This is a genomic window from Flavobacterium degerlachei (assembly GCF_900106645.1).
GTDB lineage: Bacteria > Bacteroidota > Bacteroidia > Flavobacteriales > Flavobacteriaceae > Flavobacterium > Flavobacterium degerlachei.
Map to the genome: position 1 here is coordinate 57,672 of NZ_FNMV01000004.1, position 115,343 is coordinate 173,014.

General features: G+C 33.6%; 117 protein-coding genes (2 of these 117 cut by a window edge). 111 read left to right on the forward strand and 6 right to left on the reverse strand.

The genetic code is table 11. The features are described 5' to 3' along the window. Together BLV91_RS05160 and BLV91_RS05165 are read right to left on the reverse strand one after the other, a co-directional pair. A protein-coding gene (locus tag BLV91_RS05160; protein ID WP_091430426.1) for a SusC/RagA family TonB-linked outer membrane protein crosses the window boundary here: on the reverse strand, window positions 1–1,893 show its 5' portion. It extends 1,368 nt beyond the left edge of the window; 1,893 of the gene's 3,261 nt are visible here — the first part of the coding sequence; the start codon lies at window positions 1,891–1,893; its stop codon lies beyond the left edge, outside the window. Between the two features lie 609 nt (window positions 1,894–2,502). Beyond that, entirely contained in the window at window positions 2,503–4,212 is a 1,710-nt protein-coding gene (locus BLV91_RS05165; protein WP_091430430.1) for a BamA/TamA family outer membrane protein, read from the reverse strand. A gap of 181 nt (window positions 4,213–4,393) precedes the next feature. On the opposite strand from BLV91_RS05165, the gene rpsL reads away from it, so the two are divergent. The 33 genes from rpsL to carA all read left to right on the forward strand — a co-directional run bounded on the left by rpsL (window position 4,394) and on the right by carA (window position 23,069). Further along, entirely contained in the window at window positions 4,394–4,777 is a 384-nt protein-coding gene (rpsL, locus tag BLV91_RS05170) for a 30S ribosomal protein S12 (RefSeq protein WP_007136570.1), read from the forward strand. Window positions 4,778–4,850: 73 nt separating this feature from the next. Then, entirely contained in the window at window positions 4,851–5,327 is a 477-nt protein-coding gene (rpsG, locus tag BLV91_RS05175; RefSeq protein ID WP_007136569.1) for a 30S ribosomal protein S7, read from the forward strand. A gap of 9 nt (window positions 5,328–5,336) precedes the next feature. Further along, window positions 5,337–7,493 carry an elongation factor G gene (gene fusA, locus BLV91_RS05180; protein ID WP_091430432.1) on the forward strand — a complete coding sequence of 719 codons (2,157 nt, stop codon included), beginning with the start codon at window positions 5,337–5,339 and terminating at the stop codon, window positions 7,491–7,493. A gap of 11 nt (window positions 7,494–7,504) precedes the next feature. Then, window positions 7,505–7,810, forward strand: a complete 306-nt coding sequence (gene rpsJ / locus BLV91_RS05185) for a 30S ribosomal protein S10 (protein ID WP_040473603.1) — start codon at window positions 7,505–7,507, stop codon at window positions 7,808–7,810. Between the two features lie 157 nt (window positions 7,811–7,967). Next, on the forward strand, window positions 7,968–8,585 hold the full coding sequence (gene rplC, locus BLV91_RS05190; RefSeq protein WP_091430435.1) for a 50S ribosomal protein L3: 618 nt from the start codon (window positions 7,968–7,970) through the stop codon (window positions 8,583–8,585). Then, entirely contained in the window at window positions 8,585–9,214 is a 630-nt protein-coding gene (gene rplD / locus BLV91_RS05195) for a 50S ribosomal protein L4 (protein ID WP_007136565.1), read from the forward strand. The genes rplC and rplD overlap by 1 nt, the downstream gene beginning before the upstream one ends. Before the next feature lie 6 nt (window positions 9,215–9,220). Beyond that, a complete protein-coding gene (rplW, locus tag BLV91_RS05200; RefSeq protein ID WP_007136564.1) occupies window positions 9,221–9,511 on the forward strand; it encodes a 50S ribosomal protein L23 in 291 nt (96 codons plus the stop codon). A 9-nt stretch (window positions 9,512–9,520) separates the two neighbouring features. Further along, the gene (rplB, locus tag BLV91_RS05205; RefSeq protein ID WP_007136563.1) at window positions 9,521–10,345 is read left to right on the forward strand and encodes a 50S ribosomal protein L2; all 825 of its coding nucleotides are present in this window, start codon (window positions 9,521–9,523) and stop codon (window positions 10,343–10,345) included. A 6-nt stretch (window positions 10,346–10,351) separates the two neighbouring features. Beyond that, window positions 10,352–10,630 (forward strand): 30S ribosomal protein S19, encoded by a 279-nt coding sequence (rpsS, locus tag BLV91_RS05210; protein WP_007136562.1) that lies wholly within the window; start codon window positions 10,352–10,354, stop codon window positions 10,628–10,630. A 6-nt stretch (window positions 10,631–10,636) separates the two neighbouring features. Further along, window positions 10,637–11,047, forward strand: coding sequence for a 50S ribosomal protein L22 (gene rplV / locus BLV91_RS05215; protein ID WP_007136561.1), 411 nt, complete (start codon window positions 10,637–10,639; stop codon window positions 11,045–11,047). A gap of 6 nt (window positions 11,048–11,053) precedes the next feature. Then, window positions 11,054–11,803, forward strand: a complete 750-nt coding sequence (gene rpsC / locus BLV91_RS05220; RefSeq protein WP_007136560.1) for a 30S ribosomal protein S3 — start codon at window positions 11,054–11,056, stop codon at window positions 11,801–11,803. Window positions 11,804–11,822: 19 nt separating this feature from the next. Further along, window positions 11,823–12,248, forward strand: a complete 426-nt coding sequence (gene rplP, locus BLV91_RS05225) for a 50S ribosomal protein L16 (RefSeq protein ID WP_007136559.1) — start codon at window positions 11,823–11,825, stop codon at window positions 12,246–12,248. A gap of 13 nt (window positions 12,249–12,261) precedes the next feature. Then, on the forward strand, window positions 12,262–12,453 hold the full coding sequence (gene rpmC, locus BLV91_RS05230) for a 50S ribosomal protein L29 (protein ID WP_007136558.1): 192 nt from the start codon (window positions 12,262–12,264) through the stop codon (window positions 12,451–12,453). A gap of 17 nt (window positions 12,454–12,470) precedes the next feature. Further along, the gene (gene rpsQ / locus BLV91_RS05235; RefSeq protein WP_007136557.1) at window positions 12,471–12,731 is read left to right on the forward strand and encodes a 30S ribosomal protein S17; all 261 of its coding nucleotides are present in this window, start codon (window positions 12,471–12,473) and stop codon (window positions 12,729–12,731) included. Between the two features lie 2 nt (window positions 12,732–12,733). Continuing rightward, window positions 12,734–13,102 (forward strand): 50S ribosomal protein L14, encoded by a 369-nt coding sequence (gene rplN, locus BLV91_RS05240; protein ID WP_007136556.1) that lies wholly within the window; start codon window positions 12,734–12,736, stop codon window positions 13,100–13,102. An 11-nt stretch (window positions 13,103–13,113) separates the two neighbouring features. Then, on the forward strand, window positions 13,114–13,428 hold the full coding sequence (gene rplX / locus BLV91_RS05245) for a 50S ribosomal protein L24 (protein WP_026707009.1): 315 nt from the start codon (window positions 13,114–13,116) through the stop codon (window positions 13,426–13,428). 2 nt (window positions 13,429–13,430) lie between these two features. Further along, the gene (rplE, locus tag BLV91_RS05250) at window positions 13,431–13,982 is read left to right on the forward strand and encodes a 50S ribosomal protein L5 (protein ID WP_091430437.1); all 552 of its coding nucleotides are present in this window, start codon (window positions 13,431–13,433) and stop codon (window positions 13,980–13,982) included. Window positions 13,983–13,985: 3 nt separating this feature from the next. Beyond that, window positions 13,986–14,255, forward strand: coding sequence for a 30S ribosomal protein S14 (rpsN, locus tag BLV91_RS05255; RefSeq protein ID WP_007136553.1), 270 nt, complete (start codon window positions 13,986–13,988; stop codon window positions 14,253–14,255). Between the two features lie 122 nt (window positions 14,256–14,377). Beyond that, window positions 14,378–14,776: a 30S ribosomal protein S8 gene (gene rpsH, locus BLV91_RS05260; protein WP_007136552.1), complete on the forward strand. Its 399-nt coding sequence runs from the start codon at window positions 14,378–14,380 to the stop codon at window positions 14,774–14,776. 15 nt (window positions 14,777–14,791) lie between these two features. Beyond that, window positions 14,792–15,334, forward strand: a complete 543-nt coding sequence (gene rplF, locus BLV91_RS05265; protein WP_091430439.1) for a 50S ribosomal protein L6 — start codon at window positions 14,792–14,794, stop codon at window positions 15,332–15,334. An 11-nt stretch (window positions 15,335–15,345) separates the two neighbouring features. Further along, window positions 15,346–15,696 carry a 50S ribosomal protein L18 gene (rplR, locus tag BLV91_RS05270; protein WP_007136550.1) on the forward strand — a complete coding sequence of 117 codons (351 nt, stop codon included), beginning with the start codon at window positions 15,346–15,348 and terminating at the stop codon, window positions 15,694–15,696. Window positions 15,697–15,702: 6 nt separating this feature from the next. After that, window positions 15,703–16,230 carry a 30S ribosomal protein S5 gene (gene rpsE / locus BLV91_RS05275; protein ID WP_007136549.1) on the forward strand — a complete coding sequence of 176 codons (528 nt, stop codon included), beginning with the start codon at window positions 15,703–15,705 and terminating at the stop codon, window positions 16,228–16,230. Between the two features lie 12 nt (window positions 16,231–16,242). After that, window positions 16,243–16,425 (forward strand): 50S ribosomal protein L30, encoded by a 183-nt coding sequence (gene rpmD / locus BLV91_RS05280; protein ID WP_007136548.1) that lies wholly within the window; start codon window positions 16,243–16,245, stop codon window positions 16,423–16,425. Window positions 16,426–16,436: 11 nt separating this feature from the next. Then, window positions 16,437–16,889, forward strand: coding sequence for a 50S ribosomal protein L15 (gene rplO / locus BLV91_RS05285; RefSeq protein ID WP_007136547.1), 453 nt, complete (start codon window positions 16,437–16,439; stop codon window positions 16,887–16,889). Window positions 16,890–16,899: 10 nt separating this feature from the next. Continuing rightward, window positions 16,900–18,246 carry a preprotein translocase subunit SecY gene (secY, locus tag BLV91_RS05290; RefSeq protein WP_091430442.1) on the forward strand — a complete coding sequence of 449 codons (1,347 nt, stop codon included), beginning with the start codon at window positions 16,900–16,902 and terminating at the stop codon, window positions 18,244–18,246. Window positions 18,247–18,250: 4 nt separating this feature from the next. Continuing rightward, the gene (gene infA, locus BLV91_RS05295) at window positions 18,251–18,466 is read left to right on the forward strand and encodes a translation initiation factor IF-1 (protein ID WP_007136545.1); all 216 of its coding nucleotides are present in this window, start codon (window positions 18,251–18,253) and stop codon (window positions 18,464–18,466) included. A 12-nt stretch (window positions 18,467–18,478) separates the two neighbouring features. Then, window positions 18,479–18,595, forward strand: a complete 117-nt coding sequence (gene ykgO, locus BLV91_RS05300; RefSeq protein ID WP_008992256.1) for a type B 50S ribosomal protein L36 — start codon at window positions 18,479–18,481, stop codon at window positions 18,593–18,595. 2 nt (window positions 18,596–18,597) lie between these two features. Then, entirely contained in the window at window positions 18,598–18,972 is a 375-nt protein-coding gene (gene rpsM, locus BLV91_RS05305; RefSeq protein WP_007136544.1) for a 30S ribosomal protein S13, read from the forward strand. A gap of 8 nt (window positions 18,973–18,980) precedes the next feature. Further along, complete coding sequence (gene rpsK / locus BLV91_RS05310; protein WP_007136543.1) at window positions 18,981–19,364, forward strand: 30S ribosomal protein S11; 384 nt, start codon at window positions 18,981–18,983, stop codon at window positions 19,362–19,364. A 92-nt stretch (window positions 19,365–19,456) separates the two neighbouring features. Continuing rightward, the gene (rpsD, locus tag BLV91_RS05315; protein WP_007136542.1) at window positions 19,457–20,062 is read left to right on the forward strand and encodes a 30S ribosomal protein S4; all 606 of its coding nucleotides are present in this window, start codon (window positions 19,457–19,459) and stop codon (window positions 20,060–20,062) included. Window positions 20,063–20,083: 21 nt separating this feature from the next. Then, window positions 20,084–21,076 carry a DNA-directed RNA polymerase subunit alpha gene (locus BLV91_RS05320; protein WP_040473601.1) on the forward strand — a complete coding sequence of 331 codons (993 nt, stop codon included), beginning with the start codon at window positions 20,084–20,086 and terminating at the stop codon, window positions 21,074–21,076. A 62-nt stretch (window positions 21,077–21,138) separates the two neighbouring features. Further along, window positions 21,139–21,627, forward strand: coding sequence for a 50S ribosomal protein L17 (gene rplQ / locus BLV91_RS05325; protein WP_040473600.1), 489 nt, complete (start codon window positions 21,139–21,141; stop codon window positions 21,625–21,627). Between the two features lie 341 nt (window positions 21,628–21,968). Next, window positions 21,969–23,069 (forward strand): glutamine-hydrolyzing carbamoyl-phosphate synthase small subunit, encoded by a 1,101-nt coding sequence (gene carA / locus BLV91_RS05330; RefSeq protein ID WP_091430445.1) that lies wholly within the window; start codon window positions 21,969–21,971, stop codon window positions 23,067–23,069. A gap of 98 nt (window positions 23,070–23,167) precedes the next feature. Here carA and BLV91_RS05335 read toward each other — a convergent pair whose 3' ends face one another. After that, on the reverse strand, window positions 23,168–24,496 hold the full coding sequence (locus BLV91_RS05335) for an erythromycin esterase family protein (RefSeq protein WP_091430447.1): 1,329 nt from the start codon (window positions 24,494–24,496) through the stop codon (window positions 23,168–23,170). Between the two features lie 301 nt (window positions 24,497–24,797). Here BLV91_RS05335 and eno point away from each other — a divergent pair, with 301 nt between their 5' ends. The 4 genes from eno (at window position 24,798) to ctlX (ending at window position 29,524) form a co-directional block, all read left to right on the forward strand. Further along, the gene (gene eno / locus BLV91_RS05340; protein ID WP_091430449.1) at window positions 24,798–26,090 is read left to right on the forward strand and encodes a phosphopyruvate hydratase; all 1,293 of its coding nucleotides are present in this window, start codon (window positions 24,798–24,800) and stop codon (window positions 26,088–26,090) included. A 155-nt stretch (window positions 26,091–26,245) separates the two neighbouring features. Further along, window positions 26,246–27,523 carry a citrate synthase gene (locus tag BLV91_RS05345; RefSeq protein WP_091430451.1) on the forward strand — a complete coding sequence of 426 codons (1,278 nt, stop codon included), beginning with the start codon at window positions 26,246–26,248 and terminating at the stop codon, window positions 27,521–27,523. Window positions 27,524–27,598: 75 nt separating this feature from the next. Next, window positions 27,599–28,513 (forward strand): dimethylarginine dimethylaminohydrolase family protein, encoded by a 915-nt coding sequence (locus BLV91_RS05350; protein WP_091430454.1) that lies wholly within the window; start codon window positions 27,599–27,601, stop codon window positions 28,511–28,513. A gap of 75 nt (window positions 28,514–28,588) precedes the next feature. Continuing rightward, window positions 28,589–29,524 carry a citrulline utilization hydrolase CtlX gene (ctlX, locus tag BLV91_RS05355; RefSeq protein WP_091430456.1) on the forward strand — a complete coding sequence of 312 codons (936 nt, stop codon included), beginning with the start codon at window positions 28,589–28,591 and terminating at the stop codon, window positions 29,522–29,524. Between the two features lie 51 nt (window positions 29,525–29,575). Here ctlX and BLV91_RS05360 read toward each other — a convergent pair whose 3' ends face one another. Continuing rightward, the gene (locus BLV91_RS05360) at window positions 29,576–30,205 is read right to left on the reverse strand and encodes a MarC family NAAT transporter (RefSeq protein ID WP_091430458.1); all 630 of its coding nucleotides are present in this window, start codon (window positions 30,203–30,205) and stop codon (window positions 29,576–29,578) included. A gap of 180 nt (window positions 30,206–30,385) precedes the next feature. Between BLV91_RS05360 and BLV91_RS05365 the strand changes: the two genes are divergently transcribed. Then, window positions 30,386–30,751, forward strand: coding sequence for a CoA-binding protein (locus tag BLV91_RS05365; protein ID WP_091430459.1), 366 nt, complete (start codon window positions 30,386–30,388; stop codon window positions 30,749–30,751). A 120-nt stretch (window positions 30,752–30,871) separates the two neighbouring features. Here the strand turns inward: BLV91_RS05365 and BLV91_RS05370 are convergent, their stop codons facing one another. Continuing rightward, a complete protein-coding gene (locus tag BLV91_RS05370) occupies window positions 30,872–32,380 on the reverse strand; it encodes a sodium:solute symporter (RefSeq protein ID WP_091430461.1) in 1,509 nt (502 codons plus the stop codon). A 143-nt stretch (window positions 32,381–32,523) separates the two neighbouring features. On the opposite strand from BLV91_RS05370, the gene recR reads away from it, so the two are divergent. The 49 genes from recR to BLV91_RS05625 all read left to right on the forward strand — a co-directional run bounded on the left by recR (window position 32,524) and on the right by BLV91_RS05625 (window position 89,603). After that, a complete protein-coding gene (recR, locus tag BLV91_RS05375) occupies window positions 32,524–33,144 on the forward strand; it encodes a recombination mediator RecR (protein WP_091430790.1) in 621 nt (206 codons plus the stop codon). A 70-nt stretch (window positions 33,145–33,214) separates the two neighbouring features. Beyond that, complete coding sequence (locus BLV91_RS05380) at window positions 33,215–34,006, forward strand: polysaccharide biosynthesis/export family protein (protein ID WP_091430462.1); 792 nt, start codon at window positions 33,215–33,217, stop codon at window positions 34,004–34,006. Window positions 34,007–34,021: 15 nt separating this feature from the next. Then, a complete protein-coding gene (locus tag BLV91_RS05385) occupies window positions 34,022–36,496 on the forward strand; it encodes a polysaccharide biosynthesis tyrosine autokinase (protein ID WP_091430464.1) in 2,475 nt (824 codons plus the stop codon). 12 nt (window positions 36,497–36,508) lie between these two features. Continuing rightward, a complete protein-coding gene (locus tag BLV91_RS05390) occupies window positions 36,509–37,495 on the forward strand; it encodes an SDR family oxidoreductase (RefSeq protein WP_394331831.1) in 987 nt (328 codons plus the stop codon). Between the two features lie 112 nt (window positions 37,496–37,607). Then, window positions 37,608–38,999 (forward strand): UDP-glucose 6-dehydrogenase, encoded by a 1,392-nt coding sequence (locus BLV91_RS05400; protein ID WP_091430471.1) that lies wholly within the window; start codon window positions 37,608–37,610, stop codon window positions 38,997–38,999. Window positions 39,000–39,156: 157 nt separating this feature from the next. Beyond that, the gene (locus tag BLV91_RS05405; RefSeq protein WP_091430791.1) at window positions 39,157–39,621 is read left to right on the forward strand and encodes a UpxY family transcription antiterminator; all 465 of its coding nucleotides are present in this window, start codon (window positions 39,157–39,159) and stop codon (window positions 39,619–39,621) included. 734 nt (window positions 39,622–40,355) lie between these two features. After that, entirely contained in the window at window positions 40,356–41,639 is a 1,284-nt protein-coding gene (locus BLV91_RS05410; protein ID WP_091430473.1) for a nucleotide sugar dehydrogenase, read from the forward strand. A gap of 337 nt (window positions 41,640–41,976) precedes the next feature. Continuing rightward, the gene (locus BLV91_RS05415) at window positions 41,977–42,324 is read left to right on the forward strand and encodes a four helix bundle protein (protein WP_091430474.1); all 348 of its coding nucleotides are present in this window, start codon (window positions 41,977–41,979) and stop codon (window positions 42,322–42,324) included. 144 nt (window positions 42,325–42,468) lie between these two features. Further along, window positions 42,469–43,476, forward strand: coding sequence for a mannose-1-phosphate guanylyltransferase (locus BLV91_RS05420; RefSeq protein ID WP_091430476.1), 1,008 nt, complete (start codon window positions 42,469–42,471; stop codon window positions 43,474–43,476). A gap of 629 nt (window positions 43,477–44,105) precedes the next feature. Continuing rightward, window positions 44,106–45,056 (forward strand): GDP-L-fucose synthase family protein, encoded by a 951-nt coding sequence (locus tag BLV91_RS05425; protein ID WP_091430478.1) that lies wholly within the window; start codon window positions 44,106–44,108, stop codon window positions 45,054–45,056. Between the two features lie 297 nt (window positions 45,057–45,353). Continuing rightward, a complete protein-coding gene (gmd, locus tag BLV91_RS05435) occupies window positions 45,354–46,439 on the forward strand; it encodes a GDP-mannose 4,6-dehydratase (protein ID WP_091430480.1) in 1,086 nt (361 codons plus the stop codon). A 94-nt stretch (window positions 46,440–46,533) separates the two neighbouring features. Further along, on the forward strand, window positions 46,534–47,898 hold the full coding sequence (locus BLV91_RS05440; RefSeq protein ID WP_091430481.1) for a lipopolysaccharide biosynthesis protein: 1,365 nt from the start codon (window positions 46,534–46,536) through the stop codon (window positions 47,896–47,898). 98 nt (window positions 47,899–47,996) lie between these two features. Next, on the forward strand, window positions 47,997–48,521 hold the full coding sequence (locus BLV91_RS17285; RefSeq protein ID WP_317039684.1) for an acyltransferase: 525 nt from the start codon (window positions 47,997–47,999) through the stop codon (window positions 48,519–48,521). A gap of 6 nt (window positions 48,522–48,527) precedes the next feature. Continuing rightward, entirely contained in the window at window positions 48,528–49,706 is a 1,179-nt protein-coding gene (locus tag BLV91_RS05450) for an EpsG family protein (protein ID WP_091430486.1), read from the forward strand. Window positions 49,707–49,828: 122 nt separating this feature from the next. Beyond that, window positions 49,829–50,677: a glycosyltransferase family 2 protein gene (locus BLV91_RS05455; RefSeq protein ID WP_175513956.1), complete on the forward strand. Its 849-nt coding sequence runs from the start codon at window positions 49,829–49,831 to the stop codon at window positions 50,675–50,677. 223 nt (window positions 50,678–50,900) lie between these two features. Continuing rightward, entirely contained in the window at window positions 50,901–51,800 is a 900-nt protein-coding gene (locus BLV91_RS05460; RefSeq protein ID WP_139262280.1) for a glycosyltransferase family protein, read from the forward strand. Continuing rightward, window positions 51,797–53,947, forward strand: a complete 2,151-nt coding sequence (locus BLV91_RS05465; RefSeq protein WP_091430495.1) for a polysaccharide pyruvyl transferase family protein — start codon at window positions 51,797–51,799, stop codon at window positions 53,945–53,947. Before BLV91_RS05460 ends, BLV91_RS05465 begins: the two co-directional genes overlap by 4 nt. Next, window positions 53,947–55,050 carry a glycosyltransferase family 4 protein gene (locus BLV91_RS05470; protein ID WP_217636955.1) on the forward strand — a complete coding sequence of 368 codons (1,104 nt, stop codon included), beginning with the start codon at window positions 53,947–53,949 and terminating at the stop codon, window positions 55,048–55,050. Before BLV91_RS05465 ends, BLV91_RS05470 begins: the two co-directional genes overlap by 1 nt. Beyond that, complete coding sequence (locus BLV91_RS05475) at window positions 55,044–55,763, forward strand: WecB/TagA/CpsF family glycosyltransferase (RefSeq protein WP_091430501.1); 720 nt, start codon at window positions 55,044–55,046, stop codon at window positions 55,761–55,763. Before BLV91_RS05470 ends, BLV91_RS05475 begins: the two co-directional genes overlap by 7 nt. A gap of 38 nt (window positions 55,764–55,801) precedes the next feature. Beyond that, window positions 55,802–57,220: an undecaprenyl-phosphate glucose phosphotransferase gene (locus tag BLV91_RS05480; RefSeq protein ID WP_091430504.1), complete on the forward strand. Its 1,419-nt coding sequence runs from the start codon at window positions 55,802–55,804 to the stop codon at window positions 57,218–57,220. 297 nt (window positions 57,221–57,517) lie between these two features. Continuing rightward, window positions 57,518–58,306 carry a polysaccharide biosynthesis/export family protein gene (locus tag BLV91_RS05485; RefSeq protein ID WP_091430506.1) on the forward strand — a complete coding sequence of 263 codons (789 nt, stop codon included), beginning with the start codon at window positions 57,518–57,520 and terminating at the stop codon, window positions 58,304–58,306. An 11-nt stretch (window positions 58,307–58,317) separates the two neighbouring features. Further along, window positions 58,318–60,690: a GumC family protein gene (locus BLV91_RS05490; RefSeq protein ID WP_091430509.1), complete on the forward strand. Its 2,373-nt coding sequence runs from the start codon at window positions 58,318–58,320 to the stop codon at window positions 60,688–60,690. Between the two features lie 403 nt (window positions 60,691–61,093). Further along, window positions 61,094–63,508 carry an SLBB domain-containing protein gene (locus tag BLV91_RS05495; RefSeq protein WP_091430512.1) on the forward strand — a complete coding sequence of 805 codons (2,415 nt, stop codon included), beginning with the start codon at window positions 61,094–61,096 and terminating at the stop codon, window positions 63,506–63,508. A 341-nt stretch (window positions 63,509–63,849) separates the two neighbouring features. Next, window positions 63,850–64,911, forward strand: a complete 1,062-nt coding sequence (locus BLV91_RS05500) for a Wzz/FepE/Etk N-terminal domain-containing protein (RefSeq protein ID WP_091430793.1) — start codon at window positions 63,850–63,852, stop codon at window positions 64,909–64,911. Next, entirely contained in the window at window positions 64,908–65,876 is a 969-nt protein-coding gene (locus BLV91_RS05505) for an SDR family oxidoreductase (RefSeq protein WP_091430514.1), read from the forward strand. Before BLV91_RS05500 ends, BLV91_RS05505 begins: the two co-directional genes overlap by 4 nt. Before the next feature lie 62 nt (window positions 65,877–65,938). Then, window positions 65,939–67,213, forward strand: coding sequence for a nucleotide sugar dehydrogenase (locus BLV91_RS05510; RefSeq protein WP_091430516.1), 1,275 nt, complete (start codon window positions 65,939–65,941; stop codon window positions 67,211–67,213). 12 nt (window positions 67,214–67,225) lie between these two features. Next, window positions 67,226–67,624, forward strand: a complete 399-nt coding sequence (locus tag BLV91_RS05515; protein WP_091430519.1) for a sugar 3,4-ketoisomerase — start codon at window positions 67,226–67,228, stop codon at window positions 67,622–67,624. Beyond that, entirely contained in the window at window positions 67,617–68,024 is a 408-nt protein-coding gene (locus tag BLV91_RS05520) for a sugar 3,4-ketoisomerase (RefSeq protein WP_091430521.1), read from the forward strand. The genes BLV91_RS05515 and BLV91_RS05520 overlap by 8 nt, the downstream gene beginning before the upstream one ends. Then, window positions 68,021–68,479 (forward strand): GNAT family N-acetyltransferase, encoded by a 459-nt coding sequence (locus BLV91_RS05525; protein ID WP_091430523.1) that lies wholly within the window; start codon window positions 68,021–68,023, stop codon window positions 68,477–68,479. The genes BLV91_RS05520 and BLV91_RS05525 overlap by 4 nt, the downstream gene beginning before the upstream one ends. Before the next feature lie 2 nt (window positions 68,480–68,481). After that, complete coding sequence (locus BLV91_RS05530) at window positions 68,482–69,417, forward strand: GNAT family N-acetyltransferase (RefSeq protein ID WP_091430525.1); 936 nt, start codon at window positions 68,482–68,484, stop codon at window positions 69,415–69,417. Between the two features lie 31 nt (window positions 69,418–69,448). Continuing rightward, window positions 69,449–70,555: a DegT/DnrJ/EryC1/StrS family aminotransferase gene (locus BLV91_RS05535; RefSeq protein ID WP_091430528.1), complete on the forward strand. Its 1,107-nt coding sequence runs from the start codon at window positions 69,449–69,451 to the stop codon at window positions 70,553–70,555. A gap of 2 nt (window positions 70,556–70,557) precedes the next feature. Next, window positions 70,558–71,814 carry an O-antigen translocase gene (locus BLV91_RS05540; RefSeq protein ID WP_091430531.1) on the forward strand — a complete coding sequence of 419 codons (1,257 nt, stop codon included), beginning with the start codon at window positions 70,558–70,560 and terminating at the stop codon, window positions 71,812–71,814. A 2-nt stretch (window positions 71,815–71,816) separates the two neighbouring features. After that, window positions 71,817–72,704 (forward strand): glycosyltransferase, encoded by an 888-nt coding sequence (locus BLV91_RS05545; RefSeq protein ID WP_091430533.1) that lies wholly within the window; start codon window positions 71,817–71,819, stop codon window positions 72,702–72,704. Window positions 72,705–73,060: 356 nt separating this feature from the next. After that, the gene (locus BLV91_RS05550) at window positions 73,061–73,966 is read left to right on the forward strand and encodes a hypothetical protein (RefSeq protein ID WP_139262282.1); all 906 of its coding nucleotides are present in this window, start codon (window positions 73,061–73,063) and stop codon (window positions 73,964–73,966) included. Window positions 73,967–73,975: 9 nt separating this feature from the next. Next, window positions 73,976–75,907, forward strand: a complete 1,932-nt coding sequence (gene asnB / locus BLV91_RS05555; protein ID WP_091430537.1) for an asparagine synthase (glutamine-hydrolyzing) — start codon at window positions 73,976–73,978, stop codon at window positions 75,905–75,907. Next, window positions 75,907–77,088: a glycosyltransferase gene (locus BLV91_RS05560; RefSeq protein ID WP_091430538.1), complete on the forward strand. Its 1,182-nt coding sequence runs from the start codon at window positions 75,907–75,909 to the stop codon at window positions 77,086–77,088. Before asnB ends, BLV91_RS05560 begins: the two co-directional genes overlap by 1 nt. A 25-nt stretch (window positions 77,089–77,113) precedes the next feature. Beyond that, window positions 77,114–77,908 carry a glycosyltransferase family 2 protein gene (locus BLV91_RS05565; protein ID WP_091430541.1) on the forward strand — a complete coding sequence of 265 codons (795 nt, stop codon included), beginning with the start codon at window positions 77,114–77,116 and terminating at the stop codon, window positions 77,906–77,908. Between the two features lie 2 nt (window positions 77,909–77,910). Further along, on the forward strand, window positions 77,911–78,501 hold the full coding sequence (locus tag BLV91_RS05570) for an LbetaH domain-containing protein (RefSeq protein ID WP_091430543.1): 591 nt from the start codon (window positions 77,911–77,913) through the stop codon (window positions 78,499–78,501). 16 nt (window positions 78,502–78,517) lie between these two features. After that, window positions 78,518–79,336, forward strand: coding sequence for a glycosyltransferase family 2 protein (locus BLV91_RS05575; RefSeq protein WP_091430545.1), 819 nt, complete (start codon window positions 78,518–78,520; stop codon window positions 79,334–79,336). Beyond that, the gene (locus BLV91_RS05580) at window positions 79,337–80,230 is read left to right on the forward strand and encodes an NAD-dependent epimerase/dehydratase family protein (RefSeq protein WP_091430547.1); all 894 of its coding nucleotides are present in this window, start codon (window positions 79,337–79,339) and stop codon (window positions 80,228–80,230) included. 10 nt (window positions 80,231–80,240) lie between these two features. Then, complete coding sequence (rfbC, locus tag BLV91_RS05585) at window positions 80,241–80,789, forward strand: dTDP-4-dehydrorhamnose 3,5-epimerase (RefSeq protein ID WP_091430549.1); 549 nt, start codon at window positions 80,241–80,243, stop codon at window positions 80,787–80,789. A 124-nt stretch (window positions 80,790–80,913) separates the two neighbouring features. Then, on the forward strand, window positions 80,914–81,780 hold the full coding sequence (gene rfbD / locus BLV91_RS05590; protein WP_091430551.1) for a dTDP-4-dehydrorhamnose reductase: 867 nt from the start codon (window positions 80,914–80,916) through the stop codon (window positions 81,778–81,780). A 408-nt stretch (window positions 81,781–82,188) separates the two neighbouring features. Then, window positions 82,189–83,235 carry a dTDP-glucose 4,6-dehydratase gene (gene rfbB / locus BLV91_RS05595; protein ID WP_091430553.1) on the forward strand — a complete coding sequence of 349 codons (1,047 nt, stop codon included), beginning with the start codon at window positions 82,189–82,191 and terminating at the stop codon, window positions 83,233–83,235. Window positions 83,236–83,241: 6 nt separating this feature from the next. Then, window positions 83,242–84,111 (forward strand): glucose-1-phosphate thymidylyltransferase RfbA, encoded by an 870-nt coding sequence (gene rfbA / locus BLV91_RS05600; RefSeq protein ID WP_091430555.1) that lies wholly within the window; start codon window positions 83,242–83,244, stop codon window positions 84,109–84,111. Between the two features lie 77 nt (window positions 84,112–84,188). Next, on the forward strand, window positions 84,189–85,142 hold the full coding sequence (locus tag BLV91_RS05605) for an MraY family glycosyltransferase (RefSeq protein WP_091430556.1): 954 nt from the start codon (window positions 84,189–84,191) through the stop codon (window positions 85,140–85,142). 36 nt (window positions 85,143–85,178) lie between these two features. After that, entirely contained in the window at window positions 85,179–85,745 is a 567-nt protein-coding gene (locus BLV91_RS05610) for a sugar transferase (protein WP_091430558.1), read from the forward strand. Beyond that, entirely contained in the window at window positions 85,742–86,893 is a 1,152-nt protein-coding gene (locus BLV91_RS05615; RefSeq protein ID WP_091430560.1) for a DegT/DnrJ/EryC1/StrS family aminotransferase, read from the forward strand. The genes BLV91_RS05610 and BLV91_RS05615 overlap by 4 nt, the downstream gene beginning before the upstream one ends. Window positions 86,894–87,098: 205 nt before the next feature. After that, complete coding sequence (locus BLV91_RS05620) at window positions 87,099–89,003, forward strand: polysaccharide biosynthesis protein (protein WP_394331834.1); 1,905 nt, start codon at window positions 87,099–87,101, stop codon at window positions 89,001–89,003. Window positions 89,004–89,177: 174 nt separating this feature from the next. Beyond that, window positions 89,178–89,603 carry an endonuclease domain-containing protein gene (locus tag BLV91_RS05625; RefSeq protein WP_091430563.1) on the forward strand — a complete coding sequence of 142 codons (426 nt, stop codon included), beginning with the start codon at window positions 89,178–89,180 and terminating at the stop codon, window positions 89,601–89,603. A gap of 532 nt (window positions 89,604–90,135) precedes the next feature. Here the strand turns inward: BLV91_RS05625 and BLV91_RS05630 are convergent. Further along, window positions 90,136–90,876: a tyrosine-protein phosphatase gene (locus tag BLV91_RS05630; protein WP_091430564.1), complete on the reverse strand. Its 741-nt coding sequence runs from the start codon at window positions 90,874–90,876 to the stop codon at window positions 90,136–90,138. A 263-nt stretch (window positions 90,877–91,139) separates the two neighbouring features. Here BLV91_RS05630 and BLV91_RS05635 point away from each other — a divergent pair, with 263 nt between their 5' ends. The 24 genes from BLV91_RS05635 to BLV91_RS05750 form a co-directional block, all read left to right on the forward strand. Continuing rightward, on the forward strand, window positions 91,140–92,003 hold the full coding sequence (locus BLV91_RS05635) for an ABC transporter permease (protein ID WP_091430566.1): 864 nt from the start codon (window positions 91,140–91,142) through the stop codon (window positions 92,001–92,003). After that, window positions 92,003–93,184: an ABC transporter ATP-binding protein gene (locus tag BLV91_RS05640; protein WP_091430568.1), complete on the forward strand. Its 1,182-nt coding sequence runs from the start codon at window positions 92,003–92,005 to the stop codon at window positions 93,182–93,184. Before BLV91_RS05635 ends, BLV91_RS05640 begins: the two co-directional genes overlap by 1 nt. A gap of 40 nt (window positions 93,185–93,224) precedes the next feature. Next, window positions 93,225–94,064 carry an FkbM family methyltransferase gene (locus BLV91_RS05645; protein ID WP_091430570.1) on the forward strand — a complete coding sequence of 280 codons (840 nt, stop codon included), beginning with the start codon at window positions 93,225–93,227 and terminating at the stop codon, window positions 94,062–94,064. A 65-nt stretch (window positions 94,065–94,129) separates the two neighbouring features. Continuing rightward, a complete protein-coding gene (locus BLV91_RS05650; protein WP_091430604.1) occupies window positions 94,130–95,044 on the forward strand; it encodes a hypothetical protein in 915 nt (304 codons plus the stop codon). Window positions 95,045–95,135: 91 nt separating this feature from the next. Then, complete coding sequence (locus tag BLV91_RS05655) at window positions 95,136–96,149, forward strand: hypothetical protein (protein ID WP_091430606.1); 1,014 nt, start codon at window positions 95,136–95,138, stop codon at window positions 96,147–96,149. Further along, complete coding sequence (locus BLV91_RS05660; RefSeq protein ID WP_091430608.1) at window positions 96,150–96,926, forward strand: glycosyltransferase family 2 protein; 777 nt, start codon at window positions 96,150–96,152, stop codon at window positions 96,924–96,926. Further along, entirely contained in the window at window positions 96,926–97,768 is an 843-nt protein-coding gene (locus BLV91_RS05665; RefSeq protein WP_091430609.1) for a glycosyltransferase family 2 protein, read from the forward strand. The genes BLV91_RS05660 and BLV91_RS05665 overlap by 1 nt, the downstream gene beginning before the upstream one ends. Before the next feature lie 140 nt (window positions 97,769–97,908). Further along, window positions 97,909–98,859: a glycosyltransferase family 10 domain-containing protein gene (locus BLV91_RS05670; RefSeq protein ID WP_091430611.1), complete on the forward strand. Its 951-nt coding sequence runs from the start codon at window positions 97,909–97,911 to the stop codon at window positions 98,857–98,859. Between the two features lies 1 nt (window position 98,860). Continuing rightward, window positions 98,861–99,772, forward strand: a complete 912-nt coding sequence (locus tag BLV91_RS05675) for a glycosyltransferase family 2 protein (RefSeq protein WP_091430613.1) — start codon at window positions 98,861–98,863, stop codon at window positions 99,770–99,772. Continuing rightward, window positions 99,760–100,704: a glycosyltransferase family 2 protein gene (locus tag BLV91_RS05680; protein WP_091430615.1), complete on the forward strand. Its 945-nt coding sequence runs from the start codon at window positions 99,760–99,762 to the stop codon at window positions 100,702–100,704. Before BLV91_RS05675 ends, BLV91_RS05680 begins: the two co-directional genes overlap by 13 nt. Next, window positions 100,691–101,545, forward strand: coding sequence for a glycosyltransferase (locus tag BLV91_RS05685; protein ID WP_245709612.1), 855 nt, complete (start codon window positions 100,691–100,693; stop codon window positions 101,543–101,545). The genes BLV91_RS05680 and BLV91_RS05685 overlap by 14 nt, the downstream gene beginning before the upstream one ends. Next, a complete protein-coding gene (locus BLV91_RS05690) occupies window positions 101,545–102,480 on the forward strand; it encodes a glycosyltransferase family 2 protein (RefSeq protein ID WP_091430618.1) in 936 nt (311 codons plus the stop codon). Before BLV91_RS05685 ends, BLV91_RS05690 begins: the two co-directional genes overlap by 1 nt. After that, window positions 102,480–103,589 carry a non-hydrolyzing UDP-N-acetylglucosamine 2-epimerase gene (wecB, locus tag BLV91_RS05695; RefSeq protein ID WP_091430620.1) on the forward strand — a complete coding sequence of 370 codons (1,110 nt, stop codon included), beginning with the start codon at window positions 102,480–102,482 and terminating at the stop codon, window positions 103,587–103,589. The genes BLV91_RS05690 and wecB overlap by 1 nt, the downstream gene beginning before the upstream one ends. Beyond that, the gene (locus BLV91_RS05700; protein WP_091430622.1) at window positions 103,590–104,852 is read left to right on the forward strand and encodes a glycosyltransferase family protein; all 1,263 of its coding nucleotides are present in this window, start codon (window positions 103,590–103,592) and stop codon (window positions 104,850–104,852) included. Window positions 104,853–104,861: 9 nt separating this feature from the next. Then, entirely contained in the window at window positions 104,862–105,887 is a 1,026-nt protein-coding gene (locus BLV91_RS05705; RefSeq protein ID WP_091430624.1) for a glycosyltransferase family 2 protein, read from the forward strand. A 2-nt stretch (window positions 105,888–105,889) separates the two neighbouring features. Continuing rightward, window positions 105,890–106,777: a glycosyltransferase family 2 protein gene (locus BLV91_RS05710; protein WP_091430626.1), complete on the forward strand. Its 888-nt coding sequence runs from the start codon at window positions 105,890–105,892 to the stop codon at window positions 106,775–106,777. Between the two features lie 234 nt (window positions 106,778–107,011). Beyond that, window positions 107,012–107,647 (forward strand): hypothetical protein, encoded by a 636-nt coding sequence (locus BLV91_RS05715; protein WP_091430628.1) that lies wholly within the window; start codon window positions 107,012–107,014, stop codon window positions 107,645–107,647. 35 nt (window positions 107,648–107,682) lie between these two features. Then, window positions 107,683–108,843 (forward strand): acylneuraminate cytidylyltransferase, encoded by a 1,161-nt coding sequence (locus tag BLV91_RS05720; protein ID WP_091430797.1) that lies wholly within the window; start codon window positions 107,683–107,685, stop codon window positions 108,841–108,843. Continuing rightward, window positions 108,836–109,711: an N-acetylneuraminate synthase family protein gene (locus BLV91_RS05725; protein ID WP_091430630.1), complete on the forward strand. Its 876-nt coding sequence runs from the start codon at window positions 108,836–108,838 to the stop codon at window positions 109,709–109,711. Before BLV91_RS05720 ends, BLV91_RS05725 begins: the two co-directional genes overlap by 8 nt. 286 nt (window positions 109,712–109,997) lie before the next feature. Then, entirely contained in the window at window positions 109,998–111,461 is a 1,464-nt protein-coding gene (locus tag BLV91_RS05730) for a glycosyltransferase family protein (RefSeq protein ID WP_245709613.1), read from the forward strand. Next, window positions 111,462–112,607, forward strand: a complete 1,146-nt coding sequence (locus tag BLV91_RS05735; protein ID WP_091430632.1) for a glycosyltransferase family 4 protein — start codon at window positions 111,462–111,464, stop codon at window positions 112,605–112,607. Window positions 112,608–112,610: 3 nt separating this feature from the next. Next, a complete protein-coding gene (locus BLV91_RS05740; protein WP_091430634.1) occupies window positions 112,611–114,152 on the forward strand; it encodes a glycosyltransferase family 2 protein in 1,542 nt (513 codons plus the stop codon). Further along, window positions 114,149–115,147 carry a glycosyltransferase family 2 protein gene (locus BLV91_RS05745; protein WP_091430798.1) on the forward strand — a complete coding sequence of 333 codons (999 nt, stop codon included), beginning with the start codon at window positions 114,149–114,151 and terminating at the stop codon, window positions 115,145–115,147. The genes BLV91_RS05740 and BLV91_RS05745 overlap by 4 nt, the downstream gene beginning before the upstream one ends. 39 nt (window positions 115,148–115,186) lie before the next feature. Next, window positions 115,187–115,343: the 5' end (the start) of a serine O-acetyltransferase gene (locus BLV91_RS05750; RefSeq protein ID WP_091430636.1), read on the forward strand. The gene runs 398 nt beyond the window's last position; the window shows 157 of its 555 coding nt (coding positions 1–157); the start codon lies at window positions 115,187–115,189; its stop codon lies off the right edge, out of view.

Below are 115,343 nucleotides of genomic sequence, written 5' to 3' on the forward strand. Positions count from 1 at the left end.
TCTGATGTACTCACCATCAACCATACTACTGTATTGATTTTCGATAGGAGCAAGAATAGGGCTTACGCTATTTGAAAGTGAATATAATCTTGGGATACTAATTCCACCATTTGTAGCTGCAAAAACGCTATTTTTAGTGTTGTTTCTTAAGCTAAATCCAACATTACCTTCTAGATTTAATTTTTCAGTTAAATCTTTATTGAAATTTAACATTGCGTCGTAGTTGTATTCAGCAACATTGTTATTGAATCTTGAGTAAGATGATACATCAGCACTTCCAACGTTGATTCTTTCTTCCTGAATTTCACTGTAAGTGTCAAATGAGAATCTTACGGTTGCAGATAACCAATCGTTTATTTTGTTATCTAAAGCAACATTACCAAAATATCTTGATCTTGTATCTGTCTCAAAATTCTCGTAAAATGTCCAGTATGGATTGTCTGAATAGATTGGACTTAAATTGTCAGGACCATTAGGATTCCATGTGATGTTTTGTCCTGTAAGTAGATAAGCATCTTTTTGCGCGCCGTAATCAACATTCATTTGATTCCATTGTCTAAATTGCTGCATGATGTTACCAGATGAGTAACCTGTACCGTTTCTACCTTTACCATCATTTTTCACAAAATTGAAATAAGCAGAAGCTGTCAATTTGTTTGATAGATCTTGAGATCCAGAGAAAGATATAGTATTTCTTTTTATATTACTGTTAGGTAAATTTCCTTCTTGTGCTAGGTTAGTGAAACCTAATCTGAATGAACTTGTATCAGTACCTCCATCTAAAGCGATAGAGTTTACTACAGTACTTCCCGTTCCCCAAACAGAGTTTGGATTGTTTTTTCCAGCTACCCAAGGAGTCGCTTTTTGGTAAGTGTCAGGTAATTGAGGATAAAGTGAGTTCCATTGGTAAACCATTAAACTTGGGTCAAATGCAGCACCATATGACGCATCTTCAGTAAAAGGTGTAGTTAAATCAGGAATTCCATCACCGTTTATATCAGCTTCATTGAAATACGCATCTTCATTAGGACCATAGTAAGGACCGTAACCAGCTCCGTATTTGTTTTGATATTTAGGTAATGTTTCTGAATCTGCATTTCCTAAAGTAAGACTAGAATTGATTGTTATACCAAGACCTTTTCTTTTCTTTCCTTTTTTGGTAACGATCATTACAACTCCATTAGAGGCACGAGAACCGTAAAGTGCAGTTGCAGCAGCTCCTTTTAGGACGTTGATAGATGCGATATCGTCAGGATTAATGTCAGATGCAGCATTTCCGTAGTCATAACCACCTCTACCTGCTTTTTGTCCCTCTGTATTTGAATTACCGTTGTCAATTGGTACACCATCAACAACAAATAATGCTTGGTTGTTTCCAGCTATCGAGTTATTACCTCTAATAACAACCTGAGTTGACCCACCTAAATTTCCAGATGTTTTAATGTCTAAACCTGCAACTTTACCAGAAAGTGAGTTTACAAAATTAGAACTTTTTACATTAGAAACGGCGTCACCTTTAACTTCTTGAGTTGCGTAACCTAAGGATTTTTTTTCTCTTTTAATCCCTAATGCAGTAACAACAACGCCTTCTAGTTCTACTGCTGTTCCTAGCAATTTAACATTTACTGTCGATGATGTTGCTTTTACCTCTTGGGTTTTCATCCCAATGTAGCTAAAAATTAAAGTTTGACTTGGAGTAGCTTTAATAGCATATTTCCCGTCAAAATCAGTTTGTGCTCCTGAGTTAGTTCCTTTAATCAATACACTTACACCTGGTATAGGCATTCCTGCATTGTCAGAAACAACACCCGTAACAGTTCTCTCTTGCGCAAAAGTTAGTTGCGCCATAAGTACTATTAATAGTACTAAGATTCCATTGAACTTTAGTTTCATTTTTTAATATTTTGAATTAGTTACACAAAACTCTTAATAATTTGTTAAGAAACCTAATTAATGAAAGTGTATTTTTAACATTAAATGAAATTTAACATTTTAACACAATGTAAAATTTATGTTATAAAAGCGTGTTGTTTAAACATTGTAGTCTGGTAAAAATAGAATAAAGTAAGATTAATCTTTGTAATTACGTAAAATGTTAGTGACTGTTTGTGAGTTGGTTAGTTGTTAATTTTTTTTTTAATTAATATTTATCGGTGTGGCTGGGTGTTGCTCAGCTGTTGATTTTTTCTAATGTAGGACTGCAAGGTATTAGTGGTGGTGAGTTTGTTAATTTTAATTATGGTTGTAGTGATATTTTTATTCTGGTATTGTGATTTTTTGTTTTTTTTAATTATTAGTATATGATTTTAAAGAAAATGAAGGAGGGGTAGTTTGTTTAAATAGGTTTTTCTGCTAAGTGTGTATGATAAAAAAAATATTATGGGAATTTAGGGAAAATGTCCATTAGTAGTATTATGTTCTGTTTTCTGTTTTGAATTATATGGTTGATTCAGCTTAGGTGATGTTTAGAGATTTTTTGTTTTTGATGTTTATTATTTTTGTTTAAAAATTCACGCCATAGCTAAGATGGATAATAGTATTCGAAAATTCTAATTTTTGGTCGTTTGGGCTGCCAGTTGCTATGGAGATTTTTAAAAGTCCGTTGTTTGTCTTAACGCCTAGTCCGAACCCTAATCCTAAAAGAGTTGTTTTGTCGCGGGGTTGGTTTTTTAATGTTGAGTCTTTAAATATGGAGTAGTCTAGTATAGTATGGAGGTAAAGTGTGGGAGAGATTAAGTATCGGTATTCGGTTAGAATGGCTGTCATAAAATTGGCCTGAAGGCTATTTTCTGTAAAGCCACGAATAGAGTTGATGCCTCCAAAACGGAATAATTCATTAGTAATGTAATTAGTGCTTTTTAAATAATAGTTTTGACTTCTAATATTGATGGCGTTTTTATTGTTCAAATAAAAGGTATGCATTGCTAAAAGGTCAATGTAGAATTGTGGGTTATTGATAGTATTGTTAGTGCTGTTTCTTATTTCTCTTTTTCCAATTCCTGTTTTAATGTTAAGATTGCTTTGTTTTTGAAAAAGGAAGCTTCGAGAATCTAATTTGTAATAGTCTAATTCGGAGGTTAGATAAGAATTTTCAAAATCAGAAATAAGTGTGTTGTTTGTGTTTTGGATGTCACTTGATATTGTTGATTGATAACCTAAATAGATTCGGGCATTATAATTAAGGTAGTAACTTAGATCTATGGCTGTTTTTGTATTTTGAAAAATGCTGTCTTGTTTGAAAATGTTTAGTTGGGCTCTTAGTCCTATTGGGCTTTTGAAGATATAGGGTAGTTCTAATGCTGTTTTAAATGTTTTTTGTTTATTTCCATCGCTTTTCCAGTATAATGAAAATTGTTCGCCTGCTTTTAAGGTGTTTTGAAGATTTAGGTCAAGGTAGCCGTTGAAGGTTAATTTTTTGCTGTCGTTGTTATTAAATCCAATAAAACCGTCAAAAGTATTGGGTTTAGCTTTTTCGAGGTAAACATAAACTTTGGTGCTATCTTTTGTGAATAGTATTTCGGGGTATTTTATTTGGTTGATGAAGTTGTATTTTTCAAAATCGTCATGAATTTGACTAACGAGATCGCGGTTAAATAGCTTGTTCTTGTATTTGAGATTAATCTGAGCTAAGTGTCCTTTTGGAAAAATGTCTTTTTGTTCAATTTTGTCGTTCTTGACTACAATGGAATTTAATGTTCTTTGGTTTTTTTCTTCAATTTTTAATGTAGCGAGAAGTTTACTGTCTTTTTTTTGAAATTGAGTTAGGTATAGCTTGCTGAAAGAATAGCCCTTTTGGTCTAAGTTTTTTAGACTTCGGTTTAAGAACGCTTCGATTTCGACGTAAGTTATTACAAGTGTGTCTTGATTGTGAGTTGGAAATAGCACCTTTTTTAGTACGGGGTTTCCTCCTATATATATGTGTATTGATTTAATTCGTTCTCCTAAGTTAAGTTTTGCGGTGTAGCTGGAGTCGTTGCTTTTCGTTTTAGAAACGATCTTATTTTCAATAAAGCCAATTTTTGATAGTTTTTCGGTAGTAAATGTAATCTCATCATTTAAGGATTTTGCGTTTTTGTGATTTGAAAGATAGGTTAGAGAATCAATCACTTTTGTTTCAGAAATTGAGTTTCCTGAGAGTTGTAATTGTATATTTTGGGCAGAAGAGGTTAGTCCAATGCTGAATAGGAAAAAGTAAATTATACTATGTTTCAATTAGGAGGAAGTTTTTATAAAAGTAATGCAAATATCCAAAGTTTGTAATAAAATTCCAATCGTTAAATAATCTTGTTGAAAATTAATGGATTAACGTTTGTAGAGTAAAAATTAATTCATACATTTGCAACCCCGTAAAAAGCGGGAATTAAATATACATAATAAATTTTTAGTATTAATTATGCCAACAATTCAACAATTAGTAAGAACAGGAAGAACTCAGATAACTAAGAAGAGTAAATCGGTTGCTTTAGATTCTTGTCCTCAAAGAAGAGGGGTTTGTACGCGTGTTTACACTACAACACCAAAAAAACCAAACTCTGCAATGCGTAAAGTAGCGCGTGTACGTTTGACAAATGGTAATGAAGTAAATGCCTACATCCCTGGTGAAGGACACAATTTACAAGAGCACTCGATAGTATTAGTTAGGGGTGGAAGGGTAAAAGATTTACCAGGAGTTAGATATCACATCGTTCGTGGTGCACTTGATACGTCAGGAGTAGCAGGAAGAACGCAAAGGAGATCTAAGTATGGTGCTAAACGCCCAAAAGAAGCAAAAAAGTAATTTAAAAAGTTGTTCTTGTAGAGACGCGATTTATCGCGACTAGATAAGTATGGCATTTTATTAAAAAAAAGACATGAGAAAAAGAGCGGCAAAGAAGAGACCACTTTTACCAGATCCAAGGTTTAATGACCAATTGGTAACACGTTTTGTGAACAACTTAATGTGGGATGGTAAGAAATCGACAGCTTTTAAAGTATTTTATGATGCAATTGACATTATAGAATCAAAAAAGCAAGATGCAGAAAAATCATCATTAGAGATTTGGAAAGATGCGTTAACTAATGTTATGCCTCACGTAGAAGTACGTAGTCGTAGAGTTGGTGGAGCTACATTCCAAATTCCAATGCAAATTAGACCGGATAGAAAAATTTCTTACGCAATGAAGTGGTTAATACTTTATTCTAGAAGAAGAAATGAGAAATCAATGGCTCAAAAGTTAGCTTCGGAATGTTTAGCTGCGGCTAAAGAAGAAGGTGCTGCTGTTAAGAAAAGAATGGATACTCACAAAATGGCAGAGGCTAATAAAGCTTTCTCTCATTTTAGATTTTAATTCTAAGAAATGGCTAGAGAACTTAAATATACAAGAAACATAGGAATTGCTGCTCATATTGATGCTGGTAAAACAACGACAACTGAGCGTATATTATTCTATACAGGAAAATCACACAAAATTGGTGAAGTACACGATGGTGCTGCAACAATGGACTGGATGGCACAAGAGCAAGAAAGAGGGATTACGATTACTTCTGCTGCTACAACTTGTGAATGGAATTTCCCAACTACACAAGGTAAAGTATTACCTGAAACATTACCTTATCACTTTAATATTATTGACACACCGGGACACGTTGACTTTACAGTTGAAGTAAACCGTTCTTTACGTGTTCTTGATGGTTTGGTTTTCTTATTTAGTGCTGTTGATGGTGTTGAGCCACAATCAGAAACTAACTGGAGACTAGCAGATCAGTACAAAGTTCCACGTATTGGATTTGTTAATAAAATGGATAGACAAGGATCTAACTTTTTGATGGTATGTCAGCAAGTAAGAGATATGTTAAAATCTAATGCTGTTGCAATCACTTTGCCAATTGGTGAAGAGAATGATTTCAAAGGTGTGGTAGATTTAGTAAAAAACCAAGCTATTGTTTGGCATGAAGAAGGTTTAGGAGCTACATATGATATTGTGCCTATCCCTGAAGATATGCTTGATGAAGTGAAGGAATACAGATCGATTCTTATTGAAGCAGTAGCTGATTATGATGAGAATTTGTTAGAAAAATTCATGGAAGATGAAAACTCTATTACAGAGGAAGAAATCAACGTTGCTTTAAGAGCTGCGGTTATGGATATGGCTATCATCCCGATGATTGCTGGTTCTTCTTTCAAAAACAAAGGTGTTCAATTTATGTTGGACGCAGTTTGTAAATATTTACCTTCTCCAATGGACAAAGATGGTATCGAAGGGATTCATCCTGATGATGCTGAATTGTTAGAAGAAGATCAAACTAAAATATTGCGTAAGCCAGATGTTAAAGAGCCATTCGCTGCTTTAGCTTTTAAAATTGCTACTGACCCATTCGTAGGTCGTTTAGCTTTCTTCCGTGCTTATTCAGGACGTTTAGATGCAGGTTCTTATGTTTTGAACACACGTTCAGGAAACAAAGAAAGAATCTCGCGTATTTATCAAATGCATGCTAACAAGCAAAACCCAATCGATTTTATCGAAGCAGGTGATATTGGAGCGGCAGTAGGATTTAAGGACATCAAAACTGGAGATACATTGTGTGATGAAAAACACCCAATCATTCTTGAGTCAATGAAATTCCCTGCGCCGGTAATTGGTATTGCAATTGAGCCTAAAACAAAAGCTGACGTTGATAAAATGGGTATGGCTTTAGCTAAATTAGCTGAAGAAGATCCTACGTTTACTGTTAGAACTGATGAAGCTTCAGGACAAACTATTATATCAGGTATGGGTGAGCTTCACTTAGATATCCTTGTTGATAGAATGCGTCGTGAGTTCAAAGTTGAAGTAAACCAAGGTGAGCCTCAAGTTGAATACAAAGAAGCTTTTACAAAAATTGCTCAACACAGAGAAACGTACAAGAAACAATCTGGAGGTCGTGGTAAATTCGGTGATATCGTATTTAAATTAGAGCCTGCTGATGAAGTTGATGGTAAAGTTCCTGTTGGATTGCAGTTTGTGAACGCTGTAAAAGGTGGTAACGTTCCTAAAGAATATATACCGTCTGTTGAAAAAGGTTTCAGAGAAGCTATGAAAGCTGGTCCGTTAGCGGGTTATCAGGTGGATAGTTTGAAAGTAACTCTTTTAGATGGATCTTTTCACCCTGTGGATTCTGATGCACTTTCTTTTGAACTTGCAGCTAGAATGGGATACAGAGAAGTAGCTAAGGCTGCTGGAGCTGTAATTCTTGAGCCAATCATGAAAATGGAAGTTATTACACCGGAAGAAAACATGGGAGATATCGTAGGTGATATTAACCGTCGTAGAGGTCAGGTTAATGACATGGGTGATAGAGCAGGTGCTAAAACCATTAAAGCAGATGTGCCATTGTCTGAAATGTTTGGATATGTTACGACATTAAGAACACTTTCGTCAGGAAGAGCAACTTCTACTATGGAATTTTCACATTACGCGGAAACTCCTTCTAATATTTCGGAAGCAGTAATCAAAAAAGCAAAAGGAAACGCTTAATCTTTAAGAAAATGAGTCAAAAAATCAGAATAAAACTAAAATCTTACGATTATATGTTGGTAGACAAGTCTGCTGAGAAAATCGTAAAAACGGTAAAAAGTACCGGTGCAGTTGTAACAGGTCCAATCCCATTGCCAACACACAAAAAACTTTTCACAGTACTACGTTCTCCACACGTTAACAAAAAAGCTAGAGAGCAATTCGAAGTAATGTCATATAAGAGATTAATTGACATTTATTCATCTTCATCAAAAACAATTGATGCATTGATGAAACTTGAATTACCTTCTGGAGTTGAAGTAGAGATCAAAGTTTAAGTAGCTTTTTAAGAAAGAGAAGAGCACTGCATTTAAGTGGAAAATATTTTATTTGGTTTGTGTGTAAATAAGTTATACTTTTGCACCACTAAAAAAATAGGGTTCACTTAAGTGTTGGTGTTCTATTTTTATATTTAATAATTAATAATTAATAATTATGTCTGGGTTAATTGGTAGAAAAATCGGCATGACTAGCATTTTCGACGAGAACGGGAAGAATATTCCTTGTACAGTAATCGAAGCTGGACCATGCGTTGTTACCCAAGTCAGAACCAAAGGTGTTGACGGGTATGAAGCGTTGCAACTTGGTTTCGATGACAAAAACGAGAAACATTCCACAAAAGCGGCTTTAGGTCACTTTAAAAAAGCGGGAACTGTAGCTAAGAAAAAAGTCGTTGAATTCCAAAATTTTGCAACAGAACAAAAACTAGGGGATCTTATAGATGTTTCTATGTTTGTTGAAGGAGAATTTGTAGATGTACAAGGTGTATCTAAAGGTAAAGGTTTTCAAGGGGTTGTGAAACGTCACGGTTTTGGTGGTGTTGGTCAAGCAACTCATGGTCAACATAACCGTTTAAGAGCGCCAGGTTCTGTAGGAGCTTCATCTTATCCATCTAGAGTATTCAAAGGAATGCGTATGGCTGGACGTATGGGAGGCGAAAATGTAAACGTTCAAAACCTTAGAGTTTTAAAAGTAGTGGCTGAAAAGAACCTACTTGTTATTAAGGGATGTGTTCCTGGATGTAACAACTCTTATGTAATCATTCACAAGTAATGGAAGTAAAAGTATTAGATTTCAACGGAAAAGATACTGGAAGAAAAGTTCAACTTTCTGATTCAGTATTCGCAATTGAACCAAATAATCACGCAGTATACCTTGATGTTAAGCAATATCTTGCTAATCAAAGACAAGGAACGCACAAAGCTAAAGAAAGAGCTGAAGTAGCGGGAAGTACTCGTAAGATTAAAAAACAAAAAGGAACTGGTACTGCTCGTGCGGGTAGTGCAAAGAATCCATTGTTCAAAGGTGGTGGAACAGTTTTCGGACCAAGACCAAGAAGTTATTCATTCAAATTGAATAAAAACTTGAAACGTTTGGCAAGAAAATCTGCTTTCTCAATCAAAGCAAAAGAGTCAAATATTATCGTTCTTGAAGACTTTAATTTTGAAACTCCAAACACTAAAAATTTCATTAATGTTTTGAAAGCTTTAGAGTTAGAAAATAAAAAATCTCTGTTTGTGTTGGGTGACGTTAATAAAAACGTATATTTGTCCTCACGTAATTTAAAGGCGTCTAGCGTAGTAAGTAGCTTAGAATTAAGTACTTATGCTATTTTAAATGCTAATAACCTAGTTCTTTTAGAGAGTTCTTTGGAGATAATTGAAGAAAATTTAAGTAAATAATAGGATATGAGCATCATAATTAAACCTATAGTAACGGAAAAAGTAACCAAAGAAAGTGAAGTTTTAAACCGCTTCGGATTCGTTGTTAACAAAAAAGCAAATAAAGTTGAGATTAAGAAAGCTATTGAAGCTGCTTATGGTGTGACTATTTTGAGTGTTAACACGATGAACGTAAGACCGGATAGAACTACAAAATACACTAAAAGTGGTTTAATCAGTGGAAAGACGAATGCAATTAAGAAAGCAATTGTTCAAGTACAAGAAGGAGAAACAATTGATTTTTACAACAATATCTAAGATAGAAAAATGTCAGTAAGAAAATTAAAACCTATTACCCCAGGTCAGCGATTTAGAGTTGTGAATGGTTATGACGCCATTACAACTGATAAGCCGGAACGCTCTTTGATAGCGCCGATAAAAAACTCTGGAGGTAGAAATAGTCAAGGAAAGATGACCATGCGTTATACGGGTGGTGGTCACAAGCAGAGATATCGTATTATTGATTTCAAAAGAACAAAGGAAGGAATTCCTGCGACAGTGAAATCAATCGAATATGATCCAAATCGTACTGCGTTTATCGCATTATTAGCTTATGCTGATGGTGAGAAAACTTATATTATTGCTCAAAACGGATTGAAAGTAGGTCAGAAATTAGTTTCTGGTCCTGAATCTCAACCTGAAATTGGTAATACGTTGCCTTTAAGCAGAATTCCATTAGGAACTGTTATATCATGTATTGAGTTACGTCCAGGTCAAGGAGCAGTAATTGCTCGTTCTGCTGGAACATTTGCTCAATTAATGGCAAGAGACGGGAAATATGCAACAATCAAAATGCCATCAGGTGAAACAAGATTGATCTTGTTAACTTGTGCTGCTACTATTGGAGCTGTTTCTAATTCAGACCACCAATTAGTTGTATCTGGTAAAGCAGGTAGAACAAGATGGTTAGGTAGAAGACCTAGAACAAGACCTGTAGCGATGAACCCTGTTGATCACCCAATGGGTGGTGGAGAAGGACGTTCTTCTGGTGGACATCCACGTTCAAGAAATGGAATACCAGCAAAAGGTTATAGAACTCGTTCTAAGAAAAACCCGAGTAACAAGTATATCGTAGAACGTAGAAAGAAATAATAAGATATGGCACGTTCATTAAAAAAAGGACCTTTCGTTCATTATAAGTTAGACAAGAAAGTTCAAGAAAACATCGCAGGTGGAAATAAAGGAGTGGTTAAGACATGGTCTAGAGCTTCTATGATTACTCCAGACTTTGTTGGACAGACTATCGCAGTTCATAACGGTCGTCAATTTGTACCAGTTTACGTAACAGAAAACATGGTAGGTCACAAATTAGGAGAATTTTCACCAACTAGATCTTTTAGAGGTCATGCTGGAGCAAAAAATAAAGGTAAAAAATAAGAAGCAATGGGAGTTCGTAAAAGAGAAACAGCAGATGCGAGAAAAGAGGCTAATAAGTCTATTGCTTTCGCGAAATTGAATAACTGCCCTACTTCACCTAGAAAAATGCGCTTAGTAGCGGACTTGGTAAGAGGTCAGAAGGTAGAAAGAGCACTAAACATCTTAAGATTCAGTTCTAAAGAAGCTTCAAGAAAATTAGAGAAATTGGTTTTATCTGTTATTGCCAACTGGCAAGCAAAAAACCCTGACGCTAATATGGAAGAAGCAGGTTTATTTGTTAAAACGATTACAGTAGATGGTGGAATGATGTTGAAAAGACTTCGTCCAGCTCCACAGGGTCGTGCACACAGAATAAGAAAACGTTCTAATCACGTTACAATCGTATTAGGATCTATTAATAACACACAAGCAATTTAATACAAGATGGGACAAAAGACAAATCCAATTGGAAATAGACTTGGTATCATCAGAGGATGGGACTCAAACTGGTATGGTGGAAATGATTATGGTGATAAACTTGCCGAAGATCATAAAATCAGAAAGTATATCCATGCTCGTTTATCAAAAGCTAGTGTATCAAAAGTAATCATCGAGAGAACTTTGAAACTTGTAACCGTTACTATCACTACTGCTAGACCTGGTATCATTATCGGAAAAGGTGGACAAGAGGTAGACAAGTTAAAAGAAGAACTTAAGAAAATTACTGACAAAGAGGTTCAAATCAACATCTTTGAAATCAAAAGACCTGAACTTGACGCGTATCTAGTTGCTACAAGCATCTGTCGTCAAATTGAAAGCAGAATTTCTTACAGACGTGCAATCAAAATGGCTATTGCTGCCTCAATGCGTATGAACGCAGAGGGTATCAAAGTTTTGGTTTCTGGTCGTTTGAATGGAGCTGAGATGGCACGTTCAGAAGGTTTCAAAGAAGGTAGAGTTCCTCTATCAACTTTCAGAGCTGATATTGATTATGCACTTGCCGAGGCGCATACTACTTATGGTAGAATGGGAATCAAAGTGTGGATCATGAAAGGTGAAGTCTATGGAAAGAGAGATCTTTCTCCGCTTGCAGGAATGGACAAAAAACAAGCTGGTGGTAAAGGTGGAGATGCTCCTCGTGGCAAATCTAACTTTAATAGAGGTGGAAAACCTGACGCTCGTAAAAGAAAGTAAATTTTTAAATTAAAGAAAAATGTTACAGCCTAAAAGAACAAAATACCGAAAGGTACAGAAAGGTAGAATGAAAGGAAACTCTCAAAGAGGGCATGAACTTTCTAATGGAATGTTTGGTATTAAATCTGTACATGAAGATGGATGTTTTCTAACTTCTCGTCAAATTGAAGCTGCGCGTATTGCTGCAACTCGTTTTATGAAAAGAGAGGGACAATTATGGATCAAAATATTTCCAGACAAACCAATCACAAAGAAACCTCTTGAGGTACGTATGGGTAAAGGTAAAGGTGCAGTTGAATATTGGGCTGCCGTAGTTAGACCCGGAAGAATCATGTTTGAAATTGGAGGAGTTCCTTTGTCAGTTGCAAAAGAGGCTTTGCGTCTTGCGGCACAAAAGCTTCCAGTAAAAACCAAATTCGTTGTTGCTAGAGATTTCGAAGCATAATCTATATTATATTATGAAACAATCAGAAATAAAAGATCTTTCTGCAGCGGAGTTGCAAGAAAAGCTTAGCCAGACTAAGAAAATATATGCTGACCTAAAAATGGCTCATGCTATATCACCAATTGAAAACCCACTTCAAATTAGAAGTGTAAGAAGATCAGTTGCTAGATTAGCTACAGAGCTTACAAAAAGAGAGTTGCAATAATTGTAATCTGCTGAAAGATGGAAGAAAAAAGAAATTTAAGAAAAGAGAGAGTTGGTGTTGTAACTTCGGATAAAATGGATAAGTCTATTGTAATCGCTGAAGTTCGTAAAGTAAAACACCCATTATACGGTAAGTTCGTGTTGAAAACTAAAAAGTATCACGCACACGACGAAAAGAACGACTGTAACATTGGAGATACGGTAAGGATTAGCGAAACGCGTCCTTTAAGTAAAACTAAATGTTGGAGGTTAGTTGAAATCCTAGAAAGAGCTAAATAATTATGGTACAACAAGAATCAAGACTAAAAGTAGCAGATAACACTGGAGCAAAGGAAGTTTTAACTATCCGTGTTTTAGGAGGTACCAAAAGAAGGTATGCCTCTGTTGGTGACAAGATTGTAGTTTCTATAAAAGACACAACTCCAAACGGAAGCGTTAAAAAAGGAGCTGTTTCAACTGCAGTTGTTGTACGTACCAGAAAAGAAGTGAGAAGAGCCGACGGATCATATATCAGATTTGATGACAACGCATGTGTGTTATTGAATGCTGCTGGTGAGATGAGAGGAACTCGCGTTTTTGGTCCAGTAGCAAGAGAACTTCGTGAAAAACAATTCATGAAAATTGTATCATTAGCACCTGAAGTGCTTTAATTCGTTTTAAGATGATAAAGCTAAAAATAAAAACAGGAGACATCGTAAGAGTAATCGCTGGAGACCATAAAGGTTCAGAGGGGAAAGTTTTACGTGTTGACCGTGAGAAAAACAAAGCGATTGTTGAAGGTGTAAACATGGTTTCGAAACATACGAAGCCAAGTGCAAAAAGCCCTCAAGGTGGTATCGTGAAAAAAGAAGCTTCTATACAAATTTCTAATATCTCTCTAATTGATCCTAAAACTAAGGAAGCAACTAGAACTGGAGTTAGAGTTGAAGGAGATAAGAAAGTAAGATTTTCAAAAAAATCTAATCAAGTACTATAGTAATGGCGTATATACCTAGACTGAAAGAGGAATATAAGAACAGAGTTATTTCTGCTCTTAAAGAGGAGTACGGATACATAAACGTAATGCAAGTTCCTAAATTGGAAAAAATCGTTTTGAGCCGTGGAGTTGGTGCAGCTGTATCTGATAAAAAACTTATTGACTATGCAGTTGATGAGTTAACAAAGATCACTGGACAAAAAGCAATATCTACAATATCAAAGAAAGACGTTGCGTCTTTCAAATTGAGAAAAGGTATGCCAATTGGAGCAAAAGTTACTTTGCGTGGAGAAAGAATGTATGAGTTTTTAGATAGACTTATTACTTCAGCTTTACCGCGTGTAAGAGATTTCGGTGGTATTAAAGCTACTGGTTTTGACGGAAGAGGAAATTATAACCTTGGAGTTTTGGAGCAAATCATTTTCCCAGAAATTGATATTGATAAAGTAAACAAAATTTCAGGTATGGATATCACTTTTGTAACTACTGCAAACACTGATAAAGAAGCAAAGTCGTTATTGGCTGAATTAGGATTACCTTTTAAAAAGAATTAAGACATGGCTAAAGAATCAATGAAAGCCCGTGAGGTGAAGAGAGAAAAAACGGTAGCTAAGTATGCTGAGAAAAGAAAAGCTTTGTTAGAAGCTGGAGATTTCGTAGGTTTGCAAAAGTTACCAAAAAATGCTTCGCCAGTTCGTTTGCACAATCGTTGTAAATTAACAGGTAGGCCTAGAGGTTATATGCGTCAATTTGGTCTTTCACGTGTTACATTTCGTGAAATGGCAAATAACGGATTGATACCTGGTGTTAAAAAAGCATCTTGGTAAAACGTAATTTATTACGTTCTGATACAGACCTAACCTAGTTACGTCTGTATCATTAATATTTATAAATTGGTTTCAGGTTCGATTAATGATTAATTGAAAACCAAAACCGCAAATCAATAAACATGTATACAGATCCTATTGCGGATTATTTAACAAGAGTTAGAAACGCTGTGGCTGCAAACCACAAAGTTGTCGAAATTCCTGCATCTAATCTAAAAAAAGAAATCACAAAGATCTTATTTGATCAAGGTTATATCTTAAGTTACAAATTTGAAGACAACGCTGTACAGGGTTCAATCAAAATTGCTTTGAAGTATGATAAAGATACTAAAGAGTCAGTAATTAGAGATATCCAAAGAATTAGTAAACCAGGTTTACGTAAGTATTCAAGTTCTTCTACCATTCCTAGAATCCTTAACGGATTAGGCATCGCTATTGTTTCAACATCAAAAGGATTGATGACTGGAAAGAAAGCGAAGCAATTAAATGTAGGTGGTGAAGTAATTTGTTACGTATACTAATAAATATTCTATAAGATGTCAAGAATAGGTAAAAACCCAGTCGTAATCCCTGCCGGAGTAACTGTAGAAGTTAAAGATGGTATTATTACGGTAAAAGGAAAAAATGGTCAACTTACACAGGAGTTTTCGGACGTAACTGTAACAGTTGAAGACGGTCAAGTTCAAGTAGAAAGATCGTCTGATCACAAAGACCACAGAGCAAAACACGGTTTGTATAGATCTTTAGTCAATAACATGATTATTGGTGTAACTGATGGTTTTACAAAATCATTGGAATTGGTAGGAGTTGGTTATAGAGCTTCGAATCAAGGACAAAAATTAGATTTAGCTCTTGGATTCTCACACAATATTGTTTTGGATGTAGCTCCAGAGGTGACTCTAGAAACTATATCTGAAAAAGGTAAGAACCCAATTGTGAAGTTAACTTCGTTAGATAAACAACTTTTAGGACAAGTTGCGGCAAAAATTAGAGGCTTTCGTAAGCCTGAGCCGTACAAAGGAAAAGGTGTTAAATTTGTAGGTGAAGTATTAAGAAGAAAAGCAGGTAAATCAGCATAAAAAATAAAATTATGTCATTAACGAAACCTCAGAGAAGACAGAGAATTAGATTCAGAATTAGAAAATCGATCAGTGGTACTGCTGCTAATCCAAGATTATCTGTATTTAGAAGTAACAAAGAAATTTATGCTCAATTAATTGATGACGTAAACGGAGTTACATTGTTGGCTGCATCTTCAAGAGAAAAAGAAATAGGAAAAGGTACAAACGTAGAAGTTGCTATTGCTGTTGGAAAACTAGTAGCAGAAAAAGCGTTAAAAGCTGGGATAGAAGTTGTAACATTCGATAGAGGAGGTTACTTGTATCACGGTCGTATTAAATCATTAGCAGAAGGCGCGAGAGCGGCTGGACTTAAATTCTAATATAGTATGTCTAATAGTAAATACAAGAATGTAGAGTTAATAAAACCAAGTGGTCTTGAATTAAAAGATCGTTTGGTGAGTGTTAATCGTGTTACTAAAGTTACAAAAGGTGGTAGAGCTTTCGGTTTTTCTGCTATTGTAGTTGTAGGTGATGAAAATGGAGTAGTAGGTCATGGATTAGGAAAATCTAAAGATGTTTCTGAAGCAATTGCGAAAGCAGTAGAAGATGCTAAGAAAAATTTAGTAAAAATTCCTTTACATGGTCAATCGGTTCCTCACGAACAAAAAGGTAAATTTGGTGGTGCACGTGTATTTTTAATTCCTGCCTCTCATGGTACAGGAGTTATTGCTGGTGGAGCTGTTCGTTCAGTTCTTGAATCAGTAGGGATTCACGATGTATTATCTAAATCTCAAGGATCATCAAATCCTCACAACGTAGTAAAAGCAACTTTTGATGCTTTATTACAAATGAGAAGCGCTCACACTGTTGCAAAACAAAGAGGAGTTTCTTTAGAGAAAGTTTTTAAAGGTTAATTCAAGGAAATTATGGCTAAATTATTAGTAAAACAAGTTAGAAGTAAAATCAACTGTCCACTTGATCAAAAAAGAGGATTAGTAGCTTTAGGTCTACGTAAAATGGGTCAAGTGGTAGAGCATGATTCAAACCCTACAATCCTTGGGATGATAAACAAAGTTAAACACTTAGTTTCTGTAGAAGAAGCTAAATAACAAATACTGTTATGAATTTAAGTAACTTACAACCAGCTGAAGGGTCGACACACAGTCAAAATAAAAGATTAGGTAGAGGAGAAGGTTCTGGAAAAGGTGGTACTTCTGCAAGAGGTCACAATGGACAGAAATCTCGTTCTGGTTATTCTAAAAAGATTGGTTTTGAAGGAGGGCAAATGCCACTTCAAAGACGTGTACCTAAGTTTGGTTTTACAAACATCAATCGTAAAGACTACGAAGGTGTGAATCTAGATACTCTTCAATTATTAGTTGATAATGGTATTATTACAGACAGTGTCGATATGACAACTTATGTAGCAAACCGTTTGGCAACTAAGAATGAAATCGTAAAGATTTTAGGAAGAGGAGAATTGAAAGCAAAATTAAAAGTAACCGCTCACAAATTTACCGCTACTGCAAAAGCTGCTATTGAAGCTGCTGGAGGAGAAGCTGTAACAATGTAATTTTCGATTTATGAAGAAATTTATTGAATCAATAAGCAATGTTTGGAAAATCGAGGAACTAAAAAACAGAATCCTAATTACATTAGGTCTGCTTTTAGTTTATCGTTTTGGAGCACATGTTACGCTTCCAGGGATCGATGCAACACAGTTAACTAGTTTAGCCGGTCAAACCAAAAGTGGTATCGGATCTATTCTAGATATGTTTACTGGTGGTGCGTTCTCTAAAGCGTCAGTTTTTGCTTTAGGAATCATGCCTTACATTTCTGCGTCTATTGTTGTTCAGCTTATGGGAATTGCGATTCCTTATTTGCAAAAGCTTCAAAATGACGGGGAAAGTGGTAGAAAAAAGATCAATCAGATTACACGTTGGTTAACTATCGTTATTACTTTAGTTCAAGGGCCAACTTATATCTACAATCTTTACAGAACTTTACCTAGTAGCGCATTTTTATTAGGGTTTAATTCCTTTGAATTCTTATTTTCTTCAGTAATTATCTTGGTTACAGGTACAATATTTGCCATGTGGTTAGGAGAAAAAATAACTGATAAAGGAATTGGAAATGGTATTTCTCTATTAATTATGGTAGGTATACTTGCTAGGTTTCCACAAGCATTCATACAAGAATTTACTACAAGAGTTACGAATAACAACGGTGGACCAATGTTATTGGTTATCGAAATTATTATTTGGCTTTTAGTAATTGTTGCATGTGTTTTGTTAACCATGGCAATTAGAAAGATACCAGTTCAGTACGCTCGTCGTACTACATCAGGAGATTTTGAACAAGATATGATGGGTGGTAATAGACAATGGATTCCTTTAAAGCTTAATGCTGCAGGAGTTATGCCTATTATCTTTGCTCAGGCGATTATGTTCATTCCTGCTGCTGTGGCTGGATTATCAAAATCAGATGCATCGCAATCAATTGTTGGCGCTTTTAGTAATATGTTCGGTTTTTGGTATAACCTTGTATTTGCAACTTTAATAGTTGTGTTTACATTCTTTTATACAGCAATTACAGTTCCTACTAACAAGATGTCTGATGATCTTAAGAGAAGTGGAGGATTTATTCCAGGTATCAGACCAGGAGTTGAGACTTCAGATTTTCTTGACAAAGTGATGTCTTTGATAACTTTCCCAGGATCTTTATTTCTTGCTTTGATAGCTGTGTTCCCAGCGATTATTGTTAGTCTTATGGATGTTCAACAATCTTGGGCAATGTTTTTTGGGGGTACCTCATTAATAATTATGGTTGGTGTCGCAATAGATACAATTCAACAAATCAATTCATACTTGTTAAACAAACATTATGATGGTTTAATGAAAAGTGGAAAAAATAGAAAAGCAGTAGCTTAATTTTATGGCAAAACAATCAGCAATAGAACAAGACGGATCAATCATTGAAGCATTATCAAATGCGATGTTCCGTGTAGAATTAGAGAATGGACATATTGTTATTGCTCATATATCTGGAAAAATGCGTATGCATTATATCAAATTATTACCTGGTGATAAAGTGAAACTGGAAATGAGCCCATATGATTTGTCAAAAGCAAGAATTACTTATAGATATTAAAGGATATTCACAATGAAAGTTAGAGCATCAGTAAAAAAGAGAAGTCCCGAGTGCAAGATTGTGCGTAGAAAAGGGAGATTGTACGTTATAAACAAAAAGAATCCTAGATTTAAACAAAGACAAGGATAGTTATGGCAAGAATAGCAGGGGTAGATATCCCGAAAAACAAGAGAGGTGTTATAGCACTTACCTACATCTTCGGATTAGGAAATAGTAGAGCTATTGAGATTTTAGATAAAGCTCAAGTAAGCCAAGATAAAAAAGTTCAAGACTGGAATGATGACGAGATCGGAGCAATTCGTGAAGCGGTATCAGAATTCAAAATTGAAGGAGAATTACGTTCTGAAGTTTCTTTAAACATCAAACGTTTAATGGATATTGGTTGTTACAGAGGTATCCGTCATAGAACTGGTCTTCCTTTAAGAGGACAAAGAACTAAGAACAACTCTAGAACAAGAAAAGGTAAAAGAAAAACTGTTGCTAACAAGAAAAAAGCAACTAAATAATAAGTAATATGGCTAAAGCAACTGCAAAAAAACGTAAAGTTATCGTTGAATCAACGGGAGAAGCTCATATTTCTGCTACCTTCAATAACATCATTATTTCTTTGACAAACAAAAAAGGTGAAGTTATTTCTTGGTCTTCAGCTGGTAAAATGGGTTTTAGAGGTTCTAAAAAGAACACTCCATACGCAGCCCAAATGGCAGCAGAAGATTGTAGTAAAGTAGCTATTGAAGCAGGACTTAAAAAAGTTAAGGTTTATGTAAAAGGACCAGGAAACGGACGTGAGTCTGCTATCCGTTCTTTGCATAACGGTGGAATTGAAGTGACTGAGATTATCGATGTTACTCCAATGCCTCACAACGGATGTCGTCCTCCTAAGAGACGTAGAGTTTAATAATAATATTTAAGTATAACAAGGTAGAATTAACGATTATCGAAGGATATGACCTGAATTCATAATCTCTACCTTAATTTAATTTTTAAGAAATGGCAAGATATACTGGTCCAAAGACAAGAATTGCTCGTAAATTTGGCGAAGCAATATTCGGAGATGATAAAGCTTTCGAAAGAAGAAGTTACCCACCTGGACAACACGGGATGGCTAAAAAAAGAGGAAAAAAATCTGAGTATGCTATCCAGTTAATGGAAAAGCAAAAAGCTAAATATTCTTACGGAATTTTAGAAAAACAATTCAGAGGTTTATTCAAAAAAGCATCGGCTACTAAAGGAGTTACTGGTGAAGTTCTTTTACAATTGTGTGAAGCAAGATTAGATAACGTTGTTTTTAGAATGGGTATCGCTCCTTCTAGAAGAGGCGCTAGACAACTTGTATCTCACAGACACATCACTGTGAATGGTGATGTTGTAAATATTGCTTCTTACCACCTTAAACCTGGTGATAAAGTTGCTGTTCGTGAAAAATCTAAATCTTTAGAGGCTATCGAACGTTCTTTATCTAATTCAAGTCATGTTTATGAATGGATTACTTGGAACAATGACGTTAAAGAAGGTACTTTTGTTACTGTACCGGCAAGACTTCAAATTCCAGAAAACATTAAAGAACAATTAATCGTAGAGTTGTACAACAAATAATAATTGACTTAGTCGAAATTTATGGCAATATTTAATTTTCAGAAGCCCGATAAAGTTATCATGATCGATTCAACCGATTTTGAAGGTAAGTTTGAATTCAGACCTTTAGAGCCAGGATATGGATTGACCGTTGGTAATGCACTTAGAAGAGTCTTGCTTTCAGCATTAGAAGGTTATGCAATTACATCTGTTCGCATAGAAGGTGTAGATCATGAGTTTTCTACTATCTCAGGAGTTGTTGAGGATGTTACCGAAATTATTCTTAATCTTAAACAAGTACGTTTCAAACGTCAAATTGAAGATATTGATAATGAAGCAGTTACTATTTCAGTTTCAGGTAAAGATCAATTGACAGCTGGTGATTTTCAAAAATTTATTTCAGGTTTCCAAGTTTTGAATCCAGAACTGGTTATTTGTAATCTAGATCCAAAAATCAAACTGAACTTCGATTTAACAATCGAAAAAGGTAGAGGATATGTTCCTGCTGAAGAGAACAAAAAACAGAATGCTGCAATTGGAACCATTTTTACAGATTCAATTTTTACTCCGGTAAAAAATGTAAAATATGCAATTGAAAACTTCCGTGTAGAGCAAAAAACAGATTATGAAAAGTTAGTTTTTGAAATAAAAACTGACGGTTCTATAAATCCAAAAGATGCACTTACTGAAGCTGCCAAGGTTTTAATTCACCATTTCATGTTGTTCTCTGACGAAAGAATTACACTTGAGGCTGATGAAATCGCACAAACAGAATCGTATGATGAGGAATCATTGCATATGAGACAATTGCTTAAAACTAAGCTTGTTGATATGGATTTATCTGTAAGAGCATTAAATTGTTTGAAAGCGGCTGAAGTTGATACACTTGGTGATTTAGTATCGTTTAATAAAAATGACCTAATGAAATTCCGTAATTTCGGTAAAAAATCTTTGACGGAACTAGATGAACTAGTTGCAATTAAGAATTTAAACTTCGGAATGGATTTAGCGAAATACAAACTAGATAAAGAATAATTTACTTCATATTTTGCTCTCCATAATGGATTGTAGCAAGATGAAGTTAAAATAAATTGGTCATGAGACACGGAAAAAAATTCAATCACCTTAGCAGACAGACAGCACATAGAAAATCTATGTTAGCTAATATGGCTTGTTCTCTTATCGAGCACAAACGTATTAACACTACTGTTGCTAAAGCAAAAGCGCTTAAACAATTCGTTGAGCCTTTAATAACAAAATCTAAAACTGATACGACTCACAACCGTCGTATTTGTTTCGCTTACTTACGTAGCAAATATGCGGTAACTGACTTGTTCAGAGACGTAGCTGCTAAAGTTGGTGACCGTCCAGGTGGATACACTCGTATCATTAAAGTTGGAAATCGTTTGGGAGATAATGCTGATATGGCAATGATCGAACTTGTAGATTTCAATGAACTTTACAATGGTGGTAAAAAAGAAGTTAAAAAAGCAAAAAGCCGTCGTGGTGGAAAAGCAAAGAAAGCAGATGAAGCTACTGAAGCTCCAGCCGCTGAAACTGAAACAACTACTGACGCAGCTGAATAGTTATGAAAATAATCATTCAATAAAAATCAAGGATAAGCTATTTATAGTTTATCCTTTTTTTTTGTTTTTTTTGGAGTAAATCTAATGAGCTTCGTTCGAGATTGGTCGTGCTGTTCACTGTATCTTTTTATCCTGAACTTGATTCAGGATCCTGAATCAAGTTCAGGATAAAAAGGATGTCGTTTCCATCAGGTCTAGTTTAGAACTTTTTATTTCCATAATAAATTTCAAAAGTTTGCTTCCATTGCATTAAAGAATTAAATTTGCACAATATTTAACTACAAATGAAACTAGCTTTGCGAGTTCCATGAGACTATTAAAATAATAATAGAAATCAACGAATGAAATATACAACAAGACAAAGTGCCATACTTTTATTAAGTGATGGAACTATTTTTCACGGGAAATCTATCGGAATCAGCGGAACCACTTTTGGTGAAGTGTGTTTCAATACAGGAATGACTGGTTATCAAGAAATCTTTACTGACCCATCTTATTTCGGTCAAATAATGGTAGCTACTAATGCCCATATTGGAAATTATGGTGTCAGTGAAAAGGAAGTAGAATCGTCAAGCATTAAAATCTCCGGTTTGGTTTGTAAGAACTTTAGTTTTAATTACTCTCGTGCTGATGCATCTGAAAGTTTAGAGGATTACTTCGTCAAAGAAAACTTAATTTGTATCTCAGATGTAGATACAAGAGCATTGGTAAGTTACATTAGAGATAATGGTGCAATGAATTCAGTTATCTGTACTGATGGAACTCCAATCGAAGATTTAAAGTTAGCACTAGCAAATGTTCCAGATATGAAGGGATTGGAATTAGCTTCGAAAGTTTCTACCAAAGAACCTTATTTTTATGGTGATGAGAATGCTACTTATAAGATTTCTGCACTAGATTTAGGAATAAAAACAAATATCTTGCGAAATCTTGCAAAAAGAGACTGCTATATAAAGGTTTATCCTTTCGACTCATCATATCAGGATTTGGCAGCATTTAACCCTGACGGTTATTTCTTGTCGAATGGCCCTGGTGACCCTGAGCCATTATCAGGTGCGATTCAAGTAGCTAGAGAAATACTCGAAAATAATAGACCATTATTCGGAATTTGTTTAGGTCATCAAGTAATTGGTTTGGCAAATGGGGTTTCAACTTATAAGATGTTTAACGGACATAGAGGAATAAATCATCCTGTTAAAAATCTTATTACTGGAAAAGGGGAAATCACGTCTCAAAATCATGGTTTTGCAGTTAGTAAAGAAGAATTAGACAATAATCCAGATTTAGAGATTACGCATCTTCATCTTAATGATGGAACTGTGGCTGGTATGCGAATGAAAAATAAAAATTGTTTCTCAGTTCAATATCACCCAGAAGCAAGTCCTGGACCACATGACTCTTCTTATTTGTTTGATCAATTTATTGAAAATATCAAAGGATAATGCTATAGTTGTTGCTTATATAAGTCGCAATTTATCAAATTATATTGGGCCTGACTTTTTAGTAAAGTCAGGCCCTATTTTTATGATAGGAATTCAAACTACATACCAAAAGGATATGTTTCTGGGATTTGACTGCCGTCCGGTTGAATGTGTAGTGGATGTAATGCGGTTGTTTGGTCAATGTAAATGAAGGCGTCATATCTTTTTGGCAAAATAGTAGGTACGTAATTCCCGTAGCTTTCATGTTCTGGATTATAAACTACACCTATTGCCCGGTGGCCAATGTAGTCTGAAATACATTTTTCATTGCGAATGTTGTTCATTAATAATAGTCTATTTTGACCATTACTTGCAAGGTGAAATGCATGTTCCCAACTTCCTTCTATAGCTTTAGGGACTTTTAACGTTCTCATATCATCTCCCCAATTTCTGCCGGCTATCACACTGCCTTTATAGGATCCAAAACCAATAGCTATAACTCCTTCAGTTGCGTATTGTTCCCTTAGTAGTTGACCTACATTTACCATGCCTTCTGATGCCATGTCCGTAGCTCGCGCGTCCCCAATATGAGTGTTGTGCTCCCAAACAATTACCTTTGACTGATTGCCATGAAACTTTAAAAGTCTTTCTATTGTTGAAACCATATGCTCATCACGGATGTTCCAAGAAGCCGAACCTCTCTTTATCATAGCTCTATAATACTTTTCAGCATTTCTAGCGATATATGCATTTTGCTCCGTGCTCATTACGTTTTCAGCATCAGAGTTATAGTTAGGGATATTTTTTCTTATTTCCGTAAGCATTGTGAGGATTTCTTTCTCGCATAATATTGGTACAAAAGCTGAGGCTCTGGCATAGGATTGACCTTCGTCTTTTGAGTAGGGTTCAAAGCATTCCAGGGCTGTTCTTGCAATCTGCAATGCTTTAGGATCATTCTTTTCTAAATATTCTATGATGGAATTCATTGATTCGCTAAAGCTGTAAACGTCTAATCCATAAAAGCCTATTCTTTTATCGGCGGATAATTTTTTATTGTATTCTTTTAACCATTCTATAAATGCTGCTGTTTCCCAATTAGCCCACATCCATGTAGGCCATCTTTTGAATTCATTCATAACTGTGTAAATATCTGTGCCTGAATTTAGGTATCCCTTTGCATATCGGTTTAAACGGTAGCAATCTGGCCAGTCTCCTTCAACGCCCACAAATGAGAATCCTTTTTCCTTAATTAGGCGCTGCGTTATTTTTGCTCTCCATGTGTAGTATTCGTGTGTTCCGTGAGAAGCTTCACCAAGTAGGACGTATTTTGCATCACCTATGTAATCCATAAGAGGATCTAGATCTTCTAAGTTTTGCAAAGGTGTTGAGTGGTTTTTTAAAAGCGCTACGATTTGAGGTGAATTATTCGAATTGTCTAATGTGTCCATCTGATTTTGAATTTAGCTATATAAAGTTAGTTCAAATAATTGATAATTAGCGTTTTAACATGTTTATTTATTCTTAAAAAGATTTATTCGTCTGCTTTTGTATTTTCTGACTCGTTAGTTGAGTTAGTTTCCATTTTTTTAATTAATAACAGAAAATAAAGAAGTGATTTATAGGAAATGTGCTAATTATTTGATTTTGGAAAATAATTATAACGTTTTCGTTAATAACATTCATTATTTTGATATTATCATTTAAAAAGATAGGATATATTTGTAGTATTATAATTTTAAATAAAGTAGTATGAGTATTATTATCAAAATTCACGCAAGACAAATTTTCGATTCGAGAGGAAATCCTACTATTGAAGTAGATGTAGTTACAGAAAATGGTGTTTTGGGTAGAGCGGCAGTTCCATCTGGAGCTTCAACCGGAGAACATGAAGCTGTAGAGTTACGTGATGGAGGAAAAGCCTTTTTAGGAAAAGGAGTTTTGAATGCAGTGAAAAATGTTAATACCATTATTGCTGAAGAATTGTTAGGGACATCAGTTTTTGAACAAAATTTAATCGATCAAACAATGATTGAATTAGATGGCACTCCAAACAAATCAAATCTAGGAGCAAACGCAATTTTAGGAGTTTCCCTTGCTGTTGCAAAAGCAGCTGCTAATGAATTGGGATTGCCTTTGTACAGATACGTGGGTGGTGTTTCTGCAAACACTTTACCGGTTCCAATGATGAATATCATCAATGGAGGTTCACATTCTGATGCGCCAATCGCGTTTCAAGAATTTATGATTTTTCCAGTAAAAGCAACTTCTTTCACACATGCAATGCAAATGGGGACTGAGATTTTTCATAGCCTTAAAAAAGTATTACATGATAGAGGTCTTTCTACAGCAGTAGGTGATGAAGGTGGTTTTGCACCAAATTTAGCTGGTGGTACTGAAGATGCATTAGATACTATCAAAAAAGCTGTTGAAATAGCAGGATACACATTTGGAGACGAGATTATGATTGCTTTAGATTGTGCTGCTGCAGAATTTTATGTAGACGGAAAATATGATTACTCTAAATTTGAAGGCGAAACAGGTAAAGTAAGAACTTCTGCTGAACAAGTTGATTATTTAGCTGAATTAGCTGCTAAATACCCAATCATATCTATTGAAGATGGTATGGACGAAAATGACTGGGACGGATGGAAATTATTAACTGAAAAAATTGGAGATAAAGTACAATTAGTAGGTGATGATTTATTTGTAACAAACGTAGCGCGTTTGTCAACTGGTATTGAAAAAGGAATTGCAAATTCAATTCTTATCAAAGTTAACCAAATTGGTACCCTTACTGAGACTATTGCAGCTGTAAACATGGCTAAAAACGCAGGGTATACTTCAGTAATGTCACACCGTTCTGGTGAAACAGAAGATAATACAATCGCTGATTTAGCGGTAGCATTGAACTGTGGGCAAATTAAGACTGGTTCTGCGTCTCGTTCTGACCGTATGGCAAAATACAACCAACTGTTAAGAATAGAAGAAGAGTTGGGAGAAACTGCTTATTTTCCTGGGAAAAATGCATTCAAAATAAAATAAAATTTCAAGATTTATATTTTTTAAAGCCATTCGTGTTAAACGAATGGCTTTTTTGTTGATTTTAACAATATCAGTAACAATTTCTCTTTTTAATTCATGTTTTTATCCTTAGATTTGGTAAATTATTAAATGTAAAGATTTATTTTCAAAATATTATGTCAAAAACAGCTACAATAGAAATTGATGGTAAGAGATATGAATTTCCAATAATCAAAGGAAGTGAAAACGAAGAAGCTATCGATATTAAAAAATTACGAGATTTAACTGGGATTATCACTCTTGACCCAGGGTATAAAAACTCAGGTTCTTGTACTAGTAAAATCACTTTCTTAGATGGGGAACTTGGAATTCTGCGTTACAGAGGATATTCAATTGAAGATCTAGCTGAAAAAGCTGATTTTTTAGAAGTTTCATTTCTGCTAATCTTCGGAGAATTGCCAACTGCAGCTCAGTTGGAACAATTTGAAGTTGATATTAGAAAATATACCCTTGTCAATGAAGAAATGAAAAGCATCATTGATGGTTTTCCACGAACAGCACATCCAATGGGTGTTTTAGCTGCTTTGACAAGTGCATTAACTGCATTTAACCCTAAATCGGTTAATGTTGATAATGACAAGGAAATGTATCAGGCTGTTTGTAAGACAATGGGTAAATTCTTAGTGATTGCCACTTGGACTTATAGAAAAAGCATGGGTTATCCTTTGAATTACTACGATAACACTAAAGGCTATGTTGAAAACTTCATGGATTTAATGTTTAAATTGCCAACGGAGCCTTATAAAGCAAATCCGATAGTAATTGATGCATTAGATAAATTATTCATTTTACACGCAGATCATGAGCAAAACTGCTCTACATCTACTGTTAGAATGGTAGGTTCTTCTCATGCTGGATTATTTGCATCTATTTCTGCAGGAGTTTCTGCACTTTGGGGTCCACTTCATGGTGGTGCAAATCAAGCTGTTCTTGAAATGTTAGAAGAAATTCACAAGAATGGTGGTGATACAGATGCTTATATGGCTAAAGCCAAAGATAAAGAGGATCCATTCCGTTTAATGGGATTTGGACATAGAGTTTATAAAAGTTTTGACCCAAGAGCACAAATCATCAAGAAAGCTGCAAATGAAGTTTTAGAAACTTTAGGTGTAGATGATCCTATTTTGGCTATAGCCAAAAAATTAGAGGCTGCTGCTTTAGAAGATGAATATTTCAAATCAAGAAATTTATATCCAAATGTAGATTTCTATTCTGGAATTATTTATAGAGCATTAGGTATTCCAACTGATATGTTTACTGTGATGTTCGCAATAGGACGTCTACCAGGTTGGATTGCACAATGGAAAGAGATGCGTGAAAACAAAGAGCCAATTGGAAGGCCAAGACAAGTATATACAGGAGCTAACTTAAGGGATTTTAAGAAACCTGAATAAATAAAAAGAGTATTAAAAAAGCTTCACTAACTAGTGAGGCTTTTTTTATCTTTGCTCAAAATAGTAAATAAATATATGCTAGAATTAAAAGTAAATAATGAGACTTCAAGGTTGAAAGCTGTAGTGTTAGGTACTGCAGTTAATAATGGGCCTACACCTTCGGTTGATGAAGCATATGACCCAAAATCACTGGAACATATTTTAGCTGGAACCTATCCAGTAGAAAAAGATATGGTAACTGAGATGGAAGCATTTAATAAAGTGCTAAAGAAATATGATGTAACCGTTTTTCGACCTGAGTTAATTGAAAATTACAATCAAATATTTACCAGAGATATCGGGTTTGTTATTGATGGTATTTTTATTAAATCTAATATTCTGCCTGAACGTGAGGCGGAGTTGGATGCAATTCAATATATAATTGATCAAATTGATCCTAAAAAAGTGGTGCGTCCTCCTGAGGAAGTGCATATAGAGGGTGGTGATGTTATGCTTTGGGATGATCATATTTTTATTGGTACTTATAAAGGAAGTGATTACGCATCCTATATTACGGCCAGAACAAATATGCAGGGAGTGCAGTTTATTAAGGATTTGTTTCCAAATAAGATTGTGAAAGAATTCGATTTGGTTAAATCAAAAATAGAAGCAAGAGATAATGCCTTGCATCTGGATTGCTGTTTCCAGCCCGTAGGCGTTGACAAAGGAATAATATACAAAAGTGGGTTTCGTGAAGAAGCAGATTACCTTTACTTGGTAAACCTTTTTGGGAAAGAAAATTTATTTCATATCACAAGAGAGGAAATGTATAAAATGAATTCAAATATATTTTCTATTGATTCGAATGTGGTAGTTTCTGAGAAGAATTTTACGAGATTAAACAATTGGTTGCGAGACCATGGTTTTACAGTAGAAGAAATTCCTTATGCTGAGATTTCTAAGCAAGAAGGTTTATTACGATGTTCCACTTTACCTTTAATTAGAGAATAAATATTTGTTTATGGTTTAAAGTTTAATGTTGCTCAATATTAAACTTTAAACTATTAAACTTTAAACTAAAAATATATGAAACAAACGACAAACTCCATATTAATGATTCGCCCTGTTGCGTTTAGAATGAACGAACAAACGGCTGTGAATAATTATTATCAAAAAGTGTTAGATGGCCTTTTGCCAGCAACTGTAAATGCTAAAGCACAACAAGAATTTGATGATTTCGTTGAGAAGTTAAGAGCAGTTGGTGTTGATGTGATAGTAGTTGATGATACCTTGAATCCAGATACACCAGATAGTATCTTTCCTAACAATTGGGTTTCTTTTCATGAAAATGCTGATGTGGCTTTGTATCCTATGTTTGCCGTGAATCGTCGTGAGGAACGCCGAGAGGAAATCTTGGATATGTTAGAAGAGAAAGGGTTTAAAATCGAAAATATTGTTGACTATACTGAAGCAGAGGATGATGGTTTTTTCTTAGAAGGAACGGGTAGTTTGCTACTTGATAGAGCGAATGAGAAAGCATATTGTGCGTTATCGCCTAGAGCTGATGAAGAGCTTTTTATAGAGTTTTGTGAAGATTTTGATTATGAGCCAATACTTTTTGAAGCTTTTCAAACGGTAAATGGCGAAAGAAAATTAATTTATCACACCAATGTCATGATGTGTTTAGGCGAAACTTTTGCCGTAATTTGTGCAGATTGCATTGATGATAAAAAAGAACGCAAAATGGTTTTAGATAATCTAAAGAAGGACAATAAAGAAGTCGTTCTGATTACTGAGGCACAAGTTAATAGTTTTGCAGGGAATATGTTAGAAGTACGCGGTGCTGATGATAAAAGATATTTGGTGATGAGTTCTGCTGCACATCAAAGTTTAACTCCTAAGCAAATAACACAGTTAGAGAAACATGCTACAATTCTTAGTTCAAGTTTAGATACTATAGAAGCTTGCGGTGGCGGAAGCGCCCGATGCATGATGGCAGAAATTTTCCTTCCTAAAGCATAAAAAAAAATGACCTTCAGAAATGAAGGTCATTTTTTTTACAAGTATTTCTTTTTACATTAAATTAGTTTGAACTATTGTGATTATAGAGCTAATAATATATTGAACTCCAATAGCAATTACGATAAATCCCACAATTCGTGAAATAGCCACAATTCCAGAAGCTCCTAGTATTTTAGCCAAATAATGTGCACTTCTTAAAGTAATGAATATCGCAACTGCAACAGCGAAAATAGCCAAAACCGATATGCCAATTTCAAACATTTCGTGGTGTTCATGGTAAAAAGCAATCAATAATGAGATCGATCCTGGGCCTGCTAACATTGGAATTGCCAGCGGTGTTAAAGCAATATCATTTCTTCTTTGGGCATCATTTTCTACTTTTTTATTTACTCCTCGTTTCTTATTGAAATTTCCTGTAAGCAATGAAAATCCTGAGGTGGCGATAATAATACCTCCTGCAATACGAAGTGCTTCAATGCTTATTCCAAAGAAAGACAAAACATATTCACCGAAAAAGAACGAGATGACCAAGATGATAAAAACGTTTATGGCAGTCCATAAGGAAATGCGCGATCGCTCTTTTTTATCGTCGTCCATGGTTAGTCCCACAAAGATAGGGACTGTTCCTATTGGGTTTAAAACGGAGAAAAGTGCTGCAAATAGAGAAATAAAAAGTTCCATGTTTTTTTTGCGAAATTAGTGGGTTTGGGTACAGAAAATAGCGCACTCAATATTAATAAAAGATTATAATTAATGTGATTTAAGCTTTTTATATTAGCAAATGAAATCGAAAGATATTGATTTAAAATGAAAAGGGACTATAGTATTTTACTACTTTTGCAAAAAATAATAATTGAGACAATGAAAAATAAAAAAACTGTAGTTTTAGGTGCGACCACAAAACCAGAAAGATATGCATACAAAGCAATAGAAATGCTCGTTGATAAAGGACATTCAGTATTAGCTATTGGCCAAAATGCAGGGGAAGTGGCAGGAATTAAAATTAAAACTAAAGCAATTCCTTTGTCTAACATTGACACAATCACTCTGTATTTAAATCCGGCGCGTCAGCGTGACTATTACAATTATATAGTAGAAGCAAAGCCAAAGCGTGTGATTTTTAATCCTGGAACTGAAAATCCTGAGTTATACCAACTTTTAGAATTAAATAATATCAAAGCAGAAGTAGCTTGTACATTAGTGTTATTGACTACTAATAGATATTAATTTTTCTGGGAGCTATTTCCGGCTATCCGTTGTGACCGAGCAAAGCGAACTGGCGAAGTAATCTTTTCCTTTTTTAAGAAAAAAAGGAAAAGGATTTATACATCTATCAGGGCTAAAAACCTAGAAGCTTATTTTTTCAGAAGTTGGTTTGCTAATTATCAGCAAGCCAATAAAAGTGATTAGTCCATTGATGATGATAAGCTCGTTGTCAAAAACATACCCAAAAAACAATGTTTTTGAATTTTCGCTAATCAAAAAGGTTAGGGCTGGGGATAATATACATATTACAGGTACCCATTTATCCCTTACGGTTTTTGATTTCATAAACAGTCCAAAACAGTATAGTCCAAGTAATGGTCCATAGGTATAGGAAGCTACCCTAAATATCATTCCTACCACGGAGCTGTCATTGATGGCGTTAAAAAACACAATCACCAGAAACATTAAAAAACAAAAAACAAGATGAACCAAATGTCTTTTTTTTACAGCGTTGGTTTTGTTTTTGTTTTCAGTTTTGTCCATCGCTAAGAAGTCAACGCAGAATGAAGTTGTAAGAGCTGTTAGGGCCGAATCAGTAGTGGCAAATGTTGCTGCCGTTAATCCTAATAAGAAAATCACAGATGGAATTAGCGTTAGATGATGAAAAGCGATTTCTGGAAATAGCAAGTCGGTTCTTGGTTTTCCAGTAACCAAATCTGTAGGGACTTCGATTCCGTTTTTTGCAGCATAGATATACAGTAAGGCACCCACGCTAAGAAAGAAGATGTTGATCAAAACAAATATCCCTGTAAAAGTAAACATGTTTTTTTGGGCTTCGCCAATAGTCGCACAACTCAAGTTTTTTTGCATTAGATCTTGGTCTAATCCTACCATGGCAATTGTTACGAAAATACCTCCTAATATTTGTTTTACAAAGTGAAATTTGCTGGACAGGAAATCTTCAAAGAAGAATATTTTGGAATAGTTGCTGTTTTTTACTGCTGAAAACGCTTCGATTATATCTAGATCCATGCTTCTGCATATAAAATAAATAGTCATGAAGACCGAAGTGACTAGGAAAAATGTTTGCAAAGTATCCGTAATGATAATGGTTTTTAAACCGCCACGATAAGTATAGGCAAATATTAAAGCCAAAGAAATAAGTACGGTAGCTGCAAATGGAATTCCGTAAAAGTCAAATACATAACGTTGTAGAACGATAACTACCAAGTATAGCCTAAAGGCGGAACCAATAGTCCTACTTATCAGGAATATTGTGGCAGCGGTTTTATAGGAATAAGTTCCCAGTCGGCGTTCTATGTAGCCATAAATGGAAGTCAAGTTCATTCGGTAATATAATGGGAGCAATACTTTGGCAATAAGAATGAACCCAATCGCGTTACCTATTACAAACTGAAAGTATTTAAATTGTTCTCCACTTGGAGCACCCACTTCTCCCGGGACTGAAATGAATGTCACTCCGGAAAGTGCTGTTCCAATCATTCCAAAAGCAACTAAATACCATTTTGAGTTTTTATTGGCTTTAAAGAAAGCATCGTTCCCGCTGTCTTTTTTACTTGTGAAATGGGAAATTGTAAACAATATTCCGAAGTATACTATGATGAGCGAGAGTATGGCGAATGGAGTCATTTGTTGGATTTAGTGTGACCAAAATACAATTTTTTGTTTAATCGGATATTTCTTGATTCAATTATTTGAAAAAGACTTGTTTTAGGGAAGGGAATGGGAATTTAACAGAGCAAACAAATAAACAAATTGCTACATTTGCAGTTATGGAATTTTCATCAAAATTAATAGAAAAAGCGGTTAACGAAATTGCGCAATTGCCAGGGATTGGTAAGAGATCTGCCTTGAGATTGGTGCTGCATTTATTAAAACAACCCAAAGAACAAACAGGATTTTTGGCTCAGGCATTGGTTAACATGCGGGAGGATATTAAATATTGTGAGAATTGTCATAATATTTCTGACAGTGCGGTATGTGAGATTTGTGCCAATACCAATAGGAATCATCAACTTGTTTGTGTTGTTGAAGATATTCGAGATGTTATGGCTATTGAAAATACAGGTCAATATCGAGGTGTTTATCATGTTTTGGGAGGTAAGATTTCGCCTATTGACGGTGTGGGGCCAAGTCAGTTGAAAATAAGTACATTAGTAGAGAAGGTTAAATCGGGTAGCGTCAATGAAGTAATTTTTGCTTTGAGCTCAACAATGGAAGGAGACACCACTAATTTTTATATCTATAAACAGATTGCCGATGCAGATATTGTTATTTCTACAATTGCTCGCGGAATTGCAGTGGGTGATGAGTTGGAATATGCTGATGAAGTAACCTTAGGGAGAAGTATTTTACAGCGGGTTCCGTTTGAAAAATCGTTTAAAAACAATTAATTTGCTTAATAAATTGTTAAACTTTTTATATAATAAATGAAAAGCTATATTTGTTACCTAAATCATCAAAATGAAGAAGTATATTTTCTTTTTATTCATAAGTATCAGCTTTGTATTCACTTCTTGTATTCCAACTCAAGATTTAATTTACTTGCAAAAAAAGGATGGGGCTGATGTGGAGAACTCGATTTCTGCCGTTATGGCAAAACCGTATAGATTGCAAACAAACGATGTGTTAAGTATAAGTATTAAAGCGATTGACCCAAAATTAGTGACCATTTTCAATACTACAAATCAAGGTGAAGCAGGAAAGTCAGCATCAGGATTATACTTTGAGGGTTTTACTGTTGATGATCACGGAAATATAAGAATGCCAGTTCTTGGTGATGTAAATGTGATTGGTTTTACTTTGGATGAAGTAAGACTTAAAATTGAGAAACAATTACTTGCGGAATATTTTAATAAAGAAGCTAATATTTTTGTGATAGTAAAGTTATCAGGTTTCAAGTATACTATCAATGGAGAGATAGGGAGTACAGGAACTAAAACCTTATTTCAAGAGAATGTAACTATCATGGAAGCTATTGCAAATGCAGGAGATATTACTATTACTGGTAATAGAAAAGCGGTAACCATCATTAGGAACACACCTACTGGAGTCCAAATGCATGATCTCGACCTTACGGATATTAAGGTGATGAATTCGCCTTATTTTTATTTGCAACCCAATGACTATATCTATGTCAAGCCACTGAAGCAAAAGACATGGGGTACAGGGAAAACTGGTATAGAATCATTCGGGACTATAACTACATTGTTTTCAGTGGCAACAACAATTTTCTTTTTACTATTTAAGAATTAAAACAGGAATCAAAAAATGTTAGATATAAAAGATTTTTCGATTTTTGAAAATCAGGTAAGTTTTGATTTTAAAGGGTTTTTAATAAAAATCGGAAGTTATTGGAAATGGTTCATATTGAGTTTACTCATCACTTTTACTGTTGCCTATCAGGTGAATATTCGTAAAGGAAAAGTGTATAGTATGGAAACGCTTATTTCTGTAAAGGAAGAAAGTAATCCTCTATTTACTTCTAATACAAGTTTGGTTTTTAACTGGGGAGGTACTTCTGATCAGGTTCAAACTATTTCAACTACGATACAATCAAGATCTCATAATGAGTTAGTCGTTGAAAAATTACAATATTACATTGATTATCTAGTTCAGGGCAAGTATAATATGGAAGATGCTTATGGAGCAGTTCCTTTTTATGTGCAAATCGATAAGTCAAAACCTCAAATAGCAGGAAGTCCAATCAGTATTACTTTTTTGAGCGATACCGAGTATGAGATTAAAATTCCATTTGCAAGTAACTCTGTTTCATTAGTGAATTATACTGATAATTCGTATAGTAAAACTTCAGTTGCGGTCGGGGATTTTGTAAAAAAGTACAAAGTAGGAGAACGAGTTGTGTTGCCTTTTTTGAATTGGAAATTGCAAATAAATGACAACCCCGGTTTTTACAAAGGAAACGAGTATTTTGTTCAATTTAATGATTTTAATGGTACAGTCGCTCGTTATCAAGGAGTGAATGTGCGATCAGGAGACAAAGGGGGATCTATACTTACGCTGGGAATGCAGGGGGCAAATAAGGCAAGAATGGTTGAGTATCTTAATTCGACTGTAAAAATGCTAATCAAAAGACAATTGGACGGTAAAAACCAATTTGCGACAAACACGATTGCATTTATTGATAGCACCTTGGTTGCCATGGAATCACAGTTAAAGGAAACTGGAAATGAATTGAAATCATTTAGAAAGGGTAAAAATATTTATGATATAGAGCAAGGTGGTGCGAAATTCTCGGATAAGATGCTTGAATTTGATGTCAAGAGAGACGAGGTGACCCGTAAAATCACTTACTATAATTCATTAAAAGCGTATTTGAAAAACAGTGTAGACTATTCTAAACTGCCAGCGCCATCAGTAGCCGGAATAGAAGATCCAAATGTGGTTGTCAATGTATCCAAACTGATTTCGCTTTCTACCCAAAGATCAGAAATGGCTTATGCCGTAAAAAGTGATAAGATTTTCAAAGATTTTGACAATCAGATGGAAGCCATTAAAAATGTATTATTGGTAAATATTGCTTCCGCAAAAGCGGAGTTGCAATTTGACCTGGCAACTGTGAATAGCAAAATTAATGAAACGGAAAGTACCATAAGAGACCTTCCGGATGACCAACAGGAACTGATTAAGATTAAACGAAAATATGATTTAAGCGATAATATCTATAGCACCTTTCTTCAAAAAAGAAGTGAAGCGGATATTGTTAAAGCTGCAAATTTATCGGATATTCATTTTATAGATCCAGCAAAAGATGTAGGAGGAGGCTTAATAGGTAATAAGACGTCAGTGAATTATGTATTGGCATTATTTCTGGGTATTTTGTTTCCGTTACTTTTTGTCTTTTTCATTTTCTTTATCAATAATTCAATACAGAATACGGAAGACATTAATAAACTGACTAAAATCCCATTGATTGGGGTTGTGGGTTTAAATAAAGAAATCTCTGAATTAGCGGTTTTTGACCGACCTAAATCAGCTTTGTCAGAATCTTTCAGGGCCATTCGTTCTTCATTACAGTATTTGTACAAGCAGAAGAATGTTGATGGAGCAAAAACACTTATGATTACATCGTCAGTCAGTGGAGAAGGAAAAACATTTTGTTGTATAAATATAGCTACTGTTTTTGCTTTAAGCGGAAAAAAGACGGTGATTATTGGACTCGATTTAAGGAAGCCTAAACTGTATGAGGAGTTTAATTTGGCAAATGACGTTGGAATCGTAAATTACTTAATCAAACAAAAAAGCTTAGACGAAATTGTTAATCATACTCAGGTTCCTTATCTGGATGTAATCTTGTCTGGCCCTATTCCGCCTAACCCATCAGAATTAATTATGGGTGATTCTATGGCTGAATTAATTGAAGAATTAAAGAAAACCTACGATTATATTATTTTAGATACGCCACCTGTTGGTTTGGTGTCAGACGCATTAGAATTATCTCAATATGCTGATGTTACCTTGTATATAGTGAGACAAAATTTTTCGAAAAAAGAAATGATTACCTTGCTCAACAATAGAATTAAACGAGGGGAATTAGACAATGCATCTATTATTTTTAATGGGTTTGAGAATAAGGCGAAATACGGTGCAGGTTACGGTTACGGTTATGGCTATGGCTATGGCAATGGCTATGGGACTTATTCAAATGGTTATGATGATGAAGGAGAGCCTAAAACGGCTATTCAAAAAATGATTAGTAAGTTCCGCAAAGGACTAGGTATATAAATAGATTAGAAAATGATGAAAGAAGAAACGAGAAGTACGATACTAATCACGGGAGGGGCAGGATTTATTGGGTCTAATCTAAGTGAATATTTTTTGTCAAAAGGGTATAAGGTAGTTTGTTTGGATAATTTTGCCACTGGGCACAGACACAATTTAAAGGACTTTATAAATAACCCCAATTATCGATTGATTGAAGGGGACATACGTAATGCAGCTGATTGTGCCAATGCCGTAAAAGGTGTTGATTATGTGTTGCATCAAGCCGCTTTAGGGTCGGTGCCACGTTCTATAAACGATCCGGTTACGACTAATGATGTAAATGTCTCTGGTTTTTTGAATATGCTAGTGGCTGCTACAGATGCTAAGGTAAAACGATTTGTTTATGCTGCTAGTTCATCTACTTACGGAGATTCTGTTGGCTTGCCGAAAGTGGAAGATGTTATTGGGAAACCCTTGTCTCCGTATGCGATAACCAAATATGTAAACGAATTATATGCTGAAATTTTCAGTAAAACCTATGGACTAGAAACGATAGGTCTTCGGTATTTTAATGTTTTTGGTAGAAAACAGGACCCTAAAGGTGCCTACGCTGCCGTAATCCCGAAATTTGTGATGCAATTAATGCAGCATGAAAGTCCTGTGATTAATGGGGATGGGAATTACTCACGAGATTTTACCTATATCGATAATGTCATTCAAATGAATGAATTGGCGATCACTACTACAAATGAATTGGCTGTGAATACGGTTTATAATACGGCTTTCGGAGATAGGAATACATTGAATAATTTAGTAAATTATCTAAAGGAGTTTTTATCGAAATACGATCCAGAAATAGCAAATGTCGCTATAGAGTATGGTCCAAATAGAGCGGGAGATATTCCGCATTCTTTGGCAAGTATTGATAAGGCAAAGGAACTTTTAGCCTACGACCCGAAATTTTCTTTACAGCAAGGTCTTGAAGAAGCGGTGGATTGGTATTGGAATAACCTGCGTTGAGAAAGAGTAAAGAGAATAGAATAAAGAGAATAGAATAAAGAGAATAGAATAAAGAGAATAGAATAAAGAGAAGAGAATAAAGAGAAGAGAACAAAGAATAAAAAAAATAGAAATGAAAATTACAAAAATTTGTTGCATCGGGGCAGGATATGTTGGTGGACCTACAATGGCTATTATTGCCCAAAAATGCCCTCAAATTCAGGTTACAGTGGTCGATTTGAATGAAGAGAGAATCGCCGCATGGAATGATGAAGACGTTGATAATATTCCAATTTACGAACCGGGCTTGTCAGAGATTGTAAAGGAAGCAAGAGGAAGAAATTTATTTTTCTCTACCAATGTTGAAAAAGCCATTGATGAAGCGCAAATAATTTTTATATCAGTGAATACGCCTACTAAAACTTATGGTAAAGGAAAAGGTATGGCTGCTGATTTGAAATTCATTGAATTATGTGCCAGACAAATTGCTAAAATAGCAAAAGACGATAAAATTGTTGTTGAAAAATCAACGCTTCCAGTAAGAACTGCTGAGGCTATAAAAAGTATTTTAGATAATACTGGGAATGGTGTACAATTTCAAATTCTTTCTAACCCAGAATTTTTGGCGGAAGGAACTGCAGTGCAGGATTTGTTAAACCCAGACCGAATATTAATTGGAGGAGATACTACTGAAGAAGGACAAAAAGCAATACAAGCATTGGTAGATGTGTACGCTAATTGGGTACCTACGGATAAAATATTGACTACGAACGTTTGGTCGTCAGAGTTATCTAAATTGACTGCTAATGCATTTTTAGCGCAGAGAATATCTTCGGTAAACGCAATGTCAGAATTGTGTGAAAAAACGGGTGCTGATGTGAACGAAGTAGCAAAAGCCATTGGAATGGATAGTAGAATTGGGGCAAAGTTCCTTAAAGCTTCTGTAGGTTTTGGAGGCTCTTGTTTTCAAAAAGATATTTTGAATTTAGTTTACATTGCTAAATCCTATGGATTGCACGAAGTGGCTGATTATTGGGAACAGGTAATTATTATGAATGACTACCAAAAAAGACGTTTTTCTAATAAAATAGTACAAACCTTATATAACACAGTAGCCGATAAAAAAATTGCATTCTTGGGATGGGCTTTCAAAAAAGATACCAACGACACCAGAGAATCAGCTGCCATTTATGTTGCGGATGATTTAATCAATGAGCAAGCGCAAATTGCGGTTTATGACCCAAAGGTGTCCGCTAAAAAGGTCCTAGCTGACCTAGATTATCTCGAAACACGATCTACAGAAAAAAATAGTGCCTGTGTTACTTCATTTGATGATCCTTATGAAGCCTGTGCAAATGCACATGCCATAGCCGTGCTGACAGAATGGGATGAGTTTGTGCAGTATGATTGGCAAAAAATCTATGACTCCATGCAAAAGCCTGCTTTTGTCTTTGATGGAAGAAATATTTTAGATCGTGCTAAAATGGAGGAAATTGGATTTGTGTGCCAAGCGATAGGTTCTTAGTTGAAGGGTTTGAAAGTTTAAGGTTTAAGAGTTTAAAGGTTTAAGGGGTGCAAAGCTATAGAGTTACAAAGTAAAGAATTGTAAGCATGTTTTCATCTTTGTAAGCGATTCTAACTTCTGAAATTAAATAATAATTTATGACAATACAATATAAATGATGAACTGGTATGTAGTTTATACAAAACCGAAGTGGGAAAAGAAAGTTGCTGAACAATTAACTAAATTCGGTGTTGAATGTTACTGTCCATTAATCACAAAAGTGCGTCAATGGTCAGACCGCAAGAAAAAGGTTGAAGTGCCGCTTTTTAATTCCTATGTATTTGTTCAGCTGTCTGAGGCGGATCGTAATTCTGTCTTCCAGTCGGTTGGAGTGGTGCGCTATTTATTTTGGTTGGGGAAACCCGCTATTGTCCGCAATGAAGAAATTAGTACGATAAAAAATTGGCTTAGTACACCGGAACAATGTGATGTATCTGTAGATGCATTTCAAATTGGAGATAAAATCACCTTAGAATCTGGGCCATTCATTGCACAGGAGGCCACTGTACAGGAAATTAAAAACACCCATTATGTTCTGGTATTGGAATCAATGGGATGTACCTTAAAAATGAATTTTAAATAAATGTTATGTAAGTTTTTCATACTATTTTAAAAGAATTGCTTATTAGTCAATTAGCTCAGAGGTTCTGCAATTCTAAAGAAGAGACCCAGCTATTTGATTTTTGAATATTACACTGAAATCTATAGTCGAATCATATTTTTAGTTATTAGAAATCAATTCGAAGTCTGATTATTAACAAAATTAAAAAGGTCAAGTTTACCAAATTTAAATATTGGGTAAGCTTGGCCTTTTTTGATATAAATTTTGACTTGGCTTGGAGTGACATTGTAGAGACTGATACCCTAGTTTTTGGATTTACATTCGAAAAGCGAAAAGAAGATACATTGAGAATCTGATTCTTTATTTAGGGGTAATAGTATTAGAACTATACTAAATGATACTGTGTTTTGAATAACTAAAGGGGCGAGCATTAATAACGTAGGTTTTTCTTATAAAAACAAGCTTAAGTGGGGTTTGGACTCTAACCTAATTAGGTGATATTTTTATGTAAATAAAATGTTAAATGAATGTATTGTTTATTGATATTCAGGTATTTGCGTTTGTGATAGCGCATTAACTCTCTACTGGCGTCTTTTAAAACAAAAATCGTAGTGAAAAGAACGATTAAATCTCCCTATATTTGCCAACTCAAATTTTGCTTACTTTCTACCACAATATTGTGGGTTGGAAATGCGAAGCGGTAGGATGTATTCAACTATATGCCCTAAATTGTGTAAAGATTTACTTCAGTAAAAATGGTTTCAAATATAAAAATAGCGGTTATAGGTCTTGGTTACGTTGGTTTACCATTGGCGCGATTATTTGCCACAAAACATGCAGTAATCGGATTTGACATTAATGAATCAAGGGTTGCCGAATTAAAATCAGCCTATGATGCGACACTCGAAATTGATTCGATTTCGTTGTCGAATGTCTTGGTTGAAAAAACAAGTGCTGCAGTTGGTCTGTATTGTACTTCTGTTTTAGAGGAAGTAACTGATTGTAATTATTATGTGGTTACAGTGCCTACACCAGTTGATAAAAATAACCGTCCTGACTTGACTCCACTATACAGATCATCTGAAACAGTAGGGAAACTATTGAAAAAAGGAGATATTGTAATTTATGAATCTACGGTGTATCCGGGCGTGACTGAAGAAGAGTGTGTGCCTGTTTTGGAACGCGTATCTGGACTAAAATTTAATGTTGATTTCTTCGTGGGATACTCTCCTGAGAGAATAAATCCTGGAGACAAAGAGCATACAGTAGATAAAATATTAAAAGTGACTTCAGGTTCCACTCCTGAAATTGGCCAAAAAGTAAATGAGTTGTACCAATCCGTGATTACGGCTGGTACGCATCTGGCACCATCAATTAAAGTTGCCGAGGCAGCAAAGGTGATAGAGAATTCGCAACGAGACATTAATATTGCATTTGTAAACGAATTGGCTAAAATATTCCAATTGTTGGATATCGATACCCAGGCTGTTTTAGAAGCTGCGGGTACCAAATGGAATTTTCTTCCTTTTAAACCGGGTTTAGTAGGAGGTCATTGTATTGGTGTTGATCCTTATTATTTGGCACAAAAAGCACAAGAAATGGGGTATCATCCCGAAATTATTTTGGCTGGAAGACGCTTGAATGATAGTATGGGAGAATATGTTGCTTCTCAAATTGTGAAGTTAATGATCAAGAAAGGGATTTCAGTTAATGGAGCTACGCTCTTAATGCTTGGGATTACTTTCAAAGAGAATTGCCCTGATGTTCGCAATACTAAAATTGTGGATGTGATTGCCGCTTTAGCTGATTACGGTATTAGCGTTTCTATATACGACCCTTTGGCTAGTCCAGAAGCAGTCAATAAAGAATACAAATTAGTAACGAGCAATACGGTTCCCAATCAAAAGTTTGATGCAGTAGTTTTGGCTGTAGCACACTCTGAATTTTTGGACATGGATTTATCGCAGTTACAAAATACAAATAGTCTGTTGTATGACGTTAAAGGGGTTTTAGGTGACAATGTGGATGGTAGACTGTAAAAGTCGTTGATCGTTTTTCGTTTTTCGTCCATCGTCTATCGTCTATCGGTAAAAGAAAAACGTTTACGTTTTTCTATCGAACATCGTCTTTCGTTCACCGTTCACCGTTCACCGTTCACCGTTCACCGTTCACCGTTCACCGTTCACCGTTCACCGTACATCGAACATCGAACATCGTCTTTCGTTCACCGTTCACCGTCCATCGTTGACCGAATGGCGAAAAACGTTTCACGTTTTTCCAACGAACAACGAACAACGAACAACGAACAACGAACAACGAACATCGAACATCGAACATCGAAAAACGAAAAACGAGCATCGAACTAACGAATAAAATATGGAATCCAATTTAGAAGTATGGAAAACTGCGCATCAATTGACATTGGCCGTATATAAAGTTACTCAGGACTTTCCGAAGTCGGAGCAATTTGGTCTTACAAGTCAAGTGAGAAGAAGTGCCGCTAGTGTACCTACTAATATAATTGAAGGCCAAGCCAGACAATATAAAAAGGAATTCATTCAGTTCTTATATATTTCAAAAGGATCTTTAGAAGAAACAAATTATCATTTATTTTTATCTAAGGAACTAGGGTACATTGTAGAGGATGACTATAAAATGTTGTCTGAATTATGCACAAGAATAAAAATGATGTTGTATAAATTGATAAAGTCGTTGGCGGCATAGCCGTTTTTCGTTGACCGTCGACAGTTCACCGTCCATCGTTGACCGTTTGTCGAAAATCGTCCACCGTTGACCGAATGGCGAAAAACGTTTCACGTTTTTCCAACGAACATCGAACATCGAACAACGAACAACGAATAAAAAAATATGGAAAATAAACATTCAATCACGCATGTCATTCTCACAGGAGGGGTAGGAAGTCGTTTGTGGCCTTTGTCACGCAAAAGTCAACCGAAACAATACCTTGACATTTTTGACGGTAAATCGTTGTTTGAAATGACCGTTGATCGCAATCGCAATATTGCTGATAAAGTGATGGTCGTTGGGAATATTGATAACTGTCATTTGAGCCGAAAAGTATTAGAGAAATCAAATACGGAATACATCGATATTATCGAGTCGACTCCACGAAATACGGCTGCAGCCATTGCATTTGCTGCATTTGCTGCTGATCCGGACGATATTTTGATTATCACCCCATCGGATCATATTATTGATGATATGGAAAACTATGAAACGGCTATTGAAGAAGCAGTTGAAAAAGCATCACAGGGATACATTGTTACTTTTGGTATTGTACCTACAAAGCCGGAAACGGGATATGGGTACATAGAGCGCAAAGGGGACGATGTAATTTCTTTTAGAGAAAAACCCAATCAGGTTTCAGCCAGAGATTTTATAGCCAAAGGAAATTTTCTTTGGAACAGTGGGATGTTTTGCTTTAAAGCAAGCGTTTTATTGGAAGAATTGAAAGCCTTTCATCCTGAAGTTTATGAGAAATCAAAACTGGTTTGGGAAAGTAACACGAATGGAAATTTAGATTTGGCACTATCTCTTGATATTCCTTCAATCAGCATTGATTATGCGGTGATGGAACGCTCTAAGAAAATAAAAGTGGTTTCCTCTCAATTTGCCTGGTCTGATTTGGGTTCATTTGAATCGGTATATGACTATTTGGTTAGCATTGGTCATACAGTCGATGAAAACGGAAACATGGTGATTGGGACTGATAATTATACGGCTTTTATAGGGGTTAAAGACACGATTTTTGTTTATACGGCTACGGCTAATTTAATTTTGAAAAAAGAATTTTCACAGGATGTTAAGAGTGTGTATAATGCTCTTGCAAGAGACAATTCGGATTTATTGAATTAAAAAGGTGATTTTGCTGTTGGTTTGTGATCTAGACGAGAGATTATAAAAGTAGCTAGAGAATCGTAGTAAATGTAGTTTTGTACTTTTAAGGAGTTCTTTTCTTTTAGCTCACTTAACTTTTATTTTAAGTGGTGTTCGCTGAATCTTCGATTTGCCTTGATGCAAAAGAAACAAAAGATCAAGCCTGAAAATATAAAGCTTGAAAACTACCTTGAAGTTCCACTCCGCAGCCCGAGCCGTTCGTCCTTCGTCCTCAACTCGCGGACTGCTGCCGCTTCACTTCTTCGTTGTTTTCCTATTCTTTTTATTTAAGGGCGGTGTAGAAATAAGTAATATAAAATGACGTACGGGGCTATAAGTTGAATTGTAAACTAAAATTTCTTTTAGTTAATAGGTTCACTTGTCATTAGCTTCCGCAGTCGAGCGTCAAATGTTTGAAGAATACGTAAAAAGAAAAGCCGTTTGATCCGCCGCGGCGGAGAGTTTTTTTCTTTTAGTGTTCGAAAACTAATTTGACCGACGAGGAAGTGAAGACTTGATTTTTTTGTTTCTTTTTTGATCAAGCAAAAAAGAAAATACATAATTAATAATCGCATCGAAAACCGTAATATAATTTTTTATTAAAAAAAATGAATAAAGACGCTAAAATATACATTGCAGGACATAACGGTATGGTGGGTAGCGCGATCTGGAGAACACTTACCGCTAAAGGCTACACCAACTTGATTGGAGCTTCAAGCAAGGAACTGGATCTTAGAAACCAACAAGCTGTCAAAGATTTCTTTGCTGTCGAAAAACCGGATGTCATAATTGACGCTGCCGCAAAAGTAGGAGGGATATTAGCCAACAATGATTTTCCATACCAGTTTATTATGGAAAACATGCAAATCCAAAATAACCTGATCGATACCGCATTACAATCCGGTGTTGAGAAGTTTATTTTTTTAGGAAGTTCTTGCATCTATCCAAAACTAGCACCACAACCGTTAAAAGAAGAATATTTATTAACGGATACTTTGGAGCCAACTAATGAATGGTATGCTATTGCAAAAATAACAGGGGTAAAAGCCTGTCAGGCGATCAGGAATCAATTTAATAAGGATTATGTAAGCTTGATGCCAACCAATCTTTATGGTACTCACGATAATTTTGATTTAACATCCTCGCATGTTTTACCAGCAATGATGCGAAAGTTTCATGAGGCAAAGGAAAACGGCAATACTCCGGTTACTCTTTGGGGAAGCGGAACACCTATGAGAGAATTTCTTTTCGTTGACGATATGGCACAAGCAGTCGTATTTGCATTAGAAAACAAACTACCGGACTACTTATACAACGTAGGAACAGGAGAAGATTTGACCATCAAGCAATTGGCTGAAACTATTCAAAAAATAACTGGACACCAAGGAGAAATTATTTGGGATAGCAGTAAACCAGATGGTACACCAAGAAAATTAATGGATATCTCAAAAATGCATGCATTGGGATGGAAACATCAAGTACAATTAGAAGAAGGAATTCAAAAGACCTATAATTGGTTTTTGGAGAACATAGATAGATTTAAGCAAGTGAAGATGTAGGTCGTTTGTCGATTACCGTCCAACGTCCATCGTTGGCCGTCCATCGTCCATCGATAAAAGAAAAACGTTTACGTTTTTCTATCGAACATCGAACATCGAACATCGAACATCGAACATCGAACATCGAACATCGAACATCGAACATCGAACATCGAACATCGAACATCGAACATCGAACAACGAACAACGAACAACGAACAACGAACAACGAACAACGAACAACGAACAACGAACATCGAACAACGAACAACGAACAACGAACAACGAACAACGAACATCGAACAACGAACAACGAATATGAGCACAACACAAAAAGTAGCATTAGTAACAGGAATTACAGGTCAAGATGGTTCTTATTTAGCGGAATTATTATTAGAAAAAGGATATATGGTTCATGGTGTAAAGCGCCGTGCGTCATCTTTTAATACGCAACGTATCGATCATATCTATCAAGATCAGCATGAAGTGCATGTTAATTTTAAATTACATTATGGTGATTTGACCGATTCTACTAATATTATACGAATTATACAGGAAGTACAGCCTGATGAAATCTATAATTTAGGAGCAATGTCGCATGTAATGGTTTCTTTTGATTCTCCTGAATATGTAGCTAATGTAGATGGTTTAGGAACCTTGAGGATTCTTGAGGCCGTTCGTTTGCTAGGTTTAACAAAGAAAACAAGAGTATATCAAGCTTCTACTTCTGAATTGTACGGTGGATTAGCTGAAAATAAAAACGCAGCAGGTTTTTATGACGAAAACTCTCCTTTCTACCCTCGTTCTCCGTATGGAGCGGCTAAGATTTATGGTTTTTGGATTACTAAAAACTACCGTGAGGCCTATAATATGTTTGCTTGTAATGGTATTCTTTTCAATCATGAATCTCCTCGACGTGGTGAGACTTTTGTAACACGTAAAATTACCATGGCAGTAGCGGCTATTGCTAAAGGAAAGCAAGATTGTTTGTACTTAGGAAACTTGAACTCTCAAAGAGACTGGGGACATGCTAAGGATTATGTAGAGGCTATGTGGAGAATTTTACAACAAGATGTGCCAGAAGACTATGTAATTGCAACAGGGGTAACTACCTATATTAGAGATTTTGTGATCATGGCTTTTGCTGAGGTGGGCGTTACCCTAACTTTTGAAGGAGAACAAGAAAATGAAACGGCTACCGTTGCTGCTTGTTCTAATCCTTTATACCAGATAGCGATAGGTACTGTTGTACTTAGAGTAGATCCAGAATATTACCGTCCTACCGAAGTTGATTTGTTGATTGGAGATCCTACGAAGTCAAAAACACAGTTGGGTTGGAAACCACAGTATGACTTAGCCGCTATGGTTAAAGAAATGGTAGCGAGCGATTTGAAATTGTATTAATAAAAGGTTATTACCTGAGGGTAACTATAATCCTTTGAACCGTTTTTATAAGTCAGAGAGTTTAATAGTAAAATTTAATTTTTTAAAATAGTCATTGAAAGCGATAATTCAAAAACTTTTCAGTAAAACTGGGATTAAAAGTGAACGTACAAAGAATATAACGAAGCATGTTATGGTGTCGTTCATTTATAAAGGAGGAAGTATATTAGCTTCTTTTCTATTGGTTCCGCTTACGATTACTTTTCTCGATACGGAGAATTATGGCTTATGGCTTACATTAAGTTCGTTCATAGCATGGTTCTCCTTTTTTGATATAGGATTAGGAAATGGATTACGTAATAAGTTTGCTGAAGCAAAGGCTAATGGGGACTTAACCCTTGCTCGCGCTTATGTAAGTTCAGCCTATTTTACTATTGGTAGTGTTTGTTTGCTGCTTACACTAATTTTCTTTGTGATCAATTTCTTTGTCGATTGGACTCGAGTATTTAATGCTAATGCCGGATTACAAAAAGAGCTTGGTATATTGATGCCCATTGTGTTTTCTTTTTTTTGTTTACAATTGGTCGTAAAACTAATAACTACTATATATACCGCTGACCAACACCATTCTATGCAGGGTAAAGTTAACTTTTACACTTCTGTACTTTCATTGTTGGCCATTTGGCTGATGACACATGTTGCAAAAAGTTCTTTATTGATTTTCGGCACCATTTTTTCAGCTTTACCCGTACTACTTTTACTTGGATTGAATGTATTTGCATTTTCAAAAACATATAAAAAGTATAAACCCACTCTGTCTTTATGGAAAAAAGAATATTTAAAAGATATCTTTGGTTTAGGAATTAGTTTTTTCTTTATTCAATTGGCATGGATTATAATAACGACCACTGACAACATGATTATTTCACAGTTATTCTCACCCGCTCAAGTGGTTCCATATAATTTAGCTTTTAAATTATTTAGTATTTCATCTATGATATTTACCATTATTGTAGCACCCTATTGGTCTACTTTTACTGAAGCATACTTCAAGAAGGATTATGACTGGATTAAGAAATCAATGAAAAATTTGAAAAGATTCGTTATTGTTTTTTGTCTTTTCTCTTTTGTTCTTCTTCTAATTTCCAATTTACTTTTTGAATTATGGGTTGGTAAAAAAGTGGAAATTTCTTTTGGGTTGAGTTTTCTTATGTGTATTTATACTTGCTTAATAATTTATTTAACACCGTTAAACTATTTTATAAACGGCGTTGGAAAAATTAAATTACAATTATATCAAACTATAATAATGGGTATTTTAAATATACCCATTTCGATATTTTTGGCAAAGTATTGTGGTTTAGGTGTTTTAGGGGTATTATTAGGAACGATATTGTGTGTGATTCCGGGTGCTTTTCTTTCAGCAATACAATTTAATAAAATTATTAATCAGAGGGCTTTTGGCCTTTGGGGCAAATAACTAATATGCAATTTCTGTTTATTATTTTTTTTAAGGTAATGCGACGTGTCAAACGGAATGTTTTAAAACCGATTGATTGGTTATTATGTTATTTTATTATGTATTCCAATGGTGTGATTTTTTATGATTTTATAAGTACTGGTATACCTTTAATTGATATCGCTTTAGGAGGGAAATTTTTTGTAGGTACTAATTTTAAAATGAATAACCGTGAATCAACTAACCCAATAGGTCGTTTTCAACATTGTAGTATTGTGGTCGGGAAAAAAGGAGTTTTGGTTATTGGTAATAATGTAGGAATGAGTTCTACTGCAATTGTATGCCATGAAAATATAGAAATTGGGAACAATGTGAATTTCGGAGGAAATGTAACCATATACGATACGGATTTTCATAGCCTAAATCCTAAAGTGAGAATTAATAAAGCTACAGATAGGATTGGTGCTCAATGTAAACCTGTAAATATAGGTGATAATGTTTTTATAGGTGCGCATTCAACAATTTTAAAAGGAGTAATAATAGGTGATAATGCTATTATAGGAGCTTGTTCAGTGGTAACTAAAGACGTTCCTACTAATGAAATTTGGGCAGGGAATCCAGCTAAGTTTATAAAGAAAATTTAAATTAAAATGTCATTAATATTTTTGCTTCTTTTTTTATTAAACCCATTTATTTGTATTCTAGTCTATGGTTTACATTTAAATTTAAAAACTAAAATTGAAACTAAAAATTTTTATTTTTTTTATTTTTTACTATCAGTTTTTCTTGGTTTTATCAATATAACAAAAGTGCCAGAAAGTGATTTAGCCCATCATGCAACAGATTATTTGAATGCTCGTGGTCTAAGTATTTTTCAATATTTAGGACTATTTGGTGGTGGGAAGGAATTTGTTTTTTATATTTTTAATTATTTATTTTATTATATATCAGAAGGAAGTATTAAATTTTGGATTCTTGTACTTACTGTTTTTGCTTATTTTCCATTTTTTGTAGCTGTGCATAAATTTCAGTTAAGTATAAATCCAAAGGCAAGCTATATTCTTTTTTCTATCTGTATAGCAGCTTTTTTTCCACAACTATTCAGTTTGTCAGCGCATTTAATTAGGCAATTCATTGCAGGATCAATTGCAATTTATTTTCTTGTTGAAAAAATTGCTTATAGAAAGAATAAATGGTGGTTAGTTATTTTGGGATCCCTAATCCATTCATCATCTTTTATATTGTTTATCCTTGGATATATTTCTTTTTTAAAAGATAGGCCTAATAAAAGTAATGTTGTAAAATATTTTTTCCTTTTTGCTTCTTTAATTGGTTATCAATTAATAGCAACAATATTATTACCTTTTTTTTCTGATATCGCAGGGATTGGTTATGCTTTAAACCGTGCAAGTAGTGACACGAAATTTGAACTAGATAGTTTTAGTTATAGCAATTATTTATTTATTATTATTATTATAACTGTTATGATAAAGAATGTCTTTACAAATAACTTCTTTAAAAAGAGCACAAGTATTATGTTTATTTGTAATATCGTATTAATTCAAATATTTTTTATACTCATTAATATTCGACAATTAGAACTTTCCAATAGACTGTTCTTTTACCTTTGTTTTTTCTTTCCATTAATAATTCCTCTTCAATTTAAATTTAAAAGACAAACGGATTTAAGAAAATTAATTATTATCGCCTTAATAGTGTTTTTTGCTTTTAGATTAGATTTTGGTACTTGGAAATACGATTCTATTCCTCAATTGTTAACTTCTAGCTCTTTTAATTTTTTAACAAGACATGATTTTAAGAATTTTTAATTTTTATTTAATTATAATTAAATAAAATCATATAATATTCTTTCTAAGATCTAGCTTTATGAATATTATTATATTAAAAAAAAGTTACCTCACTATTCATGAAAATATTAAGTAAAAATAATATGAAACCAACAGTAGCCGGCCTACTCACTTGTCACAACCGTATGGAAAAAACATTACAATGTTTAGAGAATCTGTATGCGCAAAATGGTCTAAATACTGATTATAAACTAGATGTTTTTTTGGTTGATGATGGTTCAACAGATGGTACAAGTGAAGCGATAACCCGTCAATTTCATTTAGTCGATATAATCAAAGGGAATGGTAATCTATATTGGAATCAAGGCATGCGTTTGGCATGGGATACAGCCGCTAAAACAAAAGATTATGATTTTTATTTTTGGTTGAATGATGATACAATTCTAGACCAAAATGCATTATTGGAGCTAATTAAAACCTACAACCATGTTGCAGTACTCGAACAAAATGACGCTGTCATTACTGCAGCTTGCAGATTAGCTCAGGGTAATGATACTTTTTCATATGGAGGAAGAATCGACAAAGGTCCAGTTTTACCCAACGGAAAACTGCAAACATGTAAATACATAAATGGTAATGCGGTATTAGTCCCAAAAGCGATTTACAAAAAACTGGGCAATTTATCCAATGATTATACGCATGGAATGGGCGATTTCGATTATGGTTTACGTGCCTTAAAAGAGGGTTTTGGTTGTTGTACTACTAGTGATTATATAGCAACCTGTCCCCCAAATGAAGGTACTCCAGGTTGGTGTAATCCAAACGTTCCTTTGAAAAAACGGTGGGAATTATTGCATTCTCCCCACGGTTTGAATATTAAAGAATATATCAAGTTTAGAAAGAAATTTTGGGGTATTAAATGGATAAGTTTTGCTTTTAAAGCCTATGCAAAAATGATCGATCCAAAGTTTTATAAAAAAATATCAAAATAAAGAATGACCGAATTATCGCCACGAGGAATATCTACATACAAGGGTCTAGATACTCTTAAACAAACTGTAACAGTCCTCCAAAAAAACTATCTTTCAGTATCAAAATTATATATTCTGTGTTAAGTATTTATTTATTAATTAATGTGGGATATGTGTAGAAAGGTTTAACTTATTTAAAAATGAGTTTATTTACAGTTGATCTCATATAAAAAAAATAAGAAAAATGATAAAAAGTAAGGTCCCGATATTACTCTTAACATTTAATAGGCCAGATCATACCATGAGGGTTTTAGAGGTTATTAAAAAATACAAACCATTAAAATTATTCATTGCAAACGATGGTTATAGAGAAAACGTTAAGGGAGAAAAAGATAAGGTTATAGAACTTAGAGAAAAAATGACACAGTTTGTAGATTGGGATTGTGAATTAGAAATTTTGTTTTCAAATAAAAATTTAGGGTGTAAAATTGCCGTTTATAATGCGGTTAACTGGTTTTTTAAACATGTTGATTTTGGAGTTATTTTAGAAGATGATATTATTCCTAATCTTGAATTTTTTGATTTTTGTAATGAGATGTCTAGCAGATATTCTGCTAATGAAAGAGTTTTGAGTATTTGTGGTTATAATCCACTCCCTTATTTAAATATCAAAGACTCTTATTATTTTTCTAAATATTTTTCATCTTGGGGTTGGGCAACATGGAGTCATAAATGGTTTAAAATAGATCTTAATTTTGAAGGTTTTAAAATTTTAGATGATAAACAACTAAAAACCATGTATCCTTCTTTTATTGAACGTAAAATAAGACTAAAAAAAATAAGAGACTCTATCAAAGGAAATAATAACTCGTGGGCCTCTCCATGGAATTTTACACATCAATTGAATAATGCTTACGCTATTATTCCAAAAGTTAATCAAATAAAAAATATAGGTTTTTCAAATGAATTTTCAACACATACAAAAGAAAATTTTATAGATAAATTTTTTATGGACTTAGTTGTAAAGGAAATTAGTTTACCCTTAATACATACAAAAAAAGTAAAAGAAAAAAAAGTACTAACACAGTATTTTACAGCTAAGGAGTTAACAAGAATATTGCTAAAAAAAATTTTTAAAAAATGAGCTTAACACAAATTAAAAAACCTACGTTAATCAATTTACCGATAACCGAGGTATGTGATTCTAAATGTGTGATGTGTAACATATGGAATGACGATAAAGAAGATGCTTTTCTTCCGGAAGTTTTAAGGAATAAATTTAAAGATCCATTTTATAGTGAAGTAAAACATCTTGGTATTTCTGGAGGAGAACCAACATTAAACCCAAAATTAATTGAAAATATTGAGGTTATTTTAACAGAATTAAAACTAAAAACCTTATCCATGACAAGTCATGGATTTCATACAGACAAGCATCAAATTTTATTGCCTCAAATTAAGAAACTTTGTGAAATTCATAATGTTAGATTTGGCTTAAATATTTCTTTAGACGGAATAGATGAAGTTCATTTAAAAATAAGAAGGATTAAGGACGCCTTTAAAAAGACCACAGCGACAGCATTTTATGCTAAAAGCATAGGTATCCCAGTTCAGTTACAAACTACGGTATCAAGAGATAATGTTTACAATGTTGTTAAGGTAAGAGAATTTGCTATTAAAAATGGTTTTGAATCTATTTTTAGAGTAGCAACCGAAATTGCGAGATTGTGTAATGAAGATTTACAAGAAGGAATTGCTATGGATAAAAAGCAAAAATCTTTTTTTGCAGATTTTTTACAATCAGAAAGAACAATTACGGCCTCTTATTCTGTAGGAAGAAGATTGTTTTATTCAGATTTAGCAAAAAGATTAACGACAGGCGCAAATCGTAAGGCCCCATGCAGCTTTCAATCAACTGGTTTGTTTTTGTCTCCAGTAGGAGATATTTATAACTGCTCTATAAGTAATAGTGCACTAGAAATTGATGCTGAAGATTTAGAACAATCCATAAAATCTTCTAAAAACTCAAAAATTCTTAATGATTTAGTCAATAATAAATGTAATACTTGTGTGCATGACCAGAGTGGCAGGTGGCCTTTATACCACTATTTAAAAGTGCACGACAAAACAAGAAAATATTATTTAAAAGGCATGAAGCTTTATAAAGCTTTAAACCTAATTAAAGAAATAACATTTAGTCATTCAGAAAAAAAGGATTTTAAAACAACACCAACAAATAGAATATTAATTATAGGAATGTATGGGGGTGAACATGTTGGAGATGCAGCCATATTGGGAGGTGTAATTTTAAGGTTAAAAGAAAGGTTTAAATTCACAGATATTGATGTATTAAGCATTAGAAAGGAAAGAACAGAATGTTGGGTAGATAATCTAGATATTCCTATAAATATTAATGTTATAGATAATAAGAGTAATATTAATCCGTATAATTATGATAGGCTAGTCTTAGCTGGGGGGCCAATTATGAACATTCCAACAGTTTTATTAAATCATATTAAGGTAATTAATAAGTTTAAAAAAACAAACAGGCCTTTTTTAATTGAAGGTGTAGGTTATGGACCGCTTAAAACAAAATTAAGTAAATTTTTAGCAAAAAAGATTATTAGTAAAAGTGATGAAATTTCTTTAAGAACTAAAGAGGATTTTCAAAAGGTAATCAAAATTAGAAAGAATAGTATTGAAACTTATGATCCCGCTTTCGATTATTTAAAATATCATTTAAAAATTTTAAAAGAAAGCAATGATAAATTTTTAAATAAAATCTTAAAAGATGACAAGAAAATTTGTGTTATTAATTTAAGGCCTTCTGATAAGACCTATACAACCAATGATGGAGTTGAAGATTCCGAAGAAAAAATGCTTAATAGTATTGTTAATTTCATAGAAAAGAACTCGGAAGATATGCGATATGTTTTTATGCCAATGAATTCTGATCAATTTGGATTTTGCGATTTTGAAATAGCTTATAAATTAGAAGATAAAATTAAACAAAGAAAGCTTTGTGCTGATTATAAAATTTGGGAAACTGAAACAACTATAAATGATTGTTTATTATTATTGAATAAAGCAAGTTTAACTATTTCTATGAGGTTTCATGGATGTATCTTTTCATTAAGCACTGATACGCCAACCATCGGTATTGATTATTCAACAGTAGAAAAAGGAAAGGTATATAACCTATTTAAAAATATTCAAAAAGAAAATCAAGTTGTTAATTTAAATCATTTTAAAGAAGATTCTATAATTAATATTGCAAAACAATTAATCTAATGATGACTCCAAGAATCCTATTTCTTCTACATTTACCTCCTCCAGTGCATGGTTCTTCTATGGTTGGAAAATGGATAAAGGAAAGTAGTGTCATTAATAATACATTTGCCTGTAGGTATATAAATTTATTAGCTTCGAAAAAAGTAAGTGAGAGTGGTAAAATTACTATCCTAAAATTATGGGGTATGTTAACAGTTTGTATATTGTTGTTTAAACAATTGATAAAACAAAAACCAGAACTTTGTTATCTAGCTTTAACGACTACAGGTGCTGCACTATACAGAGACCTGTTATTGGTATCTATATTAAAGTTATTTGGAGTAAAAAGAGTTTATCATTTACATAATAAAGGCATAGCCAAAGCAGCAAATAAACCTTTAAATAAATGGGTATATCGCTTTGTATTTAAAAATGCTTCTGTAATTCTACTTTCAGAATATTTGTATAAAGATATTAAAGAATTTGTTCCAAGAAATAGAGTAGAAATATGTCCAAATGGAATACCGGATGTTGACTTTAGCTTATTAATAAAAAAAAGAGGAAAACCTATTGTCTTATTTTTATCTAATTTAATTGAATCTAAAGGGGTATTTGTCTTGTTGAAAGCTATGCGAATATTAAAAGAAAAAAATATTGAATTTAATGGTGTTTTTGTTGGTGGAGAAGGTGATATAGATGCTCAACAATTTAAAGAGAAATTAGAGGAATTTAATTTACAAAATCAAGTTAGTTATCTGGGTAGAAAATTTGGAAAAGAAAAAGAAGAAATTTTTAAAAGTGCAGATATTTTTGCCTTTCCAACCTATTATTCAAACGAATGTTTTCCGTTGGTTTTAATAGAAGCAATGCAACATAAATTAGCGATTGTAGCAACTAATGAGGGTGGGATTATGAGCATGATAGATGATGGAGAATCTGGTTTTTTAATAAAACAAAAAAATATCCAAATGTTAGCCAATAAATTACAAATATTGATAGAACAACCAGAAATAAGGTTAAAAATGGGCGAAAACGCAAATTTCAAGTACAAAAATGAATTTACTTTAGCTAATTTTGAAGCAAATTTAGTGTCGATACTAAACAAAACCATTAGTTTATGTTAGAAGAATTTGCAATTTTTGATAATTCTTTAGAAGAATTACCTAATAAAAAAATGTTAATTAATACTATTAATGCCTATTCTTATGTAATGACCAAAAAAGATGCGTTGTTCAAAGAAGCATTGATAAATTGTGAAATTTTAATACCAGATGGTGTAAGTGTTGTATTGGCAGTAAAATTGTTATTTGGAAGAAAGATAACAAAAATTGCTGGAGCCGATTTGTTTTTTTACGAAATGAATAAATTAAATAAAACGGGAGGAAAATGTTTTTTCTTAGGGAGCTCACAAGACACTTTAGATAAAATAGTTGCAAAAGCAAAAATGGAATTTCCAAAGATTCAGGTAGAGGTTTTTTCGCCACCTTATAAACCAACGTTTTCTGAAGAAGAAAATGCAGAAATGATTTCTAGGGTAAATGCATACAATCCAGATGTGTTGTTTGTTGGGATGACCGCTCCTAAACAAGAAAAATGGGCATACACACATTACGATAAATTAAACATAAATGCACATATAGGAAGTATTGGAGCTGTGTTTGATTTTTATGCCGGAACGGTAGATCGGCCTTCTCCATTTTGGATTAATTTAGGTTTGGAATGGTTTATTCGTTTAATCAAAGAGCCTAAAAGAATGTGGAAGAGATACCTTTATTATGGTCCCATTTTTATTAAGATGATTGTAGAGCAAAAACTGAAACAGCTTTTTAAAATATAAGCTAAATAAATGTATAAATATAAATTCCAGTTGGTAATATGTCACTTTTAAAACATCTCGCTGCTTATCGGTTTTCCCGTTATTTCAAACTTTTGTTTGCGTTATGGGATTTGATTTTACTGAATAGTGCCATACTGTTTTCTTTTTTGTTGAGATACGGAAGCTTGGATAGAATGGATTTAAAGGAAGTGCAAACGATTTCTTTATTGACTAATTTGTTTTGGATTTTTATCTTATTTTATAAGGATGCGTATAGAATAATACGGATTGAAAGAATTGAGACGATACTTACTCGAATGATGCGACACATACTGATTCATACTTCACTAATAGCTGTATTTGTAGGATTGTTAAAATATTCAACCGTTTCGCGTTTGCGTTTGCTCTACTTTTATCTCGTTTTTTTTGTATTTCTTTTTATTTCTCGAGTGGTTTTTATGAAATTCATGAAGTATATTCGGGCTCAAGGGTATAATTTTAAAAATGTAATTATAATAGGGGCAAATGACAAAGGGGAAAATATTAGAAAATTCCTGAGTAGGGATCTGACCTATGGGTATCGAATTCTTGGCTTTTTTGATGATAAAGTGGATCCGTTTGCACCTATTTCTGGTCAGCTGTTGGGTGGTTTGGATGCTATCCATGAGTATGTTGTCAATAATAATGTCGATGAAATGTTCATTGCACTCCACAATGACAATTTGAAAACAATACATGAACTGACAGCGCTATGTGAACGTTATATGATCCGCATAAAATTTATTCCCGATTTTCAGCAATATACCCGAGCGAGAAAAGTGCAGATAAGCTTTTACGGAAATACTCCAGTGTTAATGTTGCGTAAGGAACCATTAGAAGGCATGCCTAATTTGCTGCTGAAAAAAGCATTTGATCTTGTTTTTTCCTTTGCGGTTATTGTTTTAATTTTTCCATGGCTGTTTCCTATAATTATACTGATGATTAAGATGGATTCGCCTGGTCCAGTGTTTTTTAGACAGCGACGTTCTGGTAGAGATAATGAGGACTTCTGGTGTGTTAAATTCAGAACGATGCAAGTGAATAAATTATCAGATAGTATGCAGGCAACACTGGGTGATAGCCGTGTGACCAAAATGGGGGCTTTTATGCGAAGAACGAATATTGATGAGTTACCACAGTTTTTTAATGTATTGTGGGGTACGATGTCTGTTATAGGACCACGTCCGCACATGCTGAAGCATACCGAACAATATTCAGAATTAATCAATAACTATCTGGTGCGTCATTATGCCAAACCTGGAATTTCTGGTTGGGCGCAGGTAAACGGTTTCCGTGGTGAAACTAAAGAACTGATTGAAATGAAAGACCGAGTAGATTATGATATTTGGTATATTGAAAACTGGAGTTTGTTGCTGGATATTAAAATTATTTATCTTACCGTTTATAATATTTTTAAAGGCGAGGAAAAGGCTTATTAGTTATCGTTGTTCGATTTTCGACGAACGAATTTCGATGAAAGAAGAACGAACTTCGAGACCTAGTTTACTTGCCCGTTTTTCTTTAACATTTTATAAAAAAGATAATCCCTACATTTGCCCCTTTTCAAATTTTTAAATAAGTATAAGGATAGCTTTTTCGCAAAAATCAAAAGATTACATATTTACCATAAAAAATAATAAATAACAATCAATTAAATGAACATTACGGAATTGCGAGGCTTACAGCGATTAGATATGCGAATTCGATTTGAGCGATATAAAATTAAATAACAACATATGAAATGTCTTTCTTTACTAAAGAAAATAACCCCTTTGCTACTCGTAACACTATTGTTTTCCTGTGCTTCAAGAAAAGATATTGTCTATTATCAAGGAATTGACGGAATAGCTGCCCAAGAAAAGTCAAATTTTTATGAAATCAAAATACAACCAGATGATTTGTTGATGATCATTGTATCTGCCGAAGATCCGGAAATTGCGATACCATTCAATTTAAAGTCTATTTCTGTTCAAAATTCGGGCAGACTAGATGCTGTTACTGGACAGCAAACCATGCAATTGTATCTGGTAGATTCATATGGTTCTATAGAGTTTCCTGTTTTGGGTAAATTAAAAGTAAGTGGTTTAAGCCGCACTAAAGTACTTCAAATGCTACAACAAAAAGTAGGGGTGTATATTAAAAATCCTATAATTAATCTTCGTATCATGAACTTTAAGGTTTCTCTACAAGGAGAGGTAAACGCGCCGGGTACTTATTCGGTAGATTCAGAAAGGATTACATTGATTGAAGCATTAAGTAAAGCAAAGGACTTAACTATTTACGGGAAAAGAAATAATATATTAATCATTAGGGAAATTGATGGGGTTAAATCGTATAACCGTGTAGACATTACCAATGCTGATTTTATTAATTCGCCCTTTTACTATTTGGCTCAAAATGACGTAGTATATGTTGAACCGAATAAAAATAAAATAAACGGGGCAGCAATTGGCCCAAATACAGGGGTAATAATATCAGCTACTTCCTTGCTAATTGCATTAATAACATTAGTAATAAGATTATAAATAGTTTGGACATGGAAAACAATTTCGATGATGAATATGAAAATGATTTTGATATAAAAGCATTTCTTAATAAGTATTTGATTCACTGGCAATGGTTTGTATTGGCAATGTGTATTGGATTATTAGTAGCTTTTTTATACCTACGATATACAATACCACAATATAATGTTAGCACCACAATTTTAGTTAAGGATGAGAAAAAAGGGGGTATGCTTTCAGAACTATCTGCCTTTGCTGACTTGGGAATGGGAGGAGGGATGAAAAGTAACTTGGATAATGAGATAGAAATTCTGAAATCACGTACCTTGGTAGAAAGTACGGTAAGAAAGTTAAACTTGAACACCACCCTAATCATTGCAGGCAAAGTATCGGACAGAGAAATTTACGGAGATACTCCTATCTCAGTTAACTTTATGGATAAATCGAATGACTTTTATAAAAGTTCCATTAACCTAAGTTTCACTGAAATATCGCCCACAACTTTTGAATTAGTTAATCTAGCAGAGAACGATTTTTCAAAAATAATTGCAAGGGATAAAAAAGATTTTCGATACGATGAGGCCATAATGACCAAATATGGTGTTTTGGTAATCAGTAAAGCGGTTTCCAAGGGGCATCAACAAGATCTACAAAATAAATCGATAAGAATAGTAGTTAATCCTCTTGAAAGTGTCGTGGCAAGTTTTCAAAACCGCCTGAAGGTCGAGCCAGTAAGCAAAACCAGCAGCGTAGTGGCGCTTTCCATAGCGGATCCGGTCATTAAAAAAGCGGAGGATTTCTTGAATAATTTGACCGAAATTTATAATTTGGATGCCGCAGCAGACAAGAATTTCATATCGGAAAACACCTCGATTTTTATTGCCAACAGGTTAAAATTGATTACGCAGGAGCTCGACGGCGTGGAACAGGACGTTCAATCGTTTAAGAAATCGAATAAGCTGACCGACATCGAATCGGAAACCAAGCTTTTTATTGAAGGTTCCAACGAATACGATAAAAAAGGGATCGAGACGGAGATCCAGCTTAATATGGTTAGTTCTATGATGAGTTTTTTGAAGCAAAGCACAAATTCAGATTTGTTACCTACAAATATAATATCCGGGGATGCTAGTGCAGCTGGAATGATCAATTCATACAACCAATTGGTTTTAGACAGAAACAGGATTTTGAAATCAGCTACTGAGGTTAATCCATCAGTGGTAAAGATGAATCAGGAAATCAGCTCGTTGAAAAACAATGTTCAGGGGAGTTTACAAAGAATGCAGTCTAATTTAAGCATTCAAAAACGAAATCTAAATAGCGAGGAAAATATACTGAATGCCAAAATAGGGAAAATTCCGGTGCAGGAACGCCAGTTCAGGGTCATTGCACGCCAACAAAAGGTGAAAGAAGAGTTGTATTTGTATCTGTTGCAAAAAAGGGAAGAAACGGCCATCTCTATGGCGGCCACGGAACCCAATGCACGTGTGATTGATGACGCGAAGGGTAATAAGTTGCCAATTTCCCCAAAGAAAAACATCGTTTATTTAGCCGGGCTGTTGATGGGACTTTTAATTCCATTTGGAATCATATATACGGATGATTTATTGGATACTAAAATCAAAAGCCGATTGGATCTAGAGGGAAAAACAATGATTCCTTTTATTGGTGATTTACCTACGTCAGATACGCCTTCAGTAATCATGAAAGCAGAAAGTAGAACTAGTTCTGCCGAAGCTTTACGAATCATAAGAACGAATCTGGAGTTTATGTTGAGCAAAGTGCCAGAAGGCATGGCCAAAACGATATTCCTGACTTCTACTTTTCCAAAAGAGGGTAAAACCTTTGTTTCTGCAAATCTGGCTGCCACTTTTGCTTTGTCAGGTAAAAAAGTATTGTTGATAGGTATGGATATTAGAAACCCAAGGCTAGATGAATATTTAAACATACCAGAAAGAGGTTTTACTAATTATTTATCTTCTAAAGATTTGAAGTTGGAGGATCTTATCGTTAAGTATGAAGGATACGAGGATTTCCATGTATTACCTGCAGGTGTAATTCCACCAAATCCAGCGGAGTTGTTGATGAGCAAGAAAGTGGATGAAGTATTCCAAATTTTGAAAACGCAATACGATTACATTATCGTGGATACGGCTCCTGTTAGTTTAGTAACTGATACCTTATTGATAGCAAAACATGCAGATACTTTTATATACGTGGCTCGTGCTAACTTTTTGGAAAAACGCATGCTGAGTATTGCTAACAGCTTATACAAAGAACAAAAATTACCAAATATGTGTCTGCTCCTTAATGATACGGACTCCACCAAAGGTTATGGCTATGGCTATGGCTACGGTAATGAAACGGTTAAAGAACCATGGTTCAAAAAAATATTTAAGGCATAGTATTTTATTGTCACACTACAATGCTTGGAAAGTCCATGAGATAATTTTATTTCATGAACTTTTTTGTTTTGGTTAGTATATTAGTTGTTCTTTCTTTTTGTCTTTGTTAATGATTGAAAGTGAGTATGTTATGTTTGTTTTGGTGCAGTAGCTATTCGCAAGAAAATATTGAATTTTATAAGGAGGTATGGGATACAATTTGGGTTTATATTAGGTACAGCAAAACATAGCTTTTATTGTATTTTTAACTTACTTTTGCGTTAATGTTGAAAAACAGTGTTCACTTTAGCTGTGAGTTACTGCGGCGAAGCCGTGCCATTTTGTTAATATTCTTGGTGATATCATCGAGATTTATTTAGAGTATAAAAAAAATTGAAAAGATAAGTTAATTCTTAGATTAGTTATGAGAAAAATAATTACGGTTGTCATATTGTTTTTGGCACTTTTACAAACGAATACACTGCTTGCGCAAGATTTGTTAAAGAGTAGTGATTTAAGCACGGTTAAAGTCGATAATTTATCTGATGCTGAGATAGCAAATATAAAAGCGCAATTGCAGTCTAATAATACCACTATTGAACAAGTGGAACCTATGGCTTTGGCCAAAGGAATGTCTGCTAGTGAATTCGCAAAGCTAAAATTGAGATTAGCTGCAAATGCTGCGGCTTCTGGGGTCAAAAATGATAGTGAATCTTCTACACAAAAATATGGCAGGACACAGGAGAAAATTGTGAATACAAAAGTTAAGGACAGCCTTAATTCACTTGTATTTGGATCTGAACTTTTTGATAATCCCACTTTGAATTTTGAGCCTGATTTAAAATTAGCTACCCCAATGAATTATATTCTGGGTCCTGGTGATGAATTACAAGTTAGCGTATATGGAGTGCAGGAATACAATGCTAACATTCCAGTATCAGTAGAAGGTAAAGTATCGATTCAGTATGTAGGTCAAATTGCAGTTGCGGGAATGAGTATTGAAGCGGCAACGCAGAAAATAAAAGCGGCCATGGCTAGGGTATATAGTACTATTGGTTCGGGTCAATCTCAAGTTTCTGTTAGTCTGGGTAGAATTAGAACGATTCGCGTAACTATAATAGGAAGTAAACAGCCGGGAAATTATTCTATTTCTTCATTGGCAACGGTTTATAATGCGTTGTTTTTAGGAGGAGGTCCTGGGAAAAATGAAAGTTATAGAAATATTGAATTGATACGTAATAATAAAATATATACTAAAGTTGATATTTATAAGTTTTTGGTAAATGGAGATCAATCAGAGAATGTCGGCTTAAAAGACAATGATGTTATTCGGATTCCAGCGTACGAACAAAGAGTTAAAGTAGAAGGTCAAGTGAAGCGTCCGGGGATTTTTGAAATGAAAGCAGGGGAGACTTTTTCTGATTTATTATCATTTGCTTCTGGTTTCAATGAGTTTGCATATACAGCATCAGTAAATGTGCTTCAAAAAACCGGAAAAGAATTTAAGGTGCAAGATATTAAGGCGTCTGAATTTAATAGTTATAAACCGCAATCGGGTGATGTATTTCGAGTAACTAAAATATTAAATCGCTTTGAAAACCGAATCAAAATTGAAGGGGCTGTTTTTAGACCTGATATGTACTCTTTTTATGAGGGAATGCGTATTTCAGATTTGATTGCTAAAGCTGAGGGTCTAAAAGAAGATGCTTATAGCAAAAGAGCTAGGATCATTCGATTGAAATCAGACTTGACAAAAGAAATAGTTAACGTAAATTTAGAGAAAGCCTTAGAAGGCGATGTGGAAGCTGATATTCCCTTGTTAAAAGAGGATATAGTAACAGTTTATTCTATATTGGATTTTGTTGAGGAATATAAAATTACAATTGATGGTGAAATCAAGAAGCCTGGAGTTTATGATTATCAGGAAGGTTTGACTTTGAATGATTTATTAGTTCAGGCCGGAGGTTTGACAGGTTCAGCATCAAAAAGGGTAGAAGTGGCTAGGATGATTATGTCAGAAGAAATTGACGATGCTAATCCTAATAAGGCTGAATTGTTTAATATTGAAATCACTCCAGATAACAATGAGCAAGCAGTTAATTTTTCGTTGTACCCATTTGATGTGGTAAATATCCGTAAGATGGCAGTGTATGAAAAGCCAGAAATGGTATCTATTAGTGGTGCTGTGCATTATGCGGGAAAATATGTTTTGGCAAGTAAGAAAGCGAAAGTGTATGATATTGTAAAGAGAGCAGGAGGTTTAACTTCAGGGGCTAATATTGAGGGTGTTAAAATAAAACGTCCAATTCAAGCCAAACAAATTGAGGCTGTTGAAAGTATAGATTTGAATTTGGGAACAAAAGACAGTATTCAAAATAAATTAGAAAAAAAACTAAAAGAAGATTTGAAATATGCCATTATACCTGTGGACTGGAAGTCTATTGTTAAGGATGAGAATAGCAATACAAACGTAACTCTTTTTCCTGGTGATGAAATTGAAGTGGCCGCTTTTAATGAAGGGGTTAAAGTTACAGGAAATGTTTTATTGACTTCGGAGATTCCTTATGATAAGGGTAAAGGATTTAGATATTATCTGGATGCGGTAGGTGGTGTTGATGCCAAAGGCTGGAAGAAAAAGGCTTACATTATTTATCCCAATGGTAAGGCGGATGTGGCCAGCTCTTTCTTGTTTTTCAGGAACTATCCAAAGGTTACTCCGGGTTCTCAGATTATTGTACCTGAAAAACCAGAAGTTAAAAAAATGAGTACAGGAGAATTTGTGAGTATAGCAGGTGTTTTGGCCAGTTTGGCGGGTGTTATTATAGCGATATTGAGATAGTTTAGTCGTCATTCGTTTACCGTCCATCGTCAACCGTCCATCGTCCATCGATTTGCGAAAAACGTGGAACGTTTTTCGCTCGAACAACGAACAACGAACAACGAACAACGAACAACGAACAACGAACAACGAACAACGAACAACGAACAACGAACAACGAACAACGAACAACGAATACCGCTTACCGTCCATCGTCCATCGTCCATCGTCCATCGTTTTTGCGAACAACGAATAACGAATAACGAGCAACGAACAACGAATACCGCTTACCGTCCATCGTTTTTGCGAATAACGAGCAACGAAAAACGAGCAACGAGCAACGAATAATGAACAACGAATATATGAATGAACAAAATACAAATGACGAAATTTCGTTAAAGGAATTGCTTGAAAAGGGAAAAGAATGGTTTGTTTATCTAGTTTTACAATGGAAAATTATTGTATTGGCTGTTGTTATAGGGGCAGTTATAGGCTTAGGCTATTCTTTTGTCAAAAAACCAGTTTATACAGCGAGTTTGTCATTTGCTTTGGAAGACGAAAAATCTGGAGGAGGGCTAGGAGGAGCTCTTGGACTTGCGAGTTCTCTTGGTTTAGACTTAGGCAGTAGTGGTGGAAGTATTTTTACTGGATCTAATTTGACTGAGTTATTTAAATCCCGCACTATGGTGGAACAAACTTTGTTGAGTCCCGTTGTTGTTAACGGGAAAACTATTTCTCTAGCAGAAATGTACATTCAAAATAAAGAATGGAGGGCTATATGGAATGAGAAGCCTAAGTATAAGAATATCCAGTTTTTGCCTAATAGCAAACGCAAGCTTTTTACAAGAGTTCATGATAGTATTTTAGGAGTAATTTATCAAGATCTATCAAAAACAGGGTTGTCAGTTGGGCAAAGAGATAAGAAAGTTGCGATTATTAGTATTGATGTAGCCTCTAACAATGAATTGTTTTCGAAATATTTTTGTGAGGCATTAGCAAAAAATGTCGGCGATTTTTATATCGATACAAAAAGCAAAAAATCAAGAGAGAATATGCTGATTTTAGAGCGGCAGACAGATTCCGTTCGTCGTGAATTGAATGGTGCTATTACCGGTGTGGCTGTAGCCAATGATAATACTTTTGGTTTGAATCCTGCAATGAATGTGCGCCGTGCTCCTTCTGCACGGAGACAAGTAGACGTTCAGGCTAATACAGCAATCTTAACTGAGCTGGTCAAACAATCTGAATTAGCCAAAGTAACTTTACGTAAGGAGACGCCTTTGATTCAGGTTATTGATAGTCCTATTTTGCCTTTGAAGAAAGAAAAATTTGGCAAGCTTAAGGGAATTGCAATGGGAGGTTTTTTAGCGGGGTTTTTTATCTTAGTATTTTTAATTATAAAAAAGTTATTAAAGAGTTTATGAAAATATTAATTACGGGAGGCGCAGGTTTTATTGGATCTAATTTATCAGAATATTTTTTAAATAAGGGATATCAAGTAGTTTGTTTGGATAATTTTGCCACTGGGCATAGACATAATTTAGTATCTTTTTTAGGAAATTCTGACTATACTTTGATAGAAGGTGACATACGAAATTTTTCTGATTGCCAGAAAGCGGTAGATGGGGTTGATTATGTTTTGCATCAAGCAGCTCTAGGTTCTGTACCTCGTTCCATTAATGATCCCATTACAACTAATGACGTTAATGTTTCTGGTTTTTTAAATATGCTTACTGCTTCACGTGATGCCAAAGTAAAACGTTTCGTTTATGCAGCAAGCTCATCCACTTATGGAGATTCTGAAGGTTTACCAAAAATAGAACAAGTAATTGGTAAACCATTATCACCTTATGCGATTACAAAATATGTTAATGAGATGTATGCTGAAATTTTCAGTAAGACTTATGGCTTAGAAACTATAGGATTACGTTATTTCAATGTTTTTGGAAGAAAACAAGATCCCAATGGGGCTTATGCTGCTGTAATCCCAAAGTTCGTCATGCAATTTATGAATTACGAAAGTCCCGTGATTAATGGAGATGGAAGTTTCTCAAGAGATTTTACTTACATCGATAATGTAATTCAAATGAATGAGCTGGCAATGACTACTCAAAACCCTGAGGCAATAAATACGGTATACAATACTGCTTATGGAGATAGAACTACTTTAATGCAGTTAGTTAGCTTGATAAAAGAAAATTTATCGGATTTTGATGCTAAAATTGATGATGTTAAAGTGATATATGGTTCTAACAGGGCTGGTGATATCCCACATTCTTTAGCCAGTATTGAGAAAGCAAAAAAATTATTGGGCTACGAACCTCAATATTCAATTAAAGAGGGTCTTAAAGAAGCCATCACTTGGTATTATAGTAATTTAAAACAATAGTACAGACTAACTAATCTTATAATTAGGAAATTTCGGATAATTATCAAGGATAAATTTAAAGTATGAAGAAAATTGCAGTCATTGGTTTAGGATACGTTGGACTACCATTAGCAAGATTATTTGCAACAAAATATCAAGTTGTAGGATTTGATATAAATCAAAATAGAATTGATGGATTACGTTCTGGAACAGATAGTACTTTGGAAGTTTCGGATGCTATTTTACAAGAGGTTTTGGTGAATGAATTTTCGGAGCAAAACGGTTTGTTATGTTCTTCTTTAATAGACGATATAAAAGATTGCAATTATTATATTGTAACTGTTCCTACACCGGTTGATAAAAATAATCGTCCTGATTTAACACCTTTATATAAAGCAAGTGAAACGGTAGGTTCTGTCTTGAAAAAGGGCGATATTGTAATTTATGAATCTACCGTATATCCGGGAGTAACAGAAGACGAATGTGTTCCAGTACTTGAAAAAATATCTGGATTAAATTTCAATGTTGATTTTTTCGCAGGATATTCGCCAGAGCGTATTAACCCTGGAGATAAAGAACATACAGTAGAAAAAATTTTAAAGGTGACTGCTGGCTCTACGCCGGAAATTGGAATTGTGGTTGATGAGTTATACAAAAGTGTCATTACTGCAGGGACCCATTTGGCACCGTGCATTAAAGTTGCCGAAGCAGCCAAAGTAATCGAGAATTCACAACGTGACATTAATATCGCTTTTGTAAACGAATTGGCCAAAATATTCAATCTTATGGATATTGATACCCATGCAGTTTTAGAAGCCGCCGGTACTAAATGGAATTTCTTGCCTTTCAAACCGGGTTTGGTGGGCGGTCATTGTATAGGAGTGGACCCCTATTATTTAGCACAACGCGCTCAGGAATTTGGGTATCACCCAGAAATCATTTTAGCAGGAAGACGACTAAATGACAGCATGGGAGAATATGTGGCTTCCCAAGTCGTGAAGTTAATGATTAAAAGAGGAATTGCTATCAAAGGAGCTAACTTGTTGATGTTAGGAATTACTTTTAAAGAAAACTGTCCAGATGTACGTAATACTAAAATTGTGGATGTTGTTAAGTCGTTAACTGAGTATGGAATTCAAGTTGCAATATTTGACCCAATGGCAAATCCCGCCGAAGTAAAATATGAATATAATCTGATTACAACACAAAATTCGCCAATAGCCAAATTTGATGCAGTTGTATTAGGAGTGGCTCATACAGATTTTTTAAAAATGGATTTGTCTTCCTTTCAAAATCCAAACAGCATTTTGTACGATGTCAAAGGAGTGATAGGAGATGTAGTTGATGGGAAATTATAATTATGTATTTTTATGAAACCTAAAATTATTGATTTACCCAAGATAAAAGACTCCAGAGGAAATCTTTCCTTTTTAGAGCACCCTAGTCAGTTGCCTTTTAAAATAGAACGTACCTATTGGATTTATGATGTTCCTGGTGGTGAAATGCGGGGGAGTCATGCATTCAAAGAGCAGCAAGAGTTCATTGTCGCCTTATCAGGTAGTTTTGATGTTGTGTTACATGACGGTGTTGCAGAAACTAGTTTTTCATTAAATAGGTCGTATTACGGTTTACTTATTCCTAAAGGCTATTGGAGAACATTAAAAAATTTTTCCACGAATTCTCTAGCATTAATTATATCTGATAAACAATACAATGAAAAAGACTACATAAGAGATTTTGAAGAATTTAAGAGAATGAAAAATGTATAAAGTGGCGGATTGCAAGATTGTAGACTTGCCTAAAATTCATAATGAAGCAGGAAATATTACTGTACTACAAAACGGTAAGGATATTCCATTTGAGGTAAAGCGTATTTATTATTTATATGACATTCCAATGGGCTCAGAAAGAGGAGGCCATGGTCATTATGAATTACAACAATATATTATAGCGGCAAGTGGGTCATTTACTTTCATTTTAGATGATGGTAATAACACAAAAGAAGTATTTTTAAATGACCCGTCCAAAGCATTGCATATTTTGCCAGGTATATGGAGAGAGATTAAGAATTTTTCGAGTGGGAGTATTTGCTTAGTCATGGCTTCACAAATCTATTCTGAAAAAGATTACATCCGAAATTATGACGATTATTTAAACTATATAAAATGATTTTATTAGAGGAATATAGTGAGGCTTACTTGGCTAAATCGTGGGAATGGTTGAATGATACTCAAATAAAGTCACTCACGAATACTACTGATTTCACTAAGGCGGAGCAACAAAAATGGTTTTTAAACCTTGCTAAGAAAGTAGATTATAAGATTTGGGGGGTAAGTTTTGATGGTGTTCCAATTGGCGTTTTTGGTATAAAAAATATAGATTTACTGTGCAAAGAAGGAGAATATTGGGGTTATATTGGAGAGAAGGAATATTGGGGCAAAGGATTAGGTGAAATAATAATTAATGAAGTTCTCCATATCGCTACTTTTACACTGGGATTGGATTGTGTTTATTTAAAGGTATTGGAAAGTAATAAAGTTGCTCGGAATTTATATAAAAAATGTCATTTTAAGGAAATTAGGCAGGACAACGGAATTATAACAATGGTAAAAGGATTGCAATAAATATGATTGAGTTGTGTAAATACAATCCTGAATATCAGGAACAATGGAATGCTTTGGTTGAAAGCAGCAAAAATGGAATTTTTCTTGTGCATCGAAATTATATGGATTATCATAAAGATAGATTCATAGATCACTCGATAGTGTTGATCAAAGGGAAGAAAATTATGGCGGTATTTCCAGCCACCGAAAATGGAAGTCAAATTATTTCCCATGGTGGATTGACATTCGGTTCTTTGATAATGAGCTTTGATGTAAAAGCTGTTGAGATTTTTGAAGCACTTAACCAAGTTAAGTACTATTATAAGGCATTAGGTTTTAGTGAAATCATTTACAAAGCCGTGCCATCTATTTTCCATAAATATCCTTCTGAGGAAGATTTGTATGCTTTATTTAGATTAGATGCAAAATTAGTAAGAAGAGATATTTCCTCTGTAGTTAAGATAAAGAATAAAATTAGATTTTCAGAAAGTAAAAGGCAGGCCGTAACTAAATGTGAAAAACTTGAGGTTAAAATTATAGAAAATAATAATTTTGATGAATATTGGTGTTTGCTTACAGATGTACTTTCTAAATTTGGTACTAGTCCTGTACACTCTTTAGAAGAAATAAATAAGCTTAAAAAGCTTTTTCCAACACAAATTAGATTGTTTGAGGCGAGGAAAGATGATGTGCTTCTGGCTGGAATTGTTATTTATGATTATGGTAACGTAGTTCATACTCAGTATATGGCTAATTCTCAATATGGTAGAAAAATAGGTGCCCTTGATTTTATAAATCAGAAGTTAATTGAAGATGTATTCAATGACCGGGAATATTACAGTTTTGGTATTTCGACTGAAAATCAAGGCATGTACTTAAATGAAGGATTGATACAACAAAAAGAGATGATGGGAAGCAGAGGAATTTCGATAGATTTTTACTCAATTGCTTTGAATTAATAATCGTCGGGTAAACCCGGAATAAATAATTATGATTAAATTTTTAGATTTACAGAAAATAAATCTTTTACACCAAGTAGAGATTGAAGAGAAATTACTAAGTGTATTTAGATCAGGATGGTATTTGCTGGGCAAAGAAGTAGCTAATTTTGAAGGTGAGTTGAAACGGTATGTTGGCAGCAATCATGCAATTGGTGTAGCCAACGGTCTTGATGCGCTCCGACTGATATTTAGAGCCTACATTGAATTGGGAATTATGAAAAAAGGGGATGAGGTTATTGTTCCTGCTAACACTTATATTGCATCGTTGTTAGCACTTTCTGATAATGGATTAGTTCCTATATTAGTAGAACCAAATATAAATAATTACAATATTGATATTTCAAAAATAGAATCCCATATTACTTCTAAGACTAAAGCCATCTTAATCGTCCATCTATATGGTCGGGTTGTTTTCTCTGAAGAACTGATTGCAATTGCAAAAAGGAATAATTTAAAAATTGTAGAAGATAATGCACAAGCTATAGGAGCTACTTGGCAAGGAATTAAATCAGGAAATTTGGGTGATGCAGCGGGATTTAGTTTTTATCCGGGTAAAAATTTAGGTGCGCTTGGAGATGCAGGCGCGGTCAGCTGTAAAGATGAAGAATTGGCTATTGCAATTCGTGCTATTGCAAATTATGGTTCCACTAAAAAATATGTAAATGTTTTTCAGGGCTTAAATAGTCGTTTAGATGAAATACAAGCCGTAGTTTTAACTGTAAAATTGAAGTATATTGACGAGGCAAATGATCGAAGAAGAACCATAGCCAAAAGGTATTGTGATGAAATACAAAATGAGCTAATTGTTTTGCCCATTCCGCCTTTAAAACCGCAAGAACACGTTTGGCATTTGTTTGTTATACGTAATAAAAACAGAAATAATTTACAAAATTATTTGAAAAATATTGGGGTAGAAACATTAATTCATTATCCAATTCCACCGCACAAGCAACATGCGTATGAAGAAATGAATAACCTTTCATTTCCAATTACGGAGCTTATTCATGACGAGGTGTTGAGTTTGCCTATAAGTCCCGTGATGACTAACGACGAAGTATCTAAAGTCATAACTGCTTTAAATAATTATAAAGTTTAGTTTTGCAATTAGTTAAAACGTCCATTTTCTCTGCAATCATCACTGTAATAAGAATAGCATCCGGCTTTGTAGCAAACAAAGTAGTTGCTATTTATACTGGTCCGGGGGGAGTAGCCTTAATAGGCGCTTTCTCTAACTTCATTTCTATCGCCTTGACTTTTGCTAATGGCGCAATTAATAATGGTGTCATAAAATACGCCTCAGAATATAAGGGCAACGAGAGGAAACAAAAATTACTCTATAGTACTTCCTTTAAGATATCAGTCTATTGTTCGATGTTATTTGGTCCTATACTTATTTTGTTTGCGCCCTTTTTTTCGGATCTCGTATTAACAAATGACGTCTACACTAACGCCATTAGGGTACTTGGTTGCAGTATCGTTTTATACTCGCTAAATAGCTTACTGATTTCGATACTAAATGGGCGTCATGAGATAAAAATGTTCACCTTAGTCAATACACTAGGAAGTATTGTGGGTTTAGTTGTTACTGTTATCCTTGTGTATTTTTTCAAAGTGCAAGGAGCCTTGTACGCATTAGTACTCTCGCAATCTATCGTTTTTTTTATTACCTTAATTTTAGTAGTAAAGAGCAAATGGTTTTCGTGGAGCTATTTTACGCAACCTTTTAATAAAATAATTGCCAGGAAACTTTGGGGCTTTAGTTTAATGGCGATCATTACTGCCATTGCAGTTCCTGTGTCCCAAATTTTATTGCGAAATCTGCTGATTGCTGAGGTCAGTATTGAAGGTGCCGGTTACTGGCAGGGAATGATGAAAGTGTCTGATGGCTATTTATTACTAATCGTTACTTCTCTAAGCACCTATTACCTGCCTAAATTAGCCTCGTTGAAAACTGATAAAGACTTACAAAAGGAAATTTTTAGCGGCTATAAAATTATTCTGCCATCTGTTTTATTCGGTTGCATTGTAATTTATTATATGCGGTTTTTTATAATCAAGCTGCTTTATACCCCCTCATTTACACCAATGGAATCATTATTCTTTTGGCAACTGGTGGGCGATTTCTTTAAGATGGCTGCGTGGATATTATCCTATTTAATGCTAGCCAAAGCAATGATAAAAATTTTTATTATTACGGAGATTGTATTTACCATTTTGTACGTAGGATTAGGTTATATTTTTGTGCACTACTTCAATTTACAGGGGATAACGATGGCTTTTGCTTTAAACTATATTATTTACTTTTTGACTATGTTGTTTTTGTTTAGAAGGTTAATCTTTAAAAAATTTAATTAAATATGATACCATTAGTTAGTATTGCGATTGTGACGTATAACCAAAAAATATATTTAAAAGAATGTATTGAATCGATCTTAGATCAAGATTATTCTAATATAGAAATAATTGTTGCAGACGATGGTTCGACTGATGGTACGCATGAAATGCTACATGATTATGATCAAAAACATCCAGGATTATTCGTTCTTCATTTAGCAGTTAAAAATTTGGGGATAACAAAGAATCACAATGTGGCGCATTTTTCATGTAATGGAACGTATATTGCGTGGATAGGGGGTGATGATTTAATGCTGCCTGGTAAAATTAGTAAGCAAGTAGCGTTTATGGAGGCTAATCCAGAGTGTACTTTACTCTATCATAATTTAGATGTATTTTACTCAGATGGTAACCAAGATTCATATCTTTTAAATTCAAAAAAGAACGCGAAAGAAGGGGATATTAAGACGATGATAAAGTACGGTAGTTTTAATGGAGGGTGTTCAACAATGTTAAGAAGAAGTAGGGCGCCACAATACGGCTTTGATGAAAGATTGCCAATAGCCAGTGATTGGATGTATTGGGTTGATGCGCTTGGTAATGGAGGCGAAATCAGATATCTAGATGAAGTGTTGGGTAGATATAGACGTCATGCTAATAATGTCACTTCGCAAAATAACTATAATGGATATATAGACCATCTTAATTCTTGTAATATACTTCTAACTAAGTATCCTTATTTACAAAAAATAATTTTATATAGATATTCGGAAAATTTAAGAGCATTAAGGTATAAAGAAAAAGCAAATTATCTTAATTGGTTAAAAGCCAGTTTTCGTGTTGGGCTAAACAATAAAAGTTTGGTTGCATTGCTTTTGTATTTTTTTTCTTTTAAAAAAATTAGTAAATAGTGACTTATTATTTAAGATTTAAAAGGACGCTCCCAAATGAGATATTTAATTTTATTGGGAAGTTACTCTTTATATTTGGATTTTTATACGATATCAATTTTACTTTTTTACCAAGTTTTACAAGTGCAAGATTAGCTTTCCTATTTTTGTTGTTGCTATTTCTGAAAAAAAATCATGGGATTTCTAAAAATGCACTATATTATATTTTAGTGTTGTTTTTTGTTTTTTCGATAGCATTAATTCAATTTGTTCTTGTTCCTGACTCGACACAATTGTCAAGGATATTGTGGTTCAGTATTTATGGAGTAATCTCTCCCTTTCTCTTTGTCAATTTTTTAAAAAGTCGAAATGAATTTTTGATTTTAGTAAGTGTCGCAGCTGCAATTCAGGCTGTACTCTCCATTTTTTCATTTATTAATCCTTCTGTCAAAGCATTGTTTTATAATCTGGTAATCTTTACTTCTAATTTTGAAGAGGATCAGGTTTTAAGAGCTGTTGCATTCGCTTCTATTGGCGGGGCAGGTTTGTCAGTTATTCAAAGCCTAGGGGTGATATCCTCAATAGCACTTTTGAAAATAAATAATTTTGGGATTTATCGCACTATATTGATCTGGCTTATGATGGCTATCACGGTTGTTTCAATTTTTTTAATTGGTCGCACCGGTTTGTTCATTTCACTGTTGTGCATATTTATATATTTTATCAGTGAAATAAAAAGCTTAAAAAAAATAATTGTAATTAGTTTAGTTATTCTGGGTATTTATCAGATTAATACAATTGATATTCTAGAGAACCTTACTTCAAATGTTGATGGTTTTAGTGTTGATATGTTTACTGCCTGGATAGAAAATGCATTTAATATAGAGAATAATGATACTAGCGAGGCTCTAGCAAGTATGCCAATTCCTCCTGTCACCTTTCAAACCATAATTGGGACAGGTAGAGTCGTTCATGAATCGGGCGTGGGCAATGCTTCGATGCATGATTCGGGTTACATTCAGACCTATTATTCATTAGGATTGCTAACCGCTATTTATTTCTATATCAGTTATATTATTTTCTTAATATTCCAAGTAGGGAAGGGAAAAAGTGGATACCTTTATTTTTTGATTTTACTTATGTTTATTATCGAAATAAAAGAACCTTTTATTTTTCAATATGTATTCCCCTTTTTTGTGTTAAGCATGATTTTAATTAGTGATAAAATAGAATTTAAAGAAGAATCAGAAAATAAAAGTAAATTGAATATTAATTTGAGTTAAGATATATTAATGTGTGGAATTTTTGGATTTGTAGGAAATAAATATTTTGAAAAGGAAGCTGATTTATCAGCTATGAGAAGTAGTTTAGCGCATAGAGGACCTGATCATTTTGATTTTTATTCTTTAGAGACAGCTAATAAGCAATTTGAGATTAATTTAGGACATGTTAGGCTATCAATAATTGATACTTCAAATGCAGGGAATCAACCAATGCATAGCGAAAGCGATAGATTTACAATTGTTTTTAATGGAGAGATTTATAATTTTTTAGATATTAAAGAAGAGATTGAAAAGAGGTCTCCCCAGATTGTGTGGAAATCAAGTTCTGACACAGAAGTACTTTTAGCGGGTTTAGAAATTTTTGGTTTGCAAGAATGTGTCTCGAGGCTCGTAGGGATGTTCGCATTTAGTGTATGGGATAAGGAAAAACAAAAATTAACCTTAGTTCGAGATAGAATCGGCGAAAAACCGTTGTATTATGGTTATCAAAAGGGACAATTGATTTTTGCTTCAGAACTAAAGGCTTTTGAGGTACATTCATGCTTTGATAAAAAATTGAATACTGAGGCAGCTGTTGGTTTTTTGCATAGAAGTTGTGTTCCTCAGAATCTTTCTATATATGAAAATATTTATAAAGTGATTCCGGGCACAATCATGGAATTTGATTTAGATGAAATTCAAAATAAAACGGTGCCTAAGCCCATTTTTTACTGGTCCTTGGTAGAAAAAGTGAAGGAATTAGAGAAGGATAGTTTCAAAGGAACATATGAAGAAGCAAAAAATAAATTAGAACAACTACTAATACAGGCTGTAAAAAATCAGGCCATAGCTGATGTGCCATTAGGAGCATTTTTGTCAGGAGGAATTGACTCTTCTTTGGTTTGTGCAATATTAAAGAAGTATGTCAAAAGTGATTTGCATACCTATACAATTGCAATGCCGGAACCTGGTCAAAATGAATCTTTGCATGCTGAAAAGGTAGCTGATAATCTTGGAACAATTCACAAGTCAAAAGAACTAAATACAGATGAAATCATTAGTAGGCTAGATGAAATCATTAGCTATTGGGATGAGCCGTTTGCGGATAGTTCGCAAATTCCTACTTTCTTTGTGTCAGAACTTGCCAGAAAGGAAGTGACGGTTTCCTTGAGTGGTGATGGTGCAGATGAGTTTGGTTATGGTTATTCAGATTATCCGATTTATGAAAAATATAAAAAATTTACAATACTGTCTGTTTTAGGGGTGGATACTATTTTTTCTTTGCTTATGAAATATAAGCCATTTCGTAAAATAGCAATTCTAAGAAAAACCGAAAATTTTTTATCTCTAACAACTATTTTAAAAAACAGTAAGAATCTAAATGAGGCTCATGCACAATGGAGAAACAAATTTAGAAATGTGCATTTGCCTATACAAAAAGAAATAATTTCCAATTCTAGTAAGTTCTTAAAGACAAAAGATTTGGGATTTAATTTTGCGGGTTATTATGACGCTCTTGCTTATTTGCCAGACGATATTCTTGTAAAAGTGGATAGAGCAGCAATGGCAGTAAGCTTGGAATCTAGAGCGCCTTTCCTAGACCATAGAGTACTTGAGTTTTTGATCAGTCTGCCTAAAGAATTCAAATATAAAAACAACATCTCCAAAAGGATTTTAAAAGATATTCTTTACGACTATGTTCCAAAAACAATAGTTGATAGGCCTAAACAAGGATTTTCGATTCCTTTAACATTCTGGCTTAGAAATGATTTGAAAGATTGGGGGTCAGAGATCATAAAAGGTATACCATTAGATTCGACTTTTTGGGACAGAAAGCTTGTGTTGGAAATGTGGAATGAACATCAAGAAGAGCAGGAAGATCATACCGAAAGAATATGGAATATACTATTGTTGGAGAGTTTCTTTAAGAGAAAAGAATTACTTCATTATTCAATTAATTAATGCAAATAGATTTTGATTTGGAACAAATAAAAAAAATAGTTTTTATAGAGGCTGTGCAAGATTATGGCGGCGCGAGAATCAGTACCGTAGAACTAGCTGAAAGACTATCGAAGAATCATAATGTTGCTATAATAGATTTTTATGGTTCATGTAAACCTTTTACCGATAGCGTAACAAAGAGGGGGTTAGAATTGAGTATTATTGATAAAAGAGAGGTGCCTTATATCATTAATACTTCACCTTATTTATTGGTCAAAATAGTCAACTTTGTACTGTTTGTGCCTCATTTGATGGGAATAAGAAAAAAGGTGCAACGTTTACTAAAGGAGATAGAACCGGATTATATTATTCTTAATAATTCGAAGGTGCTGACTTCATTAGCTTTCTTTCCAAATAAAAAATTTAAAGTTTTGTTTTTTGCCAGAGGTTGGTTTGTTCTCAGTCAGATAACTAAGCTTGATAGGTTGCTTTATAAAAATTTAGTTGATAAATATGTTTGTGTTGCAAACGCAACTAAACAAGCGCTTTTTTGCGGAGGACTTACTTCATTAGAGAATTTGTATGTTGTTCACAATGCGATTTCAGAAGTGAATTTAGCTAAAGAGGTGGCAGAGATTGAAAAAGGGGAAAACACCAAGATAGTATTACATGCGGGAGGGTTTTTAAAGGATAAAGGCCAATTAGTGTCATTGGAAATGGCAAAAATATTAAAGGAAAAAGGGGTGGATTTTAAACTGATTCTCGCTGGTCTTGTATATAAAGGTGGTGAATCAGAGTTGTTTTATAATAAGGTAATTGATTTGGTGCAGTTATACAATCTTGAAGGTTTTGTCGAACTGGTTAAAAACAAACCTAATGTAATCAGTTATTTTAATGCGTGTGACATATTAATACACCCTTCGGAAACAGAAGGATTACCTAGAGTCATAATGGAAGCAATGATATTAAAAAAACCAGTTGTAGCTAATGCAGTTGGAGGAGTTTCTGACTACATATTAAATGGTTTCACCGGTTTTTTGCCCCATCATAATTCAGCTACAGAATATGCTGAGTCTGTTCAGAAGCTTATTGAGAATGAAAGTATTTATAATTTTATAGCTGATAATGCTTACAATCTTGTGAAAACAAGTTTTACCGCAGAAAATCAGTTGAATAGTTTGAATAAAGTCTTTGAAAGCTAGTATCAACAGTATACAAAAATTAAACATGAAAATTTCTGTAGTAATACCAATGTATAATTCAAGGAATACTATCTTGAATACATTAAATTCAGTAAAAAATCAGACTATACTTCCTTTTGAAGTGGTTATAATAGATGATGGGAGTAAGGATGAATCGGTAACTGTTGTTGAAGATTTTATTTCTGTTAATTCTGCTTTAAATATTCAGTTAGTAAAACAAAAAAACAGAGGTGTTTCTTCCGCTCGAAATGTAGGTCTGAAATTAGCGAAGGGAGATTGGATTGCTCTATTAGACAGTGATGATGAATGGTTGCCTACTAAGCTGGAAAGACAAATTCAAGTGCTAAATGAGAACCCTACAATTGATTTTTTAGGAACTAATCGGAACGGTGAATATTTTGATAAAATCTTGTGGAAAAAACTGGGTGTTTTAACCAGGATTTCTCCAAAGTTGTTAATGGTTAAGTTCATTTTTGTTGTACCTACCGTAATTTTTAGAAAAAAAATTGTTTTGGATGCTGGATATTTTGATGAAACCCAAAAATATGCCGAAGAAGGGAATTATTTCATTCGAATAGCCCAAAAGTATAATTGTTATTTACTGAACGAAAGCTTGGTCGTTACAGGAGATGGCAAAGCACATTTTGGCCATTCAGGACTTTCTGGAAATTTAAAAGAAATGGAAAGGGGAGAGTTGAAAAATCTTAAAGACGCCTTAAGTTTAAAAATAATCAATCATTTTCAATATTCATTTTTAGTTTTATTTTCAATATTGAAATATTTTCGAAGAATAGTAATTGTTAAAACGAGACAAGAGTAGTTATGATAAAGAGATATGGAATTTTGGGTTCGATACGTTTACTAATATCATTGATTTATACAAAAATATTTTTCAGAAATGCTAGACTCATAAGACTTCCATTTGATATAAGAAATAAAAAAAATATTAAAATTGGAAAGGGTTTGACAACAGGTTTTGGTTGTCGATTGGAGGCTTACCCTCAAAAAGAAATTTCAGAACTAATTTTAATTCTTGGAGAGAATGTAGAGATTAATGATTATGTTCATATTGCCGCAGGTGAAAAGATTTTTATAGGAGATAATGTTTTAATTGCTAGTAAAGTTTTTATTTCAGACCTTAACCATGGAAATTACAAAGGTAAAAATCCGGACAGTCCGTTATCAACGCCAAATAGTCGAAAATTGTCGACTAATCCAATTATAATTAAAGATAATGTATGGATTGGCGAGGGAGTTTGTATTATGCCAGGAGTAACTATCGGTTGTGGGAGTGTAATAGGTGCTTTGTCAGTTGTAACAAAAGATATTCCAGATTATTCCATAGCAGTTGGTTCTCCGGCAAAAGTAGTTAAGGAGTATGATTTTGAAAGCAATAGTTGGAAGAGGGTTTAGATAAAAAGGAGAATAAATGAAATTTAAAATTACTTTCTGTATTGTTTTGTACCGAAACGATATAACAATGTTGCAGAATGCGATCCAGTCCATTCTTAAAAATGGCATAATTCACAAACTTTTTTTGGTCGATAATTCTCCAACAGATGAATTGAAAAAAAATCTTATAAACTCAAAAATAGAATATATTCATAACCCTGCCAATCCTGGATTTGGAGCTTCTCATAATGTCGCCGTCGAAAAAGCAATTGGCTTAGGTTCAAATTATCATTTTATTGTGAATCCCGACATCTATTTTGAAGGAGATGTAATTATGCCTATGGTTGAGTACATGGCAAATGATGAAAAAATTGGTATGATGATGCCTCAAATATTAAATCTAGATGGAACCGTGCAAAATTTACCGAAATTATTGCCAAGTCCATTCAGTATTTTATGGAGAAAATTGAAAAAACCTAGATCAGCCTATGAAAAATTTATTAATCAATATGAACTTCGTCAAGTATCTAGAGATATGATTTATAATGCTCCAGTACTTTCGGGCTGTTTTACTTTACTTAATTTACAAGCGATAAAAAAAGTAGGTATGTATGATGACGCATTTTTCATGTATTTTGAAGACTGGGATCTGTCAAGACGAATGCATCAACATTATAAAACAATTTATTTTCCTTCAGTATCTGTTTATCATGGATATGATTCTGGGGCAAACAAAAACAGTAAACTGTTTAAAATATTTGTGAAGTCAGCAGTTACCTATTTTAATAAATGGGGATGGTTTTTTGACGGACAAAGAAAGAAAATAAATAAAGAAGCTTTATCTCAATTTAAGTAAATGAAAATAATAATTACTGGAGCGTCAGGATTTGTCGGACAAAATCTTCAAAACTATTTAACGAATTTACACGAAATAGAAACTATGAGTGTTCGTTATATAGCCAATCAGCGATTTGACTTAAAAGCGGACGCTATCATTCATCTTGCAGGAAAAGCCCACGATTTAAAAAAGGTTTCTAATCCTACAGATTATTACGATGCAAACTTCGAACTAACTAAGCAATTATTTGATGCTTATTTAGTTTCAGATGCTTCTGTATTTGTTTTTATCAGTACTGTAAAAGCGGTAGCTGATGTTGTTCAGGGAATACTGATGGAAGATGCTGTTGCTGATCCCAAAACTCATTATGGGATTGCCAAACATCAGGCGGAGCAGTATGTTTTATCTCATAAATTACCATATGGTAAAAGGGTTTACATTTTAAGACCGTGTATGATTCATGGCCCAGGCAACAAAGGAAATCTGAATTTATTATACCAATTGGTTGCTAAAGGTTTACCTTGGCCGTTGGGAGATTTCAAAAACAAACGTTCCTTTTTAAGTGTCGAAAACCTTTGTTTTGTCATTAAGGAATTATTACAGAATACAAATATTCCCTCTGGAGTTTATCAAATAGCTGATGATGAATCATTACAAACAAATGAATTAATTCAGTTGTTAAGTTTAAGTCTTAATAAAAAAAGTAGAATTTGGAAAATTCCATCATCATTGATTAAGAGAACAGCAGTTTTAGGCGATTATATCAGACTACCATTAAATTCTGAACGCCTGCAAAAACTAACTGAGAATTATGTGGTAAGCAATAAGAAGCTGCTACATGCGATAGGAAAGCCTTTGCCAATAGAATCAAAAGAAGGTTTGTTGAAAACATTCCAATCATTCAAAAAATAATAAGTACAACATGACGATTGAAAAAACAACAATACAAGATTTATTAGTTATAACTCCCAGAGTTTTTGAAGATTCACGTGGCTTTTTTTTTGAAGCCTACAATCAAGCTAAATTTCATGAAAATGGAATTATGTACAACTTTATTCAAGACAATCAATCGTTCTCTAAACGTGGGGTAATCCGTGGATTGCATTTGCAAATGAATCCTTTTGCGCAAGCGAAATTAGTAAGGGTTTTAGAGGGAGAGATTCTCGATGTAGCTTTAGATTTGCGTAAAAATTCGGCAACTTATGGAAAGCATTTCAGTGTGGTTTTAAGTGCAGAGAACAAAAAGCAATTGATGGTGCCACACGGTTTTGCGCACGGCTTCTCTGTTTTAAGTAAAACGGCATCAGTGATATACAAAGTGGATCAGTTGTATGATAAGGAAAGCGAAAGAGGAATCCTTTATGATGACCCTAAGTTGGCGATTGATTGGCAAATAGATGCTAATGAAGTCATAGTTTCTGAAAAGGATTTAGTTTTACCGAGTTTTAGTGAAATTGATTGGGAGTTTTGAAATTGTTTAAAAGTTTAAGGTTTAAAGTTGTCTTTTGGATCGAGACTTAGATTTCTTTGTAAGTGGAATATTCAAAATAAAATAAAAGCAGCAAATTCCCTAGTGCTTTTAAGTTTAAAAAAAAATGAAAAAAATTTTAGTAACAGGTGCAACCGGACAATTAGGTTCAGAATTGAAAGTGTTATCTGAGAGCTATTCTCAATTCGAATGGTTTTTTGCGGACAGAACGATGGTTTCATTGGATAATTTATCCATATTGCAAAATCAATTAGAAGGAATACATCCCGATATTATTTTGAACTGTGGTGCTTATACTGCTGTAGATAAAGCGGAGGCTGAAGCAGAATTGGCGGATGTTATCAATCATCAGGCGATTAAAATAATTGCTGAACATGCGAATAAGCATCAAATTAAATTGATCCACATTTCTACCGATTATGTTTTTGATGGGACATCAGCTGTTGCTTTGACAGAAGAAGCAATTACAGAGCCCATCAATGTATATGGCGCTACGAAACGTGCTGGAGAATTAGCCGCTTTGGCTGTTAATCCTGATATTTTAATTATTAGAACGTCATGGGTATACAGTCGTTTCGGGAATAATTTTGTAAAAACGATGCAGCGTTTACTCAAAGAACGCGATACACTCGGCGTGGTGAATGATCAAATAGGTTCACCTACCTATGCTGCTGATTTAGCAGAAGCAATGATGGATGTATTAAATAACGAGAATTGGGTTCCTGGAATTTATAATTATTCAAATGAGGGAGAGATTAGTTGGTATGAATTTGTTTTGGCTATTCAAGAAATAACAGGAGATACTTGTGAAGTAAGGGGTATTCCTTCGTCATCTTATCCCACTCCTGCAAAACGTCCTGCCTTTTCTTTATTGGATAAATCCAAGATTAAAGAGGTGTACGGTATTACTGTTCCAGGTTATAAAGAGAGTTTGAGAAAATGTATGGGGTTGTTACGAATTGAAACGAATTGAAACGAATTTCACTAATGGATACTCCCAATTAGGTTTTATAGAAAGTAAAAAAATATAGGTTACTAATTTTCTTTTTTGCTTGATCAAAAAATAAACAAAAAAATCACTGCCTGAAAATTGAAAACTTAAAAACTACCTCAAAACTCTGTTCCGCAGCCCGAGCCGTTCGCCTTTCAGGCTCAACTCGCGGACTGCTGCTACCTGACTGCCACTGGCAGTCCTCCTTTTAATTTCAAATATTTTTTGACGTTTTTAATTTAAGGGTGGGGTAAAGAGTGATGCGAAGCGACCATAGGGAATTTTTTGCTGAAATTTCAGAAAATAGTGTTCAGAGAGTGGGTTTGATATTATGCTTTAGTTGATGCGGACTAACTTTGTGGTTAAATAAAAAAGATAAATTAAATAAAAATGAAAAAAATAGTAATAACGGGTGGTGCCGGATTTATAGGTTCGCATGTTGTCAGGCGTTTTGTAAATAAGTATCCAGAGTATCAAATATTTAATTTGGATGCGTTGACGTATGCAGGTAATCTGGAAAATATTACTGATATTGAAAATGAACCTAATTATACATTTATCAAAGGAGATATTGTTGATGCTACTTTTATAGATGCATTATTTGCAGAGCATCAGTTTGATGGCGTACTCCACTTGGCTGCCGAATCTCATGTTGATCGTTCTATTACTGATCCATTGTCTTTTGTAAAAACGAACGTGATCGGTACAATGAACTTATTAAATGCGGCTAAAACGATTTGGAAAGACAATATGGAAGGAAAACGTTTCTACCATATCAGTACTGATGAGGTTTATGGTAGTTTAGGTGCTGAAGGTTTGTTTACTGAAACTACGGCCTACGATCCTAATTCACCATATTCGGCTTCAAAAGCAAGTTCGGATCATTTTGTACGTGCTTATGGTGAGACTTATGGTTTGCCTTATGTGTTAACTAACTGTTCTAATAATTATGGACCTTTTCATTTTCCTGAAAAATTGATTCCATTGTTTATCAATAATATTATACAAAATAAACCTTTACCTGTTTATGGAGACGGTAAATATACTCGTGACTGGCTTTTTGTAGAGGATCATGCCGTTGCGATTGATTTGGTATTTCATGAAGGAGTTAATCATGATACCTACAATATTGGAGGATTCAACGAATGGCAAAATATTGATTTGGTGAAATTACTTTGTAAAATCATGGATGAAAAATTAGGTCGTGAAGCAGGTACTTCTGAACAATTAATTTCCTATGTCAAAGACCGTCCAGGTCATGATTTACGATACGCGATTGATGCCAGTAAAATAAACAAAGAACTAGGGTGGAAGCCTTCGGTTACTTTTGAGCAAGGGTTGGAGAAAACTGTGAATTGGTATTTGGACAATCAAACTTGGTTGAATAATATCACTTCTGGTGAGTACGCAAGTTATTATGAGAAACAATATAATTAAAATAATATGAAAGGAATTATATTAGCAGGAGGTTCAGGGACTCGTTTGCACCCACTTACTTTAGCAATGAGTAAGCAGATGATGCCAGTTTATGACAAACCCATGATTTATTATCCATTGTCTACATTGATGATGGCTGGTATCAATGAGATTTTAATTATTTCCACACCGCACGATTTACCAAACTTCAAAAAATTATTAGGAGATGGTTCTGCAATTGGTTGTCAATTTAGTTATGCAGAGCAAGCATTACCCAATGGTCTGGCACAGGCTTTTGTAATTGGGGAAGAATTTATTGGGGATGATGATGTCGCACTAGTCTTAGGAGACAATATTTTCTTTGGTTCGAATATGCAAGAATTGCTTCGCTCTAATACCAAGCCGCAAGGTGGAGTTGTTTTTGCCTATCATGTTTCGGATCCTGAACGATATGGAGTGGTGGAATTTGACAAAGATCTAAACGCATTGTCTATTGAAGAAAAACCTTTAGAGCCAAAATCAAATTATGCTGTTCCTGGTTTGTATTTTTATGATAATTCGGTTGTAGAAATCGCTAAGAATATCAAGCCAAGTGCGCGTGGAGAATATGAAATCACTGATGTGAACAAAGTATATTTAGAACAAGGGAAGCTGAAAGTGGGTATTTTAAGCCGAGGAACTGCTTGGTTAGATACGGGAACTTTTAATAGTTTGATGCAAGCAGGACAGTTTGTTCAAGTGCTTGAAGAGCGTCAAGGACTAAAAGTAGGTTGTATTGAAGAAATTGCGTGGAGACAAGGATTCATTACTGGACAACAGTTGCGAGATTTAGCCGAGCCTCTAAAGAAATCGGGTTATGGTGAATACCTTCTGAGTTTACTGAAACATAAATTATAATAATTTAAGTCATTTGTGATTAGTAGCGGTTAAACCGTAATTGGTGTTCGCGTTATAGATTACCTATATTTTTAAATATGATATATATTGCATTACTTGTGTTATTGCTAGGGATAGAACTTATCTATTTTAAAATCGCTGATAGATACAATATCATTGATAAACCTAATAGTAGATCCTCACATACGTCTCTTACTTTAAGAGGTGGAGGGATAATTTTCCCAATTGCAGTAAGTATAGGCTATTTTTTTGGATATGTTTCTTTGGAAATAGCATTGGCAGTCCTGCTTGTAGCTGCAGTTAGTTTTGTTGATGATATTAAACCTTTGCCGCAATTACCTAGAGTTACATCGCATATCATTGCCGTAGGTTTGGTTTTTTATGATTTAGAACTATTTTCTGAGTCATTATGGCTACTACCTATTGTATTCGTTTTGTTGATTGGCTGGGTTAACGCCTTTAATTTTATGGACGGTATTAATGGCATAACCGTATTGTATGCGTTAACGGCCATTGTCAGTTTTTCTTTTATGTCAATAAATGAGCCCAGTTTGCCGATATTGATTACCATGGGCTTGTCTTGCTTAGTTTTTGGACTGTTTAATGTCAGAAAAAAAGCAAAGACTTTTGCTGGAGATGTGGGTAGCATAAGCATGGCCGTTTTTTTGGGTTATTTTATGATAAAGACTATTTTAGAAACGGGACAATTAGGATATATTCTTTTCTTTTCAGTTTATGGTATTGATGCAATTATCACTATTATAGTTCGAATAAAAAACAAAGAAAATATTTTTCAACCGCATCGTTCTCATCTTTATCAATATATGGCAAATGAAATGGGTTACTCCCATGTTTTGGTTTCATTTATTTATGCTGGAATCCAGCTATTGATAAATGGACTTGTTATTTATATGGAAATTAAAGGCAATCTAAGTTATTTCTTCATGATAGAGACTTTGTTGGTGTTAACTCTGATTTATATATGGATACGAAGATTAGTTTTTCGTAAAATTATCCAACATAGTTCTTGATTTATTTCTGTTGAAATTCAATTATTTTTTTAAAATATGGGTAAGCGGGTTTTTGATGGTATTTTTGCTCTAATTTTAGTCCTCCTGTTTTCTTGGCTTCTAATAATTTTGTGGTTAATAGCAACTATTGATACTCATACAAACGGTATTTTTAGACAAGATCGAATTGGCCAATTTGGAGAAAAATTTGAAATATATAAACTACGAACGATTCAGGTTTTTACGGCTGAAAAAGGGAATATTACTAAAGTAGGTCAATTGTTACGTAAATATAAGTTAGACGAATTTCCTCAGTTGTTTAATGTTCTTAAAGGGGAAATGAGTTTTGTGGGGCCAAGGCCAGATGTACCGGGTTATTATGATTTATTAAAAGGTGAGAACCGAAAGATATTGGAGTTGAAGCCTGGGTTAACTAGTCTCGCAGCTTTAAAATATTATAACGAAGAGAAGCTTCTGGCGCTGCAAAAAGATCCTTTGTGGTTTAATGACAATGTTATTTTTCTAGATAAAGTACGGTTAAATCTGAAGTATTACTACCATCGCAGTTTTTTTGGGGACATAAAGATTATCGTCAAAAGTGTTGCTTTGATTTATAGCAAATGAACAAAAACAAAATTTGGCTTTCATCACCTCATATGGGAGGTAATGAACAAAAATTCATACAGGAAGCATTTGACACGAATTGGATTGCTCCGGTTGGTGCAAATATTGATGCTTTCGAGTTGGGTTTAGAGCTTTATCTAGGTACAGGCTATGTAACGGCTTTAAATAGTGGTACCGCTGCTATACATTTGGGATTAATTCTTTTAGGGGTTAAGGCTGGTGATGAGGTACTCTGCCAAACTCTGACTTTTTCGGCCTCGGCAAATCCTATTTTATATCAAGGGGCAATTCCTGTTTTTATTGACAGTGAACCCGATACTTGGAATTTGTGTCCAATGGCACTTGAAGAAGCTATTGTTGATAGGATAGCCAAAGGTAAGTTGCCCAAAGCGATAATAGCAGTTGCCCTATATGGCGTTCCTTATAAGATCGAAGAAATAAGAATAATTGCCAATAACTATAACATTCCTATCCTTGAAGATAGTGCAGAAGCCTTGGGTAGTAGTTATAAAGGAAAGCGTTGTGGTACTTTTGGAGATGTAAGTACTTTGTCATTTAATGGAAGTAAAATTATTACCACTTCTGGTGGAGGTGCAATTGTTACATCGACAAAAGAACTTAAAGACAGATCCATTTTTCTGGCAACTCAAGCCAAAGAGAATGCGCCTCACTATAAACATTGTGAAGTGGGATACAACTATAGAATGAGTAATGTTTTAGCAGGAATAGGTAGAGGCCAGATGGAAGTGTTAGACAAACATGTCGATTCTAGGAGAAAGATGCATGAATTTTATTTTGATTTATTCAAGGGTATAAAAGGCTTCTCTGTTTACATGGTTCCAAATGCAGATTATTTTGCTAATTATTGGTTGACTACTATTTTAATAGATCCATCGGAAACCAAAGGAATGACCAAAGAAACTGTAAGATTGAAACTGCTGGAAGAAAACATCGATTGCAGGCCACTATGGAAGCCTATGCACTTACAGCCTATTTATAGTAACTATCCTTATTATGGAAAACATGTTGCCGAGAGTCTTTTTGACAGCGGGCTTTGTTTGCCCTCTGGCTCTAATCTTTCTGATGAAGACCGCGACAGGATAAAAGCTGTTTTTATAGACTTATTTGAAACACAAAAGAAAAAGTGATTCGATTTTTTAATAAGTATAAGCTAAGTCAATTCCATTTCTTTCGTTACGGAATTTTAAAGGATTTAATGATTTTTTTTTAAATTCTTTATTTGCTATTTTTGGTATGCTGAATAGAATAACGTTAATATAAATAAATATTTTGAGTAATAATACAAAACCAACTTCAACTACTTTTAGATCTTATTTCTTTTCACGAGAAAACTTGAGGTTTAATATTCATAATTTAAGTTATTTGCCACGGTGGATAATTGTCATGATGGATTTTGCAGTTTTAATATTGGCTTTTTTCTTTACTTTTCTATTGTTTAGAGGAACAGGATTAGATTATATAATAACAGCTCACAGTATCATTTTTATTAACTTGTTGCTTGGTGTGAATATATTTTTCTTTTGGTTATTTCGGACCTATTCTGGAATTATCAGGCACTCCTCCTATATTGATGCAGTGAAGCTTTTATTTTCTCAAATGGCTGTGCTAATTGTTTTTCTAGTATTGAATTTTTTATTTGAAGTACTTTATGGAACTAAAGCGTTTTTGAATACCGCACTTTTTATGAATATGGTTTTGTCTTTCTGCGGTTTATTTTTATATCGTGTGATTGTAAAGCAAACTTTCGAACATTATTTTCAGGAAAAAAGCGATGTTAAATTGATAAGAACAGTAATTTATGGAACGGATGCCAATGCAATGTCTATAGCTAATGCATTGAAAATTGAAACACCAAGCCGTTTTAAAATTGTTGGATTTGTAGATAGAAACAGTCAAAACTCTTCCAAAAGAATGTTGGATTTACCAATATTAGTATTAAAGAAAAAGTTACCCACCCTAATGCGATCTGTTGGCGCGGAAGGCGTTATTATAGCAGATAAAAGTTTGTCAAAAGAGGAACGTCTAATTATTGTAGACCAATGTCTGGAATTCAATTATAAAGTGTATATCCTTCCTGTAATTACGGATTGGGAAGATCAAAAGGAAATTTCCCAAAAGGTAAAGAACTTACAAATTGAAGATTTGCTGGAAAGAAAAGCTATTGTTTTGGATAATAAATCTATTTCCAAACAGTTGAAAGATAAAACTGTACTGATTACAGGTGCTGCAGGTTCTATTGGAAGTGAAATAGTAAGACAGGTTTTGGGCTTTAATCCCAAAAGGATTATTATATTAGATCAGGCTGAAACTCCTTTGCATCATCTTAGTTTAGAGACGCAAAATAGTACTTCAAGTGCGGAAATACGCAATGTAGTTGCAGATATTAGAAATAAAGAAGCATTGACTAATGTGTTTAAACTTTACAAGCCGCATGTTGTGTTTCACGCAGCAGCCTATAAGCATGTGCCTTTAATGGAAGAAAACCCAGCGCAAGCTATTCTTACTAATATTGGAGGGACAAAAAATTTATCTGATTTAGCATGCGAATATAATGTCGTTAAATTTGTCATGGTGTCTACAGATAAGGCGGTGAACCCAAGTAACGTAATGGGAGCCAGCAAAAGAATAGCTGAAAAGTACGTTCAGTCATTGCAACTAAAAAGCCGAAAAGAAAATAATACAAAAGCAACAAAATTCATTACCACCCGTTTTGGAAATGTTTTAGGGTCTAATGGATCTGTAGTTCCTTTGTTTAGCAAGCAAATAGCGGATGGTGGTCCAATAACCATAACACATCCCGACATTATCAGATATTTTATGACCATTCCAGAGGCTTGTCAACTAGTTCTTGAGGCAGGAGCGATGGGTAATGGAGGTGAAATCTATATTTTTGATATGGGCAAGCCGGTAAAAATTATCGATTTAGCAAGAAAGATGATCAAGTTGGCTGGATTTATTCCTGAAAAGGACATTAAAATAAAGATTGTAGGCTTACGACCAGGAGAGAAGTTATATGAGGAATTGCTTAACGACACCTCTAAAACAATACCGACCTACCATGAAAAAATTATGATTGCAGAAGAAATTCAGGATGAGTATGAAAATCTACATACTGATATAGAAGACCTTATTGGAATCGCCAACTGTTATGAGAATGACGATATAGTTGCGAAAATGAAGAAAATAGTTCCGGAATTTAAAAGTATGAATTCAGCTTACGAAGTTTTAGATAAGTAGTCTTGAATTCATTCTGGCTTGCATATTTAGATTTGATTGTGTTTTAGAACTTATTGAGATGAATCTGATTTAAATCTCAATTTAAAACAAATATTGCCTCAAAAAAAGACAGACGAATTCCCCTTTTCAGAGGAGTTAGGGGTGTGTCTTTTTTGATCAATTTACCACTTATCTATGGCTAAAAGAAAAATCATTCCCTATAATCCAATACTTAAAGAATTTGCTCGACAACTGCGAAATGATTCTACCAAAACAGAAATCTTTCTTTGGTTGAAATTAAAAGGGAAGCAGATGCATGGATATGATTTTCACCGACAAAAACCGATTGACAATTATATTTTAGACTTTTTTTGTAACGAATTAATGCTTGGGATTGAAGTCGACGGCTATTCTCATGAGTTTTTGGAAGTCTATACAAAAGATGGAGTGAAGGAAAACCGAATGAATGAATTGGGGATTGCCGTTTTGAGGTTCAGCGATGAACAGGTTTTAAAGGATATGGAAAATGTTATTCGGGCTATTGAGTTTTATATTTTTGAGTATGAAAAACACACCCCCAGCCCCTATAACTCTAGATTATATTTGTTTTGGAATCGTTGAACCTGAAACGGTTTCAAGAGGGGAGTTAGAAGGGCAATAAACGGCTGTTGTTTTAGTTTAGAATTTCAAATTGAAAAAATAATTTCTCAAAAATAGTCGTAAACGAATTCTCCTCTTCAGAGGGGAGTTGGAAGGGCAATAAAGGGCTGTTGTTTTAGTTTAGAATTTCAAATTGAAAAAATAATTTCTCAAAAAATAGACGCAAACGAATTCTCCTCTTCAGAGGGGAGTTAGAAGGGCAATAAACGGCTGTTGTTTTAGTTTAGAATTTCAAATTGAAAAAATAATTTCTCAAAAATAGTCGCAAACGAATTCCCCTTTCAAGAGGGTAGTTAGAAGGGCAATAAACGGCTGTTGTTTTAGTTTAGAATTTCAAATTGAAAAATAATTTCTCAAAAATAGTCGTAAACGAATTCCCCTCTTGAGAGGGGTTAGGGGTGTGTCCTTTTAAGCAATATAAAAGAAAATTATTTCCTATCCCCACAAAAATACAGATTGATATGTATCTGGTTTTAAGTTCTATGAGCCCGATTTATTCCAACTTAAAAAACTGATTATTGGCTATTATCTCTTTTAAGGGAACTAAATCTTTCAATTTTACTTTCTGTTCAAATGCTGCGATATGTTTGTCATGATGTACATCAGAACCTACATAAGTATACATTCCTTTGGTAAGTAATTGTTCTGCTATTTTAGTGATGCTTTCACCGTAATAACCTACAACAGCTAGAAGATTCAGTTGAAACAGGCAACCCGCTCTTTTTAGTTTGACATACTCGTTGAAATTATTGTGATAAAACAAATAACGCTCTGGGTGTGCCAAAACAGGAATGTATCCCGCCACTTGCAAGTCAAAAAGGATGGAGTATAATTGTATAGGAGCATTTATATATGACATTTCAACCAAAACGTAATTGCCTTTAAGAGTTAATAAATCATTGGACTGAAAAAGTTGTACAAACTGATCATCCATCAAATATTCTGCTGCTGCTTTAAAAGGAAGCTTTATGTTGTTTTTTTCTAGTTCCAGGACTGTCTCATTTTTATTGGAGACGATTTGCTCATGGGTATTGTCCCAGACATGCTGGATGATATGTGGTGTAGTGATAATCTCTGTCACTCCAAAGCCCTGAAGCGCTTGGGTAAGTCGTAAACTGTCTTCAAATGTTCGGGCACCGTCATCTATACCCGGCAAAAGATGCGAGTGAATGTCTATATGACCATCTGGAATCAGATCCTTTAAAACCGACTTATTTTTAGAGAAAAAAAACACTTTTTTTGCATTTAGAAATGAGAAAGCAAAGTAAATGAAAATTTTGTAATACCGTATTTAGTAACAGTCTATTTAAGTAAAAATTGGGACTTCAAGTTTTCTTTAGTATAAAAAGTGTAGTTACAAAGATATTTTAGTCAATGTAAATAGTCCAGAAAAGATAATGTTACAATAGCAACTGTAAAATACTATATTTGCTTTTAAGTGAAAAAGCTTTGAGAAATACAACAGAAGTAAAACAACTCTGTTTTTTTGTAATATAAATGAGTAATAAAGATATAGCAAAATTGGAAACCAGAATTTATTCAAATAGCAATAAATACAGTATTAGACAATTGCTTCGGGATAGTTTAAAAGGGTATAAAAGTTCCTTTTATCTGGCTAAACAATTGGCTAAACGTGATATTACATCACAACACCGCCAATCTATTTTTGGGATATTTTGGGTTATATTACCAGTCTTGATGAATGCCCTGGTTTGGATATTTTTACAAAGTTCAGGGACAATTAATCTGACAGCCACTGCTATTCCGTATCCTTTATTTGTATTAATAGGGACGACAGTTTGGTCCATTTTTGGGGAATGTTTGAACATGCCAATAGGCACAATTAACGGTAACAGAGGAATTATAACTAAGATAAATTTTGAAAAGGAAGCTCTGATCACCTTGGGGTTTATAAAAATCGGGTTTAATTTATTGATAAAATTGGGGATGATCTTATTTTTTATTCTGTATTTTCAAGTGGTTCCTACGGTGTCAATAGTGCTGTTTTTCCCTTTTTTATTACTGATGATGCTTTTTTTTATAAGCGTTGGGATTATCATTTCGCCTATTGGAATTTTATACAATGACATTAGCCGATTTATTCCTATAGCCTTACAATTATTAATGTATATTACTCCGGTATTATATGTAGTTCCTAAAAGTGGCTTGATGCAAAAAATCATGAGTTTGAATCCGTTAAGTTATATTATTACTGACATTAGAAATACGTTAACAGCAATGCCTATTGAAAATGGAATTTTTTGGTTGTTTTTTTTACTGGTTACTTTGTTTTTAAGTTTAATTGCTATGGTAGTCTATCGGGTGTCGATGCCTATCATAACTGAAAGAATGAGTGCCTAATGAAAGGAGAAGTATTGATTAAAGCAGAAAATGTTTCTAAGAAATTTGCCAAGAGTTTAAAGAAAAGTCTCTATTACGGAGTTTTGGACCTAATAAGTGGGATTACGGGCAAGGATCAAAATAAAACTATAAGAGAAGACGAGTTTTGGGCGGTAAAAGATATTAGCTTTGAAGTTAGACGAGGAGAATGTTTAGGTCTTATTGGACATAACGGAGCCGGTAAAAGCACCTTGCTCAAAATGCTCAACGGTTTAATTGGTCCTGATGAAGGAACCATTACCATCAAAGGGAAAATAGGAGCTTTGATAGAATTGGGAGCAGGGTTTAACCCTATACTTACAGGTCGCGAAAATATTTATAATAATGCAGCAGTTATTGGTTTTTCGAAACAAGAAATTGAAGCTAAGTTTGAGGCTATTATTGCTTTTTCAGAACTAGAGGAATTTATAGACATGCCTGTTCAAAATTACAGCTCCGGGATGAAAGTGCGTTTGGGTTTTGCTATCGCGGCGCAAATGGAGCCAGATGTTTTGATTATTGATGAAGTTTTGGCAGTGGGGGATTTGGGGTTTGTATTGAAATGTTTTAAGCAAATAGATAAATTAATACCCAATACGGCAATTATTTTTGTATCGCACTCTATGCCCATGATTTCTAGAATTTGCAGTCAGGTTATTTTACTGGAACGCGGTAGGGTGGATTTTCAAGGTATTGATGTTGCTAAAGGCGTTAATAAATATTATGGGAAGTTTACGAATAATACGCAAAGTATATTGTTAGATGATAAGGTAATTGAGGATTTTGAATTTAAAATAGAAGCAGATAAAAACACGATTAATTGGAATGATGATTTTAAATTCACAATTTCATTTGTAAATTTAAAACTTACTAAAATGCCTTACTTTTCCATTTCACTGTTTGATAAAGAGAATAAACCAATTGCATTAATGTATTATAAAGAAAAATCTATTTTGATAGAGAAGAGGAAGTATTTATTAGATTTTTGTCATAAAAAAATGCAATTATCGAGGGGGGTATATTCAATAAATGTAACAGTTAATCAGTCATTTAATAATAATATTATTTATCGGATAAATAATGTGCAGCAATTATTTGTTGATTCTGAAATTGAAGATCTTCCAACATTTTTATTAGAAACTTATTTAACTAAACTAAATTGATTTTTATTTGTAAGTGGTATGAATCGAATGAAATTGTAGTATGAAAAATTATCTTAAAAAATATATTCCAAACAAATTACTTTATACCTTAAAAAACAATATAAATAGGTATAAGTTGCTTAGAAAAAAAATGCGTAGCCAAAAGATGAAAACAAAATTATTCCTTGCAGGTTTGTATTTTATAATATTTAAAAGAACATATGATAATCAAGGGGTAAAAATTCATGTTCCATTTTATCTAACAGATTTTAAATTTAGAGAAAGATTTATATTGAATCAATATGAGGTAGAAGAAGCAAAATATCTTGATGAATATTTACCAAATGATGCAAAAGTTTTAGAGTTAGGAGGTTGTATAGGTTATGTTTCTTGTTTGATAAATAAAATATTAACAGATAAAACTCAACAAGTCACATTAGAAGCAAATCCTAAATTAATCAGTTGGATCAAGAAAAACAGGGATCAAAACAGTTGTTCTTATTTTGTAGAAAATTCTATTATTTCACATAAAAAAGAAAATATATTTTATTTTCATAATTTGATCGTAGGAGGAAGTACTAAAAGAAAAACAGCCAATAAAATTACAGTAAAAGGGGTTGATATAGATTTTTTGAAAGAAAAATACAATATAGAATTTGATACTCTGGTAATGGATATTGAAGGAGGTGAATTAGATTTAATTAAAAACTTTAAAGAAAGTCTTTCCAATTTTAAAAGGATATTTCTTGAAGTACATCCATTTGCAAATATTTTAACTGAAGAGGAAGCAAAAACATGTGAAAACATTTTAGAAAGTATTGGATTTTACTTATTACTGAGAGATGGTAATTTTCAAATATGGAATAAAAAATCAACACACAATATTGTACAAAATTATTGAAAGGATGAATAGTGGCTCTGAAATTAAAGTAATCTTATTTTTGTCCAAATTAATTTAAACAGCTGATGTTAAAAGATTGTATCGTAGTTTTAGGTTCAGGTAAAAGCATTTTAGATTTATCTCCTGAAGAACGAAATTTACTGAATGACTGTGAAATCAAAATAGCTATCAATAAATTTGCAGGTTTTTATGAAAAAGCTGAAATTGAACCAACAGATATTTATTTTGTCGATAATTATGATTCTTCGTCAAAAATGATGTTGAATTATATTTTCAAGCTATTTTGTAATAAGTATTTAAAGAGTAAAACTTTTATAGTTTCAATAGATCATAAAGGATTCTTATTTAGAAATCATTTTTTGCATATAGTATATAAAGAGTTTAATTATAAAAAAGAATATCTCTTTCGGTTTTTAGTCAAATTTGGTCGGTTTTTTTTGAAAAAGGTAAGTGTAAATCAATTCAATAAATTTCATTTATGGTTAAGTCAATCATTGATAACTTATCCGGATTATAGCTATTCTGTTTTGCCAAAAAAGTCAAAAATCCATTATATAATAACTCAAGATTGTATAACAAAAGGTAATAAATGGTCAAAATCATTGGAGGAACCGCTTTATCATTTTAAAGGAAGTTTTTCAACTGTTTTAAATTATATTTCTATTTGTTATCCTAAGAAGATTATTTTATTAGCTGGAGTTGATTTTAATTCATCGGATTATTTTTTTGAAGAGGAGCTAGAAAAACTAGATTTTGACACTAAAGATTGGACTTATGATATCAAAAAAAGTCATAATAAGCATTTTAGTATTATTGAAACAGAGGGTTTGAAAATGGATGATGAACTTCCTTTTATGCTTTCTGAATTAGAGAAATCAAATAACAAAGTGTATTCCTTGAATAAATATTCATATTTAGTCGAACAAAAGTATATTGATTATATTAGTTTGAATGATGTTAACATGATAAAGAGACCTTAAACATTACTAATAATTCATAAACAAAATGAAATTAAAGTAATGTTTAAGAATGTTAATTAAGTAATAAAAATATTAGTTTTAAAATATTAAAATGAAATTAGCCTTTACTATTTGCTCTAATAATTATTTAGCTCAGGCTAAAGTTTTAGGTGATACATTGTTAAAACATAATGCAGGTTATAAATTTGCCATTGTTTTATGTGATAAATTTTCAGATAAAATTGATTATTCAATTTTTAAAAATTTTGAGATTATAGAAATTGATAGTATTGGTGTTAGAGGATTTAATGAATTGGTTTATAATTATAACATTATTGAGCTAAATACTTATATTAAACCTTTTGTAATTCGTTTTTTATTTAATAAATATCAAACCGATTTTTTATTTTATTTAGACCCAGATATTTGTATTTATGATTCACTTGAAAAAATTGAAAGATATTTTGTAAAAGATGAAATTCTTATTACACCACATATTTTAAAACCAATTCCTTTTGATGATAAAATTCCCTCAGAAAACTTATTTCTAAATTTTGGGATTTATAATTTAGGATTTATTGGATTAAAAAATACTAAGCAAGTTGATGATCTTTTGAGTTGGTGGGAAGATAAAACATATAACGCATGTTATGATAAAGTTTATTTGGGATTATTCGTAGACCAATTATGGATAAATCACGTGCCTATTTTTTTTAAAAAAGTTAAAATTATTAAAGATTATGGAGTTAATTATGGTCCTTGGAATTTTCATGAAAGGCAATTAGTATCTGAACGAGTATTTGAAAATGAGGATGAATTAATATTTCTTCACTTTAGCAATTTTAATTTTGAAAATATTTTTTCTTTTACGAAAGGATATAATAGATTTGAAATCAAGTCAAATAATTATTTAGTTGCATTGTATAATGAATATAAGGAGAAAGTCAGTTTTAGTAATTTTTCATTATTTTCTACTGTTAAATCACATTACTCAATTCTTAAAGAAGAATATTTAGAGAGTCTGTTACAGGAATATGAACAAAAGGACAAAGGAAAAATCAGAAATAAGAAAATAAAAAATTTCATAAAACAATTTATCCCTCCTGTCTTACTAAAATTTAAATAAATGAAATTATCTATCATTACTATCAATTACAACAATCTCGAGGGCTTAAGAAAAACCGTGGAGAGTGTTGTCAGTCAAACATGGCAAGAATTTGAGTATATTGTCATTGATGGAGGTTCAACGGATGGCAGTTTGACTTATATTGAAAGTCGGAGCGATAAAATCAATTATTGGGTTAGTAAACCAGATAAAGGAGTTTATAATGCCATGAACAAAGGGATTGAAAAAGCATCAGGTGATTATTTACTTTTTTTGAATAGTGGAGATCATTTATATAGTCAAGATGTATTGAAACAAAATCATCTACATTTAAGAGATAAAGATTTAGTGTATTTTGATCTTCAAGTAATGGGGCCAACAAAAAATTTTATTAAAAAATACCCAGAGAAGCTTTCGCTTTCCTATTTCATGAAAGATAGTTTGCCTCATCCCGCAACATTCATTAAGAAAAAAGCATTTTATAGGACTAATTTATATGATGAAAGCCTTAAAATAGTTTCAGATTGGAAGTTTTTTATGGATGGAGTTTGTAAGTATAGTTTTTCATACTCTAGAATTAACAATACACTTTCTACCTTTTACCTTGATGGAGTTAGTTCATTAAAATCAAATCAGGGTTTGATTATACAAGAAAAAGAAAAAGTTCTAAAACAAGATTATAATTTTTTTTTAAAAGAGATTAATAATCATAAACTGAACAAACAAAAAATTGAAAATTTAAGGAAATCGATATTCATTAGGGTTTTAGTAAGATTAGGAATAGTAAATAAGTTTTAATGACAAATAAAGTTTCCATTATTGTTCCTTGCTACGATCAAGCTCAATATTTGAATGAGTGTTTGCAATCTGTTTTAGAGCAATCCTATGCTCATTGGGAATGTATTGTTGTCAATGATGGTAGTCCAGACGATATGGAAACTTTGGCTAAGTCTTGGCTAGATAAAGATACTCGATTTAAATATGTTTATCAAGAAAATGGAGGATTGTCAAGTGCTCGAAACTGTGGAATTAGTCATGCTTCGGGGGAATTTATATTGCCTTTAGATGCAGATGATAAAATATCGAAAGAATATGTTTCTCTAGCTATTAAAGCTTTTGTAGAAGATGATTCCTTAAAAGTAGTTTACTGTAAAGCTGAGAAATTTGGCGTGGAAACTGGAATTTGGGAGTTAGCTCCTTTTTCTCTTTTTAATTTAAGTCGCGAAAACATGATTTTTTGTTCGGCTTTGTTCCAAAAAAACGATTGGGAACAGGTAGGAGGTTATGATCCTAATATGAAGTGCGGTTGTGAAGATTGGGAGTTTTGGATTGCCCTATTGAAAAATGGTGGGAATGTAAAACAACTGAATGAAGTAGGGTTTTATTATAGAACTAAAACAATCTCCATGATAAAAGAAGTAGGGAACAAGCAATATGATTATCTGTTTTCATACTTAAGTGTAAAGCATGCTGACTTTTTTGTGAATTATTTTGGTTCTTTTTTTGCTTTAGAGGCAAAGATTACAAAAGCTAAGAAAATAGAACAAACTAAATTAAACAGTCAAAAGTTCGTTATAGATGTTTTTTGTCAACGATTCTTTGGCTTTACGATTTTTGGACTTTATAAAAAAGAGTTGTAATTATGTTAGCTATTGTAATCCCTTATTATAAACGTTCTTTTTTTGAAGAAGCTTTGCAGTCTTTGGTTAAATAAAACAATAAATACACTTTTTAAAGCAAAGTTTTATTTTAATGATGAACAATACAAGAGAGTGGGGAAATGAAGAATATTAGAGTGAATTTTGTTGATTTTTGGCCTGGATTTAAAAAGGAGAATAATTATTTTTATAATTTATTGGTTCAGGAATATGATGTGATTATTGATGACGAACCTGATTTTTTATTTTATTCCTGTTTTGGGAACGAATACATCCATTATAATTGTACACGTATTTTTTATACACCTGAAAACAGGAGGCCCGATTATTTAGCTTGTGATTATGCTTTTTCATTTGACTATACTTCACGTAAAAATCATTTTCGATTGCCCTATTATTCTACAGTAATTGATAAAAATAATTATATTAATAAATTAAATTCCCCCTTATCTAAGGAAAGAGCAACTGCTACTTGGAAGAAAAAAACAAAATTTTGTTGCATTTTGGTTTCGAATCCTAAAGCAAAAAAAAGATTGGATTTTTTTGCTAAACTATCCAAAATTAAAAGAGTTGATTCGGCAGGGAGAATATTAAATAATATTGGTATAGAAGTCTACGATAAACTTGAATTTATACAAGACTATAAATTTGTTATCGCTTTTGAAAATAGTAGTTATAAAGGCTATACGACTGAAAAAATATTAGATCCCATTTATAAAGATTGTATTCCAATCTATTGGGGCGATCCTTTAGTTACTAATGATTTTAATGAAAATAGATTTCTAAATTATGCCGACTTTTTGTCAGAAGAAGCATTGATTGAAAGAATCATTGAAATAGATCAAAATGATGCTTTAGGTATTGAAATTATTCAACAAGCTCCATTTTCAGTTAATAAAATCCCTCATGAGTTAGAACATAAGAAAGTTTTGGTATTTTTGGACGTTATCTTTAATTCGAATTGTAAACCAGTTGCTAAACAACATTGGAGGTATCTGCATCGTATGAAGTTTCATTACAGCCAAACCCAAAAAAAGGTTGTTAGAAAGTTAATTAATATTTTAAAGTTATAGTTTGTTAGCCATTGTAATCCCTTATTATAAAATTTCCTTTTTTGAAGATTGTATGCAGTCATTAGCAAACCAATCTGATAAACGATTCAAAGTGTATATAGGAGATGATGCCAGTCTAGAAAATCCTTCTGCAATAATTGAAAAGTATCAGGGGAAACTGGATTTAGTCTACCATCGTTTTGAGACAAATTTAGGAGGCACATCATTAGTGCAACAATGGAATCGTTGTATTGCGTTGTCAAGTGATGAAGAATGGTTGATGATTTTAGGGGATGATGATTATATAGATAAAAATGTCGTAGCTGCTTTTTATGCACAACTTGAAGAGGTATGTGAGTTAAATATTAAAGTAATTCGTTTTGCAACTCGTGTTCACGAATTAGACGGGACTTATTCTAAAATTTACACGCATCAGAAGGTTGAAAAAAGCACGGATTTTTTCTACAATAAGTTTTTTAATCGTTCTAGAGGATCCTTGTCTGAGCAAATATTTAGTAGAGAAGCTTATTTGAAACATAAATTTAGAGATTTTCCTTTGGCATGGGGTTCAGATAATTTTGCTTGGTTGGATTTCACCAATTTTGGTGATATCTATACTATTAATGAGGCTGTTGTTTATTTTAGAATTTCTACAGAAAATATTTCAAGAAAAGGATATAAAGATGAAATAAAAAATGAAGCTAGGTATCTTTATTTTACTTTAATAATTGAAAACTTTTTACTTAAGTTTAAAAAAGAACAACGTCTAAAATTATTGTTCTATTATGAGCAATTAATTTATAATTTGGATAAAGCATCTATTTATTTCTGGACGCTAATGTGTATGAAATTTTTAAGTGAATTAGAATTTATTCAAGTCATTAAATTTACAAGGAGAGTATTAATTTATCAATTTAAAAAATGGAATTCTTAGTTTCAATTATTATTCCTACTTACAATCGGGCTCATTTAATAGGGGAGACTTTAGATTCGATTATAGGACAAACCTATTCTAATTGGGAATGTATAGTGGTAGACGATGGTTCTTCAGATAATACTAATGAAATACTAAATTTTTATTGTAATAAAGATAAGAGAATTAGTTATATTCAACGACCTGATAATAGGGTTAAAGGAGCTAATACTTGTAGAAATTACGGTTTTGAATTGAGTAAAGGAAAATATGTTAATTGGTTTGATAGTGATGATATCATGCTGCCAGAACATATTTTGGTTTTAGTAACTACATTAGAGAAAAGAAATGTAGATTTTGTGGTAGGAGATAGTGTGGATTTCAAAGAAGGAATTGAAGAAAAAATTCAATCTTATACTTTTGACAGAAGTAAAAATGAGATGACACCTTTTTTATTTGCTACTCATCAAATTGGTTGGATAACAGACGATTTCTTAGGGAAAAGAGAAATGTTACTAAGGGTTTTATTTAATGAGACACTTAGTGCTAATCAAGAATATAATTATTTTATTAGATTGTTGCATTATAAATTTAAAGGTGTTTTTGTGAATCAAATTTTGTCATGGAGACGATTACATTCACAATCTATAACAACAAGGAAAATCGAAAATAAACAAATTTATTTCAAAGTAATTTGTGACATAAAGTATCAAACCGCTCAAGATTTAGTCACTTATAATAATCATGAATTGATTAGATGGTTTTTGTCAGGTTACATGAAAAATGCATTTGAAATGGCAGTTTTAAAACAAACGATTCCTTATAAAATGGAAGCCTTTAAGTTAATTTGTAGGTATTTTTCAGTTTTTAAAGGAGTGGCTTATATTGTTGCTTTACTTTTGGCTCGATATAGTAAAAAAGGTTATGTAATAATGAAATATGCAAGAAGCTAAACAAATGTATTTACCACTAATATCTATAGTGATTCCTTGTTTTAATGATGCTGAATATATCGAGCAATCCATAAATTCTGCTTTAAATCAAAGCCACACTAATTTGGAGGTTATTGTGGTTGATGACGGCTCGAATGCAGAAACCAAAGTCGTTTTAAAAAAACTAGAGCCGAAAATCACAAAATTAATTACCCAAGAAAATCAAGGACAAAGCACCGCCAGAAATGTAGGTATCACTCAAGCAAAAGGCGATTATATTTTGGTTTTAGATAGTGATGATTTTTTTGAACCTAGTTTTTGTGAAAAAGCAATTATTCATTTTGAAAAAGATAATACAATCAAAATTATAACTTCTCATGTTAGGCGATTATTGTTAAATAAGCAAAATGATGTTTTTATACCCAATGGTGGAACAATAATAAAATTTTTAAAATACAATGGTGCTACGGGTAGTGCTATGTTTAGAAAATCAGATTGGCAAAAAGTCGGCGGTTACGATGAAGCGATGCGTCAAGGATTTGAAGATTGGGAGTTTTATATTCGCTTGCTAAAAGAGGGCGGGTATTCTTATGTCATTCCAGAAACACTTTTTAATTATAGAATAAAAGAAAATTCAACTACTACAATAGCAAATAAGAATAGAAGTAATTTATTAAATTATATTTATTTAAAACATAAAGATATATACATTAATAATTATGAATTATTGGTGAATAATTTATTAGCAAGATTAGACCGAGAAGAATTTGAAAAAATAAAAAACACCCAACGTATTGAATTTAGGATTGGGAAAGCTATATTAAGCCCCTTAAGGTATATTAAATCAATATTTAAAAAATAATGCATCCACAAGTTTCCATTATTATGGCGACCTATAATAGGTCAGAATATATTTTAGAATCTTTGCGCTCTATTCAGCAACAAACATTTGAAGATTGGGAATGTTTGATTATTGATGATGGGAGTACTGATGATACTCAAGAAGTTTTAACAGCTATTTTAAATCAAGATACTAGATTCAAATATTTTAAAAGAATAACTAATTATCAAAAAGGGTTACCAGGAAGTAGAAATTATGGTTTAGATTTAGCCAGGGGGGATTATATTATATTTTTTGATGATGATGATATTGTTCATCCTCAAAATTTAGAGTTATGTGTTTTTGAGTTACTTCGTAGTGAAGTATCTTTTTGTAGATATTTAAGAGTAAGTTTTTATGATACCTTTGATTATAAATTTGATTACTCAAAAGTATATGATACATTTAAAATTGATAAAAGGCATGTTTTTCAATTATTAAATCAAGAGCTCCCTTTTAATTCGTGTGCAGTATTGTGGAAAAAAGACTGCTTTAAGGAAGATAGATATGTTGAACATTTATTACATGCTGAAGAATGGGAGTTGTATTCTAGAATTCTCTCTACTGGAATTACTGGTGTATCAATAGAAAAAGTTTTGTTTTTTGCTCGAAGACATAGCAATTCTATGACAGGACGATATTTTAGAACCGATCCTAAAAGAACACAATCAAACATTGATGCTATAGTATTAGTAATAGAGAATCTGAAAAAAAGAAATCAATTAAATTATGCAATAGTTCGATATTTTATTGCAATGTCATATGGATATCGTGAATATGACTTATTTGGGGATTTAATTAAAGTTTTAGAATATAAAGGAATATCGGAATTATTTTGGAAAAGTTTTTTCTTTGTTTTACCTCTAAGATTAAAATTGACTAGAATAAAAAAGCGTTTAAAAAAAATGTATTCTTAATGAAGATTTTATTATGTTTTGGAACACGTCCTGAAGCCATAAAAATGGCGCCTTTGTTTCATGAATTAAAAAAACAAGTTGCTTTTGAGATTAAGGTTTGTGTTACTGCTCAGCATCGGGAAATGCTCGATCAGGTATTGGATTTTTTTGAGATTGTTCCTGATTACGATTTGGATTTAATGCAAACTAACCAAACATTAAACAAACTGAGTGCTTCTATTTTGTATAAAATTGATGAGGTTCTTCGAGAAGTAAAACCAACTTTGGTTTTGGTACATGGTGATACTACAACGTCTTCTATGGTGGCATTGGCAGCTTTTCATTTAGGAATACAAGTGGGGCATATCGAAGCAGGCTTGCGTAGCTTTAATAAACAGGCTCCTTTTCCAGAAGAAATTAATAGACAGTTTACAAGTAAGTTGGCCGATATTCATTTTACACCGACAAAGATAGCGACACAAAATTTATTGAATGAAGGGGTGCAATCGCAGAGTATTGTACAAACTGGAAATACAGTGATTGATGCTTTGTTTTGGGCCTCTGGTAAAATAGCTGAAAAAGAATATATACATCCTGAAATTGAACTTTTAAAAAGTACTATACCATTTGGAAAAAAAATAGTTTTAGTTACGGGACATCGCAGAGAGAACTTTGGATTGGGTTTTATTAATTTATGCGAAGCTCTGTTGACTATCGCCAAACGTGATGACGTAAATATAGTATACCCAGTTCATTTGAATCCCAATGTACAAGATGTGGTAAAAGAAAAATTGGCTAATCAAAAAAATATTTATCTGATTCCACCCGCATCATATCCTGCTTTTGTATGGTTAATGTATCAGTCCTTTTTGATAGTAACCGATTCAGGAGGAATACAAGAAGAAGCTCCTTCTTTAGGTAAACCTGTCTTGGTAACCCGGACAGTTTCGGAACGACCTGAAGGAGTAGAAGCAGGATTTTCTCAAATAGTAGGTACTGAACAAGAAAATATTGAAAAAAGTATTGTAGAACTTTTAGATACTTTTTCGGGCTTTAACAATAGTGAAAACCCTTATGGAGATGGGAATGCTTCTCAAAAGATTGTTGATTTTTTAGTTAGTAAAATGTAAATGAAAATACTGGTAGTTGTTGATTCTATTGATGTTGAGGATAGTAGTGGTTCTAAAGCTAATGTAGCTTTGATAAATAATCTAGCCAAAGCAGGTTATGATGTTGTGGTATATCATTATTCCAGAAAAGACATTCAGCTTTCAGGAATGTCTTGTTTTGCGATAGCGGAAATAAAATACAGTGCACTGTATTTTATGAGCAGAGCGCAAAGAATGATACAAAGAAATTCTACTATAAATTTAGCTCCTTTCTTTGAGAAATTATTTGGCTTTTCATTTACTTTTTTTAATGATTGTCGAAGTATTGTTAAAGCTTTGGAAAAACAGAGTTTTCGAGCTGATTTAGTTCTTACGTTAAGTAAAGGGGGGAGTTTTAGACCGCACTATGCGTTGCTTAAGTTGCCTCAGTTGCATGATAAATGGATGGCTTATATTCATGATCCTTATCCGTTTTATTATTACCCTGTCCCGTACAAATGGTTAGAACCAAGTCATAAATTTAAAGAAGCTTTTTTTAAAGAGGTTGCTGAAAGAGCTAAATATAGTGGGTTTCCAAGTTTATTGTTGAAAGAATGGATGGGGAGGTATTTTTCGAAATTTTTAGATACTGGTTTGGTAATTCCACACCAAAATGCGAAATCGAATCTAAATAATCCAGATGATACGATTAATTTTTTGGACTATTTAGATCTGTCTAAATTTAATTTACTTCATGCGGGGAATTTACTTGATGCACGTTCACCACAAGGACTAATAGAAGCTTTTAAATTGTTTTTGGAACGCAACCCCGATGCAACAAAGGATGTTCGGTTGTTATTAATTGGCCCATCGTCTCATTTTAGTAATCTTATTCAAAGCTATCAGGAAGTGTTGCCAGAATTAGTCGTGAAAAATGAAAATGTAAAATTTGATACCGTATATCAAGTTCAGCAACAAGTTACAGTAAATATTATTTTAGAGGCTAAATCAGAGATTAGTCCTTTTTTGCCTGGTAAATTTCCTCATTGTGTGGAGTCCAATAAGATGATATTATCATTAGCTCCATCAAACTGTGAAGTGAGAAGACTTTTAGGTAAAGATTATCCTTATTGGTCTGAAGTAGATGATATTGAATCCATTGCAGAAATTATAGAAAAAATGTATTTTATGTGGAAACAAAATCCAGAGGATCTGTTGTTGAATCGACCAGATTTAGAACAATATGTCTCTGCGGCATACCTTAAACAAATTATGGATGAACTGTATTTAAGCAGTTCTAATTAAGGATCATTGATGTCTATACAAAACAAAAAAAAACTAGCGGTTTTACTTCCTACTTATAATGCGGCCTCCTATTTAAAGGAAAGTATAGATTCCGTATTAAATCAAACGTTTACTGATTTTGATTTGTATATCTATGATGATTATTCTCAGGATAATACAGCAGAACTAATTGGTTGCTATCATGATTCCCGAATTTTTTACATTAAAAACGAGAAGAATATCGGGGTTACTAAAACCTTAAACAAAGGCCTTGACTATTTGCTGCCTCATTATGAATATGTCGCCAGAATGGATGCAGATGACTGGTGTTATCCGGAACGTTTTGAAAAGCAACTTCAAGTTTTAGATAAAAATGAGGAAGTATTTTTATGCGGAACACAAGGTTATTGGCTAAAAGATTTGAATTTAAGTCCTAATGAAGGCTGGTCATATCCTGTATCAGCAGAATACATTAAATATTATTTACTTTTTGGCGCTACGTTCGGTCATTCTTCGGTTGTTTTAAGAAGTGCTGCTTTTATTGAAAATGAATTGAGATATGATGAAACAAAAGTAAATTGCCAAGATTGGGAATTGTGGTCCCGAGTTTCTAAAATTGGGGTTATGGTTAATCTAGCTGATTTTTTGATGAAATACCGGATTGTGGGAAATAGTAACCACAGATCTCCAGAGAAGCAACAAATACATTTTGAAAACCGTTCCAAAATTATTGCGAGCTATTGGGCTGTATTTGGTATAACATTTTCTGAAGTTGAAATTTATAATTTGTATTATGCTTGTGAGACTGTTTCTAATCAGGATTTTAGAACTAATGTCGATAAAATGATTGCTGCTTTTAATTTAGTTTTCGAAGAAAGTAAAGCAGAACTTTCAGTAACAGATCAAAAAAACTTCAGTTATCTGCTGGCCAGAAAAGTGTTGAGTTATTGGAAACGTTCAGGTGTAAGCAGAAATGATTTTGTGGTGTGGTTTTTTATTTTAAGACAAGTGCAATTTATGAATAAAATGAGATTGTTAAAAAGTATAATACGATAATCATGCAAGCTTCGATTTTAATTGTTTCTAAAAATAGAAAGACTGAACTGGAGAAAACATTAGGAATACTTAAAATGAGGATAGATCTTTCAATTCATGAAGTATTGGTTTTTTTGGATGGTTGTACTGATGATAGTATTGAATTGAAAAATCAATTTTCATGGGTGCAATGGTATCAATCCGATACTAGTATTGGTGCTTCTGGCGCAAGGGCTATATTGTACCCCAAAGCCATTGGTCAGATACTAATCGGTTTGGATGATGATGCGCATCCATTGAACTCTGATTTTGTTAGGCTTTCGGAACAGCTTTTTAATCGATATCCCAATGTTGGAGTTCTCGCTTTTCAGGAAATAAAAGGCAATTTTCACTCAGATGTCGAAGCCTTAGCTCAAAAACAAGATGAATTAGTTGAATATTTTTGCAGTGAGTTTATAGGCTGTGGTTTTGCTATTCGCAAGGCAGTTTACGATTCTACTCGAGGTTTTCCGCTTTGGGTAGATATTTATGGTGAAGAGTCATGCGTGTCTATTGAAGTTTTGGCTAATGGTTACGATATTCTTTATACCAACAGTATTTCAGTTAATCACAGAGTAGACAGAGCGCAAAGGATTTTAAAAGGGAAAAACTATTTTAGATTTGGCAAACAATTAAAAAATACAGCCTTTTATTATTTGGTCTATTATCGCTTTCCTATGTATAAAATTTCCCGATTATTGTGGCATAATTTTAAGAAGTACGGCTGTAGTGACTGGAGGTATTTTAAAATTTATCTTCAAGCTTTGTTTCATGTTCTTTTGTTTCTGCCTAAATTAAAAAAATATAGAAGACCTATTAATAAATCTGTACTGACAAGAATTCGCCAATTGCGAAGTCCCCAATTTTATTAAAAAATGATCTCTATTAAAATATTCAAATCATATATTTGAATATTATTAAATAATAATACATGAAAAAAATGGGGATTATTCCGCTTCGCAAAGATTCTAAATGAATTATGGGATCACAAATGGGTTTCAATCTTTTTTACTAATGATTCTTTGCTGAAAATTAGATTCTTATTAGTAATATAACGGCAAGAAGGAGTTTTTTACCAGAGATAAGAATAGTTAATTTAAATAGATATGAAATATAAAGAAATTGCATTCAATAATTACAAACATTTTTGTAGATTGGAAGGTTCTGATTACATCGCAAGTGAATTTGCATTAGAAACTATTTTAAAGTTGATAAAAGAGTTTAATGTTTCAAATATTCTAGAGTTAGGATTAGGAATTGGATCTATTTCCGATACTGTTTTCAAATTTGCTAAAAACAGTAATTTGACCATAGATTATGTTGGAACTGAAAAGAATAATTTTTGTTTAAAAGCATTAAGTAAGAATGTTGAAGATTATAAAAAAATTCATTTGTTTTCTGAATTGAATAAAATAGAGAATGAAAATTTTGAATTTATTGTTATTGATGGCTATGATAATTCTTTCACTGAAATAGAAAAATATTGTGCTAAAAATGCGATACTATATGTTGAAGGTGATAGAGCAGTTCAGACAGGGAAACTTCTGGATATTTTTCCGAAAAGTTTACATGTTAATGTAATTACTCTTAAAAAGAATCCAGCTTACGCACATGAAAGCAGAAGTGTTAATAGTTATATTGGAGGCGGTCAATTAATTTTTACAAATCCTACTATTGAAATGAAGTTATTTTGGTTCAAAGAAAAAATTTCAACTTTTATAAAGAGAAAATTAAGAAATTAACTATTTTATGGATTCTGATAAATAAAAAAAGCAACATGAAAAAAATAGGAATTATTCCGCTTCGTAAAGATTCCAAAGGGATTCCGGGGAAAAACAAGAAGAAAATGCTTGGTCGGCCTTTGTTTTCATGGGTATTGACCGAGGCTATTTTTTCGGACTTAGATGTTGTTTATGTTTTTACTAATGATGAAGAAATTATCAATTATGTCAATAAGGAGTACCATTGGACTTCTAAAGTTGTTGCCCTATTGCGAGATGAGGAGAATGCAGATGACACTGCATCAACCGAAAGTGTACTGCTTGAGTTCGCCGAGAAAATAAACTATGATTTTTCGGTTTTATGCCTATTGCAGGCCACTTCAGCATTTACTTTGGCGAATGATATCAATCAGGCAATAAACAAGGTAATCCTTGAGGAATTTGATTCGGCTTTGACTGTGGTAAAAACCCATCGATTTACTTGGAACAGTGCTGGAAGTCCGCAAAATTATGATATTTTCAACAGAGCCAGAAGACAGGATTTTGAAGGATTATTGATAGAAAATGGGGCTGTATATGCCAGCACTAAAGAGGCTTTTTTGACCTCCAAAAATAGAATCAGTGGAAAAATAGGTTTGGTAGAGATGCATGAAGAATCCCTGACCGAAATAGACAGTTTGACAGATTGGATTGTCGTAGAAAACCTTTTGGCTGAAAGGCAAAAAAGACAAAAAAGCAATCAGCGCATCGAATATCTGGTTTTGGATGTGGATGGTGTTTTTACCGATGGAGGTATTTATTATAATGCTGAGGGTGAAATGGCCAAGCGATTTGATATGCGTGACGGAATGGGATTGGAAATTTTGAGACAGAATGGTGTACAAGTGATGGTGCTTACCTCAGAAAATTCAGAACTAGTTGGCCAACGAATGAAAAAATTGCAGATACAGGATACTTTTTTAGGGGTTAAAGATAAATATTCGTTCCTGAAGCATATTTTAGCTATTAAAAACAGTAGTTTTGGATCTGTTGCCTATGTAGGCGATGATGTTAATGATCTGGCTAATATATGTTCTTCAGGCTGGTCGTTTACACCAGCCAACGCGACGGATATAGTAAAACACCATGCCGATATTGTATTAAGAAACGATTCGGGTACGGGCGCAATAAGAGAAGTCTGTGAAACGATACTAAAGTATAACAAACGATATGACTAATTATAAAAAGCCCTATGTGATAGCCGAAATTGGTTGCAATCACAAGGGCGATATGGGAATTGCAAAAGAATTGATAAAAATTGCTAAAATCTTTTGTAACATGGATGCCGTAAAATTTCAAAAACGAAACAATAAAGAATTATTGACAGAGGCGCAATACTACGCAGCTCATCCTAACGAAAGCAATTCGTATGGAGCTACGTATGGCGAACATAGAGAATTCCTGGAGTTTGATGTAACACAACATGCAGAATTAAAAAGATATTGTGAAGAGGTAGGAATAGTCTACTCTACTTCGGTTTGGGATTTAACCTCTGCTAAAGAAATAACATCCTTGAATCCAGCGTTCATCAAAATCCCTTCGGCTTGTAATAATAATTATAAAATGTTGGATTGGTTGTGTGAAAACTACACAGGTGAAATTCATATTTCCACAGGAATGACCACCAAGAGCGAAACCGATGATTTAGTTGATTTCTTCGTGTCTAAAGGAAGAATTAAAGATTTGGTATTGTACAACTGTACTTCTGGTTATCCAGTGCCTTTTGAAGACGTCTGTTTACTTGATATTAATTTACTGAAGCAAAAATACCAAGATAAGGTCAAGCATATTGGTTTTTCTGGGCATCACCTTGGGATTGCGGTCGATGTAGCTGCCTATACCTTGGGAGCCAATATTATCGAAAGACATTACACCTTAGACAGAACATGGAAAGGAACCGATCACGCTGCTTCTTTGGAGCCTATGGGATTGCGTAAATTGTCTCGGGATTTAAATGCTGTTCATGCCGCTTTGTCATTTAAATCAACGGATATTTTGCCTATTGAGCAGGTGCAAAGAGACAAGTTGAAGAATCAGAAGGACTAATGATCTCTCGTCTAACTGGTCCGTCACTTCGAGTATTTTGATTTGAATAATTTGTTTGAGAAAAGAGAGCTGATATATCAAAATGTATCGAGAAGTCTTTTGCAAGGGTTCTCGATACTTCACAAAGGTTTTCTATCGCAAACCTTTTCTCAACTTGAACTGACGGCGAGATGTATTCTAGATTATATAGAACAAAACAATCTCTTTTTTCTTAAAATAAGCCAGCAATCTAAACTACAATACCCTTATTTTTGTTCAGTTTGTTAAAAACATAGTTTCATAGTAGATGAAGAATAAAAAAATATTTGTTTTCTTCCCTGATGGCGTGGGTTTACGCAATTTTGCGTTTACCCAATTCAAAGCATTAGGAGAAAAAAAAGGCCATCAAATTGTATATTGGAATAATACTGCTTTCTCACTCAAAGATGAATTGGGTTTTGATGAGGTAAAAATTGAAAACCATAGAATAAATAGGTTAACACCAATCTATTCCCGCATTAGAAAACACATCGAATTGAATCTTTCTCAAAAGAAATTTAAGGATGACGTGTATCCTACTTATAAATTTCCTTTTAGCTACAATGGTTTGAAAAACATACTGATAACGCTTTATACGAAGTTATTAATAGGATTGAATTCATCAGAAAAAGGGATTGTGCGCATTCGAAAACGAATCAATAGTTTAGAACGTTCCACTGAAAAATACCAGTATTGCAAGGCACAGTTGCAAGAACATCAACCGGATTTGGTGTTTTGTACCACACAACGCGCCACGCAATCTATTAGCGCTTTATTAGCTGCTCAAGATTTAGGGATTACTACTGTAGCATTTGTCTATTCATGGGATAACGTACCTAAGGCAATGCAAGTCGTAGAAACAGATTATTATTGTGTGTGGAGTGATTTAATGAAGGCGGAAGTCTTACAATACTATCCTTTTGTCAAGGAATCTCAAATTTTTGTTACTGGAACACCGCAATTTGAGCCACATTATGATGGCAGTTTGGAACTAAGTCGTGAAGTTTTTTGTGAAAAATACGGCTTAGATGCGGCAAAAAAATATATTTGTTTTTCGGGTGATGATGAAACAACTTCTCCTTTAGACCAATATTATTTAGATGATTTAGCTCATGCAGTACGAAGTTTGAATACCCAAGGGTATAACTTAGGGATCATTTATAGAAAATGTCCGGTCGATACTACGAATAGATATGATGCTGTAATTGAGGTAAATAAAGATCTTGTAAAAGTAATAGATCCAATTTGGAAACCAATTGGGAAACAATGGAATGAAGTGTTTCCGACTAAAGCCGATTTGGAAATGTTGTATAATGTTTGCAGGCATACGGAATTAGTTACCAATGTTTGTTCTTCGACGGTTTTTGATTTTGTGGCTCATGATAAAGCCTGTATTTATTATAATTATGAACAACCACAATTAAAAAATGGAATTCGTGATATTGGTCAAAATTATAAATATGTTCATTTTCGATCTATGCCAAGTCCGGAAGCGGCTATTTTTTGTAGGGATAAAACGGAATTAGAAAATTTAGTTAGAAAGATTTTGGACCAGCAATTATCTAATATTAAAGATGGTAAAAAATGGTTTGAAATTGTAGCTGGTACAAATCCGACTCAAGCTTCGGAAACAATTTGGTCTGCCATTGAAAACTGTTTAGAAAACTCTTCTTGTGGTAAACAAAATGACAGTAGATCAAAAAAAGGGAATCAATTTTCCTCAATCCAATAAATGAAAATAGCTTTTTTAACCCCAGAATACCCTCATGCCAGAACGGGAAACTCCGGCGGTATTGGTACGAGTATTAAAAATTTGGCCAAAGGACTTTTGGCCGAAGGCTGTCAAGTTCGCATACTCGTTTATGGACAAAAAGAGGATGCCGTTTTTGATGATGCCGGTATTTGCATCCAACAAATTCGAAATGTAAAAGTAAAAGGTCTATCCTGGTTTTTTAGTCGTAAAAAAATAGAGAAGATTATCAATACATTATATCGATCAAAAGAAATAGATGTCGTAGAAGCGCCAGATTGGACGGGAATCAGCTCTTTTATTAAACCTAAGCAATGTCCTATCGTAATCCGACTAAATGGTTCTGATACTTATTTTTGTAATTTGGACAAGCGTGCTGTCAAATGGAAGAACAAATTCCATGAAAAAAGAGCGCTGCAAAATGCGGATGCTTTACTTTCTGTAAGTCAATTCACAGCTGATAAAACAAATGAAGTTTTTAGCTTAGATAAAAAATTTAGGATTATTCCCAATTCAATTGATGTTGGCTCTTTTAATAATAGCGATGGATTAGAAGAATCTCCGAATACGATTTTGTATTTCGGAAGTTTAATTCGAAAAAAGGGATTGTTAGAGTTGCCTTTCATTTTTAATGAAGTGATCAAGGAAAATCCAGCAGCTCAATTGGTTTTGGTAGGAAAAGATGTGCCAGATATCATTTCAGGATCTACTTCTACGTGGGAGATGATTAAGCAGTTATTTACTAAAGAAGCATTGCAGCATGTAAATTATTTGGGCGGTGTACCATATGCTGAAATTCAAACACATATCAATGAAGCTACGGTTTGTGTTTTTCCTTCTTTTGCGGAAGCCTTGCCTGTTTCATGGATTGAAGCGATGGCAATGCAAAAATCTATTGTGGCTTCGAATATCGGTTGGGCAACAGATGTTATTGATGATGGTGTCAATGGTTTTTTGGTTCATCCACAAGATCATGTGGAATATGCTTCAAAAATTAATATATTGCTATCCAATAGTCAAATGCGGGAAGAATTTGGAATTGCTGCTAGAGAAAAGGTGATAGGAAAATTCAGTATTTCAGTTGTAGCACAACAAAGTTTGGCGTTTTATAAATCTTTAAGAAAGTAAAATTTGATTTTTGTTTATCATATAAATACTAAAATTGTAGCAGTAGAAACGGAGGCAGGAAAGCAATTGGATTTTGAATTCAAGAAGTCTGTGGCAGAAGGTTTAAGTCATATCGCCATAAAGAATCCGAACAGCAAAATAGTCTGGTGTCGTACTGACTGTAAAGATGTGTTAAACATTAAGGAGTTATGTACTCTTTTTCATCACGATAAATTATTGTTGTCTTTTAATCCAAGCAGTTCAAATTATATTAGTAAGGCAATAGGTTATGTTGATGAATCCTTATTTATTAACGTAAATAAAAAAGTAAGCTTTCCTTGTTGGCAGATGAGCAGTATAGTGGGAATCGTGCATGCTTCCGTTTTAATCGAATTGAAAAACAAAATTCCTTTTGATTCTGATTTTGACTATTATTTACATTCGGTAGCCAAACTGGCCATGCCTTTGGGATTGTTGTGTTATTCAGAACCCCAACTTTTAAGGGAGTCGAATAAAAAAGAAACTTCAAATGTGTCTAATTATATCCTTTTCCGTTTTGTAAAACAGCATTATAAGAAACGATGGGTGTTTTTGTTGTTTTTTAATCTATTCTTATACGAAAGGAAATTGGTACTATTAGCTTTTTTGGCTTCGTTTTTTTATCGAAAAAGGAATAGTGGGAATATCAATTTAGAAAATATAAAGGCTACATCTTCAAGAAATGTTATCAATAAAAAGACCATTGATGTGATTATTCCAACCATTGGAAGAAAGGACTATTTGTATGATGTTTTACAAGATTTGACAAAACAAACACATTTACCATTAAACGTAATAATTGTTGAGCAAAACCCAGATATAGCAAGCGTTTCCGAATTAGACTATTTGAAAAATCAAAGTTGGCCGTTTTTTATTAAGCATATTTTTACCCATCATGCAGGTGCTTGTAATGCACGAAACCTCGCCTTAAATCAGGTTCAAAGTGAATGGATTTTTCTGGCAGATGATGATATTAGATTTGAAAATGATTTTATTTATGAAACATTTGAAAATATTAATAAGTCGGGGGTTAAAGCAGTTTCAATAAAATGTGTTCAAAATAAGGAAAAGTCAATATTCAAACCTGTTTATCAATGGGGCAGTTTTGGCTCAGGTTGTAGTTTTGTAGAGCGTAAAGCAATTGAAAAGTGCGACTTTAATATGGGTTTTGAATTTGGGTATGGCGAAGACAATGATTTTGGCATGCAGTTGCGGAATCTGGGGCAGGACGTTTTGTATTTGTCAGAGCCTCAAATACTGCATCTGAAAGCTCCAATGGGTGGGTTTAGAACAAAGCCTTCTTTAGCTTGGCATAACGATAAAATACAGCCGAAACCTTCGCCGACAGTGATGTTGTATCAAATGAAGCACAATACCAGACAACAGAATTTAGGATATAAAACCATATTATTTTTTAAATATTATAATCGTCAGCAAATTAAAAATCCAGTCTATTATTTAATCCATTACAGAAAGCAGTGGAATCAAAGCGTGTTATGGGCCAATCAATTAAATCAAAAAATATGAAGTTTGCTTTAGTGATTTGTACCTATATGCGTCCTGAACCACTGCTGGAATTGTTACAATCAGTTAACAGACAGACAATTTATCCTGATGAAATTATCATTATTGATGGTTCATTAAATCAAGAAACTGAAAAAATAGTAGAGAAGAATAGTTTTGACAGTTTGCATTATTATAAAGTTTCAGAGCAAGATCGCGGATTAACAAAACAGCGTAATTACGGAATAGATCGAGTAGGAGAAGCGATAGATGTTGTTTGTTTTTTGGATGATGACACGGTTTTAGAAACGGATTATTTTGAAAAATTAATAGCAACATATAAATTGCATCCAGATGCTTTGGGTGTTGGTGGTTATATTAATAATGAGACAAACTGGGATTTTGTAGGGAATCAATACATGGCAGCGCTTAATGAATTTTACTTCGATGGATGGAAACGGAAAGAAGGTTCCCGTTTTGTGCTACGAAAGAGATTAGGCTTGGATAGTGACTGTCCGCCTGGATATTCATCTTTATATTCTCATGGTCGAAGTGTTGGTTTTTTGCCTCCAAGCGGTAAAACATACGAAGTCGAAATGCTGATGGGCGGAGTTTCCTCTTTTAGAAAAAAGGTGTTTGAAAGCCTTCAATTCTCCACTTATTTTGAAGGCTATGGTTTGTATGAAGATGCCGATTTTACTTTAAGAGTAGCAAAAAAGGGGAAGTTGTATCTCAATACAGCGGCGAAGCTAAGTCATTTTCACGCTGTCTCAGGCAGACCCAACCAATACAACTATGGCAAAATGGTTGTGCGTAATGGCTGGTATGTTTGGAGGACTAAAAACCCCAAGCCAAAAATTGTTTCTCAATTGAAATGGCATTGCATAACAATTCTCTTGACATTGATTCGATTTAGCAATACATTTACTTCTACTAAAAAAGCAGCGGCTTTGACAGAGGCGCTGGGCAGAACTGTGGGCTGGTGGAGTTTATTGTTTTATAAACCAAAAAGGCAATAGCTCATTCTAACCGTTGAATTGCTAAACAGTATTTTAATTATGACAGTATTTAAACTGATACAATCCGATTATTGTAAATATAAAAAATACGGAGGGCATTTCTTTGCCATCGTATTTTTGAGCCAGGGATTTTGGGCAATTTTTCAATACCGTATCGCCAATGGAATCTATAGGAAGATACGAATTCCAATTGTAA

Excerpts from the sequence above, each read along its gene's own strand:
- rpsL (WP_007136570.1), top strand. The coding sequence starts at position 4,394 with ATGCCAACAATTCAACAATTAGTAAGAACAGGAAGAACTCAGATAACT.
- rpsG (WP_007136569.1), top strand. The coding sequence starts at position 4,851 with ATGAGAAAAAGAGCGGCAAAGAAGAGACCACTTTTACCAGATCCAAGG.
- fusA (WP_091430432.1), top strand. The coding sequence starts at position 5,337 with ATGGCTAGAGAACTTAAATATACAAGAAACATAGGAATTGCTGCTCAT.
- rpsJ (WP_040473603.1), top strand. The coding sequence starts at position 7,505 with ATGAGTCAAAAAATCAGAATAAAACTAAAATCTTACGATTATATGTTG.
- rplC (WP_091430435.1), top strand. The coding sequence starts at position 7,968 with ATGTCTGGGTTAATTGGTAGAAAAATCGGCATGACTAGCATTTTCGAC.
- rplD (WP_007136565.1), top strand. The coding sequence starts at position 8,585 with ATGGAAGTAAAAGTATTAGATTTCAACGGAAAAGATACTGGAAGAAAA.
- rplW (WP_007136564.1), top strand. The coding sequence starts at position 9,221 with ATGAGCATCATAATTAAACCTATAGTAACGGAAAAAGTAACCAAAGAA.
- rplB (WP_007136563.1), top strand. The coding sequence starts at position 9,521 with ATGTCAGTAAGAAAATTAAAACCTATTACCCCAGGTCAGCGATTTAGA.
- rpsS (WP_007136562.1), top strand. The coding sequence starts at position 10,352 with ATGGCACGTTCATTAAAAAAAGGACCTTTCGTTCATTATAAGTTAGAC.
- rplV (WP_007136561.1), top strand. The coding sequence starts at position 10,637 with ATGGGAGTTCGTAAAAGAGAAACAGCAGATGCGAGAAAAGAGGCTAAT.
- rpsC (WP_007136560.1), top strand. The coding sequence starts at position 11,054 with ATGGGACAAAAGACAAATCCAATTGGAAATAGACTTGGTATCATCAGA.
- rplP (WP_007136559.1), top strand. The coding sequence starts at position 11,823 with ATGTTACAGCCTAAAAGAACAAAATACCGAAAGGTACAGAAAGGTAGA.
- rpmC (WP_007136558.1), top strand. The coding sequence starts at position 12,262 with ATGAAACAATCAGAAATAAAAGATCTTTCTGCAGCGGAGTTGCAAGAA.
- rpsQ (WP_007136557.1), top strand. The coding sequence starts at position 12,471 with ATGGAAGAAAAAAGAAATTTAAGAAAAGAGAGAGTTGGTGTTGTAACT.
- rplN (WP_007136556.1), top strand. The coding sequence starts at position 12,734 with ATGGTACAACAAGAATCAAGACTAAAAGTAGCAGATAACACTGGAGCA.
- rplX (WP_026707009.1), top strand. The coding sequence starts at position 13,114 with ATGATAAAGCTAAAAATAAAAACAGGAGACATCGTAAGAGTAATCGCT.
- rplE (WP_091430437.1), top strand. The coding sequence starts at position 13,431 with ATGGCGTATATACCTAGACTGAAAGAGGAATATAAGAACAGAGTTATT.
- rpsN (WP_007136553.1), top strand. The coding sequence starts at position 13,986 with ATGGCTAAAGAATCAATGAAAGCCCGTGAGGTGAAGAGAGAAAAAACG.
- rpsH (WP_007136552.1), top strand. The coding sequence starts at position 14,378 with ATGTATACAGATCCTATTGCGGATTATTTAACAAGAGTTAGAAACGCT.
- rplF (WP_091430439.1), top strand. The coding sequence starts at position 14,792 with ATGTCAAGAATAGGTAAAAACCCAGTCGTAATCCCTGCCGGAGTAACT.
- rplR (WP_007136550.1), top strand. The coding sequence starts at position 15,346 with ATGTCATTAACGAAACCTCAGAGAAGACAGAGAATTAGATTCAGAATT.
- rpsE (WP_007136549.1), top strand. The coding sequence starts at position 15,703 with ATGTCTAATAGTAAATACAAGAATGTAGAGTTAATAAAACCAAGTGGT.
- rpmD (WP_007136548.1), top strand. The coding sequence starts at position 16,243 with ATGGCTAAATTATTAGTAAAACAAGTTAGAAGTAAAATCAACTGTCCA.
- rplO (WP_007136547.1), top strand. The coding sequence starts at position 16,437 with ATGAATTTAAGTAACTTACAACCAGCTGAAGGGTCGACACACAGTCAA.
- secY (WP_091430442.1), top strand. The coding sequence starts at position 16,900 with ATGAAGAAATTTATTGAATCAATAAGCAATGTTTGGAAAATCGAGGAA.
- infA (WP_007136545.1), top strand. The coding sequence starts at position 18,251 with ATGGCAAAACAATCAGCAATAGAACAAGACGGATCAATCATTGAAGCA.
- ykgO (WP_008992256.1), top strand. The coding sequence starts at position 18,479 with ATGAAAGTTAGAGCATCAGTAAAAAAGAGAAGTCCCGAGTGCAAGATT.
- rpsM (WP_007136544.1), top strand. The coding sequence starts at position 18,598 with ATGGCAAGAATAGCAGGGGTAGATATCCCGAAAAACAAGAGAGGTGTT.
- rpsK (WP_007136543.1), top strand. The coding sequence starts at position 18,981 with ATGGCTAAAGCAACTGCAAAAAAACGTAAAGTTATCGTTGAATCAACG.
- rpsD (WP_007136542.1), top strand. The coding sequence starts at position 19,457 with ATGGCAAGATATACTGGTCCAAAGACAAGAATTGCTCGTAAATTTGGC.
- BLV91_RS05320 (WP_040473601.1), top strand. The coding sequence starts at position 20,084 with ATGGCAATATTTAATTTTCAGAAGCCCGATAAAGTTATCATGATCGAT.
- rplQ (WP_040473600.1), top strand. The coding sequence starts at position 21,139 with ATGAGACACGGAAAAAAATTCAATCACCTTAGCAGACAGACAGCACAT.
- carA (WP_091430445.1), top strand. The coding sequence starts at position 21,969 with ATGAAATATACAACAAGACAAAGTGCCATACTTTTATTAAGTGATGGA.
- BLV91_RS05335 (WP_091430447.1), bottom strand. The coding sequence starts at position 24,496 with ATGGACACATTAGACAATTCGAATAATTCACCTCAAATCGTAGCGCTT.
- eno (WP_091430449.1), top strand. The coding sequence starts at position 24,798 with ATGAGTATTATTATCAAAATTCACGCAAGACAAATTTTCGATTCGAGA.
- BLV91_RS05345 (WP_091430451.1), top strand. The coding sequence starts at position 26,246 with ATGTCAAAAACAGCTACAATAGAAATTGATGGTAAGAGATATGAATTT.
- BLV91_RS05350 (WP_091430454.1), top strand. The coding sequence starts at position 27,599 with ATGCTAGAATTAAAAGTAAATAATGAGACTTCAAGGTTGAAAGCTGTA.
- ctlX (WP_091430456.1), top strand. The coding sequence starts at position 28,589 with ATGAAACAAACGACAAACTCCATATTAATGATTCGCCCTGTTGCGTTT.
- BLV91_RS05360 (WP_091430458.1), bottom strand. The coding sequence starts at position 30,205 with ATGGAACTTTTTATTTCTCTATTTGCAGCACTTTTCTCCGTTTTAAAC.
- BLV91_RS05365 (WP_091430459.1), top strand. The coding sequence starts at position 30,386 with ATGAAAAATAAAAAAACTGTAGTTTTAGGTGCGACCACAAAACCAGAA.
- BLV91_RS05370 (WP_091430461.1), bottom strand. The coding sequence starts at position 32,380 with ATGACTCCATTCGCCATACTCTCGCTCATCATAGTATACTTCGGAATA.
- recR (WP_091430790.1), top strand. The coding sequence starts at position 32,524 with ATGGAATTTTCATCAAAATTAATAGAAAAAGCGGTTAACGAAATTGCG.
- BLV91_RS05380 (WP_091430462.1), top strand. The coding sequence starts at position 33,215 with ATGAAGAAGTATATTTTCTTTTTATTCATAAGTATCAGCTTTGTATTC.
- BLV91_RS05385 (WP_091430464.1), top strand. The coding sequence starts at position 34,022 with ATGTTAGATATAAAAGATTTTTCGATTTTTGAAAATCAGGTAAGTTTT.
- BLV91_RS05390 (WP_394331831.1), top strand. The coding sequence starts at position 36,509 with ATGATGAAAGAAGAAACGAGAAGTACGATACTAATCACGGGAGGGGCA.
- BLV91_RS05400 (WP_091430471.1), top strand. The coding sequence starts at position 37,608 with ATGAAAATTACAAAAATTTGTTGCATCGGGGCAGGATATGTTGGTGGA.
- BLV91_RS05405 (WP_091430791.1), top strand. The coding sequence starts at position 39,157 with ATGAACTGGTATGTAGTTTATACAAAACCGAAGTGGGAAAAGAAAGTT.
- BLV91_RS05410 (WP_091430473.1), top strand. The coding sequence starts at position 40,356 with ATGGTTTCAAATATAAAAATAGCGGTTATAGGTCTTGGTTACGTTGGT.
- BLV91_RS05415 (WP_091430474.1), top strand. The coding sequence starts at position 41,977 with ATGGAATCCAATTTAGAAGTATGGAAAACTGCGCATCAATTGACATTG.
- BLV91_RS05420 (WP_091430476.1), top strand. The coding sequence starts at position 42,469 with ATGGAAAATAAACATTCAATCACGCATGTCATTCTCACAGGAGGGGTA.
- BLV91_RS05425 (WP_091430478.1), top strand. The coding sequence starts at position 44,106 with ATGAATAAAGACGCTAAAATATACATTGCAGGACATAACGGTATGGTG.
- gmd (WP_091430480.1), top strand. The coding sequence starts at position 45,354 with ATGAGCACAACACAAAAAGTAGCATTAGTAACAGGAATTACAGGTCAA.
- BLV91_RS17285 (WP_317039684.1), top strand. The coding sequence starts at position 47,997 with ATGTATTCCAATGGTGTGATTTTTTATGATTTTATAAGTACTGGTATA.
- BLV91_RS05450 (WP_091430486.1), top strand. The coding sequence starts at position 48,528 with ATGTCATTAATATTTTTGCTTCTTTTTTTATTAAACCCATTTATTTGT.
- BLV91_RS05455 (WP_175513956.1), top strand. The coding sequence starts at position 49,829 with ATGAAACCAACAGTAGCCGGCCTACTCACTTGTCACAACCGTATGGAA.
- BLV91_RS05460 (WP_139262280.1), top strand. The coding sequence starts at position 50,901 with ATGATAAAAAGTAAGGTCCCGATATTACTCTTAACATTTAATAGGCCA.
- BLV91_RS05465 (WP_091430495.1), top strand. The coding sequence starts at position 51,797 with ATGAGCTTAACACAAATTAAAAAACCTACGTTAATCAATTTACCGATA.
- BLV91_RS05470 (WP_217636955.1), top strand. The coding sequence starts at position 53,947 with ATGATGACTCCAAGAATCCTATTTCTTCTACATTTACCTCCTCCAGTG.
- BLV91_RS05475 (WP_091430501.1), top strand. The coding sequence starts at position 55,044 with ATGTTAGAAGAATTTGCAATTTTTGATAATTCTTTAGAAGAATTACCT.
- BLV91_RS05480 (WP_091430504.1), top strand. The coding sequence starts at position 55,802 with ATGTCACTTTTAAAACATCTCGCTGCTTATCGGTTTTCCCGTTATTTC.
- BLV91_RS05485 (WP_091430506.1), top strand. The coding sequence starts at position 57,518 with ATGAAATGTCTTTCTTTACTAAAGAAAATAACCCCTTTGCTACTCGTA.
- BLV91_RS05490 (WP_091430509.1), top strand. The coding sequence starts at position 58,318 with ATGGAAAACAATTTCGATGATGAATATGAAAATGATTTTGATATAAAA.
- BLV91_RS05495 (WP_091430512.1), top strand. The coding sequence starts at position 61,094 with ATGAGAAAAATAATTACGGTTGTCATATTGTTTTTGGCACTTTTACAA.
- BLV91_RS05500 (WP_091430793.1), top strand. The coding sequence starts at position 63,850 with ATGAATGAACAAAATACAAATGACGAAATTTCGTTAAAGGAATTGCTT.
- BLV91_RS05505 (WP_091430514.1), top strand. The coding sequence starts at position 64,908 with ATGAAAATATTAATTACGGGAGGCGCAGGTTTTATTGGATCTAATTTA.
- BLV91_RS05510 (WP_091430516.1), top strand. The coding sequence starts at position 65,939 with ATGAAGAAAATTGCAGTCATTGGTTTAGGATACGTTGGACTACCATTA.
- BLV91_RS05515 (WP_091430519.1), top strand. The coding sequence starts at position 67,226 with ATGAAACCTAAAATTATTGATTTACCCAAGATAAAAGACTCCAGAGGA.
- BLV91_RS05520 (WP_091430521.1), top strand. The coding sequence starts at position 67,617 with ATGTATAAAGTGGCGGATTGCAAGATTGTAGACTTGCCTAAAATTCAT.
- BLV91_RS05525 (WP_091430523.1), top strand. The coding sequence starts at position 68,021 with ATGATTTTATTAGAGGAATATAGTGAGGCTTACTTGGCTAAATCGTGG.
- BLV91_RS05530 (WP_091430525.1), top strand. The coding sequence starts at position 68,482 with ATGATTGAGTTGTGTAAATACAATCCTGAATATCAGGAACAATGGAAT.
- BLV91_RS05535 (WP_091430528.1), top strand. The coding sequence starts at position 69,449 with ATGATTAAATTTTTAGATTTACAGAAAATAAATCTTTTACACCAAGTA.
- BLV91_RS05545 (WP_091430533.1), top strand. The coding sequence starts at position 71,817 with ATGATACCATTAGTTAGTATTGCGATTGTGACGTATAACCAAAAAATA.
- asnB (WP_091430537.1), top strand. The coding sequence starts at position 73,976 with ATGTGTGGAATTTTTGGATTTGTAGGAAATAAATATTTTGAAAAGGAA.
- BLV91_RS05560 (WP_091430538.1), top strand. The coding sequence starts at position 75,907 with ATGCAAATAGATTTTGATTTGGAACAAATAAAAAAAATAGTTTTTATA.
- BLV91_RS05565 (WP_091430541.1), top strand. The coding sequence starts at position 77,114 with ATGAAAATTTCTGTAGTAATACCAATGTATAATTCAAGGAATACTATC.
- BLV91_RS05570 (WP_091430543.1), top strand. The coding sequence starts at position 77,911 with ATGATAAAGAGATATGGAATTTTGGGTTCGATACGTTTACTAATATCA.
- BLV91_RS05575 (WP_091430545.1), top strand. The coding sequence starts at position 78,518 with ATGAAATTTAAAATTACTTTCTGTATTGTTTTGTACCGAAACGATATA.
- BLV91_RS05580 (WP_091430547.1), top strand. The coding sequence starts at position 79,337 with ATGAAAATAATAATTACTGGAGCGTCAGGATTTGTCGGACAAAATCTT.
- rfbC (WP_091430549.1), top strand. The coding sequence starts at position 80,241 with ATGACGATTGAAAAAACAACAATACAAGATTTATTAGTTATAACTCCC.
- rfbD (WP_091430551.1), top strand. The coding sequence starts at position 80,914 with ATGAAAAAAATTTTAGTAACAGGTGCAACCGGACAATTAGGTTCAGAA.
- rfbB (WP_091430553.1), top strand. The coding sequence starts at position 82,189 with ATGAAAAAAATAGTAATAACGGGTGGTGCCGGATTTATAGGTTCGCAT.
- rfbA (WP_091430555.1), top strand. The coding sequence starts at position 83,242 with ATGAAAGGAATTATATTAGCAGGAGGTTCAGGGACTCGTTTGCACCCA.
- BLV91_RS05605 (WP_091430556.1), top strand. The coding sequence starts at position 84,189 with ATGATATATATTGCATTACTTGTGTTATTGCTAGGGATAGAACTTATC.
- BLV91_RS05610 (WP_091430558.1), top strand. The coding sequence starts at position 85,179 with ATGGGTAAGCGGGTTTTTGATGGTATTTTTGCTCTAATTTTAGTCCTC.
- BLV91_RS05615 (WP_091430560.1), top strand. The coding sequence starts at position 85,742 with ATGAACAAAAACAAAATTTGGCTTTCATCACCTCATATGGGAGGTAAT.
- BLV91_RS05625 (WP_091430563.1), top strand. The coding sequence starts at position 89,178 with ATGGCTAAAAGAAAAATCATTCCCTATAATCCAATACTTAAAGAATTT.
- BLV91_RS05635 (WP_091430566.1), top strand. The coding sequence starts at position 91,140 with ATGAGTAATAAAGATATAGCAAAATTGGAAACCAGAATTTATTCAAAT.
- BLV91_RS05640 (WP_091430568.1), top strand. The coding sequence starts at position 92,003 with ATGAAAGGAGAAGTATTGATTAAAGCAGAAAATGTTTCTAAGAAATTT.
- BLV91_RS05645 (WP_091430570.1), top strand. The coding sequence starts at position 93,225 with ATGAAAAATTATCTTAAAAAATATATTCCAAACAAATTACTTTATACC.
- BLV91_RS05650 (WP_091430604.1), top strand. The coding sequence starts at position 94,130 with ATGTTAAAAGATTGTATCGTAGTTTTAGGTTCAGGTAAAAGCATTTTA.
- BLV91_RS05655 (WP_091430606.1), top strand. The coding sequence starts at position 95,136 with ATGAAATTAGCCTTTACTATTTGCTCTAATAATTATTTAGCTCAGGCT.
- BLV91_RS05660 (WP_091430608.1), top strand. The coding sequence starts at position 96,150 with ATGAAATTATCTATCATTACTATCAATTACAACAATCTCGAGGGCTTA.
- BLV91_RS05665 (WP_091430609.1), top strand. The coding sequence starts at position 96,926 with ATGACAAATAAAGTTTCCATTATTGTTCCTTGCTACGATCAAGCTCAA.
- BLV91_RS05670 (WP_091430611.1), top strand. The coding sequence starts at position 97,909 with ATGAAGAATATTAGAGTGAATTTTGTTGATTTTTGGCCTGGATTTAAA.
- BLV91_RS05680 (WP_091430615.1), top strand. The coding sequence starts at position 99,760 with ATGGAATTCTTAGTTTCAATTATTATTCCTACTTACAATCGGGCTCAT.
- BLV91_RS05685 (WP_245709612.1), top strand. The coding sequence starts at position 100,691 with ATGCAAGAAGCTAAACAAATGTATTTACCACTAATATCTATAGTGATT.
- BLV91_RS05690 (WP_091430618.1), top strand. The coding sequence starts at position 101,545 with ATGCATCCACAAGTTTCCATTATTATGGCGACCTATAATAGGTCAGAA.
- wecB (WP_091430620.1), top strand. The coding sequence starts at position 102,480 with ATGAAGATTTTATTATGTTTTGGAACACGTCCTGAAGCCATAAAAATG.
- BLV91_RS05700 (WP_091430622.1), top strand. The coding sequence starts at position 103,590 with ATGAAAATACTGGTAGTTGTTGATTCTATTGATGTTGAGGATAGTAGT.
- BLV91_RS05705 (WP_091430624.1), top strand. The coding sequence starts at position 104,862 with ATGTCTATACAAAACAAAAAAAAACTAGCGGTTTTACTTCCTACTTAT.
- BLV91_RS05710 (WP_091430626.1), top strand. The coding sequence starts at position 105,890 with ATGCAAGCTTCGATTTTAATTGTTTCTAAAAATAGAAAGACTGAACTG.
- BLV91_RS05715 (WP_091430628.1), top strand. The coding sequence starts at position 107,012 with ATGAAATATAAAGAAATTGCATTCAATAATTACAAACATTTTTGTAGA.
- BLV91_RS05720 (WP_091430797.1), top strand. The coding sequence starts at position 107,683 with ATGAAAAAAATAGGAATTATTCCGCTTCGTAAAGATTCCAAAGGGATT.
- BLV91_RS05725 (WP_091430630.1), top strand. The coding sequence starts at position 108,836 with ATGACTAATTATAAAAAGCCCTATGTGATAGCCGAAATTGGTTGCAAT.
- BLV91_RS05730 (WP_245709613.1), top strand. The coding sequence starts at position 109,998 with ATGAAGAATAAAAAAATATTTGTTTTCTTCCCTGATGGCGTGGGTTTA.
- BLV91_RS05735 (WP_091430632.1), top strand. The coding sequence starts at position 111,462 with ATGAAAATAGCTTTTTTAACCCCAGAATACCCTCATGCCAGAACGGGA.
- BLV91_RS05745 (WP_091430798.1), top strand. The coding sequence starts at position 114,149 with ATGAAGTTTGCTTTAGTGATTTGTACCTATATGCGTCCTGAACCACTG.